This is a genomic window from Microbulbifer sp. JSM ZJ756 (assembly GCF_044383805.1).
GTDB lineage: Bacteria > Pseudomonadota > Gammaproteobacteria > Pseudomonadales > Cellvibrionaceae > Microbulbifer > Microbulbifer zhoushanensis.
This window is the reverse complement of record NZ_JBISER010000004.1, coordinates 230,074-310,838: the sequence shown is the minus strand read 5'-3', so window position 1 is coordinate 310,838 and position 80,765 is coordinate 230,074. Positions and strand designations below refer to the sequence as shown.

At 61.2% G+C, this 80,765-nt stretch carries 70 protein-coding genes and 1 riboswitch (1 of these 71 running past the window's edge); of the genes, 37 read left to right on the top strand and 33 right to left on the bottom strand.

Going from position 1 to position 80,765, the window contains the following annotated elements; all coding sequences use genetic code 11:
* The 9 genes from ACH6CX_RS09475 to ACH6CX_RS09435 all read left to right on the top strand — a co-directional run.
* A partial coding sequence (locus tag ACH6CX_RS09475) for an IS3 family transposase (protein WP_396675353.1) occupies positions 1-96 on the top strand: 96 nt, incomplete at its 5' end.
* A gap of 47 nt (positions 97-143) precedes the next feature.
* Complete coding sequence (locus ACH6CX_RS09470; protein ID WP_233006416.1) at positions 144-659, top strand: hypothetical protein; 516 nt, start codon at positions 144-146, stop codon at positions 657-659.
* 447 nt (positions 660-1,106) lie between these two features.
* Complete coding sequence (locus ACH6CX_RS09465; protein ID WP_334078610.1) at positions 1,107-1,496, top strand: cytochrome c; 390 nt, start codon at positions 1,107-1,109, stop codon at positions 1,494-1,496.
* Positions 1,497-2,184: 688 nt separating this feature from the next.
* On the top strand, positions 2,185-2,826 hold the full coding sequence (locus ACH6CX_RS09460; RefSeq protein WP_396675348.1) for a hypothetical protein: 642 nt from the start codon (positions 2,185-2,187) through the stop codon (positions 2,824-2,826).
* A 93-nt stretch (positions 2,827-2,919) separates the two neighbouring features.
* Positions 2,920-3,957: a hypothetical protein gene (locus ACH6CX_RS09455; protein ID WP_237062813.1), complete on the top strand. Its 1,038-nt coding sequence runs from the start codon at positions 2,920-2,922 to the stop codon at positions 3,955-3,957.
* 401 nt (positions 3,958-4,358) lie between these two features.
* Positions 4,359-4,949: a nucleoside deaminase gene (locus tag ACH6CX_RS09450; protein ID WP_233006411.1), complete on the top strand. Its 591-nt coding sequence runs from the start codon at positions 4,359-4,361 to the stop codon at positions 4,947-4,949.
* 151 nt (positions 4,950-5,100) lie between these two features.
* Positions 5,101-5,586 carry a MarR family winged helix-turn-helix transcriptional regulator gene (locus ACH6CX_RS09445; protein ID WP_233006410.1) on the top strand — a complete coding sequence of 162 codons (486 nt, stop codon included), beginning with the start codon at positions 5,101-5,103 and terminating at the stop codon, positions 5,584-5,586.
* A gap of 1 nt (position 5,587) precedes the next feature.
* The gene (locus tag ACH6CX_RS09440; protein ID WP_233006409.1) at positions 5,588-6,697 is read left to right on the top strand and encodes an HlyD family secretion protein; all 1,110 of its coding nucleotides are present in this window, start codon (positions 5,588-5,590) and stop codon (positions 6,695-6,697) included.
* Positions 6,694-8,178 (top strand): DHA2 family efflux MFS transporter permease subunit, encoded by a 1,485-nt coding sequence (locus ACH6CX_RS09435; RefSeq protein ID WP_396675347.1) that lies wholly within the window; start codon positions 6,694-6,696, stop codon positions 8,176-8,178. The genes ACH6CX_RS09440 and ACH6CX_RS09435 overlap by 4 nt, the downstream gene beginning before the upstream one ends.
* A 266-nt stretch (positions 8,179-8,444) precedes the next feature.
* Here ACH6CX_RS09435 and ACH6CX_RS09430 read toward each other — a convergent pair whose 3' ends face one another.
* From ACH6CX_RS09430 to ACH6CX_RS09420, 3 genes are all read right to left on the bottom strand, one after another.
* Entirely contained in the window at positions 8,445-8,861 is a 417-nt protein-coding gene (locus ACH6CX_RS09430; RefSeq protein ID WP_233006407.1) for a DUF2147 domain-containing protein, read from the bottom strand.
* 114 nt (positions 8,862-8,975) lie between these two features.
* A complete protein-coding gene (locus ACH6CX_RS09425) occupies positions 8,976-10,445 on the bottom strand; it encodes a YdiU family protein (protein ID WP_233006406.1) in 1,470 nt (489 codons plus the stop codon).
* A 7-nt stretch (positions 10,446-10,452) separates the two neighbouring features.
* A complete protein-coding gene (locus ACH6CX_RS09420) occupies positions 10,453-11,925 on the bottom strand; it encodes a Ppx/GppA phosphatase family protein (protein WP_233006405.1) in 1,473 nt (490 codons plus the stop codon).
* Between the two features lie 284 nt (positions 11,926-12,209).
* On the opposite strand from ACH6CX_RS09420, the gene ppk1 reads away from it, so the two are divergent.
* Positions 12,210-14,300, top strand: a complete 2,091-nt coding sequence (ppk1, locus tag ACH6CX_RS09415; RefSeq protein ID WP_233006404.1) for a polyphosphate kinase 1 — start codon at positions 12,210-12,212, stop codon at positions 14,298-14,300.
* On the opposite strand, the gene ACH6CX_RS09410 is transcribed toward ppk1, so the two are convergent.
* Together ACH6CX_RS09410 and aceK are read right to left on the bottom strand one after the other, a co-directional pair.
* Entirely contained in the window at positions 14,262-14,750 is a 489-nt protein-coding gene (locus ACH6CX_RS09410; RefSeq protein WP_233006403.1) for a hypothetical protein, read from the bottom strand. The genes ppk1 and ACH6CX_RS09410 overlap by 39 nt on opposite strands.
* Positions 14,751-14,833: 83 nt before the next feature.
* Complete coding sequence (gene aceK, locus ACH6CX_RS09405) at positions 14,834-16,588, bottom strand: bifunctional isocitrate dehydrogenase kinase/phosphatase (RefSeq protein WP_233006402.1); 1,755 nt, start codon at positions 16,586-16,588, stop codon at positions 14,834-14,836.
* A gap of 142 nt (positions 16,589-16,730) precedes the next feature.
* On the opposite strand from aceK, the gene ACH6CX_RS09400 reads away from it, so the two are divergent.
* On the top strand, positions 16,731-17,339 hold the full coding sequence (locus ACH6CX_RS09400) for a MarC family protein (protein ID WP_233006401.1): 609 nt from the start codon (positions 16,731-16,733) through the stop codon (positions 17,337-17,339).
* A gap of 40 nt (positions 17,340-17,379) precedes the next feature.
* Here ACH6CX_RS09400 and ACH6CX_RS09395 read toward each other — a convergent pair whose 3' ends face one another.
* Positions 17,380-19,308, bottom strand: a complete 1,929-nt coding sequence (locus tag ACH6CX_RS09395) for a PhoX family protein (protein ID WP_396675346.1) — start codon at positions 19,306-19,308, stop codon at positions 17,380-17,382.
* 228 nt (positions 19,309-19,536) lie between these two features.
* On the opposite strand from ACH6CX_RS09395, the gene ACH6CX_RS09390 reads away from it, so the two are divergent.
* The 3 genes from ACH6CX_RS09390 to ACH6CX_RS09380 all read left to right on the top strand — a co-directional run bounded on the left by ACH6CX_RS09390 (position 19,537) and on the right by ACH6CX_RS09380 (position 25,082).
* The gene (locus tag ACH6CX_RS09390) at positions 19,537-22,146 is read left to right on the top strand and encodes a TonB-dependent receptor (RefSeq protein WP_396675345.1); all 2,610 of its coding nucleotides are present in this window, start codon (positions 19,537-19,539) and stop codon (positions 22,144-22,146) included.
* A 378-nt stretch (positions 22,147-22,524) separates the two neighbouring features.
* Positions 22,525-24,474 carry a phytase gene (locus ACH6CX_RS09385; protein WP_233006398.1) on the top strand — a complete coding sequence of 650 codons (1,950 nt, stop codon included), beginning with the start codon at positions 22,525-22,527 and terminating at the stop codon, positions 24,472-24,474.
* A 68-nt stretch (positions 24,475-24,542) separates the two neighbouring features.
* The gene (locus ACH6CX_RS09380) at positions 24,543-25,082 is read left to right on the top strand and encodes a hypothetical protein (protein ID WP_233006397.1); all 540 of its coding nucleotides are present in this window, start codon (positions 24,543-24,545) and stop codon (positions 25,080-25,082) included.
* 83 nt (positions 25,083-25,165) lie between these two features.
* Here ACH6CX_RS09380 and ACH6CX_RS09375 read toward each other — a convergent pair whose 3' ends face one another.
* The 4 genes from ACH6CX_RS09375 to ACH6CX_RS09360 all read right to left on the bottom strand — a co-directional run bounded on the left by ACH6CX_RS09375 (position 25,166) and on the right by ACH6CX_RS09360 (position 28,464).
* Positions 25,166-25,633: an REP-associated tyrosine transposase gene (locus ACH6CX_RS09375; protein ID WP_396675352.1), complete on the bottom strand. Its 468-nt coding sequence runs from the start codon at positions 25,631-25,633 to the stop codon at positions 25,166-25,168.
* 73 nt (positions 25,634-25,706) lie between these two features.
* The gene (locus tag ACH6CX_RS09370) at positions 25,707-26,420 is read right to left on the bottom strand and encodes an outer membrane beta-barrel protein (protein ID WP_233006395.1); all 714 of its coding nucleotides are present in this window, start codon (positions 26,418-26,420) and stop codon (positions 25,707-25,709) included.
* A gap of 129 nt (positions 26,421-26,549) precedes the next feature.
* Positions 26,550-27,206, bottom strand: a complete 657-nt coding sequence (locus tag ACH6CX_RS09365) for a replication protein P (protein ID WP_237062800.1) — start codon at positions 27,204-27,206, stop codon at positions 26,550-26,552.
* Positions 27,127-28,464 (bottom strand): DnaT-like ssDNA-binding domain-containing protein, encoded by a 1,338-nt coding sequence (locus ACH6CX_RS09360; RefSeq protein ID WP_237062797.1) that lies wholly within the window; start codon positions 28,462-28,464, stop codon positions 27,127-27,129. Before ACH6CX_RS09360 ends, ACH6CX_RS09365 begins: the two co-directional genes overlap by 80 nt.
* A 196-nt stretch (positions 28,465-28,660) precedes the next feature.
* On the opposite strand from ACH6CX_RS09360, the gene ACH6CX_RS09355 reads away from it, so the two are divergent.
* The 6 genes from ACH6CX_RS09355 to ACH6CX_RS09330 all read left to right on the top strand — a co-directional run bounded on the left by ACH6CX_RS09355 (position 28,661) and on the right by ACH6CX_RS09330 (position 34,304).
* On the top strand, positions 28,661-29,863 hold the full coding sequence (locus tag ACH6CX_RS09355; protein ID WP_233006392.1) for a permease: 1,203 nt from the start codon (positions 28,661-28,663) through the stop codon (positions 29,861-29,863).
* A gap of 158 nt (positions 29,864-30,021) precedes the next feature.
* A complete protein-coding gene (locus tag ACH6CX_RS09350) occupies positions 30,022-32,322 on the top strand; it encodes a heavy metal translocating P-type ATPase (protein ID WP_396675344.1) in 2,301 nt (766 codons plus the stop codon).
* Positions 32,319-32,690, top strand: coding sequence for a cupredoxin domain-containing protein (locus ACH6CX_RS09345; protein WP_233006390.1), 372 nt, complete (start codon positions 32,319-32,321; stop codon positions 32,688-32,690). The genes ACH6CX_RS09350 and ACH6CX_RS09345 overlap by 4 nt, the downstream gene beginning before the upstream one ends.
* Before the next feature lie 97 nt (positions 32,691-32,787).
* On the top strand, positions 32,788-33,246 hold the full coding sequence (locus ACH6CX_RS09340) for a hypothetical protein (protein WP_396675343.1): 459 nt from the start codon (positions 32,788-32,790) through the stop codon (positions 33,244-33,246).
* A 273-nt stretch (positions 33,247-33,519) separates the two neighbouring features.
* Positions 33,520-33,978, top strand: a complete 459-nt coding sequence (locus tag ACH6CX_RS09335; protein ID WP_237062791.1) for an ATPase — start codon at positions 33,520-33,522, stop codon at positions 33,976-33,978.
* A 71-nt stretch (positions 33,979-34,049) separates the two neighbouring features.
* A complete protein-coding gene (locus tag ACH6CX_RS09330; RefSeq protein WP_237062789.1) occupies positions 34,050-34,304 on the top strand; it encodes a DUF5676 family membrane protein in 255 nt (84 codons plus the stop codon).
* A gap of 75 nt (positions 34,305-34,379) precedes the next feature.
* Here the strand turns inward: ACH6CX_RS09330 and ACH6CX_RS09325 are convergent, their stop codons facing one another.
* The 11 genes from ACH6CX_RS09325 to ACH6CX_RS09275 form a co-directional block, all read right to left on the bottom strand.
* Positions 34,380-34,880, bottom strand: coding sequence for a nuclear transport factor 2 family protein (locus ACH6CX_RS09325; RefSeq protein WP_237062787.1), 501 nt, complete (start codon positions 34,878-34,880; stop codon positions 34,380-34,382).
* A gap of 43 nt (positions 34,881-34,923) precedes the next feature.
* Positions 34,924-35,778 (bottom strand): CopD family protein, encoded by an 855-nt coding sequence (locus ACH6CX_RS09320; protein ID WP_233006385.1) that lies wholly within the window; start codon positions 35,776-35,778, stop codon positions 34,924-34,926.
* A gap of 3 nt (positions 35,779-35,781) precedes the next feature.
* Positions 35,782-36,144: a copper resistance CopC family protein gene (locus ACH6CX_RS09315; protein ID WP_233006384.1), complete on the bottom strand. Its 363-nt coding sequence runs from the start codon at positions 36,142-36,144 to the stop codon at positions 35,782-35,784.
* A 95-nt stretch (positions 36,145-36,239) separates the two neighbouring features.
* On the bottom strand, positions 36,240-37,151 hold the full coding sequence (locus ACH6CX_RS09310; RefSeq protein WP_396675342.1) for a copper resistance protein B: 912 nt from the start codon (positions 37,149-37,151) through the stop codon (positions 36,240-36,242).
* Positions 37,152-37,162: 11 nt separating this feature from the next.
* Entirely contained in the window at positions 37,163-39,112 is a 1,950-nt protein-coding gene (locus ACH6CX_RS09305) for a copper resistance system multicopper oxidase (RefSeq protein ID WP_396675341.1), read from the bottom strand.
* A gap of 8 nt (positions 39,113-39,120) precedes the next feature.
* Positions 39,121-39,633 (bottom strand): DUF411 domain-containing protein, encoded by a 513-nt coding sequence (locus ACH6CX_RS09300; RefSeq protein ID WP_233006382.1) that lies wholly within the window; start codon positions 39,631-39,633, stop codon positions 39,121-39,123.
* A gap of 150 nt (positions 39,634-39,783) precedes the next feature.
* On the bottom strand, positions 39,784-40,200 hold the full coding sequence (locus tag ACH6CX_RS09295; protein WP_233006381.1) for a hypothetical protein: 417 nt from the start codon (positions 40,198-40,200) through the stop codon (positions 39,784-39,786).
* A 119-nt stretch (positions 40,201-40,319) separates the two neighbouring features.
* Positions 40,320-42,185, bottom strand: a complete 1,866-nt coding sequence (nqrF, locus tag ACH6CX_RS09290) for an NADH:ubiquinone reductase (Na(+)-transporting) subunit F (protein ID WP_396675340.1) — start codon at positions 42,183-42,185, stop codon at positions 40,320-40,322.
* Positions 42,182-42,913, bottom strand: coding sequence for a hypothetical protein (locus tag ACH6CX_RS09285; RefSeq protein ID WP_237062775.1), 732 nt, complete (start codon positions 42,911-42,913; stop codon positions 42,182-42,184). The genes nqrF and ACH6CX_RS09285 overlap by 4 nt, the downstream gene beginning before the upstream one ends.
* An 86-nt stretch (positions 42,914-42,999) precedes the next feature.
* Positions 43,000-45,729, bottom strand: a complete 2,730-nt coding sequence (locus ACH6CX_RS09280) for a TonB-dependent receptor domain-containing protein (protein ID WP_396675339.1) — start codon at positions 45,727-45,729, stop codon at positions 43,000-43,002.
* A gap of 173 nt (positions 45,730-45,902) precedes the next feature.
* Positions 45,903-46,283, bottom strand: coding sequence for a hypothetical protein (locus ACH6CX_RS09275; RefSeq protein ID WP_237062771.1), 381 nt, complete (start codon positions 46,281-46,283; stop codon positions 45,903-45,905).
* Between the two features lie 286 nt (positions 46,284-46,569).
* On the opposite strand from ACH6CX_RS09275, the gene ppk2 reads away from it, so the two are divergent.
* Positions 46,570-47,364 carry a polyphosphate kinase 2 gene (gene ppk2 / locus ACH6CX_RS09270; RefSeq protein ID WP_233006376.1) on the top strand — a complete coding sequence of 265 codons (795 nt, stop codon included), beginning with the start codon at positions 46,570-46,572 and terminating at the stop codon, positions 47,362-47,364.
* Between the two features lie 42 nt (positions 47,365-47,406).
* Here the strand turns inward: ppk2 and ACH6CX_RS09265 are convergent, their stop codons facing one another.
* The gene (locus ACH6CX_RS09265; RefSeq protein ID WP_334078622.1) at positions 47,407-48,114 is read right to left on the bottom strand and encodes a 4'-phosphopantetheinyl transferase superfamily protein; all 708 of its coding nucleotides are present in this window, start codon (positions 48,112-48,114) and stop codon (positions 47,407-47,409) included.
* A gap of 136 nt (positions 48,115-48,250) precedes the next feature.
* On the opposite strand from ACH6CX_RS09265, the gene radA reads away from it, so the two are divergent.
* The gene (gene radA / locus ACH6CX_RS09260) at positions 48,251-49,645 is read left to right on the top strand and encodes a DNA repair protein RadA (RefSeq protein WP_334078623.1); all 1,395 of its coding nucleotides are present in this window, start codon (positions 48,251-48,253) and stop codon (positions 49,643-49,645) included.
* Positions 49,646-49,672: 27 nt separating this feature from the next.
* Here the strand turns inward: radA and ACH6CX_RS09255 are convergent, their stop codons facing one another.
* Positions 49,673-50,056 carry a DUF6249 domain-containing protein gene (locus tag ACH6CX_RS09255; protein ID WP_396675338.1) on the bottom strand — a complete coding sequence of 128 codons (384 nt, stop codon included), beginning with the start codon at positions 50,054-50,056 and terminating at the stop codon, positions 49,673-49,675.
* A 166-nt stretch (positions 50,057-50,222) separates the two neighbouring features.
* Between ACH6CX_RS09255 and ACH6CX_RS09250 the strand changes: the two genes are divergently transcribed.
* The 3 genes from ACH6CX_RS09250 to ACH6CX_RS09240 are packed head-to-tail and all read left to right on the top strand — an operon-like array spanning position 50,223 to position 52,802.
* Entirely contained in the window at positions 50,223-51,056 is an 834-nt protein-coding gene (locus ACH6CX_RS09250; protein WP_233006372.1) for an ABC transporter substrate-binding protein, read from the top strand.
* Positions 51,040-52,035, top strand: coding sequence for an iron ABC transporter permease (locus ACH6CX_RS09245; RefSeq protein WP_233006371.1), 996 nt, complete (start codon positions 51,040-51,042; stop codon positions 52,033-52,035). The genes ACH6CX_RS09250 and ACH6CX_RS09245 overlap by 17 nt, the downstream gene beginning before the upstream one ends.
* Complete coding sequence (locus ACH6CX_RS09240; RefSeq protein WP_233006370.1) at positions 52,032-52,802, top strand: ABC transporter ATP-binding protein; 771 nt, start codon at positions 52,032-52,034, stop codon at positions 52,800-52,802. The genes ACH6CX_RS09245 and ACH6CX_RS09240 overlap by 4 nt, the downstream gene beginning before the upstream one ends.
* A 20-nt stretch (positions 52,803-52,822) precedes the next feature.
* Here ACH6CX_RS09240 and ACH6CX_RS09235 read toward each other — a convergent pair whose 3' ends face one another.
* A complete protein-coding gene (locus ACH6CX_RS09235; RefSeq protein ID WP_396675337.1) occupies positions 52,823-53,026 on the bottom strand; it encodes a hypothetical protein in 204 nt (67 codons plus the stop codon).
* A gap of 132 nt (positions 53,027-53,158) precedes the next feature.
* A riboswitch (cobalamin riboswitch) is annotated at positions 53,159-53,301 on the top strand.
* A 123-nt stretch (positions 53,302-53,424) separates the two neighbouring features.
* Here ACH6CX_RS09235 and ACH6CX_RS09230 point away from each other — a divergent pair.
* From ACH6CX_RS09230 to ACH6CX_RS09220, 3 genes are all read left to right on the top strand, one after another.
* On the top strand, positions 53,425-55,287 hold the full coding sequence (locus ACH6CX_RS09230; RefSeq protein ID WP_396675336.1) for a TonB-dependent receptor plug domain-containing protein: 1,863 nt from the start codon (positions 53,425-53,427) through the stop codon (positions 55,285-55,287).
* Between the two features lie 229 nt (positions 55,288-55,516).
* Positions 55,517-56,143 carry a cob(I)yrinic acid a,c-diamide adenosyltransferase gene (gene cobO / locus ACH6CX_RS09225; protein WP_237062749.1) on the top strand — a complete coding sequence of 209 codons (627 nt, stop codon included), beginning with the start codon at positions 55,517-55,519 and terminating at the stop codon, positions 56,141-56,143.
* Positions 56,144-56,306: 163 nt separating this feature from the next.
* Positions 56,307-58,280 (top strand): S9 family peptidase, encoded by a 1,974-nt coding sequence (locus ACH6CX_RS09220; protein WP_237062747.1) that lies wholly within the window; start codon positions 56,307-56,309, stop codon positions 58,278-58,280.
* A gap of 54 nt (positions 58,281-58,334) precedes the next feature.
* On the opposite strand, the gene ACH6CX_RS09215 is transcribed toward ACH6CX_RS09220, so the two are convergent.
* Positions 58,335-60,575: a TonB-dependent receptor domain-containing protein gene (locus ACH6CX_RS09215; RefSeq protein WP_334078627.1), complete on the bottom strand. Its 2,241-nt coding sequence runs from the start codon at positions 60,573-60,575 to the stop codon at positions 58,335-58,337.
* A gap of 484 nt (positions 60,576-61,059) precedes the next feature.
* Positions 61,060-61,791, bottom strand: a complete 732-nt coding sequence (locus ACH6CX_RS09210; protein WP_334078628.1) for an OmpW family outer membrane protein — start codon at positions 61,789-61,791, stop codon at positions 61,060-61,062.
* A gap of 149 nt (positions 61,792-61,940) precedes the next feature.
* Here ACH6CX_RS09210 and ACH6CX_RS09205 point away from each other — a divergent pair, with 149 nt between their 5' ends.
* Entirely contained in the window at positions 61,941-62,645 is a 705-nt protein-coding gene (locus ACH6CX_RS09205; protein ID WP_233006363.1) for a gamma-glutamyl-gamma-aminobutyrate hydrolase family protein, read from the top strand.
* A 100-nt stretch (positions 62,646-62,745) separates the two neighbouring features.
* On the opposite strand, the gene ACH6CX_RS09200 is transcribed toward ACH6CX_RS09205, so the two are convergent.
* Positions 62,746-63,294 (bottom strand): thioredoxin family protein, encoded by a 549-nt coding sequence (locus tag ACH6CX_RS09200; RefSeq protein WP_334078629.1) that lies wholly within the window; start codon positions 63,292-63,294, stop codon positions 62,746-62,748.
* 612 nt (positions 63,295-63,906) lie between these two features.
* On the opposite strand from ACH6CX_RS09200, the gene ACH6CX_RS09195 reads away from it, so the two are divergent.
* Complete coding sequence (locus ACH6CX_RS09195) at positions 63,907-66,795, top strand: TonB-dependent receptor (RefSeq protein WP_233006361.1); 2,889 nt, start codon at positions 63,907-63,909, stop codon at positions 66,793-66,795.
* Positions 66,796-66,857: 62 nt separating this feature from the next.
* Here the strand turns inward: ACH6CX_RS09195 and ACH6CX_RS09190 are convergent, their stop codons facing one another.
* Both ACH6CX_RS09190 and ACH6CX_RS09185 read right to left on the bottom strand, forming a co-directional pair.
* On the bottom strand, positions 66,858-67,841 hold the full coding sequence (locus ACH6CX_RS09190) for a questin oxidase family protein (RefSeq protein ID WP_237062735.1): 984 nt from the start codon (positions 67,839-67,841) through the stop codon (positions 66,858-66,860).
* 30 nt (positions 67,842-67,871) lie between these two features.
* Complete coding sequence (locus tag ACH6CX_RS09185; protein WP_334078630.1) at positions 67,872-68,681, bottom strand: MOSC domain-containing protein; 810 nt, start codon at positions 68,679-68,681, stop codon at positions 67,872-67,874.
* Between the two features lie 232 nt (positions 68,682-68,913).
* On the opposite strand from ACH6CX_RS09185, the gene ACH6CX_RS09180 reads away from it, so the two are divergent.
* Positions 68,914-70,611, top strand: a complete 1,698-nt coding sequence (locus tag ACH6CX_RS09180; RefSeq protein ID WP_396675335.1) for a 7TM diverse intracellular signaling domain-containing protein — start codon at positions 68,914-68,916, stop codon at positions 70,609-70,611.
* Between the two features lie 146 nt (positions 70,612-70,757).
* Positions 70,758-71,972 (top strand): methyltransferase, encoded by a 1,215-nt coding sequence (locus tag ACH6CX_RS09175; RefSeq protein WP_237062725.1) that lies wholly within the window; start codon positions 70,758-70,760, stop codon positions 71,970-71,972.
* 53 nt (positions 71,973-72,025) lie between these two features.
* Here ACH6CX_RS09175 and ettA read toward each other — a convergent pair whose 3' ends face one another.
* Positions 72,026-73,690 (bottom strand): energy-dependent translational throttle protein EttA, encoded by a 1,665-nt coding sequence (ettA, locus tag ACH6CX_RS09170; RefSeq protein ID WP_396675334.1) that lies wholly within the window; start codon positions 73,688-73,690, stop codon positions 72,026-72,028.
* A 277-nt stretch (positions 73,691-73,967) separates the two neighbouring features.
* On the opposite strand from ettA, the gene ACH6CX_RS09165 reads away from it, so the two are divergent.
* Both ACH6CX_RS09165 and mmsB read left to right on the top strand, forming a co-directional pair.
* On the top strand, positions 73,968-75,110 hold the full coding sequence (locus ACH6CX_RS09165) for an enoyl-CoA hydratase/isomerase family protein (RefSeq protein ID WP_233006355.1): 1,143 nt from the start codon (positions 73,968-73,970) through the stop codon (positions 75,108-75,110).
* Positions 75,111-75,171: 61 nt separating this feature from the next.
* Positions 75,172-76,083 (top strand): 3-hydroxyisobutyrate dehydrogenase, encoded by a 912-nt coding sequence (gene mmsB / locus ACH6CX_RS09160; RefSeq protein WP_233006354.1) that lies wholly within the window; start codon positions 75,172-75,174, stop codon positions 76,081-76,083.
* A 25-nt stretch (positions 76,084-76,108) separates the two neighbouring features.
* Here mmsB and ACH6CX_RS09155 read toward each other — a convergent pair whose 3' ends face one another.
* Positions 76,109-76,528: an STAS/SEC14 domain-containing protein gene (locus tag ACH6CX_RS09155; protein WP_233006353.1), complete on the bottom strand. Its 420-nt coding sequence runs from the start codon at positions 76,526-76,528 to the stop codon at positions 76,109-76,111.
* A gap of 42 nt (positions 76,529-76,570) precedes the next feature.
* Positions 76,571-77,143: a hemerythrin domain-containing protein gene (locus ACH6CX_RS09150; RefSeq protein ID WP_233006352.1), complete on the bottom strand. Its 573-nt coding sequence runs from the start codon at positions 77,141-77,143 to the stop codon at positions 76,571-76,573.
* A gap of 361 nt (positions 77,144-77,504) precedes the next feature.
* Here ACH6CX_RS09150 and ACH6CX_RS09145 point away from each other — a divergent pair, with 361 nt between their 5' ends.
* From ACH6CX_RS09145 to fnr, 3 genes are all read left to right on the top strand, one after another.
* Positions 77,505-78,188, top strand: a complete 684-nt coding sequence (locus tag ACH6CX_RS09145; protein WP_396675333.1) for an OmpW family protein — start codon at positions 77,505-77,507, stop codon at positions 78,186-78,188.
* Between the two features lie 73 nt (positions 78,189-78,261).
* Complete coding sequence (hemN, locus tag ACH6CX_RS09140) at positions 78,262-79,647, top strand: oxygen-independent coproporphyrinogen III oxidase (RefSeq protein ID WP_233006350.1); 1,386 nt, start codon at positions 78,262-78,264, stop codon at positions 79,645-79,647.
* A 98-nt stretch (positions 79,648-79,745) separates the two neighbouring features.
* Positions 79,746-80,501 (top strand): fumarate/nitrate reduction transcriptional regulator Fnr, encoded by a 756-nt coding sequence (gene fnr / locus ACH6CX_RS09135; RefSeq protein WP_233006349.1) that lies wholly within the window; start codon positions 79,746-79,748, stop codon positions 80,499-80,501.
* Positions 80,502-80,540: 39 nt separating this feature from the next.
* On the opposite strand, the gene ACH6CX_RS09130 is transcribed toward fnr, so the two are convergent.
* Positions 80,541-80,765, bottom strand: the end of a protein-coding gene (locus tag ACH6CX_RS09130; protein ID WP_334078633.1) for a hemerythrin domain-containing protein. Its footprint extends 342 nt past the window's final position; the window shows 225 of its 567 coding nt (coding positions 343-567); its start codon lies off the right edge, out of view — the gene reads right to left on this strand; its stop codon occupies positions 80,541-80,543.

The window sequence follows — 80,765 nt, the reverse complement described above, 5'->3', positions numbered from 1 at the left end:
GTGTTTGAATACATCGAGGTTTTCTACAATAGGATTCGTAGGCACTCTGCGATCGGGCATATAAGCCCAGCAGAGTATGAGCGCAAATGCGCCTAGTTAGAGTGTCTACTTTTTGTGGGTAAGACCAACCTCACGTGGAATCGATGACTGAGAAAAAACTTACCATTCCAGCCGATTATGGTTGTTTAGCAATTCTTGATCCAGAAAGCTATGTCGGCTTCGTATCTGAGGATTGGGCTATTGAAGGATTAAAAAAGCACTTCATTGATCAAAATAAATGTGGCTCTCTAATCTCTTGGGGCTGCAGCTACGGAAATTGGATTGTTAAATTGGTTTTTGGTTCATCTAATGAGGTAGGGGTTCGATCATTCTTCTCCGGCCTTAAAACAAATGGAAAATTACTTATCACAACATACGATAGCTTAACGATGGCAGCTCAGTTCGAAGATGTTTCTCTTCCGGAGGCACACGAAGTCGAGCGGGTTATTGAGGTGGCGCCAGGCAGCTATAGAGTTACAGTAATTCAGTGCTTTAAAACTGAGCAAGCTGAGTCTGACGACGTGTTTAATCAAACAATACCGCATTACATAGTTGCATTAGAGCCGGTAAATGAAGAAATTCCCCCTATTAAGGACGTGCCGTGGTTCGAAGGCTATTAAGGCATAGCAAGGTGCTGCTAGGGACAAACCTACGCTGCGCTTCGGCTGCTGGTTATTAGGTCGTTAGATTCTGTCCGCCTCGGAGGGACTGGATTTTGGATCTTAGTAGAAATAAAATACTGAATATGAAGACGGTAACAAAGTAAAAATTAAAATTCCTATATCTACCAGCGGGGTGTGGGGCGGAATCTGTGGGCTAATCTTCCTACTACCATGGCGCAATAGCTGGATTAACCGTGGTTTTTTGCTGTCGCTGATGTGCCGCCGGCATTTTGTTGCTGCTGCTTTTGCCGATGCGCGGCTTTGGTGTCGGTGTGCTGGTACTGGTGACACTGACGCCCCTGGTTATCATTCTGGTTTGTGCTGCAGGTGGTATTGCGGGCTCAGGCTGGCTGCGCGCACAGGGAAAATAATCTGGCTCAATTGACTGGCAACAGGATGCACTGTATGAAACGCACACTATCCATCGCAACATTATTGGCAACGTTCTCGCTGGGGGCAGGTGCTTCAGAGCAGGAGATCCGTCACCTCATTGGGTTTGGTGCCCTTACATTTGCCGACAATTGTGTGAAGTGTCACAAGATAGACGGCTATGGTGAGGAAGCGCTGTACCCATCCCTGCGAGATCCCGCGTTGCTGGCAAACAAGCCACTGCTCATTGACACGCTGTTGCACGGCCGCTCGGCACCCCGCCGCAATGGCGGTGAAGAGGATCTGATGCCGGCGCTGGAGTTTCTGACGGACCGCGAAATCTCGGCGATCATCGCGTTTATCACCAATACCTGGGGTGATGAGGTGTTGCTGGTGAGTGAAGGGGAAATCAAGGCGGCGCGCTGAATCGGCTCTACTGAACCGGGCGGAACGAGAGAGCGCTCTGCATAAACGAAAAAAGGTCGGCCCGGGGCCGACCTTTTTTCGTTTATGCAGCGGGTTACGCGGGCTTTCTTGCCAGCGGCTGGCACATACAGTGCACGCCGCCACCGCCGGCGGTGATCATAGAAATGGACAGTGGAATTGCTTCTAAAAGGAAGGTGACCGTCAAAAATTTTTCATGTTACCGTGAAGCGTTGCTTCCACTCGCAAGCGCGATTGGTTGCGGACGTAAGCCTTACCTCACGGGAACGCGTTTTGCCGCATCTACTATCCCTTCCAGTAGTAACTTCACCTCCACACAGTTTGACGGGCCTCGCTTTCGCAGTGGGGATTTACTAGGTGCCAGGGGCGAGCTCATAATGTTCGCTGCGGCAAAATATAACAAGACGCCGAACGATACGCAGCGCAAGCGCTACGATCGTTGCCTATGTCGTTAGGGCGCCAAGTGATAAAAAGTACGAAAGTACTCGCGCCAAATACGAGATTTCAGCGTCAAAATTTTAACCTACTTGAAGATTTAGTTTTGCTCGTCTTGTTGCTGCAGTCTGCATTGTGGTTGTATGAAGAATATTCGAAACGTGTGTGTCTATTATCTGCAGTAATCTCAGCAGACGCTGTGAGTACATATAGCATGGAAAATTAAACCGATAAAATGAAAGTTATCGTGACAATAAAGTTAATTGTATTTTCAGTGCTCACTATATTTTCTAGTTCTTTGTATGCAGACAGTCTTTTTACACGTGAGCCAAAGGAGAACTGTAGCGCTAGTTGTTATTATTTTGATCAAGTCGGTAATGTTCTCTTACTTGTTTTAAAGGATGATGCTGGAGAGGTGGTGCAAACTAAAGTTATATCAAATGAACTTCCCCCGGGGATTAGTCTTGATAATCCGAGCAATGTTTACCACTCTGGTCAATCTAAAGAGTGGAGGCCTGGCGATACATCTGGAGCCGTCCAGCCCCAGAGTACTTCTTCAGTCCATATCGAATTTGATTCAAGCGTTCTTCCATATAGTGGGGGAGCTCTAGGAGCTGTAGTAATCCGCCTTACTCATGGTTATGGAGGTAATGCATTTTTCTTTGAAGTATTTTCTTGTACTAGGAGTGAGCCAGAAAAGCTGGGGACAAGTGAGCGTGATTGGGATATAAGCACCCACCACTATCATGGGGTTTTTGGCACAAAAGTACATGCTGCAGTGGTTGCTCAGCTGAAGGTTAATGGAGTTTTGCTAGAGCCTTGCGCCTATTCTAATAACATTGAGATACCTGACCCAACTCCAAATCCGGAGATTTAGTTCGCAGTACCGCCTAACAAGCGACTGTGGTGCCAAACAGCCATTTTGAAACTACCTACCTGCGGCTTCTAGTGAGCCGGCCGAGGTGATTTCGTGACCCTAGATCCCGCTAACTGGTCCCTGACCACCAGTATTATATTGCTCTGTACAGCAGCTACAGTTATCGGCGTGTGTGGCGTGAAGTTGACGCGCCGCGCCGAAATCCTCGCCCAGTGTACAGGAATGGGCCAGGCCATCATGGGCACCCTGTTTCTCGGGATGATCACTTCCGTCGCTGGAGTCATCACCTCGATAAATGCGGCCTGGCAGGGGGCGGGGGAGCTGGCTGTCAGTAACGCCATCGGTGGCATCGCCGCGCAGACTACCTTTCTTGTATTCGCCGACATAGTCTACCGGCGCGCCAACCTGGAACACGCCGCGGCCTCCGAACAAAACCTGTTTCAGACCGTGCTGGTCATGCTTATGCTGGGCCTGGCGATACTCGCCAGCGCCGGTCCCGGTTATACCATCGGTCATGTCGACCTGTTTTCTCCACTGCTATTAGCAGCCTATATTGGCGGCGTTCGCCTGTTGTCTGCCGCCGGAGACTACCCCATGTGGCAACCACGCCAGACCGCCCTGACCCAGCGCGAACCAACTGAGCGTGAGTCAGCACCTGTTGATCTCAGGCAGCTCTGGTTGACCTTCGCAGCGCTGGCCATGGTGGTGGCCGCGGCCGGCTGGGTCACCAGCCACGCCGGCATTGTCATCGCGCGGGAGTCAGGGCTGTCGCAGACAATTGTCGGCAGTCTGTTTACCGCCGTCGCCACCTCCCTTCCGGAGCTGGTTATTGCCCTCACTGCAGCCAGGCGCGGCGCTGTCACATTGGCTGTCGGCAATATTATTGGTGGGAACTCCTTCGACGTACTTTTTCTGGTCGGCTCCGATATGGCCTTCCGCCAGGGCTCTATCTACACCACCATCAACCAGCAGCAGACCTTCTGGCTGGCCATGAACATTGTCCTCAGTGCGATTATTATGATGGGGCTGCTGCGCCGCCAGGCCCACGGATCAGGAAATATCGGTTTTGAAGGGATTGCGGTACTGGCATGCTATTTCAGCGGGGTGGCATTGTTGTTCTGGGGTGGGTGAGCGCGCGTGCGGCCTGGCAGTGTTTTCCCCTCATTCCGGATATGGTGAGCCCTGTTTCCGAGTCGGGTGAGGCCGGGTAAGGGGAATTGAGTTGGCCAAGCAGTATAGTTTGAGAAAGCAGACTTGCCATTGATGCGCGATGCCATAGGCATGGTCGGTGCTTCCTGTGCAACTCTTGCCTGTCGACGACAAAGTTACGATTTCTCATTGGCGGATGGGGTTGCTGGTTATCAGCAATGACCTCTCGATTGACCTTTATCTCAGCAGGTTCTGTTCTCGGCTCGAGCCTGAAAAGGTGTGTTGCCATGATGCTCGACCGCATCGGGACTTCACTGTGCTGTAATGTCTTGTATCGGGGTGTTACGCCTTGACCAAATAAAGGAAATTCCTGGGGTTAGAGGATGAAACCACTTCTCGCTGCTGACGCGGAATCAAGCGAAGAGGCGTTAAGGGTGATCGCCCATATGCCGACCAAAAGCCTGCCGGTGCTAATGGGCAGTGACTTTGCCCGTGGACTGACAGATGCGGATTTTATGCGTATTGCTGTGTTCCTGGCCCATAAAAGCTACGGTGAGGGCGGTTGCCCCATTGGGGCGGTGATCATTGATAATTCGACCAGGCAGATCGTAGGGAAGGGGCACAATACCCTGGTTCAGGAAAATCACCCCTATAACCACGGCGAGACTGCCGCTATCAGGGATGCGGGGCGGATCGACTTCGGCCGGACAACCCTGTTTACCAGCCTGAGCCCCTGTGACGTCTGTGCGACCCTGATCTACATGCGGGGCTTCAGCCGCGTGGTAGTAGGGGATGTAACCAACGCGGCCGGCAATGAAGCGCTGCTGCGGGCAAAGGGTATCCCGGTCGATATTCTCGAGGACAGCCAGGGAGCAGGGCTTTATCGTAGATTTCGCTCCGAGAAACCTGACCTGGACCTTGAAGATTGGCGAGGGCTGGGGGCACTGCAGAAGGGACGCAATAGGCCACTGTGATAGTGGCCCTGGAAGCTCCCCGGCGATGACTGGCCGTTCAGGCAGTTTTCAGGCTTATCGACTACCCATCCAGCCAGTCCATGCGGATTTCCCTCCCCCCATTGCGAAGATTATAAGCAAGCTTATAATTGGCGCCCTTATCGGAGGGGGCATGACCGTAAACAACAATTCCGTCCAGCAAATTCCCGCTGTGGATTCCGCAACCCAGGATATAGCCGCGCAGATGAGCTTCGAGCTCCACAGCGCCGCACGCCTGCTGCGCCGCAATTTCGACCGCCGCGCCCGCGCCCATGACCTGAGCCGCTCCCGCTGGCAGGTGCTGTGGTACCTGTCGCGGGAGCAGGGTCTGAAACAGGCGGAGCTGGCAGAGCTGATGGATATTGCGCCCATCAGCCTGGGGCGGCAGCTGGACAACCTGCAGGGGGAGGGGCTGGTGGAGCGCCGCCAGGACCCTGACGACCGCCGCTGTTTCCGCATTTTCCTGACCCGGGCGGCGGAGCCGGCACTGCAGGTGCTGCGGGGGCTGGCCCAGCAGGCCCGTGCCCAGGCCCTGGACGGGTTCTCCACCGAGGAAGTGATACAGCTGCAGGGCCTGCTCAGCCGTCTGCGGGACAACCTGACGCGCGAGGAGAAGTGAGGTGGTAAAGAAACTGGAGCAAGTGGCCGGCAGGCTGGCCGAGCGCGCGCCGCGCCGCTTCGGGGTGCGCCAGGCGGGATTTGCCGCGGGCATCCTGGTGGCGCTGCTGGTGGCCGGCTGGTGCCTGTTCGGCGGCGGCAGCACCGTCGAGACCGAGAACGCCTATATCAAGGCCGACAAGATCGCGCTGGCGCCCGAGGTCAGCGGTGTTATCTCTATCGTCGCGGTGCGTCCCAACCAGCCGGTGAAGCGCGGCGAGTTGCTGCTGAAGCTGGACGACACCCCCTTCCGCCTGGCGGTGGAAGAGGCCGAGGCGCACCTGGCCCAGGTGCGCAACCAGCTGCTGGCCCGCCGTGCCGAGTACGCGGAGGCCGAGGCAGCGGTGGAGCAGGCGCGCAAGGATGCCGACTTCCTCCGGCGCCAGCTGGAGCGCAATGAGAAGCTGGGTAGCAAGGCGCTGTCCGAGGCGGAGCTGGACGAGTCGCGCCAGAAACTGGAACACGCCCGCGCCCAGATCTCCATCAATACCGAGAAGCTTTCCAGCCTGCGTGCGGAGCTGGGCGGCAACCCGATGATCCCGCTTGAGGAGCAGGCGGATCTCAAGGTGGCCCAGGCCAAGCTGGACAAGGCCCGCTACCAGCTGTCCCGCACCGAAATTACCGCGCCGGCCGATGGCCTGATCGCCAACGATGTGCCCCAGGTTGGGGAGATGGCCCCCGCCGGGGTGAGCCTGGTCAGTATGCTGGGGGGCGAGGGCATGTGGGTCGAGGCCAACCTGAAAGAGACCCAGCTGGCGCGCGTGCGTGCCGGGCAGCAGGCGGAAGTCACCCTGGATGCCTACCCGGGCTTTACCTGGCAGGCGCAGGTGGACAGCCTGAGCCCGGCCAGCGGCAGCGAGTTCGCGCTGATCCCGCCGCAGAATGCCAGCGGCAACTGGGTCAAGGTGGTGCAGCGGGTGCCAGTGCGCCTGCGCCTCTACCCGGCCAAGGACTCCCCGACCCTGCGCGCCGGTATGAGCGCCGAGGTCACCATCGACACCAGCGAGGACGACAAGCTGGTTTCCGCCCGCGTTTCCGGGGGTGACGGCAGCCGCGTTGTCCTGTCGGAATGACGGAAACCCGCCGCAGACTGATCACCGTGAGCATCATGCTGGCAACGGTGATCCAGGTACTGGATACCACCATTGCCAATGTGGCCCTGCCGCATATGCAGGGCAGCCTGGGCGCGGGCAGCGACCAGATCAGCTGGGTGCTCACTTCCTATATCGTGGCGGCGGCGATCATGACGTTGCCGGTAGGCTACCTGTCCCAGCGCTATGGCCGGCGCAAGCTGTTCCTGTGGTCGATAACCGGGTTTACCCTGGCGTCGATGCTGTGCGGCCAGGCGGGCAGCCTCAATGAGATGATCCTGTGGCGCCTGGTGCAGGGCGTTTTCGGCGCCGCCCTGGTGCCGCTGTCCCAGGCCACGCTGCTGGATACCTACCCGCCCGAGCGGCACGCCTCCGCCATGAGCCTGTGGGGCGTGGGGGTAATGCTGGGACCCATCCTGGGGCCCACCCTGGGCGGCTGGCTCACCGAGTACTACTCCTGGCGCTGGGTCTTCTACATCAACCTGCCCCTGGGCATCCTGTCCCTGGTGGGGGTCTATCTATATTTGCCCAGGGGCAAAACCGAAAAACCGCGCTTCGACGCCCTGGGTTTCGGCCTGCTGGCGCTGGCCGTGGGGGCGCTGCAGATGCTGCTGGATCGCGGTGAGCAGGTGCACTGGTTCGAGTCCCTGGAAATCCAGCTGTACGCCATCGCCGCGGCGCTGGGGCTGTACCTGTTTGTGGTGCACTCCATGACCAGCCGCAGCCCCTTCCTGTCGCCGGGCCTGTTCCGCGACCGCAACTATGTCTCCGGGCTCGCCTTCATTTTTGTGGTGGGCATCATCCTGCTGGCCACCATGGCGCTGCTGCCGTCTTACCTGCAACAGTGGAAAGGCTACCCGGTGGTGGCCACCGGCATGATCCTGATGCCCCGCGGGGTGGGGGTCATGCTGGCGATGCTGGTGGTGGGGCGACTGCTGAAGTATATCGACGGGCGGCTGCTGATCCTGGTGGGCATGGTGCTGGTGAGCCTGTCCCTGTGGCAGATGGCCGGGTTCAACCTGCAGGTGGGCCAGCGCGCCCTGGTGACCACCGGCGTGCTGCAGGGGTTCGGCCTGGGGATGGTGTTTGTGCCCATCTCCACGCTCGCCTACGCCACCCTGCCGGGCCATCTGCGCGGCGAGGCCACGGCGCTGTTCAGCCTGTCGCGCAACCTGGGCAGCAGTGTCGGCGTGTCGATCGTGATGGCGGTGCTGACTCGCAACCTGTGGATCAACCAGCAGCAGCTGGCGGAACGGGTGCAGGTGCCGGGGGGCATGCTGTCCGGCACGCCGTCTGCGGAGCAGCTGATGGCGGTGCCGCAGGCACTGGTGAACGAGATTTCCCGGCAGGCGGCGGAAATTGCCTACGTGAATGATTTCCAGATGCTGATGTGGATCAACCTGGCGGCCATGCCGCTGGTATTGCTGCTGACCAACCCGGGACGGGAGCCGCAGGCGGCCTGATAGGGTTGGGGTTTGTGACGAACTGCGGGGGATCCTGAACCGGGGCGAACACGAGGTTCGCCCCTACGAATCACCAGCACTGAGTCGGCGAAGCTTGTGTTCGCCTGGTTGTGCGTTTGCCGCCCGGCGCTCCGCCGGACGGTCGCAGCCAGCGGCCGCTCCTACGCCACCATTGCCACTGTTATCGCGCCGGGACAACCAGGTAGGATTGGGCCGCGTAGGGGCGAACCTTATGTTCGCCCGGTAATGCGGCCGCGTGGAAGGGGTTATTCGACCCGCTGCCAGCTCTGGGTGCGGTAGAAGAAGCCCAGGTAGCCGCGCACCTTGAGGGTGTTGCCCTCGCGCCACATCTTGCAGTCGTAGACCTTGCCCTTGGTGGGGTCGAGGATCTGCCCGCCCTCGTAAATATCGCCTTTCTTGACCATGCCGGTGATCACGTTCATACCGACAATCGGCTTGCCCTGGCGCTCACCCGGGCACTTGTCGCACAGGGTGTCGTCGGGCTTCATCAGCAGGTCCACCACGCGACCGTAATAGCGGCCATTACTCTCGTAGATTTCCACGATGGACTTGGGCTGCCCGGTCTCGTCGTCGATGGTGCGCCACTTGCCCGTTACTTCGGCGGCGGTGGCGCTGAACGCGAAGAGCAGGCCGGCGGCGAAGGTCAGCAGACTTCTCATCATCTTTCTATACCCGTGATTGTTGCTTCAGGTGACCACCATCTTACAACAGGTCACCACAGGAGCAGGAATCTGTTTTCAGTTTAGCTGCCAGCGGAGCATCCTGTTTGCCCGGGTTCAGGAAGAACAGCTGATGGGCATGTGTTTGCCCGAGTCCGGCGGGGCGGCGGCCCAGGTCTCGTGGTCCGGGTGTTCGTCGAACGGCGCCTGCAGCAGCCCGAACAGGGTCTCCAGGGGCCGGAAATCATTGTTGCCGGCGGCATCGATCACTTTCTGTGCCAGGTAATTGCGCAGGATGTACTTGGGGTTGGCCGCCAGCATGGCGCGGTTACGGCTGCGGCTGTCGCGCTGTTCGTGGGCCAGCCGCTGGTCGTAGTGGTTGAGCCAGTGATCCAGGGCCTCGTGCTGCGCCACCGGGATCAGCTCCTGCAGTGCTGCGGGCGGGCGTTCACCCCGGTAGTGGGCCAGTGCGCGAAAGAACAGGGTGTAATCGGCACCGGCCTGCTCCAGCAGTTGCAGCAGTTGTGCGCACAGTTGCTGGTCGGCATCATCGGCGCTCTCCAGCCCCAGTTTGCTGCGCATGCGCGCCGCGTATTCCTCGATCAGCAGCGGCTGGAATTCCTCCAGGCAGTCCTTCAGCGTATCGGCGCTGACAAAGTCCGAAAAGGCGTGGGCCAGGGCGTTCAGGTTCCACAGCACGACACCGGGCTGCTGCTCGAAGGCGTAGCGGCCGGTGTGGTCCGAGTGGTTGCAGATAAAACCGGGTTCGTAATCGTCGAGGAAACCGTAGGGACCGAAGTCGAAGGTGTCACCGATAATCGACATATTGTCGGTGTTCAGTACCCCATGGGCGAAACCCACTGCCTGCCAGCCGGCGGCCACCTCGGCGCTGCGGCGGGTGGCGAAGCGCAGCAGGGCCTCGGCCTGCTCTGCGGCGGGCAAATCGACTGCTTCGGGCAGGAAGCGCGCACAGGTGAATTCCACCAGCCGGTGGAGCGCCTCCAGTTGCCTGGTGTAGAACAGGTACTCGAAGTGGCCGAAGCGGACATGGGACTCCGCTACGCGGATGAGCATGGCGCCGGTCTCGATCTGCTCGCGGGCCACCGGTTCGTCGCTGCCGACAATGCACAGGGCGCGGGTGGTGGGGATGCCCAGCCCGTGCAGGGCCTCTCCAGCCAGGTATTCGCGAATGGTGGAGCGCAACACCGCGCGGCCGTCACCGAAGCGCGAATAGGGTGTCTTGCCGGCGCCTTTCAGGTGCAGTTCCCAGAGCCGGCCATCGTGTTCCACCTCGCCGAGCAGCAGGGCGCGGCCATCCCCCAGGTCCGGGTTGTAAACGCCGAACTGGTGGCCGGTATATTTCATCGCGAATGGCCGGCTGCCGTGGAACAGCCGCTTGCCACAGCCGAGCTCCGCCCACGCGGGATTACCGGCCTCGGCCGGGTCGATGCCCAGCCGCGCCATCACCGCCGGGTTGGCGTGGATAAGGTGCGGGCGCTCGAATGGGGCGGGATCGACCCGGCTGCCGAAGGCGTCGCCGAGATCCGCAAAGTGATGGCTGAGGGTGACCTGGTCCAGTTTTTTCATAGTGCCTTTAATTGTAGGGCTCCAGTAGCAGCCCCGGCGAACGTGACTGCCAGTGCTCCGCTTCCTGGTACAGCAGGTCCTCGATCGCCGGATTGCTTTCCAGCCACTGCCGGGACAGGCGCAGGCGGTAGTGTTCCCCGCCCGCACTGAGTTCTACGCCATCGAGGTCGTGGTCGGCGTGGTCGCGGTGCACGATACAGGCCAGTCGCAGGCACAACAACAGGTCGGGATTGGGGTGGAAGCCGTAATGCTCGCGCGGCGGCTTGATGCGCCCGCGCTGGTTGCGCACCAGGTGCGCCAGGTGCTCCTGCTCACTGCGCCCAAACCCGGCCAGGTCCGCCTTCTCGATCATATAGGCCCCCAGCTTGCGGGAATTGCTGTGGGACAGTGCCAGGCCCAGCTCGTGTAACTGTGCCGCCCACTGCAGGCGCCGCCGCTGGTCGTGGGGGCATTCCGGGCGCAGCATCAGCAGCAGGTCCTCGGCGGTATTCACCACCCGGCGTGCCTGGTCCGGGTCTATCTGCCCCCGCTGCATCATATCCGCGACGGTATCCGCGCGGCGGTCGCCGCCGTGCAGGCGCCCGGCCAGGTCGTGGACGATGCCCTCGCGGATCGCGTAGGGCGAAACCCGCATGCGCTCGATATCCAGCTCGCGGAACACCGCCAGCAGGATCGCCAGGCCGGCGGCGAATACCGGGCGGCGCTCCTCGTCGAAGTCCGGCAAGTCCAGGTCGGCGACGGTCTTGCAGGCTGCCACGCGTTCTGCCAGCCCCTCCAGCGCGTCGCGCTCAATGTCGAGCAGTTCGCCATTGTTCAACACCCGCGCCACCGCCTTGATGGTGCCCGAGGCACCGATGGCCTCGGCGTTTTCGGCGAAGTGGCGCAGGCCCTGGAGTTCGGCGCTGGCGGCGCGGCGCGCGCGGGTAAAGCTGTTTTTCCTGGCGGCGTCTATTTTGCCGTCGGCAAAGAAGCGGCGGTTGTAGGCCACGCAACCCATGTAGAGACTCTGCAATTCATGCGGTACTTCGCGCCCGCGCACCAGTTCTGTGGAGCCGCCGCCAATATCCACTGCGCAGCGCAATCGTGGCGGGCCATCCGCGGCGGCGATGACGCCGGAGTAGATTAGCCGCGCTTCCTCGATACCGCTGATAATGTCAATCGGAACCCCTAGAATCGCCTCGGCCCGCTCCATAAAGCCATCGGCATTGCTGGCGGCGCGCAGGGTGTTGGTGCCGACTACCCGCACATGGTCCACAGGCAATTGTTCCAGCACCGGGCGGAATCTCTGCATGGCTGCCAGGGCGCGTTCGGCCACCTCCGGGTCCAGGTTGCGCTCGTCGTCCAGCCCCGCGGCGAGCCGTACCATGGCGCGGTCGGTATGCAGGCGCACCATGCGCTGGTCGCGGAATTCGGCCAGCAACAGGTGGAAGCTGTTGGAGCCGAGATCCAGTGCCGCGTAGCGTTCGGCGTCATGCAGCATTATTGTTCCTGTCAAAAAATTGTCATCTGAATGTAGCAAACTGCCCTACTATTATCCGGCGATACAATAAAACCGGGCCCGCCGTCACCTGCGAGCATTGCCAGTGGAGCCGGGCAGAATAATCGCTGTACGTAAAATACTGGCGCAGATACGCGAGCGGGGCAATGTGGATAGAGCTACAGGGTAGCGGGGGGCCTTTGCATCCGCCGCATCCATTCATTGCATCCACCGCATCCGCCGGGCCGTATCATCTCAGTCGCCCAAAAGAATCTAGCAAGTGGTACATGGTTAACAATACACCGGTATATCCCAAAGAGCTAAGCTGGCTCTCCTTCAATGAGCGCGTCCTGCAGGAGGTGGAGGACGAGCGCGTACCCATTATCGAGCGGGTGCGCTTCCTGGGTATTTTCTCCAGTAACCTGGACGAATTCTATCGTGTGCGGGTTGCCGATGTGCGGCGGGTAGCGACTTTTGCCAAGAGCGCAAAAAAGAAGCAGTATTTTTCCGAGCTGCTGGCCAGTATCAATGAGAGGGTACTGCGCCTGCAAAGGCGCTCATACGCTGCCTATACCAAGGTGCTCTCGGACCTGGGACAGCATAATATCCACCTGGTCAGCGAGAACCAGCTGACAGACAAACAGCGCACGTTCGTGGAGGAGTATTTTCACAGCGAGGTGCTGCCGGAGCTGGAGCCCTTCTTTATCGATGACCGGGAAAATATGCCGCTGCTGAATGAGGCGAGTATTTACTTCGCTATTTACTTAAAGCTGAAAGATGGTAGTGAGCGTTTCGCGGCCCTGGAGATCCCTACTGATACACTGCCACGGTTTGTGGTGATCCCGCCGCGGGAAGGACATCACGAAAAGGTTTATATCGTCCTCGATAATATCATCCGTGCCTGCCTGGTGGATGTTTTCCGCTATGTACTGCCCATCGAGCGTGCGGAAGCCTTCATGTTCAAGATCAGTCGCGATGCGGAACTCGAGCTGAGTGAGGAAATCACGCAGAATATCGTCGCGCGTGTGGCCAAGTCCCTGAAAAAACGCAAGCAGGCGGACCCGGTACGGATGGCTTACGATGCGGCCATGCCGGAAGTGGTATTCAACCTGGTGAAGAAAAAGCTGCGGATGGGCAGCTTTGACAGCTATACCCCGGGCGGGCGCTACCATAATTCCAAGGATTTCATGAAATTCCCGGCGGAATCTGCCCGGCATCGCTACAAGCCGCTGCAACCACTCGAGACCCTGCCGGAAAAGGAGAGTGTCTTCGGGCTGCTGAATGTCCGTGACCAGTTGCTCTACTATCCGTACCACGACTTCCGGGCGATCAGCAACCTGCTGATTTCCGCGGCCATCGACCCCCAGGTAAGGGAAATTCGCATCAACCTCTATCGGGTGGCCAGCAATTCCCGTGTGGTGGCCGCACTGATCAATGCGGTGCGCAATAACAAGCGCGTCGTGGCGGTGGTGGAGCTGCAGGCACGTTTCGATGAACTGGCCAATATTCACTGGTCCAACGAACTGCGTGATGCCGGTGTCGAGGTGATTTACGGGGTGCCAGGGCTGAAAGTGCACTGCAAGCTGATCTCGATCCTGCGGGAGGAAAACGGCCAGCAACGATTCTACAGTCACCTGGGCACAGGCAACTTCAATGAGAGCACCGCGCGCGTCTACTGCGATTTCAGCCTGTTGACCAGTGACCAGAGGCTGGGGCAGGACGTGTACAACGTGTTCGAGTTCATCCAGTACACACACCAGCGTCCCGAGTACCGGCATATTGCCGTGTCACCCTATACCAACCGGCCGGCGTTGCTGTACGCCATTGACCGGGAAATCCAGGCTGCCGAGCGCGGTGAGCGAGCCGAACTGTTTTTCAAGTGCAACAACCTGGTGGACAGCGAAATCATCGCGCGGCTCTACCGTGCCAGTGGTGCCGGTGTGCGCATTCGCCTGATTGTGCGCAGCATGTGCTCACTGGTCTGCGAGACGCCGGGCCTGTCTGACAATATCGAGGTGATCAGCCTGGTGGACAAATACCTGGAGCATGCACGGGTGTATATGTTCCACAACGGCGGCGAGGAAGAAGTGTGGCTGTCGTCCGCAGACCTGATGACCCGTAACCTGGATCACCGGGTAGAGGTCACCTTCCCCATCTGGGACCAGAAGCATCGTGATACGGTGCGGGAGATCATGGAATTGCAGTGGCGTGACAACCGCAAGGCCCGGATACTCGACCGCGACCAGAGCAACACCCGAATCGCCGGCCACGGTGCCCGTGGCTGCCGGGCGCAGGATTCGGTCTATCGCTTCCTGAAGAAAGCCCAGGACAGGCTGCCGCTATCGACTGAAGCCGACCAGGTGGCCGCGACTGAATGAGAAGCGGTAACGCTTGCCCACTTTCAGCCGGTCGCTGCACTTCGACTGGATCGTGATACGGGGGTACTGAGGGGTGACCACCCAGGTGCTGAATTCATTGCCGGGGCCGCGCTCGATCAGCCAGTAGTGATCCCCCGCCGCGCAGTCGCCGGAGGCACCGCACTTGCCGTAGCCCCATACGTAGGCGTAAACGTCATACTGGGCGGGGTGTTCACTGGTTTCCACGAAGGGAGTATCCCGGTCGCCGGTGGTGCGATACAGGCGGGAGAAGCTGACCTTGCGGAAGCCACGCGCCGGGGCGTCACAGCTGGTGGTGTGCTGCTTGGCCACCACCCGCGCATGCCCGCGGTCGCTTTTCTTGCCGCCATTCAGCTCGCTGGGCAGGTAACCGCAGCCGGGACCAGCCACTGCCATGATGCCAACCAATAATGCCGCGCCGTAAAACTGCACAGTCAACTCCTGGTACGGTTTAGATGCGGGGCGCCTCCCGGGAGAGCCCTGTCCCTTTCACTATAGCCGCTACCGGGGTGCTGTTATTGCGCCTTCGCTTTCTTGCCGGAGCGACGCCTGAAGCGCCATTTGCGGCGGTAGGGGAAGGCGCTTTCGATATGGCCGTCGCGGATGCGGTCCTGCAGGCGCTGCCAGTAGCGGTAGTCGTAGAGGTCGCTGTGCTGTCTCTCGAACGCCTTCCGCGCAAAAGGGTTGCCGGAGAAAAACAGCCGGAATTCCTCCGGGAATACGTCTGCTTCGGCCACGGTATACCAGGGCTGGTCAGACAACTCCTGCTCTGCGGTCTGGGGTTCCGGAATCTTGCGGAAGTTGCATTCGGTCAGCGGGCACAGCTCGTCGTAGTCGTAGAACACCACCCGGCCGTGGCGAGTGACGCCAAAGTTTTTCAACAACATATCACCCGGGAAGATATTGGCGGCCGCCAGCTGCTTGATGGCGTTGCCGTACTCCTCCATAGCCTCGCGTACCTCCTCATCACTGGCGTCCTGCAGGTAGAGGTTGAGTGGCTCCATGCGCCGCTCCACATACAGGTGCTTGATGATCACCCATTTGTCGTCGATCTGCAGCTTGGAGGGAGCCAGCTCCTGCAGCTCTTCCAGCAGCTCGTCGCTGAAGCGGTTGCGGTAAAAAATGAAATTGGTGTATTCCTGGGTATCCGCCATGCGCCCGACCCGGTCTGACCGGGATACGAACTTGTACTTGTCCTTGACGATTTCCTCGGTGACCGTCTTGGGCCGGTCGAACCTGTCCTTGATGACCTTGAATACCACCGGGTAGGAGGGGAGCGTAAATACGCTCATCACCATGCCCTTGATCCCCGGGGCAATGATGAACTTGTCATTGCTCACCTTCATATGGGCCAGGATATGGCGATAGAACTCGGTCTTGCCGTGCTTGTGGAAGCCGATGGAGTTATACAGCTCCGAACGCTCCTTGAGTGGCATGATGGTGGAGAGGAAACGCACGAATCGCGACGGGATGGGGGCGTCCACCATGAAGTAGGAGCGGGTGAAACTGAAGATAATGCTGGCGGAATCGTTACTGTAGAGCACCGTGTCCACGAAAATGGCGCCGCGGCCATTGTTCAGGCACGGCAGTATCAGCGGGATCACCTCACCACCGTACATCAGCCTGCCCACCAGGTAAGCGGCCTTGTTGCGGTAGAACACCGACTCCAGCATATCCACGCGCAACTGTTTTTCATCGGTCACGTGGGAGAGTGGCCTGGCCCGCAGGGCCTCACAGATATTCTTGATATCCCGCTCTTGGTTCTCCCAGGGGATCGAAAAACCATAGTCGTTGAGGATGTCCTCGATCATGCACTCGAGGCCGTGCTTGCCGCTGTAGCTGATATAGATGCTGTAGTCCCGCAGCGGCTTGTCGTCCGGTGGCCGGGAGGGTTTCACAAACAGGTTACTGTCGTGAATATGGGCATGCTCGAACTGCTTGCAGAAAACCGAGTTGAAGAATGTCTCGGCAATTTCATAGTTGCTGTGGTTGGCGATCAGCTGGGCGAAAGTGGCGCGGGCCTCGCGCCACAGCTGCAGCATGGTGGTGTCCTTGCTGGTAACCGAGTGCACCAGCTTTACCACCTGGTTGACCTTGGTCTTGTAGAGGTCGATGCGCTCCTTGTTGGCGTGGTGGACGCCCTGCCAGGCGGCAGTCTCAAAACGTGCCTTGGCCCCCAGGGTAATATTCTGGAAGTCCGCGAAATAGGCGTCGAAGCCATTGAGGATGGTCTTGGCGATTCGCCGGGCTGTCGGGGAGTGGTTGGTCATGCACTAGACTTCGTATTTCAAGGCCATTGCCGTAGGAGCGGCCCATGGCCGCGACAGTTCCCGGTCCCGGGTGGATCGCGGCCATGGGCCGCTCCTACAAGTGATTCCTAGCCGATAGTAGCACGGTGCGCCGGAGCAGCCATTGAACGATTGGATCAGCAGCTTTGTCTTTTTCTTTGCCGTAATCGACCCGGTGGGCACGCTGCCGGTGTTTATCGCCGTGACGGCGCGGCATGCGGAATGGCAGAAGCGCAAGATCGCGATCATCGCGGTGCTGGTAGCCACCGGTATCCTGCTGTTCTTCCTGCTCGCCGGCCAGTACCTGCTGGAGACCATCGGCGTGCCCCTGTCGGCCTTCCAAGTGGCCGGCGGTGTGGTGCTGTTCCTGTTTGCCCTGACAATGATTTTCGGTGAGGGCAAGCCGGAGCAGGAAGTCGAGATCGCCAGGAGTGGCCACGAGACGGCGATATTCCCGCTGGCGGTACCTTCCATCGCCTCGCCCGGGGCCATGCTGGCGGCAGTGGTACTGACCGACAATTACCGCTTTGACCCGATCCACCAGATGCGCACCGCCACTTCAATGCTGGCGGTGCTGGGGATCGTCCTCCTGTTGCTGCTTACCGCACAGTGGATTCACCGCTGGATTGGCAATGCTGGCGCCAGTATCGTCAGTCGGGTCATGGGGCTGATCCTCGCATCGGTTGCCACCACCAATGTGCTGGTGGGAATCCAGCAGTTCTTTTCCATCTGAGTGCCGACCGCGATCCATTTACGAGCCAGCAGCCAACCTGTCAGCTTCCCACTACGCCGCCATCTTTCCGGCTGATCGCCAGCACACTGGGCCGCGGCGGCAGGGCCGGGTCATTGTCCGGCCAGCGATGCATGGGGTTGTCGAAGCTTGAGCGGCCACCGTCGGCGGGATGCTGCACGGCGATAAAAAGGGTGGTGCCATCGGGGGTGAATTCCGGCCCGCACACCTCGGCGCCCTGCGGGCAGCCAAAGAAATGTTTCGGAGCGGCGCGTAATTCACCTTCGGTGGCCATGGCCCAGAGGCCGTCATGGAAGCCGAAGTCCTCGCAGCCGTCGGTGGCAACCCACATATTGCCGGCGTGGTCGAACGCAACATTGTCCGGGTTGGCGAACCAGCCGTGCGGCGATATAGCCCCGGTCACCTGCTGGCCGTAGGCGCCGCGCTCGTTCGGGTCCTCGGCGTTGGGGTTGCCGCCGAGCAGGAAGGTATGCCAGCGGAAAATGTCGCTGGTGTGGTCGCGCTCGCCATCCCGGCCCGGCGGTACGATTTCCAGCACGTGGCCGGCGGCATTGCGTGGGCGGGGATTGGCGGCGTTGGTGTCGTCGGCGCCGCGTCTCTTGTTCTTGGTCAGCATGACGTAAGTGCAGTCGTTGACCGGGTTGGTCTCCACATCCTCCGGCCGGTCCATGGGCGTGGCGCCCAGCAGGCTGGCGGCGCGGCGGGCGTCTACAAGGACGTCAGCCTGGTTGCGGAAACCGTTTTCCGGTGTCAGTGGACCCTCGCCAAAGATCAGCGGCAGCCAGCGGCCGCTGCCGTCGGCATTGAATTGCCCGGCAAACAGGGTGCCTGCCGTAAGCAGGTTGCGATTGGCCCGGTGGTTTCCGGGGCGGTAGGCCTCGGCGGAGACGAAGCGATAGACGAACTGGCCCTCGTCGTCATCACCACCATAGGCCACCACTGGCTGGCCTGGCTTGCAGGCCAGGGTAAACCCCTCGTGTTCAAAGCGTCCCAGTGTGGTCAGCTTGCGCGGGCGGGATTCCGGGTCGTAGGGATCAAATTCCACCATCCAGCCGAAGCGGTTGGGCTCATGCGGCTCGACGCCGATATCAAAGCGCGGGTCATGGTCACCCCAGTTGCGATTGTCCGGGGCAATGCCAAATGCATGGTGATTGCGGGCCTCTACCGGGTCGGCAATGGCGTCCGGGTCTCCCTGGAAAGCGCCACCGAAGCCCTCTTCGGCAATCAGTACCGTGCCCCAGGGGGTCTTGCCGCCGGCGCAGTTTCCCACGGTGCCGAACACCCGGGTGCCACTGGGGTCGGCGGCGGTCTGCAGGCGCGGGTCACCGGCGGCGGGGCCGACGATATCCATTTCGGTGCCGAGGGTGATGCGGCGGTTGTAGGGGCTGTCCAGCACTGCCTGCCAGCCAGCCGGGGTTTTCTCGATCTCCACGATGGCGTGACCACAGGCGGCCTGCTCGATGGCCACATGTTCGGCGCTCACGCCGCGGGTGGCGCTGTACTCATCGTTGTAGCCAGGAAACATCAGGTGCGGCTGGGTGTATTCGTGGTTGACGCACAACAGGCCGCGCTTGCTGCTGTCGCTGCGGCAGTGCCTGTCCCCATCCCCCGGGCCGGCGTCCTCGGCCAGTGGCATAAAGGCAATGAAGTCGTTGTTGTAACCAAAGCGTTGCTGCTGCTCTGCCGCGGTCAGCCCTTCCGGGTCGAATACACCGGCCCCCGCCTCGATGGGATCCCCCCAGCGCAGCAACACGTCGGCGCGATAACCCTCGGGCAGGTGATGGCTGGCATCCAGGCCGTGGGGGACCTCGGTAAAAGTCAGCGAAGCCCGGTCAAACCCGGGGCTTCGATTGCACGCTGATAGCAGGCCACTGGTGGCACCGGTTGCACCGAGGGCACCTATCGCTTTGAAGAGAGTGCGGCGGGACGGGTCTGGCGGCAGCTTTTTCATTTTGTCTCCGGCTCTTTCTGTGACAGTGACCAGGGCTCGCTGTCACAGATTTGCAACCTCATAGTAGTTTAGTGGGCATCGGAGTCTGCCAGTGTCCCGTGACAATTCAGTGAACGATCAGTGATGCCTGCGGTGCCACAATTTTCAACAAAATGTCACCCAACAGTCACGCCCGACGTCTAACCTGCGCCCCATCGAACACCTGCCATAAAAAGGAATGGGGACCTTATGAAAAACCGATCGACCCGGGTCGCACTCGTTACACTGCCGCTAACGGCAATCGCTGCTGCGGTTATTTCTGTGAATGCAGTGGCACAGGCTGGGGAAGGCGCCCTGGAAACCATCGAGGTGACTGCCCAGGCGGCCAACGCCAGCAGTGATATCGAGCGCCAGCGCCGCTCCAACAAAGTTGTTGCGGTGCAGACTTCCGATGCGATTGGCGAATTGCCAGACGCCAACGTCACCGAAGCACTGCAGCGCATGCCAGGTGTATTTATCGCCCGCGACCAGGGGGAGGGGCGTTTCGTCGGTGTGCGGGGTATCGACCCGAACCTGAATGCGGCGACTATTAATGGGGTCAGCCTGCCCGCGCCGGAAACCGACAGCCGGGCCGTGGCCATGGATGTGATCCCCTCCGACCTGCTTGCCAGCCTGGAAGTATTCAAGACGCTCACGCCGGATATGAGCTCGGACTCCATCGGCGGTGCCATTGAGATCAAGAGCCTGAATGCCCTGGACCAGGATGGCCAGCAGTTCAAGCTGAGTGTCGAGAACAGTTACAGCACGTTGCAGGAGGAGAACAGCCCGAAGCTTGCCGGTACCCTCACCAGGGTATTCGAGCTGGATGGCGGTCGCGAGCTGGGGGTAGCGATTGCCGCGAGCCACCAGGAACGAAAATTCGGCTCTGAAAATGTGGAGACAGATGGCATCTGGGAGGAGCTTACCGCGGAGGATGGCAGTGAGGCCTTTGGGGCCGCCGAGATTGAGCAGCGCGATTACACAGTGACCCGCGAGCGTACCGGCCTGGCCGCCAATTTCGACCTGAGCCTGGGCGAGACCAGCCTGCTTTACCTGCATACCCTCTATTCCGATTTCTCCGATGAAGAAGAGCGCCAGCGTAATTCCTGGAAGCTGGATGAGGAAAATGATAATCCGGCCACTATCACAGCCAGCTCTGCGGTATGGAACGACGCGGCACTGGAAAAGTCGTTGAAGGACCGCTTCGAGGAGCAGCAGATCCTCTCCATGGTCTTTGGCGGAGAGCATGACCTGGATCAATGGGGCGTTGAATATGCGCTGGGCTACTCCCATGCCGAGGAAGCCGAGCCACACCGCCGCGATACAGATTTTGTACAGGAAGGCTTGCAGCTGGGCTACACCAGTGCCGGGGAAAAACCCACCCTGGCCATCGGTGCTGGTGATGTCGAAGCGGCGATGGATGCGTCCAATTACAAGCTCGACGAGATTGTGATCGAGGACAATTTTACCGAGGATGAGGAGGTCAGCTTCCGCATCGATATCAGCCGCGAAATACAGCTGGCCGGTAACCCTTCCGAGCTGAAATTCGGTTTGCACGAGCGACGCCGGGAAAAGACCGGTGACCTGAATGCCGTGGTTTACGATGATTTTGGTGGCGACTTTACCCTGGCTGATTTCGCCATGAACAATGTCGACTACAGCCTGGGCCGCTTTGGTCCCGGGATTAATATGGGTGGCCTGAATAACTTCATCGACGCCAGCCTGTCCAGCTTTGCAGTGGATGAAACCGATACCGCCCTGGACTCTGCACGCGACTATGCCATGAACGAGGATATTTCTGCGCTGTATGTCATGAACAGCATTGAGATGGACCGTGCCCAGTTGGTATACGGCGTTCGCTACGAGTCGACCGACTTCTCCGCCGCGGGAAGCCAGGTGGTTGAGTCCGGTGAAGCCATTCCCGGTGCGGAGCAAGTTGCCGAAGACGTTTATGTTTCCCCGGTGAGTTTTGCACAGGAGTACAGCAAGCTGTTCCCGAGTGTGAACTTCAAGTACGACTATAACGATAATATCGTTCTGCGCGCCGCCTATACCGAGTCCCTGTCGCGACCCGCGTTTGGTGCACTCAACCCGTCACCGGAAACCATTGAATACGATGAAGGCGAGCTGGAGGTGGAAGCAGGCAACCCGGCACTGGATCCCTATGAAGCGCAGAACCTGGACTTCACTGCGGAGTATTACGCCGATGCCCTGGGCATGTTCTCAGCGGGCATTTTCCACAAGCGTATCGATAACTTTATCGTGACCGCAGACGTGGCCAGCACTACGGACTTCAGCCGCTATGTGGGCAGTCTGCCGGTAGAGGACGCGGAAGTCCTGCAGTCGATCAACGGCGACACTGCAACCCTGACCGGCGCCGAGCTGTCATGGACCCGCGGTTTCGATAACGGCCTGCTGTTGCGTGCCAATGCCACCTTCGCAGACTCGGAAGCCAGCCTTGGCCCCGGGGCTGGTGCCGGGCGCAACGACGAGATATCACTGCCCTCACAGGCAGATATAGTGGGCAACTTTATCGTTGGTTACGAGCGCGATGCACTGAGCCTGCGCCTGGCCACCACGTTCAAGGGCGAGCGCCTGCTCGAAGTGGACCTGGAGGATGCCGCGGGAGACCGGTATGAATCCGACCACATGCAGGTAGATTTGTCGGCCAGGTACCGCTTCAGTAACGGGCTCCAACTGACCTTCAGCGGTGTCAACCTCACCGACGAGCCGTTCTTTGTCGAGAACTCTGGCTATAACGGCCAGTATGAGGAATATGGTCCCACCTACGCGCTGGGCCTGACTTACAGCACCTTCTAAAGTCTAGAGTCGGGACAGCAGCGGGATAGAGCCGGGAGCGAATAGCAGCAGAAGCCGGGCCCCCGGGTTGGGGACCGGCTTCCTGTTGCTGATGGGTTGTAACCTGCCAGCCGTGGACCGGGGCAGGAGCTGTCGACAGGTCCTGCCGGCCCCATTCGTTTTTGCCTGCCAGTTTTATTTGCCTGGATTTTGGCGCAAGTTCGCTCATCATTTTGTTTGCTCGCCCCTGTCATTACCCCGACCAGGGACCCCTCGGGCAGCTGGTGGTCACGGGACTATCCCGGCGCGGCGCATAGAGCCCCGCGGGTCATTCTTTTGCCACAAAGCTGGCGTAAATTTGTCATATTCTTAAAGATACTTTGCGGAAAAACGAAGACGATGGCACTCAATATTCTGTCGAAAATCGCGCCGGTTGCCGCTGTGGTGGTGTTGCTGGCGGGCTGTGATAGGCGACCCGGAGAATCCGTGCAGAGCTCGCCCCAGGCCCTCCAGGCTTCCGGCACCCTCGAGCTCTCCGGTGTGGTTTCCAGCCAGGTCGCCCCGTTGGCACTGGGTGGGGAAAATTACCTGCTGCTGGCGAGCGAGGTGCGTGGCCTGGTCCTGCTGCGGGAAGACGGCAGCGAGGCCGCTTCCCTCGATGGCGGCAGTGTCGAGCGCTTTGCCGTGCAGTCGCGCGCGGACGGCAGCTGGCTGGTCGCGGCCTTCGATGAGGACGACGGCCAGGTGCACCTGCGATCACTTGAAGTCGAGCCAAGTAGCGGCCAGCCGGGGATGAAATACCTGGGCATGCTCAAGGTTGCGGCACCGCAGACAGCGCTGTGCTTCTCCCGCCAGGGCAATCGCTCCCACCTGTATACCATCGATGAAAATGGCCTCGGCCATGAATATGTGGTTCACCCGCGCGACCAGGCCTGGTTGTTCACCGAGCTGCGCCCGCTGCACTTCGGCCAGCAGGTCAACAGCTGTGTAGTGGACGACCAGCGCCAGCGGCTGCTGGTATCGCAGCCGCCGCTGGGGGTCTGGAGCCTGAATGCCAGTGCGGAACGCGACGAGGAACGCGCGGTATTTATTGCCGGCGATACCCTGGGCGAGCAGTTCGGCGGTTTGTGGCTGGACGCCGACCGGGACCTGCTGTGGCTGGCCAGCGGCGACCGTGTGGAAGCCTTTCCACTGTCAGGGCCGCGGGGCGAGGCGATCTATAACCGCGCGTTGCAGGAACTGGAACCGGTCTCCATCGCACGGCAGAGCGATGCGCTGTTTGCCCTGGAAGAGGAAAGCAATGCTGTACAGCGTTATGCGGTGCAGCTACCGGAGCCCGGGCCTGCGGAAGAGTCACCGACTGCGGCAACCGCCGCACCGCAGATCCCTACCGTTGGCGCAAGGGCACAGACAGTACCGGTGGCATCCGGTGGCGATGCCGCCGATGACCCGGCAATCTGGGTCAACCCGAAGGACAGCAGCAAGAGCCTGGTACTGGGAACCGACAAGAAGCGCGGCCTCAATGTATACAACCTGTCCGGCCGGCTGCAGGAACAGTTCGTTGTCGGGCGGGTAAACAACGTCGACCTGCGACCGGTGGACAGCGGCCGCTTTGCTGCACTGGCGGCCACGTCGAACCGAACCACGCCGGGCGTAAACCTGTTTGGTATCCACCGCAGTGGCGATGTGGAACACCTGGGGTTACGCGAGATGGGATTGCAGGACCCGTATGGCCTGTGCATGTACCGCAACGACGGGCGCACCATGGTATGGGTATCGGACAAGGATGGCGCCCTGCACCTGGCGGAGATCGAGCTGGGCGATGACCCGCTGGAATGGCAGTTGCAGCCGCGGGCAAAACTGCCGGTGCAGAGCCAGGTGGAGGGTTGTGTCGTGGATGACGAGCGTGGCGTATTGTTCTTCGGTGAGGAGGACCGTGGTATATGGCGCCTCGATATCGCCGCATTCCTGGCCGGCAATGCGCAACCGGAATTGCTGGTGGAAGTCGATGACCGGCAGCTGGTGGCGGACGTGGAGGGTATCGATATTTTCCACGATGGAGAACGCGGGTACCTGGTGGTCTCCAGCCAGGGCAATGACAGCTACGCCCTCTATACCCGCGACGGCAGCGAGTTTATCGGCCATTTCCGGGTCGATATCAACCTGGCGCTGGGTATCGACGGGAGCTCGGAAACCGATGGCCTGGCAGTGACCAGTGCGGCCCTGGGCGATGACTACCCGGGTGGCCTGCTGGTGGTGCAGGACGGGCGCAAGCGCATGCCCGCGGGGCCGCAGAATTTCAAGCTGGTGTCCTGGGCGGATATTGAGGAACAGCTGCAACTGCAGTAACTTCTCCTGTCGGCCCTGTGATGTGTTGGTCGCGGGGTGGGCTGTGATGGATAACCCGGTGATCACCTATGGAAATCGAAGAGAAGATCCCGCTGCTGGAAGAGATACTGGCTGACTGGCGGGAATGTATTGGCCCGGAATACCCGGGCTACCGTAATCACGTCTACCGCATGCTGCATTTCTGCTTTGCACTGCGTGAATGCAGCGAGGAAGAGCGGCAGAAGCTGGTGATTGCCGGCGCCTTTCACGATATCGGTATCTGGGTCGATGATACCGTCGACTATCTCCCGCCCTCTATTACCCCGGCGATGCAATACCTGAAGCACAACGGTCGGGAAGGCTGGTGCGATGAGGTGCGCCTGATGATCAGCGAGCACCACAAACTGCGCCGGTATCGCGGCGAGTACGCGCCGCTGGTGGAACTGTTCCGCCGTGGTGACCTGGTGGATTTTTCCTGCGGCCTGGTCCGTTTCGGGCTGGACGCCGGTCTGGTGGAAGAGGTGCGTCGCGCTTTCCCCAATGCGGGTTTCCACAAAAGCCTGGGCAGGCGCGCCCTGCGCTGGCTACCCCGGCATCCGCTGCGGCCATTGCCGATGATGAAGTGGTAGGATAACAATCGCGGCCAGCGGCCGCTCCTATGGCACTTAACACGATCATGTAGGAGCGGCCGCTGGCCGCGACAATTCCCGGGTTATAACCAGGCAGAATTCCAGAACGGATATTCCCCGACGTTTTGTATGAGCCCCGCGCGCAAAGGATTGGCAATCACATACCGTGCCGCTTCGATAACCCCTTCTTCTTTTCGTAGTGCGCGGTCATGGAAGGCGCGCTCCCAAATCGCTTCTTGATGCAGACACTGGTTAACCTGGTATGCACTGGAAGATTTGAGACGCTTGATAAGTTCACTCAAGTCAAAGGAATTTCCAAGCTGTATCAGCCAGTGCACATGATCGGGCATCAATACCCAGGCGAGCATCCTGGCATCGCCCAGTAATGAAGGGTCCTGAAAAGATGTGCAGGCCTGCCGTGCCAATGTGAAATCTTTGAATATTGGTAGGCGCTGGTGAGTGCAGGTGGTTACTAGGTATACCTGCCCGGGCATGGAAACCCGGCCCCGGCGTAGTGAACGATGTCCTTTTCGTGAGTGAGCTATCGGCATATCCATATGCGTGCCTGAGTCGCGGCCAGCGGCCGCTCCTACGGAGTGGCTGGGTTTTAGCGATTGTTATGGCCTAAAAATGCATACTCCACCCCAGCGATGCGGTCTCCACGTCGAACTCGCCGCGCAGCTCGCCGCTGCCGATATCGCTGAAGGTCTCCCACTCGGCCCGCAGGGTCCAGTTGTTGTGGTGGCGGTAGCTGATGCCGGCGCCGTAGCCGTAGTGGAAGCCGTTATCGGTTGCACCACTGCTGCCGTTTACCGGTACCAGCTCTTCGGTGATAGTGCCGTCTTCCTGCTGGAACCGGAACAGGAATTCACCCGCCTGGCGCTCGGACAGCTCCATATTCCAGGCGCCGCCGCCGACCTTGGCAAACAGGCTCAGGCCGCGGTATAGCGGCCAGTGCCCCACGGCGTAGGCGTTGACCAGGTAGGTCTCGAGCTCATCCTCGAGGCGCAGGAACTCGCCGCGCGCATTGCGGAATTCGAAGTCCAGGTCGCTGCTGGCCAGTTGCTGCAGGCTGGCTTCCACCGCGAAGTAGGGGCTCCAGCGCCAGCCGGTGTACAGCTTCCAGGTCTCGCCGCCCTCGCCGCAATTGAGCAGCCGGGCCGGTTCGCCGTTGAAGCTGAAACGTTGCACCCGGTCCGACGCCTGTGGGCAGAAATTACCCTGGCCGGCGTCGCCGACACTGACGCCGACATAACGGTGGGAATAAAAGTCTGCACTGGCGGGCAGGGCAAGGGTAAGGGAGGTGAGTACCGCGAGCAGAACATGGGGCCTGGGCATGGCAATACCTGCATTCGGTTGATATCGGGGTCTATCTTCCCCCAACCCTACGCGGATTGTTTGCCACGGGATGAAATTTGGCGGTTGCTTCCTTTTATCGGCCCGGACGGGCCGGGCGCGAGAGGGTCTCTAGAGTTCCAGCTCTGCCCGCAGTTGCGCCATGCGCTCGGCGTTTTCCGCCTTGCTCAGTGGCTCGCCGGGCTTTTCCTCCAGCAGGGGCTGCTCGGGTGCGGGCAGCGCATCGCCCTCCAGCACCCGGGCGCAGATCTTGCGGTAGTGCTCGGCGAACACCGGGTAGGCCACGTGTTCCGGGTTGTTGGCGAGGAAGAACCAGTTGGCCTCGCGGCCGGCGTGGTAGACCGCCGGGTGGCTCCAGTTGAACGCGGCCTTGGGGCTGGGGGCGTTGCAGGCCTCGCGATAGGCGGCGCGGGCCTCGGGCAGGCCGTTGTCGCCGGCGGCACACAGCTGCAGCATCTTGTGTACCGTGGGCAGGTATTCGCTCTGGCGGATAGCGCGCTTGGCCCCGGCGACGATCTGCGCCGGGGAAAAGGCCGCCAGGGACTCCAGCCACAGGCGCTTGGCGTGGTTCAGGGTCTCGGTGTCGGGGAAGGCCGAATTGAACTGGTTGTGATAGCTCAGTTTCAGCAGGCCGAAGACCTCGTTCAGGGCCCGCTTGCGCTCGTTCAGCTGTTCGTCGCCGGCTCCGCTACCAGTCTGTGTCCGTGACGATGTCGAGGACGGAGCGGTCCCGGGTTCTCTGGTTGTCGGTGTGTTGCTGCGTGCCATTGGTCTTTCCTATCGCCAGCTTGTTGCGCTCTGCCCACTGGTAGCGCGCATGGCGGACGAACACGGCGTCCCAGCTCTTGCGCGCCGCATTCTGGCCCCGCCAGTAGATAATAAATTCGGGGACCAGCGACAGGGCGAAGTCGCGGTCTATTTCACACTGGTTTACCAGGTGGCTCAAGCAGTCACCACCGGGTTGCCAGTTGCGTGTTATGGGCTTGGCTACCGGGTTCTTTTCAATGCCCTGGCAGTAGTAGGCCCATTCCTCGCGTGCGTACTCGATAAACAGCTCCCCCCAACGGGCGCTGTGGCCACCGCGCTCCAGCCACTTGTATATAAATTCGGGCAGCAGCTCGGCGGCAAAACTTGGGTTGATCGCCAGCCGGCGCAGCTGCTCCCAGGTGTGCTCGCTGGGCTGCCAGTCACGGGTCATTGGGGTGGGCTTGCGCTTCTCGATAAACGGGGTGTCCTGCTTCTCCCAGTCCTCGGTGACCCAGTCATTGAACTCCAGGTCCCAGGAGATGGACTGCTTGCCGCTGGAGCGGTGGTAGTCGACGAAGCGCTGCAGGGCCCGCTGCACGAAGGTGCTGGGTACGCCCTCGTCCGCCAGCTTGCGCAGGGTGTCCTCACCCGGGTACCAGCCCTGCGGCAGGGGCTGCTTGCGCTGGGCGGTGGCGCGAAATGCCTCCCAGCGGCTCTTGACCTGCTTGAGGAACAGCGAGCCGAAGGAATGCCGTGGTTCGCCGCGCTCGCGCCAGTAGGTGACGAATTCCGGCAGCTGCTCGCGCCAGAAATGCTCGGGCACTCCCAGCTGGGCGATACGGGCCTGGGTCTCCCGGTCCGGCTGCCAGCCGGGTCCGATGGTATTGGCGCTGCGGGCGTTGTGTTCCGGGGGCGGTGGCTCCTGCATTCGCGGGGAGTGGTCGATGTGGCCTGTGGGCTCCGGGCGCCGGTGTTCGCCGGGCAGGGCAAACTTGAGCTGCATGCTGGTGCCGTAGGGGGCTGAGCCCAGCAGCAGGGCGCCCTGGTTGCGCAGGCTGGTGGCCACGCGCTGGATGTCCGCCGGCTCCCAGAAGGGCAGCAGCAGCTGCAGCTGTTCTCCCTCGGCGGTGTACCACTCCCGTCCCGGGTGCGATTCCGGCTGCAGGAAGGGCAGCAGGTCGCCGAGTGCCGTGAGCAATACCGCCTCCTCCAGGCCGATGGTGGCGGCCAGAGTAGGGGACAGGCTCAGGGGTCTTTCCGGTAGCAGGGGGTGTTTCATGGCGCGATTCTATCACCCCCGCCGCCCTCCCGCAGAGGTCTTCCGGCACCGAAATTGGCCCGTTGCGGGTTTGACTGCCGGGTCGGGGCTGTGTTGTTCTCCGGCACAGTACGTGGTTTCCCCCGATAGGGGGGACCGGGTTTCGCTAAAGTGAAAGTGCGGCCCGTCGTGGGTCGGCCGAACTGGAGACTCGACCATGCAGGCATTCCTGTCCACCTGGCACGAAGCGGCCGTCACCACCCTGGGCCTGTTCTGGATGGCTTTCTGGGCTTTTGGCCTCGGCTACCTGATCAGCAGCATGATCCAGGTGTTTGTGACCCGCGAGCGTATGCGGCGCAGCATGGGGGAGGCGGGCGCCGGGAGTGTGGGACTGGGCACCTTCTTCGGGTTTATTTCCAGTTCCTGTTCGTTTGCCGCGCTGGCCACCACGCGCGCCCTGTTTGCCAAGGGCGCCGGGCTGGTGCCGGCACTGGCCTTCCTGCTGGCGTCCACCAACCTGGTCATCGAGCTGGGCATCGTGATCGCGGTGTTCCTGGGCTGGCAGTTTGTGGTGGGTGAATATGCCGGCGGCGTGCTGCTGATCCTGCTGATGTGGCTGGTGGTGCGGTTGACGGCACCGAAGGGATTGGTCAAGAAGGCACGCAAGCGCGCCCGCTCTGCCGAGGAGTCCAGCGACGACGGCGGCGAGGTGCCCGACTGGCGCGAGCTTATCCGCAGCCGCGAGGGCTGGCGCATGGTGGCGAGCAAGTACGTCATGGAATGGCACATGGTATGGAAGGACGTCACGGTGGGTTTCACCGTTGCGGGCATCATCGCTGCCTTCGTGCCGCAGTCATTTTTCCGCAGCCTGTTCGTCGGTTCCGGCGAAGCGGACCCCGCTTTCTGGGAAGTGCTGTTGCAGTGCCTGGTGGGGCCGGTGGCCGCCTTTTTTACCTTTATCGGCTCCATGGGCAATATTCCCCTGGCCGCGGTGCTGTTCGATAACGGGGTGGCCTTTGCCGGGATCATGGCGTTTATTTTCAGCGACCTGGTGGTGCTGCCGGTGCTGCGTATCCAGGCGCAGTATTACGGCTGGAAGATGGCGCTGTATATCCTCGGGGTATTCCTGCTGATCCTTGTCAGCACTGCGCTGCTGTTGCACTACGGGTTCGCCGCCCTCGACCTGCTGCCGGACCCGTCGTCCGCGAAGACGGTGACCGACCGCGAATTCTTCAAGGTGGACTACACCCTGTTCCTGAACCTGCTGTTTGCCCTGCAGGGACTGGTATTCCTTATCTGGCGCTGGAAGGCAAAAGGGCTGCCGGGGCTGAAAACCGACAGCCTGAGTGAGCGTATCTTGCTGGTGCTGGCGACGTTGGCGGTTATCTGGCTGGTGATCGGGGTGCTGCTGCCGGCATAACGCTGCCTTCGATTCCCCATTGCGGTGTCAGGATGCTTGCCCTGCCCCCGGGGCAGGGTTTTATTCTCTGTCGCGTGTCCAAAACATCGAACTGGTCCGCTTGCCTGTGGGCGTAAGTCGCAGCCACGAGAACGCGTCCAGTTGATAACGGAGAGAACATGAGCGCGGAAACAACGACAACTTCGCCCCGGACTTTTCGCCTGGAGGGCGTCACCTGCGCCGGCTGCGTGCGCAAGATCGAGAATTCACTGGGGGCTGTCGAGGGCGTAGCCGAAGCGCGCGTCAATCTGGCGGACCGGACGCTACAGGTGTCCGGTGAGGCCAGTGACGCGGAGTGCATCGCCGCGGTGGAGTCCGCCGGTTACGGTGCCGAGCGGGTGCGCGCCAGTGAGCGGGAACGCCGCGAGCAGCAACACGAGGAAGAGCAGCGCCATTACCGCTCTCTGCTGCTGCGCTGCGCCCTGGCGCTGGGCCTGGGTGTGCCGCTGATGGCGTGGGGATTGCTCGGCGGTGACATGATGGTCAATACGCCGTCGCAGCAGCTGGCCTGGGGCGCCGTGGGCCTGCTGACCCTGGGGGTGCTGGTCTACTGCGGCGGGCATTTCTTTACCGGCGCCTGGCGTGCCTTCCGTCACCACAATGCCAATATGGATACGCTGGTGGCGCTGGGTACCGGCGCCGCCTGGCTGTTCTCCATGGCGGTGGTGCTGGCCCCGCAACTGCTGCCCGAGGCGGCGCGGCATGTCTACTTCGAGGCCAGCGCCATGATCATCGGCCTGATCAACCTGGGGCAGGCACTGGAACTGCGCGCCCGCGGTCGCACCAGCGCGGCGGTGGAAAAACTGCTGGAGTTGCAGGACCCCACCGCGCGCGTGGTGCGCGACGGCGAGGAGCGCGACCTGCCGCTGGAAGAGGTGCGCGTGGATGACCGCGTGCGGGTGCGGCCCGGCGAGAAAATCCCCGTGGACGGTACCGTCGAGGAAGGCAGCAGCCTGGTTGACGAGTCCATGCTCACCGGCGAGCCGGTGCCGGTGAAAAAGGGTGAGGGGGATTTCCTGTCCGCCGGTACCCTGAACAAGAATGGCACCCTGTTGTTTCGTGCGGAAAAAGTCGGCGCCGACACCCGCCTCGCGCAAATTATCGAGATGGTGAAGAACGCCCAGAGTTCGCGGGTACCCATCGCGCGGCTGGCGGACCGCATCTCGGCCATCTTCGTGCCGACGGTAATGATCATTGCGGTGCTGGCGGCGCTGGCGTGGTTCAATTTCGGCCCGGAGCCGCGCGCCGCCCATGTGCTGGTGGTGATGACCGCAGTACTGATTATCGCGTGTCCCTGCGCGCTCGGCCTGGCGACACCCATGTCAGTGATGGTCGGCGTGGGCAAGGGCGCCGAGCACGGGGTACTGATCCGCAATGGCAAGGCGCTGCAGCAGGCGAGCAAGCTGCGCACGCTGGTGGTGGACAAGACCGGCACCCTGACCGAGGGCGAACCGAAACTCACTGAAATCGAAACTGACGATGGCTTCGCCGGTAGTGCCGACGACCTGCTGCAACTGCTGGCGAGCCTGGAGCAGGGCTCGGAGCACCCGCTGGCGGCAGCGGTAGTGGCCGCTGCCCGTGACCGGGATGTCGAATTCCTGCGCACCGAAGAGTTCGAGGCGATTACCGCCCACGGCGTTACCGGCCGTGTCGACGGCAAGGTGCTATTCCTGGGCAACCGCAAACTGATGGAGCGGGAAAAAATTGACGCCGGCCGCTGGCGCGAGCGGGTACAGGAACTCGCGGGTAAGGGCCGCACGGCAATGTACGCGGCGGTGGATGGAAAAATGGCCGGCATCATCGCCGTGTCAGACCCGCTGCGCGAGGATGCCAAAACAGCGGTGACGCGCCTGCAGCAACTCGGCCTGCGCATCGAAATGCTCACCGGTGACAACGAGGGCACGGCCCAGGCGGTGGCACGTCAGCTGGGCATCGACCGGGTGCACGCCGAGCTGCAACCGGAGGACAAGGAAAAAATCATCGGCGAACTGCAGGGCAGTGGTGAGCAGGTGGGTATGGCCGGCGACGGTATCAACGATGCCCCGGCGCTGGCACGCGCGGATGTGGGTTTTGCCATTGGTGCCGGTACCGACGTGGCCATCGAGACCGCGGACGTGACGCTGATGCGCTCCTCGCTGCATGGTGTCGCAGATGCGATCGAACTGTCCCGGGCGACGCTGCGCAATATCAAGCAGAACCTGTTCGGGGCCTTTATCTATAACACCCTGGGGATTCCCATTGCCGCCGGTGTGCTGTACCCGTTTACCGGTGCCCTGCTGAGCCCGGTCATCGCCGGCGCAGCCATGGCCATGTCGTCAGTAACGGTGGTCTCCAATGCCAACCGGCTGCGCTTTTTCAAGCCGCAGGGCAGTGGCAAGAGTAATACAAATGAACCGGCGACCGGAGGGCAGGCGCAATGATGACATTACTGGTGAACGTTACCGGGCTGGTACTGATCGTGGCGATCGTCTGGTGGTTCTGGCTGGCGGAAGCCGGTCGTGAATCGGAACCAGTCCGCGCCACGGATGAGGAAATGGAAGTCCTGGTGAAAGACGGCGTCTACGAGCCGGACCATATTCGCCTGCCGGCGGGCGAGCCCGCCACACTCTATTTTCGCCGCGAAGATCCCAGCCCCTGCGCGGAGTATGTCTTGTTCCCCGACCTGGAGGTCAGTGCACAGCTGGCCGTGGGCGAGCGCACGCCGGTAAGGCTGCCCGCAGCAGAGCCCGGCAAGTACCCGTTTACCTGCCAGATGCAGATGTACCGCGGGTCGCTCAGCATTGAGTAGGGGTTGAATTCGGGCGCGGCCACCTTCAGGTCTGTTGATAAGCGCGTGGGCCAGGCTGTGGCCCCGCACCGGAATTTCCCGATAAGGTGGAGGAACCATGCGTACCGAAACCCTGCAGGATGTCATTGCGCGTACGCGCAGCTTCCATGAGCAGTTGAATAAACGATTACAGGAGGGGCGCGAGGCCAGTGATCGCAGTCGCGTCACGCTCTTGCTGGACTACCTGGCGCAGTTCGAGCAGACCCTCGCCGAACTGGTGACTGCGATAGAGCGGGGCGCGGACGGCAAGGCCCTGAATACCTGGTGCTACGAGTACCTGCACAAATACCCGATCGATCATATCGATGTCACGAGCATCCCGTCTCTGCAGGAGGACCCGGACCGGGTCATGGAAGTGGTCATGAATTACCACAATGAGGTGATTGGTCTCTATCGTTTCCTGCACCGGCGCATGGAGACCGAATCCTCGCGCGAATTGATGGCCAACCTGAAAACGCTCGAGGAGCAGCAGACCATGCAGATGATGCAGGCTGCGAACCGGCTGCAGGACGCCTGAGGCCGGCGCCGAAGCGTCAGCCTGCGTAGTGTGGCGGCGGTACGTTCCGCTGGTGCGTGCCGTTCCCTGGCGTCCTGCAAAGGTGCTTTCTGCACCCGCTGGTTGCAGGCTGTATGTCGCGCGAGGGGCCGGGTATTCCTCAATTGGTAACCTGTTGATGCAAATCAATCGTTGCGGGCGCGAGGAGCGGTAAATTTCCAGACACCGGGTGCCCGTGACCGATTCGGGCGCTACGATAACAACTGTTCCATTTACGATTGTCCGGGAGTCCCGATGCAGGTTGAAACTCTGGAAGATGTGCTTGACTGGACCACGGCATTGCACCGGAACCTCTCCGGGTGCCTGGCGGATTGCGCAAAAGCGAACGACGATAAACGTGCCAGCATGTTGCTGGATTACCTGGCCGAGCATGAGCAGCGGCTGTCTGGGCTCGTCGACCAGTTCGAGGTTGGCGCTGAAACCAGGGCGCTCAACACCTGGTGCTACGACTACATGGACAAGCATCCAATCGTTCACAGCACGCGCTGCGACGCGCCCTTCCAGGACATGGACGCGAAAGAGATCATGGATGTGGTCTCCGGCCAGCACCAACAGGTGATCGACCTGTACCGCTATCTTCACGCCAGGGCCGACATCGATGCGACCCGGGACCTGATGGAGAAGCTGAAGTCACTGGAGGAGCACGAGGCCATGCAGATGACCCAGGCTGCCAATCGCCTGCTGGACCTGTAACAGGGTTTGTATTCGGCGTAAGTAGCTGGGGTTTCGCGCCGGGAATCACAGCAAACGCAGAGGGAGACAGGATGAAACTGAACGCCGCCAAATTTGGTCTTGCTGCAGCGATCAGCTTTGGAAGCGCATGGCTGGTCTGTGCGCTGCTGGTGGTGCTGATGCCAGGGATGATGATGAGTATGTCCGGGGATATGGTGCATATGGACCTGGCCGGTATGGGCTGGGACCTGACTCTCCCCGGTGTGCTGGTTGGCCTGGTGGCCTGGTCGGTCAGCGCCGGTTTAATTGGCTGGCTACTGGCCCGGGTGTACAACCGGCTGGTCTAGAGGCCGGTGAGCGGTTCCGTTCTGTCGCTCTTTGCGCCGGCCCTGGCCTGATCCGGTTGTGGCAGTGGGTTGAACTTATTTGCTGGACCAGTGTATCTGCACAATCTTCCATCCCGAGTCCATGCGCCTGAGTACCAGTGTCTCCATGGCCAGCAGGTCGAGGGGCTTGCCCTGGTAGTCACCCTGCAGCCTGCTGCGGCCGTAGGCGTAGGCCAGTTCCCGGCCCTCCTGTACCTGCAGCTCCAGCTGGGTCGGTTGTAGCTGTTGCAGGAATTTCATATCCGCACCCAAGTGGTGGCCGGCGTATTCCTCCCGGGACCGCTCCACCTTGCCGCCCTCGAAAATGACCACATCCTCAGCCAGGGCGGCGAGCACAGCTTCCCGGTTACCAGTGCGCAGTGCGCGGTGGAAGGATTGCACTGCCCTGCCGGCATCCGAGTCCTGGCCGGAATACAGTGGGGTATCCGCTTGCTGTGCCTGCTTGTTTCCGTGTGCGGCGACGCCGAATGGGAGCAGGGCCAGCAGCGTGAGCAGCAGGACCCGGGTGGTGGTGCCCGGTAAAGGATCACGCGTCATAATGTTGTTCCTTCAAGTTTATTTATTTTTTTTGCGCTGGCGATCAGTGCCCCGGGCCGGTCAGTGTGGACAGCAGGGCGGTGGCCAGGAGGATCGCAGTCCCCACCAGCATCTCGGCGCGGATACTTCCGGAGAGCCCGGCGGCGGTGTTGGGCAACTGCGGCACCAGCCGCCATTTGTTCTGGGCCGCGAGCAGCAACAGGCTGGCGACCAGGGCAAGTTTCACCAGCATCGCCAGTCCGTAACTGCCCTGCACCAGGGCGCCGAAACCGCCGAGCAGGGAATACAGCACCCAGGTCCCGCAGATAACCAGCAGCGCTACAAGCCAGGAGGCCTGCTGTCCGAAGCGGGCCATGGCAGCGCCATACTGTGCGGGATCACCCTGGCGGCTCAGGCGCCAAAGGGGGTAGAGGGCACCCATCCACCAGGCGGCGAGCCCCGCGTGCAGCGACAGGGCGGCACGTACCCACAGGGAGGACTCGGCAGTATGGCCGCGCCAGCTGAATGGCAACAGCAACAGCACCGCCGCTACCAGCCACAGTATCGCGGCAGCCCGGTTCCTCCCCTGCAGCAGGCAAATGGCGGCAAGCGCCGCCACGGCAAAACCGGGAACCAGCAGCAAGGCCACTTCGCCCGCCGGGGATTCCCACAGGATTGACAGGTAAAGCGGGTCGAACATGCCGGACAGGCCGGCTTCCGCGAATGTGCCTACCTGGAGCAGGAATCCCGAGACGGTGAACAGCAGGCCGGCGATCGCGGCGGGCAGCAGGTAGGTCCGTGCCTGCGGGCGGACATCACCCCGCGGTGTCCACTGCAGGACGGCGGCTGTGCCACCCACACATACCGAAAGCGCGCCGTAGAGCAGCCACTTGTTCAGCGCAAACGCTGCGGCCCACACGACTTATTTTTCCGCGACGATCTTGAACGAGAGGTTGCCGGTCATCTTGTGGCCGTCGCCTCCCATCGCCATCCAGGAAACCGTATAGTCGCCCGCGTCCAGGGCCGGCAGTGGCAGGCTGATATCTCTCTCCGCCACCGCGCCGGGCATAAAGGCCAGCTTGACTTCACCCCGATCGGTCTCTTCCAGTGAGACCCGCATCAGGCGGACCTTACCGGAAAATTGCAGTTTGAGTTCCACCGGCGGTTGGCTGAGTTCATCGCCGTCAGCCGGGCTGGAACCCTGCAGGCCGGTATGGGCGAAGAGCGCGGTACTGAAAAGCAGTGTGCCCAGTGCCAGCAACCTGGCGAATGAAGCTTTAAGCATGGTTAAACTCCCACGGGTTGTTTGTGCATTATTGGAATCGGTGGGGCCCCGGGCACCCGGGGAGCAACGTCCCGAAAGGTGCCCGGTTGCCCGGCCTAGAACCAGGCGTGTAGCCCGACCACCCAGGTGGTCTCGCCGGTGGACTCGCCCTCCGCGCGCAGGAAGTCGGCGGTGTTGCCGAATTTCTTCTCGTAATTCACGCCGATATAGGGCGCAAACTGCGGGGTGAATTCATAGCGCAGGCGTAGACCGGCCTCCACATCCGACAGGCCGGATCCGGTGTTTGTGTCCGGATCGTCCTGGCCATAGAAATTCGCCTCTACTTCCGGGCTCAGAATCCACTGTTGCGTAAACAGCAGCTCGTATTCCGCCTCCAGGCGCAATGCCGTATCACCATCATCACTGACAAACAGTGCCGAGTCCACTTCGAAGAAATAGGGTGCCAGGCCGTTAAAGCCGATTGCGCCCCAGTTCTTGCTGTCACCATCCTCCAGCTGGAAATCATGGCGTACGCCTACCTGCAGGTCCCAGTAGGGCGCGATCGCGCGGCTGTACAGGGCCTGTAATTCGGCGTTTTCGGTGCTGCCTTCCTCGCGCTCCACTTCGGTCTTGAGCCACAGCTTGTTCCTGTCGCTGCCAAACCAGGCACTGCCCTCAAGGGCGCTGCCCTCATGCTCGCGTACTTCCAGCTGGTCAATGGTGACCTTGGTCAGCAGGACCTCGTGATCCATGACATGGTCGGGCTGGTCAGGGGCATGCTCCAGGTTAGCTGCCGCCGGCACCTGCATATCGCCATGGTGGCCGTGGTGCTCCCCGGATTGCGGCATGGAGTGGCCTTTGTGGGCCCCGTGGCCACTTTCACCTTTCGGCTCATCGCCCGCCGCAGTCGTTGCTCCGGTGTTATGTGACTCGTGCGCGCCGTGACCCTGGTGATCCATGGCATCCTGCGCCAGGACCTGGGATGTAACGAACGCGCTGCAGAAAAATAGCAGTGTTTTCAATTTCATCATCGCGCTCCTTATACGACCCGCACTTCGCGGAACATTCCCGGCATGTGGTACAGCAGGTGACAGTGGTAGGCCCAGCGGCCGTAGGCATCGGCGGTGACCAGGTAACTGACCTTGGAGCCGGGCTGTACCAGGATGGTGTGCTTGCGCGGAATGTATTCGGCGTCGCCGGTTTCCAGCTCGCTCCACATACCGTGCAGGTGGATCGGGTGCGTCATCATGGTGTCGTTCACCAGGGTGATGCGAATCCGCTCGCCATATTTCAGCACCAGCGGCTCGGCATCATTGAACTTGATGCCGTTCATCGACCACATATAGCGGTGCATATTTCCGGTCAGGTGCAGCTGTAATTCCCGGGTGGGTTCGCGTCGGTCGAGGGTCGGCGTCAGGTTGCGGATATCGCTGTAATTGAGTACCCGCCGGCCGTAGCGCTCGGCGTGGTCGCGCAGCCCGATACCCGGGTCGTGCAGGCCGTTGGCCGGCATTTCCGAGCGCATGTCCACGCCGTAGCCGTGCTCACTGGGCAGGTGGACGATCGGGCTGTTACTGCCGTGGCCGGCCCGCCCCAGGTCGTTTGTATGCCAGACCCCCTGCATGCCGCCGAGTTCCGGGCGACCGCCGTGCAGGCTGTAACCCTTCATGTCCGCCTTGTGCTGGCTGTGGTCCATGCCATCCATGGTGCTACCGTGCTGACTGTGGTCCATACCGCCCATGTCGGCACCGTGCTGGCTGTGGTCCATACCACTCATGTCGCCATGGCCGCTGTGGTCCATTTTGCCTGCCGCCTTGTTCATGTCGTGGCCGCCATGGCTGCCGTGCCCCATGCCCATGTCGCGGTGTCCCAGCACCGGGGCGTAATCCATCGCCGGAACCTCGGCCCGCAGGGAAGGGTCCGCGGTCAGGGTGCCGCGGGCGTAGCCGCTGCGGTCGATGGTCTGGGCAAACAGCGTGTAAGCGTGGTCGCCTGCCGGTTCCACCACCACGTCGTAAGTCTCCGCAACACCGATGCGGAATTCATCCACCGTGACCGGCTCGATATTCTGGCCATCGCTCGCCACGACAGTCATCTTCAGGCCGGGAATACGAATATCGAAAATCGACATGGCCGAGCCGTTGATAAAGCGCAGGCGGACTTTTTCGCCGCGCCGGAACAGGGCGGTCCAGTTGGCGTCCGGTGTCTGGCCATTCATCAGGTAGGTGTAGGTGTAACCGGTAACGTCGGAAATGTCGCGGTCGGACATGCGCATGTCGTTCCACATTTCCCGCTCGCGCCAGGTCTGCGCCACCCCCTTTTCGCGAATGTCGCGCCACAGGTCTCCCGCTGTGCGCCGGCGACGATTGTAGTAGTGGCCTTCCTTTTTCAGCCTGGCGTAGATGTCGTGCGGGGATTCATCGCTCCAGTCAGTCAGCATCACTACGTAGTCGCGGTCATAGGCCACCGGGTCGGGTTCGGCGGGATCGATGACGATGGCCCCGTAGTGGCCCTGTTGTTCCTGGAAGTCGGAATGGCTGTGGTACCAGTAGGTGCCACTCTGGTTTACCGGGAACTGGTAGGTAAATGTTTCACCGGGCTTGATGCCGTTGAAGCTGAGCCCGGGGACACCATCCATATTGCTGGGCAGGATCAGGCCGTGCCAGTGGATGGAAGTGTCGTGGGCGAGATGGTTGGTGACATTCAGCGTGACGGTCTGGCCTTCTTTCCAGCGCAGGATCGGCGCCGGTACACCACCGTTCACCGCCACTGCGGTGCGGTCGCGGCCGGTAAAATTCACCGGGAGGTAATTGACGCTCAGGTCAAACTGGTTTCCCCGCAGGGTCTGGGGAGCGGGGTTCGTTCTGGGCGCACCCGCGGTGAGGCTGCCAGGCATGCCCAGCAGCGCCGCCCCGGCGGCCATACCGGTCACAAAGCGGCGCCTGGAGATCTGCGGGAACCCGACCGGTTGAGGATCTGTTTTTTTCATTGCACACCTCAGTACTGTTGTTCTGCGCTGTCGATCTGTGCGTACACGCTCTCGCTGCCATCTTCGTGCAGCAGCATGATGGCGTAGGGAGTGAAACGATCGCCCACTTCCATGCCCGGGCTACCCAGGGGCATTGCCGGCACGGCCAGGCCGCGCGCACCGGCGGGCGGGTGTTGCAGGAACTGGCGGATGTAGCGGGCCGGTATATGGCCCTCGAACACGAAGCCTTCGGCTGACACACTGGTGTGGCAGGACTGGTGCCGCGGCGCGATCCCGTGCTGGCCCTTGACCGCATTCAGGTCGTCGACATTTTTTGCGGTCACTGCAAAGCCATTGTCGCGGGCGTGTTCCACCCACTTCCCGCAGCAGCCACAGGTGGCGCTCTTGAAGGTTGTAATGGGGATGTCTGTCGATGCTGCGGCAACGGCCGGGCCTGCCGCACCGGCTTTCTCGCCGGTACAGGCGGCAAGGAGGAGGGCTGCCAGGCTGCCGAGCAGGGTGGCTTTCACTTTGCGATACATAACTGGATTTCCATAAATATAATTCGGGTGGTCGCAGCAATGGCGGCACATGGGGCCGGCCTGCAAACGCGCGCATGCCGGGGCAATGCCGTCCTGCTACGGAGTGTTCGGTTGGGATTGCGCCTTTTTACGGGCGCACTGCCCCTGTGGTCAGGCAGTTATGGGCGGGCGGAACTCGCTTTCCGGGACTGGAGAGGAGACGATTTCCCGGTAGGTGCTGTCGGAAACGGGGCGCAGCGGTTGCGAGGCGCAATCCTCCGCGACGGGAACTGCCGAGGCGCAGTGGCCAGGACAGCAGGTACATTCCTGGGTGCAGTCATCGCCGGCGGTGGCCGGATCCGCACAGTGGTCCCGGTTGTCGCTCACCGGGTCGATATTACTTTCACCGCAATGATCCATGCCTGCCATGCCGGCAGTGCCTTCCGCAGGAGAGGCTTCTCCCGGGCCGGAAAGGGACACCGCCGCGGGAACCTGGCCGTGCATGTCCACGCACGCCTGGGCCGCCACCTGTCCGAAGACGGTGACCAGCATCAGCAACAGCAATGTCCGTGCGGTGAATTTGTACATTAAATGTCTTGTCCCGTAAGTCCGGAAGCCTGGTTCGCGAAGAGACCCGCCGGAGATTAGTGGCTGCGGGAGCGCATTGCAAGGCACTCCCGCAGCCGACTGCTCAGCGGTCAACCGCTTCAGCAGCCGAAGTCATCAAACGCGATCTGTTCCCGCGGTACGCCCAGTGCCGTGAGCATGGCGATGCTCGCCTTGAGCATGGCCGGGGGGCCGCAGAGGTAAAACTCGCACTCGTCCAGGTCCTGGTGTCCGCGCAGGTACTGTTCCGCCGCAATATCGCTGATGTAACCGGTAGGGCCGGACCAGCGGTCATCCGGGTGCGGTTCCGACAGTCCCAGGTGGCAGTGGAAATTGGGGTGCTCGGCCGCGAGGGTATCAAACAGGTCCCGGTAAAAAACCTCGCGAAGACTCCGAGCGCCGTACCAGAAGTGGATCCTTCGCCGGCTACCGCGGTTGCGCAGCTGGTCCACGATGATCGAGCGCAGCGGTGCCATGCCCGCGCCACCACCGATCAGGATCATTTCCCGGTCGTTGTCGCTGGCGTGGAAGCTGCCAAAGGGGCCGCTCAGCTGTACGCGGTCACCCCTGGTGAGGTTGAACATGTAGCTTGAACCGGCGCCGGCAGGCACTGCGGCCTGGCCCGGGGGCGGGGGCTGGATGCGCACATTCAGGGAAATGATGCCCTCTCCGTCGGTGCCGTCGAGGGCCTCGCCGGGGGCGCTGGCCATCGAGTATGAGCGCCGCAGGGGCTCGCCGTGCGCGCCGGCAGGGGTGTCGTGCCACTGTTGCCAGTCGTCGCGGTAAGCGGGCTCCACAATCATTTCTCCCAGCCGCAGCTGGTGTGGGGGGATCTCCACCTGCACAAAACTGCCGGCACGGAAGGAAAAGGGCCCGCTGCTGTCGGGGCGCAGCCGGATTTCCTTGATAAAGGGCGTCAGGAAACGGCTTTCAACCACCTCGGCCTCGAACTGGCCGGCCTGCAGCACGCTGTCATCCAGCACCAGGCGGGTTGCGCCGCTGGCGCGCTGCTGGCAGGCGAGGCGGTAACCGGCGGAGAGCTCGGATGGGGACAGGAGGGCCTTCTCATTGCCGGTGACTGGCGTGTCCGCCGGCATCTGCACCAGGCAGAGGCCACAGCTGCCACCGCCGCCGCAGTTGGAGGGCAGCTGCACGCCGTTGGCGGCGAGGCCCTCGAACAGGCTCACGCCGCTGGGCAGTGCCAGCTCCTGCACCGGCGCGGCGGCCCGGTCAAGCAGGGTTACGGCCACCTTACTGCGGCGCAACTTTGCCACCAGGTTGAAGTCGTGGCGGCTGAAGCTGGAAAACAGTAGCAGGCAGCCGGAGATCGCCATCAGCAGGGCGCCGATGCCGAAGGCGATCACGAACGGGTTGTTGAAATCCTGCCGCTCGGTGTAGTCCATGATGTGCAGCATCCAGAAGATGTCGAACAGCCGCCAGCTGTCATTGCGGCGCTCCAGCACCTGCCCGTCCCGGGCAGAAATGTACAGGGTCGTGCCGAACTCATCGGCGACATCCACCCGCCAGATGGGACCACTGTGGCCACGTGTTTCCATGGTGGCGGACTCGAGCATGACGGGTTCGCCGACCAGGCTGTCGTCACCGGCATAGTCCCGTGCGGCGATATCGGCGGCCGTGGTGGCGTCGATGGCCAGCAACCCGCCGCTGCGGGCATCGCGCAGCTGGATTCCCTCTGCAGTTTCCACCCGGTAGACCGGGCGGTCCAGGCCCGGTTGCAGGCGAATGGAGAATACCGCCCCGCTGTCCAGGCGGCGGGCAATTTCCGCATGGGAGAGCAGCGATTGTTGCGGCGCGATAGCCTGCGCCGCCTGCCGTTCGGCCAGGTGACGACCGCTGACCATGCTGGAGTCCAGCAGGGCAAAGGCGAGGCCACTGGCCAGCCAGATCGCGAGCTGCAGGCCAATGACCAGGCTCAGCCACTTGTGGGCTGTCTTGACGAAACTCATCGTGCACCTCCCGCCTGCGGGCTCGCAGTCACGCTATCGCGGCGGCGCCCGAAACTGTAGAACAGCAAAACCAGGCCGGCGATAACAGCACTGAGGCTCACCAGGGTGATGGTCAGCAGCAGCGGGTTGTGGATGTCCGCGCGCTCCTCGTAATCCATGATGTGCAGCATCCAGAAGAAGTCGAACGCGCGCCAGTAATCATGGCGCCGGGTAACCAGCGCACCGGTGTCCGGGTGGATATAAAAACTGGTGCCGTAGCGATCGTCGAAGTCGACACGCCACAGGGGCAGCAGGCGCGACTGGAGCTCGGTGGGAGGGTTTTCCTCGATCAGTTGCGCGCTTCCGGCAGCTATCTCGCCGGTATAGTAGTGCTCCGCCAGCTCAATGGCGCGGTCCCGCTCTATGGGGGATACCTCGATACCACTGCGGGCATCAACCAGGTGCGCACCATCGTTATCGCGCAGGATGTAGAACGGTTTCCCCTGGATGGCCTTGAGCTGCACCGACAGGGGGTCGCTGTACTCGCGCAGCAGGTCTTCGGTGGGAACGAGTTGCGCAGTGTTGTCCGGTAGTGGCTCACGCAGGTTTTTTACCAGGTGGTCGCCGTGGATAAAATCCAGGTCCATCACCACCATGTAGACGCCACTCAGGGTCCACAGCAGGGCCTGGATACCGACAAACAGGAACAGCCATTTGTGGATCTTCCTGGAAAGTGATGCCGTTTTCATGATTATTTTTCTCTGGGTTACAGCTGGTGAGAAAGTAAACAGCAGGCGGGAGTGTACCTCCCGCCGCCGTGAATGTCCCGGCTGCTTCAGTCGAAGCGGTAGGTCATGCGCATATAGCTGCGCATGCCGGCCAGGTCATAGGTCATGGTATCGGTATTGCCGTCCGTCCAGCTGGCAACCCGCGGCGCTTCCTGGTCGAACAGGTTGTCCACGCCCACGCTCATCCGCAATGCGTCGCTCAGGGCATATGAGAACTGCACATTGTGGTAGAAGATATTGGGCATGCTGGAACCGATGCCGCTGTCCGCATTGAAGTCGTCACCCTCGCCGATCATGCGGATCGAGTAGGTGCCGCTCCACTGGTTGCCGCGTGTGGTCAGCGAGGTGTTGGTGCGCCAGTGCGGGTAGCCCCCGTTGCCACTACCGATGTAGCCGGCGAGCACAAACGGGGCGTCCCCCTCGAACGCCACGGTCTCGTACTCCTGCAGGTATGAGGCCTTGAAGTCCAGGGTGTGGGACAGGCCGGCGAAATCGAAGTCGTACAGCGCGCCGAAGTCGATGCCCTGCATGGTTTCCCTGCCGGTGTTGAACTTCTGCGTGGACAGGTAGTTCACATCGCCGTTGACCGGGTTGCGGGTGTGCTGGTCCGGTGCGCAGAAAGCGTGGCCGAGATTGGCCGACTCATAGCACATGGCAAGCTTGGTGGAGCCGGACACTTCGCGGATGGCATCGTCGATTTCGATATCGAAGTAGTCGAGGGTCAGGGACAGGCCGTCCAGCGGCTGCAACACCAGGCCCAACGTGAAAGTTTCGGCGCTCTCCGGCGTCAGGTTCTGGTTGCCGCCCCGGTCGGTCAGGATAGTGGTGCCCAGCTGGGTATAGTTCAGCGGCACACCGGCATCCCGGCAGTTCTGGTAGACAGTGCTGGACGGGTCCAGTGAGGCGTAGTCCGAGCAGGGGTCGACGGTGGTCAGGTTGCCCTCGGAAACGCCGCCGAACAGCTCCGGTACATTCGGCACGCGGAAGGCGGTGGTCATGGTGCCGCGCACCTTGAGCATGTCGTTTACCTGCCAGTTGAGGCCCGCCTTGTAGGTGTCCTCGCCGTCGAACAGGTCATAGTCGGAGTAGCGCATCGCCAGGTCCAAATCCAGCGATTGCACCAGTGGCAGTCCGGCCAGCACCGGCACCAGCATTTCCGCATACACTTCGCGGGCCTCGGTGGAGCCGGAGATCGGGTCCGCCTGGTTGCCCAGCGCGTAACCCGCCTGCACAAGTGAGTCGGGTTTGCGCCAGCCGCTGTCCTCGCGCCATTCGATCCCGGTGGCAAAGCCGACGGTACCGGCAGGCATTTCGAACAGGTCACCATTGACGTGAGCACTGATGCTCTTCTGTTCGTTGCCACCGGTGCCTTCCTGGTTGAAGACGATATAGTCGAGTACATCGCCGGTCACGTCCCCGTAGCCAAGGAAGTCAGCGCAGGGGATACCGTCCATGCCGCACAGGCTGGGGTCGAGGGTTTCGCCCACACGCTGCATGTTGATGTTGTTGGCGATAGCGTCGGTGGCAGTGTTGCGTCCCCAGTTGAAGGCGACCTCATAGCCCCAGTTGCCGTTGATATCGCCCTCGATCCCGGTTACCGCGCGCCAGGTATCCACCTCCTGGTAGAAATCTCGCGCGCCGTTTTCCAGCAGGCGACGACGCTCCAGCACGAAATCAGTACCGGTGGGGTTGGTGGGGTGGTCCGCGGAGTAGGCAATGCCTGACAGGCTTGCCGGGGAGGCCGGCTGCATGGACTGGCGGTTGGTAAACATCAGTTCGGTGAACAGGGTGGCCGAGTCGGTTATGTCGAAGTTGCCCAGGGTGGTGAAGCTGAAGCGTTCGATCGGCTGCACCGCATTGAAATAGGGGTTGTAATTGAAGCCGTGTTTGGCGCCATCGTAGCGCTCGTAAAAGTCGCCGTTGCCACCCGGGTCCTGGTTGAAATTGATCCGGGTGGGCTCGGTCAGCACGGTACCGTCGGCCAGCACGGCCCCGGCCGGCAGGGTGGCGCGACCACCAATGGTCGATGAACTGCCGCTGCACTCGGTATAGCTGTCACCGGTCAGCGGGCAGGGTACGCGGTCGACCAGCGGCGAGGGGCCGTTGTCCTGGTAGCTCATGTTGACCATCAGGTTGCCGCGGTCACCGGAAACGCCCCAGGTCAGGTCGAGCACGGTTTCCTCGCCATCGCCGAGGGCAGTCTGCCCATACTTGCCTTCGATCTCCAGGCCATCGAATTCCTTCTTGGTGATCAGGTTTACAACGCCCGCGACAGCGTCAGCGCCGTAGGTGGCCGAGGCACCGTCCTTCAAAACCTCGATGCTGGAAATCAGTGACATGGGAATCATGGACAGGTCGACGCTGCTGTTGGCGCCAGTGCCGCCGTTGACAACCCGACGGCCATTGACCATTACCAGCGTGCGATTGATGCCCAGGCCGCGCAGGTTGATCTGCGGCGTGCCCCAGCCGTTTGACGTCCAGTAGGCATTGGTCTGGTTGCCGCCGAAGCCCGCTGCCGCAGGAATGGATTGCAGCAGGTTCTCCAGTGAGCTGTGACCGGTGGCTTCGATGGAAGCCTCGCTCAGGACGGTTACCGGGCCGACACCCTCGATGTCAGCGCGCTTGATACGTGTGCCGGTTACGTTCACTTCCTCTATCTCCGGCTTGGCAACAGTGCTGTCGTCCTGTGCCAGCGCCAGCTGGCCATAACCAGCGACTGCAGTGGCGAATGCAAGGAAGAGAGGCGTTCTTGTCAGTGTTTTACAGGGACGAGTCATTGAGTTGTCCTCTAGTTCTAATCTGTTATGCCTGTCGCGGGGCGACAGGTTGCACGCGTCAGCCAGGTGTTTGGCAACGCGGCCCTAAGACAGGGCGCAATTTATGCGCGGGATTCCAGGCGTCGGAGGTGCCCCGGTGCAGGAGTTGTTTACTGCGGGCGCACCAATCCTGCTCAGGTGGTAATGGGGGGCCGCAAGGCAGCTTCGGGGAGAGGGGATGACTGGAGTTCTGCGTAGAGTGTGTGCGCTACAGGCGCCTGCGCTGCGGGGCCATGGACACTCTGGGCAGTGATCGCACTCGCGCAGTGGCCCGGGCAACAGCTGCAGGCCTGCTCGCAGCTTTCAGGGCCGCTATCCTGGATTGTGGAGGCCTGGGACGTTGCGTCACAGTGATGGGATTCCGGGGCGCAGTGTTGTGCTGCCTGCCCGGCCTGGTGATGTTCACCGCCGTGCTCGCCACCACTGTTGCCCCCGGCACAGGGTGCCGCGAAGGCCTGGCCGTTCAGGGCCAGTGCCAGCGTAATCAACAATATACGCGTGAGGGCAAGTGACATCAGGTTTTTCAGGGCTATGTAATTATTATCATCAGACAGCTCGAGAATAAGCGGTAACAGTTGTCTATACAAGCCCGGTGGGCCGGTGGTGTTACGCCAGATACCGGATGGGGAGGCTTATGTCGGGTTCGGCGACAGGCATGTTTAAATAATTTTTGCGGTGTCCCGGCTGTCCTGCGGATAACCATCCTTTCACATTATTGTTTTGTGTTATCAGCCTGCGAAATTGTGCAGTGCTTGTGGGAATAGACTGAAGTGGCCAGCGGGTAACTCCCCGGGGGAAGCAATGAAGGGCCAGAAGCAGGGTGAATGGGATCGCAAAGGGGATAGAGGAGGGTACAAGCGACAGCTGCGGGACCTGCAGGTGCGGCTCGTGTCCCTGCAGCGCGAGCTGATCGCGAATAACCTGCAGATCCTGGTGCTGTTTGAGGGGCGCGATGCGGCCGGGAAGGATGGCACCATCAAGCGAATCGTTGAACACCTCAGTCCGCGCGAAACCCGGGTGGTGGCGCTGGGTAAGCCCTCGGACCGGGATAACGCCAGCTGGTATTTCCAGCGCTGGGTCCCGCACCTGCCGTCAGAAGGTGAAATGGTGCTGTTCAATCGAAGCTGGTACAACCGCGCCGGGGTCGAGCGGGTGATGGGCTTCTGCACCGAACACGACTACCGCCAGTTTATGACGTCGGTGGTGCCGTTCGAGCATATGCTGGTGAGCTCGGGTATCCAGATTATCAAGTACTACCTGGATATAGACCGCGAGGAACAGGCGCGTCGCCTCGCGGACCGGCGTCGGGATCCGCTCAAACAGTGGAAGGTCAGTCCGGTTGACGAAGTGGCACTGGCACACTGGGACGAATACAGCCTGGCCCGCAACGAGATGCTTGCCCGCAGTCACACAGAGCTGGTGCCCTGGACCGTAGTCCGAGCAAATAACAAGAAGCAGGCGCGGCTGAATGTGATCCGGCACCTGCTGCGGTCGGTGGAATGTCCCGGGAAGGATCATTGCGGGGGAAAACCCGATCCGGACATTGTCTTCCCCTATGACGGCCGCGAGTTGCTGCGGGGAAGGATCGCGCCCTGAACCCGCCAGCCCGGGGTTCTCCCGCGGGGCCGGGTTCGGGGGTCACTCCCCGGGCAATCCGCGCACCAGGTGCAGCTGCTCCAGTTCCGGGTCCTGTCCCGCTACCGCCAAGTAGAAGTCCCGGTTGTGCCTCTCGGGGTTTTCCACGCAGTAGAATTGCCAGGGCATATCGCCCTCGAGCTCCGGATCAATCAGTGCCTGGTGATCGCGGTCAAAAGTCGCAAAGTTGATTCGCCCCATCCCCTCAGAGATACCCGTGCCCCGGGCCTTGAAGAAAGCTTCCTTCAGTGTCCACAGGCGGTAGAACTGGCGCTCGGTGTCCGCTGCGGGCGGTGCCTCCAGCAGCGCACATTCGTCGGGGTGAAAGTAGCGGTGCGCAATGCGCATGACATTGCGCCGGGGGCGGGGCTGCTCGATATCGATACCCACCGGCCCCTGCTCACTGACCGCCAGCGCGATCCAGTCACCGCTATGGCTCAGGCTGAATTGCAGGCTGGGCTCGTCTGCCAGAATCGGCTTGCCGCTGGGCATGACGATAAACCGGAGTGACTGCGGGGGGCGGCCGGTGACCTGGCCCAGGACCCTGCGGAGCAGGACGCGACTCAGCAGGAAGCGGTGCCGGGCCTCACTGCTGCCAAGGCCGGTAAGCCGCTTATGCTCATCGGGCGTCAGCAGCCCGGCAAATGCCGCCGCCCTCCGGTCGTCGGGGCGAATATCGTCCAGTTTTAACAGCCAGGTACGGGTGGTCATGGTCCGGGAACTCCAACACAGTAGCCCAATGCTACCCGCTTGGCCCGAGCAGGTGCCACTGCCACGGTTTTCCCCGGCCCGTGCGGGCAGGTAAACTCTGCCGCCTGTTGTGAGTAAACCCGGTGGGGGACTGGCCGTGGCCAAGAAAAGCAAGACCGCCTTTGTATGTAACGAATGCGGAGCCGACTACACCAAGTGGGCCGGCCAGTGTAACGCCTGCGGCACCTGGAACAGCCTCAGCGAGGTACGCCTGGGTGCGGAACACACCGACAGCCGCGCCGCCAACTTCACCGACGCCCAGACTGGTTATGCCGGCGCCGCCGGTGCCGGCAAAGTGCAGAAACTGTCCGAGATCGACCTGAGTGAACTGCCGCGAATTCCCACCAACGCCGGGGAAATGGACCGGGTACTGGGCGGCGGCCTGGTACCGGGTTCCGTGGTGCTGATCGGTGGCCATCCCGGTGCCGGCAAGTCCACCATCCTGCTGCAGACCCTGTGCCACCTGGCCCGGCAGATGCCGGCACTGTACATCACCGGTGAGGAATCCCTGCAGCAGGTGGCCATGCGGGCCAAGCGGCTGGGGTTGCCGGCGGACGACCTGCAGATGCTGAGTGAGACCGAGGTCGAGCGGATCTGCCTGGCGGCCAGGGATGTCAAGCCGCGGGTAATGGTGGTCGACTCCATCCAGGTCATGCATATGAGCGATGTGCAGTCGGCCCCCGGCTCGGTGGCCCAGGTGCGCGAGAGTGCCGCCTACCTGACCCGCTATGCCAAGCAGACCGGTACTGCGCTGATCCTGGTGGGGCATGTCACCAAGGACGGCAGCCTCGCCGGCCCCAAGGTGCTGGAGCACATTATCGACTGCTCCATCCTGCTGGAGGGCACCCACGATTCCCGTTTCCGTACCCTGCGTGCCCACAAGAACCGCTTCGGTGCGGTCAATGAGCTGGGGGTGTTCGCCATGACCGAGCAGGGCCTGAAGGAGGTCTCCAACCCTTCCGCGATTTTCCTGCAGCGCGCCGAGGAAGTGGCAGCGGGATCGGTAGTGACCTCGGTGTGGGAGGGTACCCGCCCGCTGCTGGTGGAACTGCAGGCGCTGGTGGACGACAGCAGCCTGGGCAACCCGCGCCGGGTGGCCGTGGGCCTGGACCAGAACCGGCTGAATATGCTGCTGGCGGTACTGCACCGCCACGGCGGCGTCCTGGTCGGGGACCAGGATGTATTTATCAATGTGGTGGGTGGCGTGAAGGTCATGGAGACAAGCGCGGACCTCACCCTGTTACTGTCGGTGGTGTCCAGCTTCCGCAACCGCGTGCTGCCGCGCGACCTGATGGTGTTCGGTGAGGTGGGCCTGGCGGGTGAAATACGCCCGGTGCCCCACGGTCAGGAGCGCCTGCGGGAGGCCGCCAAGCACGGCTTTCGCAAGGCCATCGTCCCGGCCGCCAACCGCCTCAAGAGCGATATCGAGGGGATGGAAATAATTGCGGTCAAGACCCTGGCGGAAGCACTCAGCGCGATAGAGATGAGCTGAGCGCCCCGGTTGCCTCCTCAGGCTGGCTCAGGCTGGCTGTTGCCGTGAGAACAGGTGCATGGCCAGGTAGCCCAGGCCAATAGCGAACGGCAGCGTGGCTATTGCCAGTAGGGCAAACATGGCGTGATTGCTCGGGTCAGGGACAAAAACGCCAAACGCCGCGATGCCGGCGGCAACGGCGATCCAGACAATGCCACGCCGCAGGTCCTTCAACGGGTGCGGCTTGTTGTTGGCTCCCAGGTGCTCAATCAGGTCTGGTGTCAGCTCGACGCCCTTTTCCAGGGCCAGGCGCAGGGTGTTCTGGATCTCCAGGTTCCTTTTGGCGCGAAAGTTCAATACCAGCCAAAGTGAAACCCCGATCAGCAGGAAGACCCCGAAGGGGACCAGGAGTGCAAGAGTTGCTTCGTTCACGGTGTTCTCCGTCTTTTTCTTTGTCGTTAACTAATTGCCCATGCAATCGGTATGATGCATCGACAGGGCAATTCAGATGCACCCTCCGTGCGCGGGACCTTCGGGAACAGTGTTTCCTTATCGCAATGCGCCCCGGTAACAGATTGTAAAGGAAGCCACAGCAGCGATGCATTTCGTGTCCCGGATACTGCTATTACTGGCCATGGCCCCCGGCGCCCTGGCCCAGGAGAGGATTGCGTCGCTGAACCTGTGCCTGGACCAGTTGCTGCTGGAATGGGTGGCACCGGAGAAGATTGTATCGGTGACCTGGCTTGCCGATAACGACCACTACCGCCGCGCGCCCCTGCCGGTGGGCATTCACCTGAACCGCGGGCGTGCGGAAGAGCTGCTGAAACTGGATCCCGACCTTGTGCTGGCGGGGCAGTACGGCGCCGGCCGCGCGGCGGCACGCCTGCAGGAGCTGGGGGTGCGGGTGGTCAAGGTTCCCGACGCCTACAGACTGGAACAGCTACTGGAGCAGCTGCAGTCATTGCGCTCGGTACTGGGTGATAACCCACAGCTGGACTCTCACTATAAAACGCTGCAGTCGCTGCTTGCAGGGCAACCCCCGGCAGTGGCGACAGAAAAAGCCGGTGGCGATCCGACCGCATTAATCCTGTCGGCGAACAATATTACCTATGGCAGTGGCATGCTGGAGCACCAATTGCTGGAGCGTGCCGGTTTCCGCAACCTGGCCGCCGAACGCGGCGGCGAGCAGTTACAGAAGGTGAGCCTGGAAGAGGTGATTGCCGCACAGCCCGACCTGCTGGTGCTCTATGGCGGTGAGCAGGAGTTCGCCCTGGCCCACCTGGCGACCCGGCACCCGGTCATCCGGCGCTATATCGAGCGCGGCCATGTGTATACCCTGCCGGCGGAACTGGGTTTCTGTCCCGCCCTGGTGGCGGGGGCGACCCTGGAAGAACTCACGGAAAAGAGAGCAGAGTTTGTTAAATCGCAGTAACGCAATACTGGCCCTGATGGTGCTGGCCCTGCCGCTGGCACTGCTCGGTGCCCTGGCCAGTGGCCCGGTGGACATCGACCTGGCTGGCGCCCTTACCGATGGTTGGCATGCGCAGGGCAGTGATGCAGTCATCCTGTGGCAACTGCGCCTGCCCCGGGCATTGCTGGCGGTGCTGGTGGGGGCCGCGCTGGGGATGGGCGGCGCCGCCATGCAGGGTATGCTGCGCAACCCGCTGGCAGAGCCGGCGCTGCTGGGGGTGAGCAGTGGCGCGGCGCTGGCGGCCATCCTGCTACTGTATTACGGCCTCGCCTGGCAGGCCGGCTGGCTGCTGCCGCTGCTGGCGATTGGCGGCGCCTTTCTGGCTGTCGCCTGTGTCTGGCTGCTGGCCGGTCGCGGGGCCAGCGCCAGCCGGCTGGTCCTGGCCGGGGTAGCCATCAACGCCTTCCTGTCCGCACTGATGGCCCTGGCCCTCAACTACGCGCCCAGTATGTTCGCCATGCAGGAAATTGTCTTCTGGCTGCTGGGCTCACTGGCGAACCGGGGCTGGGACCAGCTGCTACTGGCGCTGCCGTTCGTTGTGGTGGGTGCAGCGCTGATGTTCTGCGGGCGCAACTACCTGCGGGCCCTGTCCCTGGGGGAGGCCAGCGCTGCGTCGCTGGGCTTCGGCGGGCGCCGCTATCCGCTGGCGATCCTGCTGGGTATTGCCGCCGCGGTAGGGGCCGCGGTGGCGGTAGCGGGCACGATTGGATTTATCGGCCTGGTGGTGCCGCACCTGGTACGGCCGTTGGTCAACCAGGATCCGGGCCGGCTGCTGTGGGCCAGCGCCCTGGCCGGTGCGCTGCTGTTGTTGCTGGCGGATATCCTGGTGCTCAACTTTATCGGTGCGCAGGAACTGCGCATCGGTGCGGTGACTGCCTTTATCGGCGCACCATTCTTTTTCTGGCTGATCGTGAGCGCGCGGCGGGGGTTGCAGTTATGAGCCGGGGAGCGCTACCAGTCAGCGTGCACCAGCTGGCGGTCGACCGGCATCGCCAGCGTGTGCTCGAAAATCTCAGCTGCCGCTTTCAACCTGGTGAGCTGACTGCGGTGGTGGGCCCCAACGGTGCGGGCAAGAGCAGCCTGTTACAGGTGCTGGCGGGAGTGCTGGCGCCGGCCGCGGGAAGGGTCGAGATCGATGGCAATGACGCGGCGAAAATCCCGGCCGGGGAGCGCGCACAGTTGTGTGCCTACCTGCCCCAGGCCGAGACGCCCGCCTGGAGCCTGGCCGCCCGTGACCTGGTGGCGCTGGGCCTGCTGCCCTGGGGCAAGCCGGCCGACCGCGATAACCGGGTGCACCGGGCGCTGGCCCAGGTGGACGCTGTGGAATTCGCCGACCGCCCGGTAACCCGGCTGTCGGGCGGTGAGCTGCGCCGGGTGCAACTGGCGCGGTTACTGGTGGGCGAGGCGCCCGTACTGATCGCCGATGAGCCCACCGCGGCGCTGGATATCCGCCACCAGTTGCAGTTGATGCAGAACTTTCGCCAGCAGGCGGACAGCGGGCGCACGGTAGTCCTGGCCCTGCACGACCTGGCGCTGGCAGCCCGTTACTGCGACCGCATCCTGCTCCTGGAGGGCGGCCGCCTGCGTGCCACGGGCACCCCGGAGGAGGTCCTCACGCCTGACCTGATCGGCGAGGTGTACGGAGTCAGTTGCGAGTTCCGCTGGCGCGATGGTGTGGCGGATTTTGTGCCGCTGGACCTGCTGTAGGCGGGCGGGTTTCGCCGGGGTTAATCCCGATCGTTGGCTCCACCGGTTCCCGGTGGCTTCCCACCCGATTCCTCCAGCGCCTTCTCCAGCCGGCGCACGCGGCTCCGTGCGGCCTCGACCTCCCGGCGGTACTTGTCGGCGTTGCCCTCGCGAGCATTTTCCCAGCGCGCTTCCGAATCCTGCAATTCCTGCTTTGCCAGTTCCAGCTCCTTGAGCATGCTCATCTGCTCACCTCCGCCAGTCGCATCTACGGGGTTGCTATCGGGTAGTCCCTGTAACGGTAGCACCGGATCGTGACCTGCGGTTCGCCGTGGGGTGCTTCACTGCTATACTGCGGCCCGCTTTGGGTGCCCGGCAGCGTCTTTTCCCTCGGGGGTGGCGCTTGGTCGGGTTAAACGGGAAGTCCGGTGAACTGGTTCCAGTGAGTCCGGCGCTGCCCCCGCAACGGTGAGCCGCTAACGCGGTAAGCCCGATACCGGCCCTCGGCATTCGTAGGATAAAGCGGAGGGCTTTGTCTGGTCTGTGTAAGGCGACCGCTGAAGCCCGCTTCCGGTCCCTGTGGTAAGCACCGATTGCACTCACCCTCCCTCAATCCGTCCTTTTTCGAGATTGGGGAATCACTGTGAACAAAACTCTTCTCCCGGCGGCGCTACTGCCATTGCTGACCGCCACCAGCCAGATTGTGTCCGCCGAAGACAACGGCGAACTGGAACAGGTTTCCGTTACTGCCAGCCGCGTGGAAATACCGCGACGGGAGCTGGGGGTATCGGTGTCGATTGTTACTGCCGCCGATATCGAGCGGTTGGGCTATGCCAGGTTGCTGGATGTCATTCGCACTCTGCCAGGGGTTGCTGTCAGCAATAACGGTGGCGCCGGCAAAGTGAGCAATATCTACCTGCGCGGTGAAAGCAATTATCGCACCCTGGTATTGCTGGACGGTGTCAACATTGCCGATCCCGCGAACACCCAGGTGGCCACCCAGTTCCAGCACCTGCTGGCGGGTGATATCGAGCGAGTGGAAGTCCTGCGTGGCCCCCAGGGCATGATGTATGGCGCCGGGGCCGGTGGTGTGATCAATATCATCACCAAAAAAGCCGATGCCCCGCTGGGTGGGTCCCTGGCAGTAGAGGCGGGACGTTACGGTAGCCGCGATACCAGCGCCAGCCTCTACGGCGAGGGCGAACAATGGGATTACCGGATCAACCTGGGGGTATTCGATACCGATGGTTTCAACAGCCAGGTGGCGGATGCCAGCGGCGAACGGGACGGCTACAGCAATCGCACCGCCAGCGCCCAGCTGGGATACCAGGTCAGCGAGAACCTTGCCCTGCGTGCGCAGGTACGTCACACCGGCACCGAGTCGGCGTTTGACGGCTGCTTCGCCGGTTTTTCCACTTCCAATGACTGTCTCGACGAATACACCCAGGGCAGCTATCGCCTGAGTGCCGACTACCGGGTCTCCGGCATCGGCAACCAGTTGGCGGTGGCACGACAGGAGATCGAGCGGGACAGCCTCGCGGTGGGTGCAAGTACCTTTGCCGTGGATGGTGGTATCGACGAGCTCAACTATGTGGGCAATACGGCGCTTGCCGGCGGTGAGTTGCTCTGGGGTGCGGAGTACGAACAGCAGGAGTTCTCCAGCGCCTTCGATGCCCGGGAACTGGATAGCCTGGGAATCTTCAGTGAATGGCGTGCCGACCTGGGAGGGGTAATCCATTACTCTGTAGGTGTGCGTCGCGACAGCCTGGAGACCGAGGATCACGACAGCTGGCGCAGCTCCCTGGCCTACCCGATCCTGTTGGGTGATGAGGTGGAGGCCAAGCTGCGCGCGAGCTACGGCACCGGTTACCGGGCGCCCAGCCCGTTCGAGCTGGCGTATAACGTGGGCGAGGGTGCTGAGACGGTGGGGCCGGAGACCAGCCGCGGCTATGAGCTGGCCGCCGAATACCGGCTTGCCGACCGGCTGCACCTGGAGCTGGTTTATTTCGACCAGCAGATCCAGGACGCCATCATCTTTGACTACAGCCTGGGCAATTCCGGTTTCGGTGCCTACGGGCAGGATGACGGTGTAAGCCGGTCCGAGGGCATCGAGTTGGTCATGTCTGGAAAGCTTCTGGATAGCCTGGACTGGTACTTTAACGGAACGCTCCTGGATGCCGAAGACACGAATGGTAGCCAGCGCCTGCAGGTACCGGAGCAGGTCTATAACCTGGGTGGGAATTATCGCCTGCTGGGGGACCGCCTTGCAGTGGGAGCAAACTGGCGCAGGGTCGCAAACCGGCTGAGTCCGAACCCGGATTTTTTCGGTCCAGTGGTCACCCTGGATGATTACAGCGTGCTGGACCTGAAGGTGTCTTACCGGATTTCCGAGTCCCTGCGGCTGAACCTGCGTGGTGAGAATATCCTCGATGAGGATTACCGCGAGGTGGCCGGCTACAATACGGCCGGGGCGGCGGTTTATGCCGGAGTCGAGATGACACTTTGAGTCTGGTGTAGGAGCGGCTCTGGGCGGGAACGCTATCCCTGCGACGCTGGAGGGGTGTAGGGGCGAACCTTGTGTTCGCCCGGACTGCGATCCGGTTACTACCGGCTGCGCGGGACTGCAGAGTGCGATAATTACCATGTGTCGCGCCGAGTATCCTTTCGGTCGCGACCAGCGGCCGCTCCTACAGCTCTTGAGTTTGCGAGCAATTTTCTAACGCGGAGTTTTGTCCATGACCGATTCGGACACCGGTAAAAAGGCCGAGCGCCATAAGCGGCGTATGCAGCAGCGCAAGGAAATTGTCGATGCGGGTGTTGCAAAGGCGCTGGAAGAGCGCGGGATTGCCATCCTCTACACCGGTGACGGCAAGGGCAAGACCACCGCGGCAATGGGTACGGTCACCCGGGCCCTGGGGTATGGCTACAGGGTAGTGGTGGGGCAGTTTATCAAGGGAGCCTGGGAGTGCGGGGAGAAAAACCTCCTCACGGGACTGCCGGCGGAGCAGTTTCCCCTGCAGTGGTTTGAAATGGGCACCGACTTTACCTGGGAGACCCAGGACTTCGAGGCCGACAAGGCTGCGGCCCTGGCATTGTGGGAAAAACTTTCCGCGGCGCTCGCGGATGAGTCGGTATACCTGGTAGTGCTGGATGAGCTCACTTATGCCCTCAATTACAAGTGGCTCGATCGAGATGCAGTGATCACCGCTATAGAAAACCGCCCGCGTGAGCAGACGGTGATCATTACCGGGCGTGGCGCAAAGCAGTACCTGAAGGGTATTGCCGATACGGTTACCGAGATGCGGGCTGAGAAACATGCATTCGAAAAAGGAGTTGCCGCCCGCAAGGGTATTGAATGGTGATTGCCTAACCTGTCATTGTATTCAAACCTTTTGGCCCTTCTTGAATCGTGCAGAAAATAATGTAGTAAATGGTCGATCAACCGGCTGTATGCCGGTTATCCTCTTTCCCGATTTAGTAAATCCAGCCTAAGTGTTTAGGGATATAACTATAAAGAAATCGGGATTGGGGGTTGATATGAATTCAAGTTGCTTGAAAAGCCTATTTGTTACAGTTTGTCTCATCGTTGCAGTGGGTGTGCGTGCGGCAGACTCTGGAGCATTCAGTGACCTTCCATTGGTTAACCAGGTATCAGTTTCCCCAGATGGAAAGAACCTGCTGGCTGTAGTCAACTCAGAGAACAAGACTCTTGTGGCAACAGCCCCCTACGGTAGTAAAGAGGTGAACTTTCTTGTTGGACTGGAGGAGGGCAAGTTCAGGATTGAGTCCGTAAGCTGGCTCAATAATGAGCGTGTGTTGGCGGCAGTCTCGCAACCAGAGCAACTGCGGGTGGGGGGGCGCAACGTGCGGGCCCGGTTGACCACCCTGTACTCAATCTCAATTGATGGAAAGTCCACAATTGAGCTGAAGAAAAGGGATGTTGCAGAGAGTGATATTGACCTCCTGAGGTTGAATCCATCGGTAGTAAGCCTTTTGCCTGAGGATGACGAGCATATACTCGTCGAGGTTGCCGATCCGCGGGATAATTATTTTTCCTCTGTGTTCAAGGTTAATGTTGAAAACGGGGATTTCGAGAAGTACTTGCCCAATGATCGCCAGATATTTAGCTGGGGAGTAGATCGCAAAGGTGAGGTTCGGCTCGCCATGGGGCGTGACACCAAGAGAGAGTCGCGCGTTAATCATGTCTACTTCCGCAAAAATGCCAAGGAGGACTGGCAGCGCATCGCCAGCTTTGATGCCTATAAAGATGACAGTTTTTATCCATTTTTTTATGAGGATGAAAGTCACACACTCCTGGTGATCAGCAATCGCAAGCTGGGGAAGAGGGCCATCTGGCGTTACGACATAGAAAGTGGGCAGTTTTCCGGTTTGGTCGGGGAGGCACCGGCCACTCTCGATGTGGAGGGTCCTATTTTCTGGAGGGCGGGCGATGCCAATGAATTTATCGGCTTCAGTTACCTGGATAATTTTGTAGAGCATAAATATGTCAGTGCGCAGAAATCCAATATTTCGCAGCAACTGAGGCTCCTGTTCCAGCGGCAGGGGTTGAAGTCCCATATTGTGAGCAGGGATAAGTCCGGCAACCGGATGGTGGTATATGCAATATCGGATCACTCCCCCGGGAAGTATTATCTGTTTGACCGACAGAAAAAGACCCTGGATTTCTGGTTCAGCCAGTTTCCGAAGCTCGAGAACAAGAGCCTTGCGAAAGTTGAGCCTTTCAGTTTCGAGGCCTCTGATGGGATGGAGCTGAATGGGTACCTTACTCGCCCTGGGGGTGTTACCGATGCTCCGCTGGTTGTATTTCCCCATGGTGGCCCGCATGCCCGTGATACCCAGTACTTTGATCCCTGGGTGCAGATGTTTGCAGATCGTGGGTATGCGGTATTACAAGTGAACTTTCGTGGTTCCTCCGGGTTTGGCGATGATTATCTCGTTGCGGGATATAAGCAATGGGGTAAGGCAATGCAGCAGGATGTTATTGATGCTGTAAGCTGGGTAGAGCGGAACAAACTGGCTGACACCGAGAGGGCCTGTATCGTTGGCGCCAGTTACGGCGGGTATGTAGCTCTTACCGCTGGTTTCAAAACGCCGAAAAGGTTCGATTGTGTGGTCAGTTTGGCTGGCGTCAGCGATATTCCCAGCATGATTAATTTTGATTTCGTGCGGGGCTACAACCGTTACTACGAGGAGCAGCTTGCTGATATTCATTCCCCGGAGGAAAGGAAGGATATCGAGAACAATTCACCGGTGAACCATGCCGGAAGTTTCAGTGTCCCGGTATTGTTGGTGCATGGTGGGTTTGATACACGGGTTGATGTTGGCCAGTCGAAAATGATGGCCAAGGCGCTGGAGCGAGAAGATAAGAGGGTGCGTCTGGAAGTGCTTGACCATGGAACCCACCATTTCAATGAATCTGTAAACAGAAAAGCGGCAATGTCGGAAGTTATCGGTTTCCTGGACCAGCACCTCAAATAAAAGCAGGCAGGCCGGCGCCCCCACAGGGGCCCCGGCGCGTGCTTGCATGCTGGCTTACAGTTTCCAGCTGAAGCGCATGCCCGCAGTGCGCGGCTGGCCCCAGACACCGTATCCCCAGTCGCTGCCGAGGGTATTCTGGTAGGTGAAATACTCCTCGTCCGCCAGGTTGTTCACAAACGCCTGCACGCTGTAGCGCTGGGAGGGTGAATACCAGCTGACGCTGGCGTTGGCCAGGCCGTAGGCTTCATGGCGGGAGTAGGGGTCGTTCTCGATCTGCAGGAAGTGGTCATCCTGCCAGGAGTAATCACCCTGGAATACCAGCTCGCCTGATTCTCCCAGGGCCTGGTAGTAACGCGCCACCAGGTTGTAGGTGAAGCCGGGCGCAGAGGGCAGTTCATTGCCGTCCAGCGTATAGCTGTCGCCGGCCACGAAGAATATCTGCTCCGAGTCGAACTCGGTGGACAGCCAGCCGGCGCCGGCGATCACCTCGAAGTTGTCGGTAATCGGCGCGGTCAGTTCGATTTCCGCGCCGGTTCCCCCTACATCCCCCGCGTTGGTAATCACGCTGCCGTCGGCCACCGTCAGGAAAACCTGCGCCTGGTAGTCTTCCACCGTGTAGTGGAACGCTGCCGCGTTGAGTCGGTAGACTTCTGCCAGGGTAGTTTTCAGCCCTACCTCGAAGTTGGTGATCTCCTCGGCGCTCACCGGGCGGGTGGCTTCCAGCGAGGCGTTGTAGCTGCCGGAGAAACCGCCACTCTTGAAACCAGTGGAAAAGCTGGCATAGGCGAGGGTGTCATCACCGGGACGCCAGTCGAGCCCCAGCCTGCCGGTGGTGGCGCTTTCACTCAGGTCGTCCCGCACAGAGAGCGGCTCGTAAAAGCTGGGGCCGGAATCCTGGGCAAACTCCCGTTCCTCTTCGGTATAGCGCAGGCCGCTCACCAGGGTCAGGGTCGGGGCCAGGTCGTATTCCACCTGGCCGAACAGCGCCCAGGATTCGCTGTCGAGGGCGACGATTTCCTGGTGCCAGAGGCCGTCGGCGGTTGTCGGGGCTTCCGTGACCAGGCCACGATCATCCTTGTAGTAGTAAAAGCCGGTAACCCAGGTGGCATTATCGGTGGCGCCATCCAACCGTAATTCCTGGGTATATTGCTCCGCGTCCACGGCATACTGCTCGTCAAACCAGACCACTTCGGTGCCATCGCCGTCATCCTGCAGGAACTTGTCCAGTTCTTCGTAGGCGGTGATGGAGGTCAGGGTAAAGTCCTCGAACTCCCAGTCGAGGGTGGCCGACGTACCATAGGTGTCAATCTGGGTGATCAGGCCATTGGCGGCACCGCTGGCCACATGCTCGGGATCAAATTTGCCGTCCACGGCCTCTGCGCCGGTAAACCCGAAGGTATTGCTGGTGCAGCCACCATCCTGGATGCGGGAAATGGAACAGGTCGCGGCATCTTCACTGGCCGCTTCCAGGTAGCCCATATGGGCGAAGCCAACCGAGTTCTGGTCCGCCTCGCTGCCATGGAAATTCAGTAGTAGGCCGCCGCTGTCACCGAGGTCGAAGTCAAGCTGGCCGCGGTAGCCGAAGCTGTCAGTATCGTTCAGCTTGTCACCGGTAACAGTGTTGGTCTGCCAGCCATCATTGGTGGTGCTTTTGAAGGCGAAGCGACCGCGCACGCCGTCGGCCAGCGCGCCGCCAACCGCGCCCTCCAGGATCTGCTCGGAATAGCTGCCGAGGCTGGCGCTGGCGCTAGCGGTAAATTCATCGGTGGGTTTGCGGGATACATAGTGCACAAGCCCGCCGGTGGTGTTGCGGCCATAAAGGGTGCCCTGGGGCCCGCGCAGCACTTCCACGCGCTCCAGGTCGAACAACTGGATAGCAGAGCCGGCAGGATTACCTCGATAGACGTCATCCACATAGATGGATACCGGCGACTCCCAGGAGTCGGAAAAATTCACCAGGCTGATACCGCGCAGGCTGACGGACGGACTGGATGCCTCGCCGAAGATAGCGAAGAAATTCATATTGGGGACCTGCTGGGTAATGTCCAGGCCCTCCTCGAAACCCATTTTCTCGATAGCATCGCCGGAAAACGCGCTGACAGCGACCGAGACATCCTGCATCGACTGTTCACGTTTCTGTGCTGTCACCGTGACTTCTTCGAGCACCGATTGTTGCTGGGCAGTAACCGGCGCGCTGATTGCGAGAGCCAGTAGTGCCGGGAGGAAGTGGCGATGGGAAAGCCCCTGGCGGATAACCGCAGTTCCTGGGCGGTTGATGGTGGTGGCGCGTTGCATATTGCTCTCCTTGTCGTGCGATATTCTTATGCCGTGTTATTTTGAATTTTCGCTCTCACCTTTTTATTGGTTTCTTGTTATTGGCTTTTTGTTCTTGTTTTTATGCCGGCGCCATTACACGCAATTACAGCCACCGGAGTAGCAGGGGCATGCCGAGGCACAGCGGCAAAGTATTGCCGTTGTCGGGCGCAATAGAATCAGAGTTGTCTGTTGTTCTTTTAGTTGAACTGCGTTCGAGCTTGGCGCTGGTAAACAACACCTCGAGATAACAGGCAGCACATTGGCGCGGCGCTCCGGGCTGCCGGGGGAAACCAGGCTAAACCGGGCTGGAAATGACTCGATGGCCCGATCTGGTGACAGGTTTATTTCACCTTAACCAGAATAAAGGACTATCGCAAGGCGTCGGGCGGGAATCTGCGGCTGCCATGGATGGTCCTGGCAGTATTATTTTCTTTTCGCGTCCTGAGGATAAATCGTATCTGTATCAGAAACGATATCCGATGCCTACGCTGTATACGAAGGGGTCGATCTCCACTTCCGTTTTAATCCGGGAAACTCCGGTCTCGGTGGGAAAGCGAATCTCCGCGTCGGTGTCGATGTCCAGGTACCACATGGAGGCATTAAACAGCCAGCGGCTTTCAGGGCCAAATTGCACGTCTACACCCAGCTCGCCCGCCAGCCCCCAGGAATCATCGAGCTCAAGTCTCGCATCCCGCGTGGCACCGAGCATGTTGAGGAAATAGCCATTGGCGATGCGGGCAACGTCTTCGTCGACAAAAGTGGTGTAGTTGACGCCGAAGCCGACGTAAGGCTGGACCCATGACTCTACACAGACCGGGAACCACTGTACCGTCAGCGTCGGGGGCAGGTGCTTGATGTCACCCAGGGGTACAGTGCCAATCGAGAGCCCATCTGCGCCCGGCAGGCCGCGGACATCCAGGTCGTGTTCAAACGGGGTGGCCAGGAGCAAGCCCAGGCCCCAGTGGTCGGCAAACACCCAGGCGCCGGTAAAGGTGGCGGCATATCCATCATCTACCAGGACGCGGGTGCCCGGCAGGAGGGCGCCATTCAGCCTCAGCTCCTCGGACATGTCATCCGGTATTGTCGCCCCGGCCCCGGCTCGCAGGATGAAATCCCCCTGGCGGTTTTCCGCCAGGACGCTGTTGCCGGCCAGTGCCAGCGCCAGGGCGGAGGTCAGAAGTGCCGTGGATCTCATTTTCGGTTCGCTCCATGAAGACTGCGGTTCCCAAAAGTCAGTCTAGACACTGGGCGCAGGCGCCGAGGGGATGCTGTGGTACCGGACGCCAGACGGGGCCGGGATATGCCATAATCCGCCACCTCAGTAGTCAATTCAGCGGTGAGATAATGAAAATAGGCGTGTTGAAAACCGATGATGTCCGCAAGGAGCTGGTGGGTGAATTTGGTGAATATCCGGAAATGTTTGCCCAGCTGCTGCGGGACCAGGATCCATCCCTGGAGTTTGTGACCTATGAAGTGCAGCACGGTCACTACCCGGATGACGTCGATGAAGTGGACGCTTACCTGATTACCGGCAGCAAGACTGGTGTCTACGAGGACAAGCCCTGGATCCCGCCCCTGATGGAGTTTGTGCGCATGCTGCGGGAACGGGGCAAGCCCACCATCGGCATCTGTTTCGGTCACCAGCTGATCGCCCAGGCCCTGGGGGGCAAGACCCGCAAGTCCGACAAGGGCTGGGGTGTCGGCGTCCATACCTACGAGCTGCAGGAGACACCGAGCTGGATGTCCGAGCCGCTCGACCAGTTCAGCCTGCTGGTCAGCCACCAGGACCAGGTGGAAACCCTGCCGCCCGGGGCCCGGATCCTGGCGTCCAGCGACTTCTGCCCCATGGCCATGGTGCAGGTGGATGAGAATATGCTCACCTTCCAGGCCCACCCGGAATTCACCAAGCCCTATTCCAATAGCCTGATGGAGCTGCGCCGCGAGGCTTTCGGCGGGGATGTGGTGGAAAAGGGGCAGGCTTCCCTGCAGAACGATATCCACGAAAGCACCGTGGCCAAGTGGATGCTGGAGTTCCTGCGCAAGCAGTAATCACCGGTTGATGCGGTAGGAGCGGCTGCTGGCTGCGATCACCCAAAGGCGGGTGTATTCACGGCCATGGGGCGCTCCTACAGGGCAACCGGGGTCCGGTTTACTTCCATTTGATATTGCAGCCGACGGACGGCGTCTGGTCCGCGTCCGGCTGCTCCCCCCGCAGTACCGCATCTGCCGCCGCGCGCAAGTCAGAGCCGTCCACTGGCTCGCCATTGCCCGGTCGACTGCTGTCGAACTGGCCCCGGTACGCCAGCTTGCCATCCCGGTCGAAGAGGAAGAAGTCCGGCGTACATGCTGCGTCGAACGCCCTTGCCACTTCCTGCCCTTCGTCCACCAGGTATGGGAACCGGTAGCCCCTTGCAGCTATTTCCTCGCGCATCTTATCCGGGCTGTCGTCCGGGTGGCTGGCAAAGTCGTTGCTGTTAATGGCGACAATGGCGAGGCCAGCGGGAATATATTGCTCCGCAAATTCTGACAATGCGGCGGCTATATGTTTTACAAAAGGGCAGTGATTGCAGATAAACATCACAAGCAGCGGCTTGCCCGCCATCTTAGCACTCGACAGCATCCCGCCATTGGTATCGGGAAGGGTAAATGCCGGCATCTCGGTGCCGAGCGGAATCATGCTTGATGGGGTAAGAGCCATGTGCGGTCCTGCAATCAGCTGGTTAAGGAATCATTCTCCATACAGGTTACTGTTCCGGGGGCCGGTGTAAAAGGAGGAGTGCATGCGTCCCTGTCATAACCGGGCTGGTTGATTTTTATTCGTTACCGGCGGGCGGGCATATTTCTTTTGCCCTGTGATCATGCTGCCCTGTCCTGTTGAGGTTCTCCAGGGAGTTCTCGGGCACCGGCCTGAAAGTCGGTCCGCAATGATACAAAGCGGCAGCCTGTTTAATTTGTGAGCTTTTTGAGAGTTTTGATCACCCGTTAAATCAAAACTTTGCTGACTAAGCTGAATATGAGCCCCTTAGTGTAAAGCCTGACCCTTATGGGATAGGTTTATCGATAATATGCCGTTTTTGAATTTATCCTGCTCTCTTTTGCATTCGGTTAGGAGCTGATGTTCCAGGGATAGTGCCAATATGGATGCATCTGGCATAAAAATATTTTCGTTTTGTGACTTTTTTACAAAAAAAGTTGAGTAAAACTGTTCCTCGCTCGTCTTGGTACTTGTGTTGGGAAAGTGATCGCTGGGGGGCGATCACGTTCAATAAATACAACTCACACAACAACTTCCTATAAGAGAGGGGTCAATATGAGCTCAAATAACAAGCTCAGAATGCACCTGGCCAAGAGCGTCCTGGCTCTGGCGATCGGTGCTACCACTGTCGCCAGCCCGACAGTATTTGCCGACGACACCACCGGCACCATTCGCGGTTCCGTGGTGGGTGTCGAGAATGCCAAGACTATCAAGCTGACTGATACCGCTCGTGGTATCACCAAGGAAATCAGTGTCGATGCCGACGGCGAGTTCCGCTTTGGCAGCCTGACTCCGGGCAAATACCAGCTGCAGGTATTCAATGACGGCGGTGTCGTTGATACGCAGACTGTTGTCGTTAGCCTTGGCGGCACGGCTACCATCGTCCTAGGCTCCGGCGCTGAGCTGGAGCAGGTTGTCGTTAACGGTGAGCGTATCTCCCAGGTAGACGTGGGTATCGCAGAATCCGGCATGGTAATTTCTGCCGAGGAACTGAACGAAATCCCCGTAGCCCGCGACCTGACCTCTGTTACCCTGCTGGCCCCGAGCGTAACGCGCGGTGACCAGACCTTTGGTAATCATGCCAGCTTTGCCGGTGCGTCAGTTGCGGAGAACGTGAGCTACATCAACGGCCTCAACACCACCAACTTCCGTAACGGTCTGGGCTTTTCTGAAGTTCCGTTTGAATTCTACGACAGCATCCAGGTCAAGACCGGCGGTTACTCCGCCAAGTTCGGCCGCTCCACCGGTGGTGTCATGAATGCCACCTCCAAGAGTGGTACCAACGAATTCAAGTTCGGTTCCAACTTCTACTACGATACCGAGGTCGAAACGGCACCGAATACTTACGCCGCCGATAACGACAAGGACGAATACTCGGAGACCAATGCCGATATCTATGCCTCCGGCCCGATCATCGAAGATCGCCTGTTCTTCTACGCGCTCTACAGCAACAAGAGCGAGGAGCAGGAATATTACGGCATGCTCAGCGGCCGTGGTTACAAGGCCGAGCAGGACACCGATTTCTGGGGCGTAAAACTGGATGGCTACATCAGTGAAAACCACCGTGTTGAACTGACCGCTTTCAGTGACGAGCGCGAGACCATCGAAGGCTCCTACGAGTACGACTCTGCCACTGAAACTGTTGGCAACTACCTGGGTGATACCCTGTACGAGCGCGGTGGTATGAACTGGATTGCCACCTACACCGGTAACCTGACTGACACTGTCACCCTGGCCGTGTCCTACGGTGAAAACGAGGCAAACCGCACTACCGCTCCTGCCACTGCCGATATCCCGGTGGTGTACGAGTACAACGGTGGCTTTATCGCTCGCGGTGACTGGACCAACTTCACCGTTGAAACCGGTGAAGATACACGCGAAATGCTGCGTGTTGACCTTTCCTGGGACCTGAATGACCACTTCCTGGAAGTGGGCCTCGACCAGGAAAACAACACCTCTACCAGTGCGACTGTGAACTCTGGTGGCGTCTACTGGCTGCTGGATCCGAACAACACTTACAACGAGTGCTCCCTGGCTGAGTGTCCCTCCGGCGCGAACGTTCGTGAGCGTATCTATAACGTAGGTGGTGAGTTCGACGTAGAGTCCTCAGCGTTCTACATCCAGGACACCTGGCAGGCAACCGACCAGCTCTCCCTGCAGCTGGGTCTGCGTAACGAGACCTTCAAGAACAACAACGGTGCCGGTGACGCGTTCATCGAGATCGACAACCAGTGGGCACCGCGCCTGTCAGCGGTATTCGACCCGACCGGTGCCGGCAACCAGAAGATCTTTGCCAACTGGGGTATGTACTACCTGCCGATCGCCTCGAATACCAATATTCGGATGGCCGGTAACGAGACCTATATCCAGAACTACTACGACTGGGACGGCGAGTGCCTGAACGCCGACTTTACCCCGTGTAACGTCGGTGGCCAGTTCGACCAGGACCTGTTTGGTGACGGCACTGTGCCGGATACCCGCAGCCTGGTGGATACCAACATTGAGCCCATGTACCAGTCTGAGTTCATCCTCGGTTACGAATACGTAATGGAGAATGGCATGGAGCTGGGTGTCAAGGGTATGTACCGCAACCTGGAGACCTCCATCGAGGACGTGGCGATCGATGCTGCCGTTATCGATTACTACAACACCGAGGGCAACTGGACTGCAGACGGTACTGTTGAAGATGCCTTCACTGGTTTCCACCAGTACGTACTCACCAACCCGGGTAACGATATGCGTATCTACATCCCGGAGACCGATGAGTTCGTGAACCTTTCCGCGGACCAGCTGGGTTACCCGGAGGCCAAGCGTCAGTACGGTGCGCTGGAATTCACTTTCCGTCGTCCGTTCGATGGTCGCTGGATGGTTGATGCGTCCTATACCTGGGGCCACAGCTGGGGTAACAACGAAGGTTACGTGCGTTCGGACAACGGCCAGGACGATGCCGGCCTGACCACTAACTTCGACCAGCCGGGACTGCTGGATGGTGGTTACGGCAACCTGCCGAACGATCGCCGCCACACCCTGAAGGCATTTGGTACTTACCAGTTCGACATGGGCCTGCGCCTGGGTGGTAACTTCATGTGGCAGACCGGTCGTCCGAAGAACTGCTTCGGCGTTCACCCGACCGACGTGTTTGCCCAGGCCTACGGTGCTGAATCCTTCTACTGCCAGGGTGAGCTTCAGCCGCGCGGTAGCCAGGGTCGCACTGACACCTACTGGAACCTGGACCTGAATGCCCAGTACCCGGTGCAGTTCGCCAACAACCAGGAGCTGATGCTGTCTTTCGACGTGTTTAACGTGTTCGGCAACGACGCTGTCAGCGAAGTGGTTGAGACTGGTGACACCGACGGCGGTCTCGTCGATGAGTTCTACGGTGAGCCGGTTTACTACCAGGCACCTCGTGCCGTTCGCCTTGGCGTTCGCTACGAGTTCAACTAAGTCTTAAACGGCTTTTGTTGGAAAATCCCCGCCGTTCGGCGGGGATTTTTTTATTCCGGCTACTACTCGAATAACGACGACGCGACATGCCGGTAGGCGGCGTTTTCGTAAAACTCGAACTCCTGCTGACAGCTGTAGCTCAATTTGATGATGTGATCATCATCACTGCGGCATGCTTTCTCCCTTATCTCTTGCCACGCCTTCACTTGCTCCACTGCGTCACCGCGTGCCCCCGCTGACACGATTGGTTCTGGCCCGGTGCTGAGATAGGCAATGACCAGCCCCTCCCAGAAATACCGCATGGCAACCTCCCGATCGGGACAATAGGGCAATATCAGCCGCAGGGCATGACATCCCGTCACGCCGTGCAGAAGGGTAAAGCTTCCCGTGCCGGCATAGGCCTTGAGGGCGATTGCGGCGATATCCTCCAGTCCCAGCTGCCGCGGCTGGATCGGGGTGTCCATCCAGCCATCCTGGCCCATGACCGCATGCATGTGGTCACTGATATTGCCCGGGGCTACCTCTACCTGCGGATAGCGCTGGCTGACATCCGCAATCACCTCGGCCGCCGCCAGGTCTGTGCGTTCACCAGAGGACTCCAGTGGGTAATACTCCAGATTCCAGTACGCGAGACCCATCGCGACCTCCTCCAGGTGCCTCGCGTCGATACCGTAAGCAGTGCGAATCAGGCCGTGGAAAGCGGCGGTCGCTATGGAGGGAAGCAGCGGCGGCAGCTCGCGTCGCAGGCAGTCCGCGATTCCGTGTTGCTCCAGCTGTTGTTCGTAGTACTGCAGCGCGCTAGGGAATAACTCTTCACTGTGCCGGCAGGTGGTGATATCGCTGACAGGCTTCACCGGGCTCGCCGGCCTGAGTTGCAGGTGGGGGGTGGAACGGTCGAATGCATATTGGAGCTGCTCGCGGGTAGCACCCATCTGGTCCAGCGCGATCAGCACCATTGGCAGGTGGTTTGCCAGCCTGTCGCCATAATGGACATGGAAACGACTCGCCGATTCCAGCAGTTCCGTACAGTATCGCGTGATGGCCATCGGATCCCTCCTGCCTGCAGGTGTGGCCCGCTAGATTGCTTCCACCCTGTCGCCCAAGTTTATGGTGCCGGTAGCAGTCGCTCCACTAATTGGCGCCAGGTTCACGCCGAAATAGACCTGCCCATCCTCCCCGCGCCGATACCGGGCAAGGGTCCGCAGGGGTTCCCGGCGCACTTCACCGGTCAGTGGGTCGAGTCCGGGAATTGCACAGCGGGCACAGGGGTGGGTGCACTCGAACGCGGCGGGCCCGTCACGGGTATGCACGATCATGCGTGTCCACTGGTCCTCGGCGAAGGGTTCGCAATCGCTCACTACCAGGTTGGGCCTGAAGTTGAGCATGGAGACCGGCTCTGCGAGACGTGCGTTGAGGTCGTCCAGGGACGCCTGGCTGATCACCAGCAGCGGCGCTGCATCGGCGAAGCCCACCTGCCGGTCTGCCCGCGGCGCTGCCAGTGGGCGGTGGAATTCCGCGCCCATCGCCACCAGTCGCACGCTTGTTTGTAATCGCTCACTCAACCAATGGGCGGCCATATCCCCGGCGTCCCGTGCCAGGACCGCGTCATCCCAGACCGTGACACGGAGCACGGGCGCAGACTTGCCTGGTTGCGTGATCTCAATCTCATCCCCGTCCCGATGCTGTATCCGCACGCCGGTGGGTGTGACGGTGGCCCGCAGCTGTGCCATATGGCGGATTCGCCGCTGGGTCACAAACCGGTTTTCGGCATCCACCAGCATCCAGCGCCGGTCATCGACAGCGCCGTAGCGATCGAGGGACAGGCTGTCGGTAATGTGTCCCTGCAGGGACTTCACGGGGAACAGGTAGAGCGAGTCAATCTTCATCGAGGTCACCGGTGCGGCGGAAAAGGTGAACTGCTGATACTAACAGCTCGCCATCGGCCTGTTGGCAGGATTTCCACGGCAGGGTGGAGGCAGACAGGGCGAATCACTGTGATAACATCCTGAAGTGTCAGGGGTAACAGTGGCCATTGGAAAGGCCGCCGGCTAGAGGACAATCTATCCCTTGCGCCCCGTACAACAAGATCCGCTAACAAGAACAAGACGGGAAGGCAGGATGCGAGTTGCCGCGGTACTTTCGGGGGTACTTTTACTCTGCGTGGGCCTGGTTGTCCGGGGAGAGTCATTATCCATAGAGCCGGGCCAGGAACCCCGGTCGCTGGTTCCCGCCATGCGTCTCCTGGAAGACCCGGACCACTCCCTGACTTTCGACCTGTTACAGTCGCCGGACGGCCAGGCCCGACTGCAACCCTGGGGAGAAAAATCCGCCAACTTTGGCTATAGCCGCTCCGCTTACTGGGTGGCATTCACCCTGGTTAACCCCAGCGACCAGTCCCTGCCCCTGCTAATCCGGCAGGACTATCCACTGATTGACCACCTGGATTTCTGGGCCCCGCGCGAGGATGGCAGCTGGCAGCATATCGCCACCGGCGACCGGCTCCCATTTGCCAGCCGCCCACTGGAGCTGCGGAACTTTGTATTCCCGGTAACCCTCCCGCCCAATACCGAGCGCACTTTCTACCTGCGCTATGCCACCCAGGGATCAATGAATATCGGCCTGGAGGTCAGCAGCGAGAGGGCGTTTATCCCGCACCTTACCCTGGACCAGTTCCTGCTCGGGGTTTACTACGGTGGATTTCTGGTGCTGGTGATCTACAACCTGTTTCTCTTCCTGGCAGTGCGCGACCGGGCCTATATCTATTACATGGGCTACGCGCTCAGTTACGGCCTCTACTTCGGGGTGCTGAACGGTGTGGCTTTCCAGTTTTTCTGGCCCGGGAATCCCTGGCTGGCGAATGAGAGCCTGGTGGTGCTGCTGGGTATTGTGCTGGTCTGTGCTACCCAGTTCGCCCGCTCAATCTGCTCCGGCCGGCAACTGGCACCGCGACTGGACCGGCTGGCGCGCCTGCTGCTGGTGGTGACGATTCCGCTGACGATCGTGTCACCCTTTGCCGGCTACCGGCTGATGGTCACCCTTTTTACGGTGCTGATCCTGCTGGCGAGCTTCCTGTTGCTGGCCATGGGCGCCGTCAGCTTGCTGCGGGGATCCATCCCCGCACGCTATTTTATGGTGGGCTGGAGCACCCTGCTGGCCAGTGTGATTGTCTACGTGCTGAAGACGTTCGGCTGGCTGCCCCACAACGCCATCACCCACAACGCATTCCAGGTGGCCGCCCTGGTCGAGATGGTGTTGCTGTCACTGGCGCTGGGTGCGCGGGTGCGCGAGATCCGGCGGCGCGGATACACCGACGAGCTTTCGGGGCTCAGTAACCGGCGCTATTTCGAGGAAATGCTGCCCCGGGAATTCGAACTGGCCCGGCGCACCGGTGCACCGCTCTCGTTGCTGTTTATGGATCTTGATCACTTCAAGGCCATCAACGATCGCTACGGGCACGCCCGTGGTGATGAGGCGATCCGTGCGATCGGCGAACTGATCGAGCAGGAGACACGCCGGCCGATGGTGGCCTGTCGTTATGGTGGCGAAGAGTTTGCGCTGCTGTTGCCGGATACCCGCGGCGAGCAGGCGCAGGTACTGGCCGAGCGCCTGCTGCGACGGGTGCGGGAGCTGGACCTGTTCGAGCTGCCCCTCACCATCAGTATCGGCGTGGCGAGTTTCGAGCGCGGCAACCTGGGTGCACCGGTGCAGCTGCTGGAGGCGGCGGATGCGGCGCTTTACCGGGCCAAACAGGGGGGGCGTGACCGCACAGCGGCGAGCGCGGCCCCGGTTGCGTTTGCAGAAGCTGAGACCTCCTGAAATCGCACTTTCGCCGGTAGGGCCGGCCAGGCGATACTGCCGGGTTCCCGCCCGCCGGCCTCGCCGGAAACTGCGGTCCTTTGGTGTGCCGGCCCGTCCCGGTAAACTGTGAAGGGGTTTCAGCGGTTTACGAAACGGAGCTTGGCATGGGCAGTGAGAGGCGGGACAGCGAGCGGTCGAACCTGCGCCAGTGGTTTTGCCAGCTCGACCAGCTGCTCGCCGGCGCTGCCCGGTGGTGGCAATTCCGGCCCTTCCATCACCGCCAGTGGCGCTGGCTCGATACCCATCCCGAACTCTGTCAGGCCCTGGATTCGCTGGAAGACGACGTTCTCCGGCAGCTGGAGGCGGATATGGTCGAGGCTGCCGACTGGCTCTCCCCCTGGCTGGCCGAAGCGCCGCCGCTGCTGGCACTGAGCCGCCTGCCCCGGCTGGAGGCCCGCGTGCTGGCGCCACCGGAGCGACTGGACCACGGGGTACCCGGGCGCAAGTGGCAGCAGATCCTGGCTTTTGCCGGATGCCTGCCGGAGTCGCAGGATCCGGTCCTGGAATGGTGCGCCGGTAAGGGCCACCTGGGCCGGGTGCTGGCCACCTGCGATGGGCGGCCGGTGACCAGCCTCGAGTGGCAGGCGCGTCTCTGCGACGAGGGTACCCAACTGGCGCAACGCAGTGGCGCGCCCATGCGCTTTGTGCATTGCGATGCGTTCGCGCCGGAAGCGGCGCAGTGGGTGACCGGCGCCGATGCGGTGGCCCTGCACGCCTGCGGCGACCTGCATACCACCCTGATGCGGCACTGGGCCCACGGCGGCGGGCGGCACCTGAGCCTGTCACCCTGCTGCTATCACCTGTTGCGCGGTGAGGCGTTCCTGCCGCTCTCCGAAACTGCCAGGGTGGCCCAGGTGCGGCTCAGTCGCGACGACCTGCACCTGCCCCTGCAGGAAACGGTTACAGCGGGTGCCGGCGTGCGCCGCCTGCGCCAGCGCGAACTGCACTGGCGGATGGCGTTTGACGAGCTTCAGCGTGAGCTCCGCGGTGTCGACGAATACCTGGCGGTACCGAATATACGCAAGGGTTTACTGACCGGACGCTTTGCCGATTTTGCCCGCTGGGCGGCGGAGCGCCGGCAGCTGTCGTTGCCGGCAGATATCGACGAGGAGCACTGGTTGGCGCTGGGCCTGCAGCGGCGGCATCGCGTGCGGCGCATGGAGCTGGTGGCCCATGTTTTCCGCCGGCCGCTGGAGTTGTGGCTGGTGCTGGACCGGGCGCTGTACCTGGAAGAGCAGGGCGCACGGGTGGAGATCGGGGAATTCTGCGATCGCGAAATCACGCCACGCAATATCCTGGTCCGGGCAACTCGCCCATAAAAAAGGCGGCCATGGTGGCCGCCTTTTTTGTCTCTCGCTTCAGGACCTGCCGATCAGGTCTTCAGCTTCTTGTACTGCATCCGGTGCGGGGTGGCATCCTCACCCTTACGCTCCACGAAGTCCTCGTGGTATTCGGTGTAGTTGCCCTCGAAGAACACCACATCGCTCTCGCCCTCGTAGGCCAGGATATGGGTCGCCACCCGGTCCAGGAACCAGCGGTCGTGCGAGATTACCAGGGCGCAGCCGGGGAAGTTCAGCAGGGCCTCTTCCAGTGCGCGCAGGGTCTCGATGTCCAGGTCGTTGGACGGTTCGTCCAGCAGCAGCACGTTGGCGCCCTGCTTGAGGGTGTAGGCCAGGTGCAGCCGGCCGCGCTCACCACCGGACAGTTCGCCCACGCGTTTCTGCTGGTCGCTGCCCTTGAAATTGAAGCGCCCGACGTAGTTGCGGGAGCCCACTTCGTAGTTGCCGATCTTCAGCATGTCGTGGCCGTCGGAGATGGCTTCCCACACGGTCTTGTTGTCGTCCAGGTTCTCGCGGCCCTGCTCGACGTAGGCCACCTGCACGGTCTCGCCGACCTTGATCTCACCGGAGTCCGGTTTCTCGCTGCCGGTGATCATGCGGAACAGGGTCGACTTACCGGCGCCGTTACCGCCGACGATACCCACGATGGCACCTTTCGGCACACGGAAGGACAGGTCGTCGATCAACAGGCGGTCGCCGAAACCCTTGCTTACGTGCTCGAACTCAATCACGTTGTCGCCCAGGCGCTCACCCGGCGGAATGTAGATCTCGTTGGTCTCGTTGCGGGTCTGGAAGTCCTGCGACTGCATTTCTTCCAGCCGCGACAGGCGGGCCTTGTTCTTGGACTGGCGGCCCTTGGGGTTCTGGCGCGCCCACTCCAGCTCCTTTTTCATTGCCTTCTGGCGGGCCTGCTCGCCGCGCTGCTCCTGCTCCAGGCGCTTTTCCTTCTGCTCCAGCCAGGTGGTGTAGTTGCCCTCCCAGGGGATACCGTGGCCGCGGTCCAGTTCCAGGATCCAGCCGGCGACATTGTCGAGGAAGTAGCGGTCGTGGGTGATGGCCACCACGGTGCCATCGAAGTCGTGCAGGAAGCGCTCCAGCCAGTAGACACTCTCGGCGTCCAGGTGGTTGGTGGGCTCGTCCAGCAGCAGCATGTCGGGGCGGGACAGCAGCAGGCGGCACAGGGCCACGCGGCGCTTCTCACCACCGGACAGCAGGTTTACGTCGGCGTCCCAGGGCGGCAGGCGCAGGGCGTCGGCGGCCACTTCCAGGCGGTGCTCCAGGTTGTGGGCATCCCAGGCCTGGATCACGTCCTCGTACTGTTGCTGCTTCTTGGCCAGGGCATCGAAGTCGGCGTCCGGCTCGGCGTAGTCGGCGTAGACCTGCTCCAGGCCGGCGAGGGCGTCGATGGCCTCGCGTACACCGTCTTCCACATTGCCGCGCACGGTCTTGGCCGGGTCCAGCTGGGGCTCCTGCGGCAGGTAGCCCACCTTGATGCCCGGCATGGCCCGGGCCTCGCCGTTATAGTCCTGGTCCACGCCGGCCATGATGCGCAGCAGGGTGGATTTACCGGCGCCGTTCAGGCCCAGCACGCCAATCTTGGCGCCGGGGAAGAAAGACAGGGAGATATCCTTGAGGATTTCGCGTTTGGGCGGCACTACCTTGCCCACCCGGTTCATTGTGTAGACGTATTCAGCCATTGATAGAGGGCTTCCCGTAATCGGTTGCAGGATCGGTCAGAAATTGCGCGCAACTTATCAGTTTGCCGGAAAAGTGCAACCGGCCCGCGGGCCGGCCGGGCTTGATACCGCGGGCCTGGCCGATAATGTGGCATCCACAGGCAGCGGCCGGACCTGTAGGGGCGGACCTTGTGTCCGCCTGTTCGACCACGCGCCGTTGCTCCCGGCGGTCATTTGGGCACCCGGCTGACCCGCCCGTCGATCTGTGGTTAACTGCGGCGAACATGAATAGCACTAGATGAGAGCAGTCGAGATGGAGCGAGAAGCCAGCAGCGATTCCCCGGTCACCTTCCGGCGCCACGGCGCCCTGGCGCAGGCGACCCTGAACCTGCCAAAGGCGCTGAACGCGCTCAACCTGGAAATGATCGACCTGTTGTCGGCCCAGCTGGATGCCTGGGCCGAGGACGACAGCGTGGCCTGCGTGTGGATCGATGGCAGCGGCGACAAGGCGTTCTGCGCCGGTGGCGATGTGATCGCGCTCTACCGGGAGTCGGCCAGCTACGCGGAGGCCGCGGCGGGGGAGGGCAGTACCGAGTTCACCTCAAAGTTTTTCTCGCATGAATACCGGCTCGACTATCGCATCCATACCTACGAGAAACCGATTGTGGTCTGGGGTGGCGGTTACGTGATGGGTGGCGGAATCGGTGTCATGGCCGGCGCCAGTCACCGGGTGGTCACCCCGTCGACGCGCCTGGCCATGCCGGAAGTGACCATCGGCCTGTTCCCGGATGTGGGCAGCAGCTGGTTCCTCAACCGGATGCCCGGGCGGCTGGGGTTGTTCCTGGGCCTGACCGGGGCGCAGTTCAACGGTAGCGACGCACTCTTCGCCGGCATGGCGGACCGGATGCTGGCTGACGATGCGCGTGAGCGGGCACTGGAAGCGGTGGCCGGGCTGGATTTCACCGGCTCCGGCAAGCCCTTCCACCAGCTGGTGAGTGATTGCCTGAAAGGCCTGCAGCTGCCCCATGAAGAGCAGCCGGCATCCCCACTGCGCGAGCACTTCGACATCATCCAGCAGCTCACCGATTTCGCCACCCTGCCGGAGGTGTGGCACTCCATTACCGGTTATGGCGGGGATGATCCCTGGCTGCAGAAAGCAGCGAAGACACTCGCCGCCGGCTCACCGATGACGCCCTGGGTGGTCTGGGAGCAGCTGCAGCGTGCCCGGCACCTGTCGCTGGCGGATGTGTTCCGCATGGAGCTGGCGCTGGCGGTCAACCTCTGCAACAGCGGTCACCTGCGCGAGGGCGTGCGTGCGCTGCTGGTAGACAAGGACCGCAACCCGCAGTGGCAGCCGGCCGGCCTGGAGGAGGTGCCGCTGGGCGAGGTCCTGGGCTGCTTCCGCGATCCCTGGCCGGTACACCCGCTGCGGGATCTTTGAGGCCCCGCACCGGACAGCCCCTCGACCAATGGATAAAAACACAATAAAAGGATGGTAAGAGATGCACAAAGCAATCGAGAAAGTGGCCTTTATCGGCCTGGGCCATATGGGTGGCCCGATGGCGGCCAACCTGGTGAAGGCAGGTTTTGCGGTAACTGCCTTTGACCTGTCAGAAGCGGCGCTGAAGCAGGCCGAGGCAGAGGGCTGCAAGCGTGCGGGCAGTGCGCAGGAGGCGGTGGCCGGCGCCGACGCGGTGATCTCGATGCTCACCACCGGCGACGTGGTCAAGGGCGTCTACCTGGGGGCCCGAGGCCTGCTGCAGGCAATGGATGACGGCACCCTGGTGGTCGACTGTTCCACCATTGCCGCCAGTGATGCACGCCAGCTGCTCTCCGCCGCCCACGAGCGCGGCCTGCCGGCCATCGAGGCGCCGGTATCCGGTGGCACCGCCGCGGCGGAGGCGGGGACCCTGTCATTTATGTGCGGTGGCGATGCCTCTGCGGTGGACGCGGCGCGGCCCCTGCTGGAAGCCATGGGGGCAAATGTCTTCCACGCCGGGCCGGCGGGGTCCGGCCAGGTGGCGAAAATCTGCAATAACATGTTGCTGGCGATCCATATGATTGGCACCGCCGAGGCCCTGCAGATGGGGGTGGATAATGGCCTGGACCCGAAGGTGCTGTCCGACATCATGCGTGCCAGTTCCGGCGGCAACTGGTCACTGGAAAAATACAACCCGTATCCGGGCGTGATGGAGGGAGTCCCGGCATCGCGGGATTATGAGGGAGGGTTCTCTGTGCAGCTGATGCTGAAGGACCTGGGGCTGGCGATGGACACAGCCGCCGGCAGCGCTTCCTCGACGCCCCTGGGAGCGCTGGCGAAAAACCTGTACCAGCTGCACGGTGGTGACCCGTCGAACCGGATGCTGGATTTCTCCAGCATCCAGAATATGTTCCGCCGGCCGGCTGGCGACTGAAGGCGGCTATTGCGCGGGCCGGCGCTCAGGCGAGGGCGCGGTGCCCGGTTGCCTCTCCCCGGGTGCCTGTCAGCCACGCCAGGGCAGCGCCCTCGCTGCGGAAGTAGCGCAGTTCCGCGCCGGTAAACCAGTTGGCGACCCGTGTGGCCAGCTCCTGCCAGTTGCCGTTACCGAGCAGGGCCACCTGCGAGAATTCATTGCCGTGGCGCAGTCCCAGTCTCAGGTCATCCCAGGCCGCGCGCCATTCCCACCCGCTCAGCTCCCGGATATCCACCAGTGCCTTTACATTCGGGTGTGCCACCGAGTCCAGAGCCTGCTCCAGCAGCGGCGTGATGATCTCGTAGTCCCAGTGGGTCAGTTCGCCCGAAACCCGGATATGCAGGAAAAACTCCGAGTCTACCCGTTCTATCCCCACGGACAGGCCATGGCGCTGGAAATCTTTCATTAAACTCTCCCCAAACTTTCCCCGGTACAGTGATTTTGTGATTCAGGCGCCGACGCAGGCATCGAACTGCAGGCTGGCAAGGTAGTGCTGCAGGGACTCATACAGGTTGCGGATTTCCGCATTGAACAGGGGATCCCGCTGGCACTGCAGTTGTTGCTCTATGGCCTGCCAGTCTTCCCGGGTCAGCAGTTGCTCGAACTGCGGGAAGATCTCCCGGTTTTCCCTTTCCATATGCTGTCGCTGCAGTTGCAGGTATTCCCGCACGGACCGGAACAGCTGGTTGCGTTCCACGGCTGCATCGTTGGCAATGGCGTAGAAGAGGGTGCTCATGTGGCGGGTGGCGGCGGTAATGGCCCGGTGCTCCGACAGGGTTGTTTCAACCGGGGCCAGGCTGGCACCGGGTTTCGCGCGCAGGCGCTCCATGGCCAGGTCCTCCACCGGGTGATGCCAGCGGTCGGGGTACACACTGATGTAGTCCAGTGCGTCGAGGATCAGCCCCAGGGTTCCCGGGTCGCGCTCCTGCCGGGCAAAGTCGGCCAGCAGCTGGTCGAAGGCATCCAGCAGCTGCTGCATGTTGCGGTGATCGCGGCAAAGCTGGCGGTAGAGATTGTGCATGGTGGTCTCCATCCCCGGGTCAGTTTCTGGTTCCCAGTATTGAAGCCCCACGGCAATGCGGCCTTGACCTGAATCAAGTGGCCGGCGCTTTGCGGTGTAGATCTGCGCCGACGGGCACCGGGGAAACTGGAAGAGAGCCCCGGCGGCAGGGGACGCGGCCCGGAAAGCGCTAGTGGCCACCAGAAGACTCTCCCCGTCGATTGCCCGCCAGTCATAAACCCGCCCGATTGATTTACATCAATTGCCCCTCTTTCCATTTGGTTAACCTGCGCTCGTCCCGCTCGCATGCTGGCAGTAACAAAACCAATAACAGGATGTTCTCGTGCGGGTGGGCTTTAAGACAAAGGTATGGAGAACCCGAATGAAAGTATTTGCCGCTGTTGCCGGCCTTCTCGTTTCCCTGCAAGCCGTGGCCTACCAGCCCGGTGAGGTCATCGTCCGCAGTGGTGCGGCCACGGTCAGCCCGGATGTCAGCTCGAGTGCGCTGTCCCTGTCCGGCACGGAGCTCGCCGGCACTGCTGCAGACGTCGAGGACGGCACGGCACTGGGCCTGACTGCCACTTATATGCTCACCGATACATGGGGCCTGGAACTGGTGGCGTCCTCACCGTTCAGTCACGACCTTGCTGTCGAGGGGCTGGGAGAGACCTTCGCCCTCGGCGAGACCCGCCACCTGCCGCCCACACTGCTGCTGCAGTGGTATCCCCGGGTGGCGGGAGAGGTGGTGCAGCCCTACCTGGGGCTCGGGGTGAACTACACGGCGTTCTTCGACGAGCAGGTGGACGGGGCGGCCGATCGCCTGTTCGCAGACCTGGGCGCAACCGGCAGTGCCGACTTGTCGCTGAAGAATTCCGTGGGTGTCGCCGCGGAAGCCGGCGTGGATTTTGCCTTCGGCCAGGATCGCCGCTGGCTGTTGAACCTGAGTGTCTGGTGGATGGATATCGATACCGAGGCCAGCGTCCGGGTGCCCGGCCTCGGCAACATCGAGGCAGATGTGGAGTTCGACCCACTGGTCACCGTCGCCGGGCTGGGTTACCGATTCTGAGGCCTGCAGGCCCCTGGCTACTCGGACTGAACGTGAGCCGGCTGCGGCCGGCGCCTTTACTGGGTGAAGCATTATGATCGCGTCGTACCAACAACCCGATTCGGCCCTTTCGGCGGAACTACTGTCCCGCTATAGCGGCCCCTGCCCGCGCTACACTTCCTATCCCACGGCCGACCGCTTCGTGCCGCTGGGGGAGGGCATGGAGCCGTGGGCGTCACTGCGGGATATCGACAGCCTGTCGCTCTATGTGCATATCCCGTTCTGTCACTCGCTATGTTACTTCTGTGCCTGCAACAAGGTGATTACCAACCAGTACGGCCTGGCCTCCAGTTACCTGGACCGGGTGCTGGAGGAAGCGCGCTGGTACCGGGAGCGGGTGGCGCGGGTGCCGGTGGTGCAGTTGCACCTGGGCGGTGGCACGCCCACATTCCTGACCGACTCGGACCTGTGTCGGCTGGTGGAGGGCCTGGGGGAGATCTTTGACCTCCGCCGCGACGACGCCAGCGAGTACAGTGTGGAGGCGGATCCCCGTACCTTCCGGCTGGAGACCCTGGATACCCTGCGGGAGCTGGGCTTCAACCGCCTGAGCCTGGGTATCCAGGACTTCAACCCGGTTGTTCAGCGGGCCATTAACCGTATCTGTGATGCGGAGGCAGTGGAGCAGATTACCCGTGCAGCACGGGAGCGGGGCTTCCGCTCGATCTCCTATGACCTGGTCTATGGGTTACCGCACCAGACGGTGGCCACCCTGGAGCAGACCATCGGCCGCGTGGCACAGCTGGCGCCGGACCGGATCGCGCTCTATCACTACGCCCACCTGCCGCAGCGGTTCAAGGCCCAGCGCCTGATCGACAGCGATGCCATGCCGGCGCCGGCGGAGAAGATCGCCATGCAACTGGCCGCGGTGGAACAGCTGGGCGCGGCGGGTTACGAATTCCTGGGCATGGACCACTTTGCCCTGCCCGGCGATGAGCTGGCCCGCGCGGCCAGAGAGGGCACGCTGCAGCGTAACTTCCAGGGCTATACGTTAATGCCGGCAGATGCCCTGATCGGTCTGGGGGCCTCGGCGATCAGTTACAGCGCCGGCGGCTACTGGCAGAACCAGCATCGGCTGAAGGAATATGTCGAGTCGATCCGCGAGCGTGGCTTTGCCGGCTTCCGCGGCTGGGCCATGTCGACAGATGACCGGTTGCGCCAGTATGTGATCATGGAGCTGATGTGCCGTATGCGCGTGGACAAGGAGGATGTTGCCCGGCGCGCCGGCGCGCCGTTCGGGGAGGCCTTTGCCGCGGAACTGGAGCGGTTGCAGCCATTGATTGCCGATGGCCTGCTGCGCGAGGATGACCGGTCGCTGGAAATCACCGGGCGCGGCCGCTGGTTCACCCGCAATATTGCCGCGGCTTTCGATGCTTACCTGCATGCGACGGCTGGCGAGTCGCGCTACTCGCGTGTGCTCTGAAAAAGTGTTTGCGACCAGCTGGCTAGCTGGCCAGTGACCGCGACGACAGGTTTCCGAGGGAGTACAATGCCGCTATCGCAACCAGCCCGGAGCATCCCATGACAGACAGCCGCCACGCAGTGCAATGCAGCGATTGCTCGGTTCGTCGCCTGTGCCTGCCCGCCGGCCTGCCGGAGGCGGATATCGACCGCCTCGAGCAGGTGACACGCAACAAGCGGCTGGTCAAGGCAGGGGAGAACCTCTACCGCAGCGGCGATCCGTTCCACAACCTCTATGCAATCCGCTCCGGCAGTTTCAAGACCGCGGTAATCGCCTCTGATGGTGACACCCAGGTGACCCACTTTGCCCTGCCGGGTGAATTGCTGGGGCTGGATGCCTACAGCAGCCGTGCCCATCCCAGTTACGCCGAGGCGCTGGAAGACAGCAGTGTCTGTGTGCTGCCGTTTGGCCAGCTGGAGTCCCTCGCGCAGCAGGTGCCGGCATTGCAGCAGCAGATTTACAGTATTTTTTCCGAGGAGCTGCGGCAGGAAAACGAGATCCTGCTGTTACTGGGTAAGCGTTCCGCCAATGCCCGCCTGGCGGCACTGCTGGTCAATATTTCCAGCCGCTATGCGCGCCGGGGTTATTCCGCCAGCCGCTTTGTGCTGTCGATGCCCCGTATGGATATCGCCAATTACCTGGGGCTGACACCGGAAACCGTCAGCCGCCTGTTCAGGGCCCTGCAGAAAGACGGGCTGATCCGGGTGAGCGGGCGCGAAGTGGAAGTGCTCGACCTGATCGCGCTCAGCGAACTGGCCGGCACTCACTGCGGCTACGATGAAAGTGAAATCGGTCGCCGGTCGGCGATCACCTGAATAATCCTGCCCCGCATATCGCCGGGGACTCCTGCCCGCTCAGGCCACTGTTGCCGGCTGGCTGTTACTGACGTACCGCTGTACCGCATCGTACTGGTCGCGCATTGCCGGCCCGAATACCGGGTCCTCGCGGTCGCCGAGTTGCGCGCGGACCAGCTCCCAGTCTTCCGGTTCCAGGTAACGCTCCATCAGCGGGAATACACAATGGTTTTCCATCAGGATATGGGAGCGCTGGGCGGCCAGGTACTGGCGCGCCGCGCCGTA

Bases quoted from the DNA above. Each gene is read 5' to 3' on its own strand.
- ACH6CX_RS09470 (WP_233006416.1), top strand. From the start codon at position 144: ATGACTGAGAAAAAACTTACCATTCCAGCCGATTATGGTTGTTTAGCA.
- ACH6CX_RS09465 (WP_334078610.1), top strand. From the start codon at position 1,107: ATGAAACGCACACTATCCATCGCAACATTATTGGCAACGTTCTCGCTG.
- ACH6CX_RS09460 (WP_396675348.1), top strand. From the start codon at position 2,185: ATGAAAGTTATCGTGACAATAAAGTTAATTGTATTTTCAGTGCTCACT.
- ACH6CX_RS09450 (WP_233006411.1), top strand. From the start codon at position 4,359: ATGAAACCACTTCTCGCTGCTGACGCGGAATCAAGCGAAGAGGCGTTA.
- ACH6CX_RS09445 (WP_233006410.1), top strand. From the start codon at position 5,101: ATGACCGTAAACAACAATTCCGTCCAGCAAATTCCCGCTGTGGATTCC.
- ACH6CX_RS09435 (WP_396675347.1), top strand. From the start codon at position 6,694: ATGACGGAAACCCGCCGCAGACTGATCACCGTGAGCATCATGCTGGCA.
- ACH6CX_RS09430 (WP_233006407.1), bottom strand. From the start codon at position 8,861: ATGATGAGAAGTCTGCTGACCTTCGCCGCCGGCCTGCTCTTCGCGTTC.
- ACH6CX_RS09425 (WP_233006406.1), bottom strand. From the start codon at position 10,445: ATGAAAAAACTGGACCAGGTCACCCTCAGCCATCACTTTGCGGATCTC.
- ACH6CX_RS09420 (WP_233006405.1), bottom strand. From the start codon at position 11,925: ATGCTGCATGACGCCGAACGCTACGCGGCACTGGATCTCGGCTCCAAC.
- ppk1 (WP_233006404.1), top strand. From the start codon at position 12,210: ATGGTTAACAATACACCGGTATATCCCAAAGAGCTAAGCTGGCTCTCC.
- aceK (WP_233006402.1), bottom strand. From the start codon at position 16,588: ATGACCAACCACTCCCCGACAGCCCGGCGAATCGCCAAGACCATCCTC.
- ACH6CX_RS09395 (WP_396675346.1), bottom strand. From the start codon at position 19,308: ATGAAAAAGCTGCCGCCAGACCCGTCCCGCCGCACTCTCTTCAAAGCG.
- ACH6CX_RS09390 (WP_396675345.1), top strand. From the start codon at position 19,537: ATGAAAAACCGATCGACCCGGGTCGCACTCGTTACACTGCCGCTAACG.
- ACH6CX_RS09385 (WP_233006398.1), top strand. From the start codon at position 22,525: ATGGCACTCAATATTCTGTCGAAAATCGCGCCGGTTGCCGCTGTGGTG.
- ACH6CX_RS09380 (WP_233006397.1), top strand. From the start codon at position 24,543: ATGGAAATCGAAGAGAAGATCCCGCTGCTGGAAGAGATACTGGCTGAC.
- ACH6CX_RS09375 (WP_396675352.1), bottom strand. From the start codon at position 25,633: ATGCCGATAGCTCACTCACGAAAAGGACATCGTTCACTACGCCGGGGC.
- ACH6CX_RS09370 (WP_233006395.1), bottom strand. From the start codon at position 26,420: ATGCCCAGGCCCCATGTTCTGCTCGCGGTACTCACCTCCCTTACCCTT.
- ACH6CX_RS09365 (WP_237062800.1), bottom strand. From the start codon at position 27,206: ATGGCACGCAGCAACACACCGACAACCAGAGAACCCGGGACCGCTCCG.
- ACH6CX_RS09360 (WP_237062797.1), bottom strand. From the start codon at position 28,464: ATGAAACACCCCCTGCTACCGGAAAGACCCCTGAGCCTGTCCCCTACT.
- ACH6CX_RS09355 (WP_233006392.1), top strand. From the start codon at position 28,661: ATGCAGGCATTCCTGTCCACCTGGCACGAAGCGGCCGTCACCACCCTG.
- ACH6CX_RS09350 (WP_396675344.1), top strand. From the start codon at position 30,022: ATGAGCGCGGAAACAACGACAACTTCGCCCCGGACTTTTCGCCTGGAG.
- ACH6CX_RS09345 (WP_233006390.1), top strand. From the start codon at position 32,319: ATGATGACATTACTGGTGAACGTTACCGGGCTGGTACTGATCGTGGCG.
- ACH6CX_RS09340 (WP_396675343.1), top strand. From the start codon at position 32,788: ATGCGTACCGAAACCCTGCAGGATGTCATTGCGCGTACGCGCAGCTTC.
- ACH6CX_RS09335 (WP_237062791.1), top strand. From the start codon at position 33,520: ATGCAGGTTGAAACTCTGGAAGATGTGCTTGACTGGACCACGGCATTG.
- ACH6CX_RS09330 (WP_237062789.1), top strand. From the start codon at position 34,050: ATGAAACTGAACGCCGCCAAATTTGGTCTTGCTGCAGCGATCAGCTTT.
- ACH6CX_RS09325 (WP_237062787.1), bottom strand. From the start codon at position 34,880: ATGACGCGTGATCCTTTACCGGGCACCACCACCCGGGTCCTGCTGCTC.
- ACH6CX_RS09315 (WP_233006384.1), bottom strand. From the start codon at position 36,144: ATGCTTAAAGCTTCATTCGCCAGGTTGCTGGCACTGGGCACACTGCTT.
- ACH6CX_RS09310 (WP_396675342.1), bottom strand. From the start codon at position 37,151: ATGAAATTGAAAACACTGCTATTTTTCTGCAGCGCGTTCGTTACATCC.
- ACH6CX_RS09305 (WP_396675341.1), bottom strand. From the start codon at position 39,112: ATGAAAAAAACAGATCCTCAACCGGTCGGGTTCCCGCAGATCTCCAGG.
- ACH6CX_RS09300 (WP_233006382.1), bottom strand. From the start codon at position 39,633: ATGTATCGCAAAGTGAAAGCCACCCTGCTCGGCAGCCTGGCAGCCCTC.
- ACH6CX_RS09295 (WP_233006381.1), bottom strand. From the start codon at position 40,200: ATGTACAAATTCACCGCACGGACATTGCTGTTGCTGATGCTGGTCACC.
- nqrF (WP_396675340.1), bottom strand. From the start codon at position 42,185: ATGAGTTTCGTCAAGACAGCCCACAAGTGGCTGAGCCTGGTCATTGGC.
- ACH6CX_RS09285 (WP_237062775.1), bottom strand. From the start codon at position 42,913: ATGAAAACGGCATCACTTTCCAGGAAGATCCACAAATGGCTGTTCCTG.
- ACH6CX_RS09280 (WP_396675339.1), bottom strand. From the start codon at position 45,729: ATGACTCGTCCCTGTAAAACACTGACAAGAACGCCTCTCTTCCTTGCA.
- ACH6CX_RS09275 (WP_237062771.1), bottom strand. From the start codon at position 46,283: ATGTCACTTGCCCTCACGCGTATATTGTTGATTACGCTGGCACTGGCC.
- ppk2 (WP_233006376.1), top strand. From the start codon at position 46,570: ATGAAGGGCCAGAAGCAGGGTGAATGGGATCGCAAAGGGGATAGAGGA.
- ACH6CX_RS09265 (WP_334078622.1), bottom strand. From the start codon at position 48,114: ATGACCACCCGTACCTGGCTGTTAAAACTGGACGATATTCGCCCCGAC.
- ACH6CX_RS09250 (WP_233006372.1), top strand. From the start codon at position 50,223: ATGCATTTCGTGTCCCGGATACTGCTATTACTGGCCATGGCCCCCGGC.
- ACH6CX_RS09240 (WP_233006370.1), top strand. From the start codon at position 52,032: ATGAGCCGGGGAGCGCTACCAGTCAGCGTGCACCAGCTGGCGGTCGAC.
- ACH6CX_RS09235 (WP_396675337.1), bottom strand. From the start codon at position 53,026: ATGAGCATGCTCAAGGAGCTGGAACTGGCAAAGCAGGAATTGCAGGAT.
- cobO (WP_237062749.1), top strand. From the start codon at position 55,517: ATGACCGATTCGGACACCGGTAAAAAGGCCGAGCGCCATAAGCGGCGT.
- ACH6CX_RS09215 (WP_334078627.1), bottom strand. From the start codon at position 60,575: ATGCAACGCGCCACCACCATCAACCGCCCAGGAACTGCGGTTATCCGC.
- ACH6CX_RS09210 (WP_334078628.1), bottom strand. From the start codon at position 61,791: ATGAGATCCACGGCACTTCTGACCTCCGCCCTGGCGCTGGCACTGGCC.
- ACH6CX_RS09205 (WP_233006363.1), top strand. From the start codon at position 61,941: ATGAAAATAGGCGTGTTGAAAACCGATGATGTCCGCAAGGAGCTGGTG.
- ACH6CX_RS09200 (WP_334078629.1), bottom strand. From the start codon at position 63,294: ATGGCTCTTACCCCATCAAGCATGATTCCGCTCGGCACCGAGATGCCG.
- ACH6CX_RS09195 (WP_233006361.1), top strand. From the start codon at position 63,907: ATGAGCTCAAATAACAAGCTCAGAATGCACCTGGCCAAGAGCGTCCTG.
- ACH6CX_RS09190 (WP_237062735.1), bottom strand. From the start codon at position 67,841: ATGGCCATCACGCGATACTGTACGGAACTGCTGGAATCGGCGAGTCGT.
- ACH6CX_RS09185 (WP_334078630.1), bottom strand. From the start codon at position 68,681: ATGAAGATTGACTCGCTCTACCTGTTCCCCGTGAAGTCCCTGCAGGGA.
- ACH6CX_RS09180 (WP_396675335.1), top strand. From the start codon at position 68,914: ATGCGAGTTGCCGCGGTACTTTCGGGGGTACTTTTACTCTGCGTGGGC.
- ACH6CX_RS09175 (WP_237062725.1), top strand. From the start codon at position 70,758: ATGGGCAGTGAGAGGCGGGACAGCGAGCGGTCGAACCTGCGCCAGTGG.
- ettA (WP_396675334.1), bottom strand. From the start codon at position 73,690: ATGGCTGAATACGTCTACACAATGAACCGGGTGGGCAAGGTAGTGCCG.
- ACH6CX_RS09165 (WP_233006355.1), top strand. From the start codon at position 73,968: ATGAGAGCAGTCGAGATGGAGCGAGAAGCCAGCAGCGATTCCCCGGTC.
- mmsB (WP_233006354.1), top strand. From the start codon at position 75,172: ATGCACAAAGCAATCGAGAAAGTGGCCTTTATCGGCCTGGGCCATATG.
- ACH6CX_RS09155 (WP_233006353.1), bottom strand. From the start codon at position 76,528: ATGAAAGATTTCCAGCGCCATGGCCTGTCCGTGGGGATAGAACGGGTA.
- ACH6CX_RS09150 (WP_233006352.1), bottom strand. From the start codon at position 77,143: ATGCACAATCTCTACCGCCAGCTTTGCCGCGATCACCGCAACATGCAG.
- ACH6CX_RS09145 (WP_396675333.1), top strand. From the start codon at position 77,505: ATGAAAGTATTTGCCGCTGTTGCCGGCCTTCTCGTTTCCCTGCAAGCC.
- hemN (WP_233006350.1), top strand. From the start codon at position 78,262: ATGATCGCGTCGTACCAACAACCCGATTCGGCCCTTTCGGCGGAACTA.
- fnr (WP_233006349.1), top strand. From the start codon at position 79,746: ATGACAGACAGCCGCCACGCAGTGCAATGCAGCGATTGCTCGGTTCGT.